This is a genomic window from Priestia sp. SIMBA_032 (assembly GCF_046535215.1).
Classification (GTDB): Bacteria; Bacillota; Bacilli; order Bacillales; family Bacillaceae_H; genus Priestia; species Priestia aryabhattai.
The window spans coordinates 691,199-784,398 of sequence record NZ_JAWRXD010000003.1; the positions used below are offsets into that span (position 1 = coordinate 691,199).

Below are 93,200 nucleotides of genomic sequence, written 5' to 3' on the forward strand. Positions count from 1 at the left end.
ATACTTCTCATTTAACTCATTAATATCTTCATATTTTCTTTCCAAAAACTGCTGAAACTCTTTATGGCATTGTTCACAGTAACACATATCACTGCCTTCATGACCAAATTCATTGTCAACCTGCCATGCTACGATTGCTTCTTCTGAGCCGTAGTGCCTTACTAGTTGTTCTGTAATCTGAGCGCTATACTGCCGGTAAAGAGGAGAATTAAAACAATATTGACGTCTTCCTCCAAACGCCCTGACCGCCCCATTTTCATCTTTTGATAAAATAGAAGGATGCTGCTTCGCAAGCCAAGCCGGAAAAGTGGCAGTAGGCGTACCAAACATAACATCAATATTCTGTTTTTTAAGCTTATTGATAACGCTATCAAAAAATGAAAAGTCATATTGCCCTTCTTTAGGCTCCATAAGGTGCCAAGCGAACTCCCCTATTCTCACCATGTTTGATCCTAACTCTTTAATACCTTGGATATCTTCTTCTATCATATTCTCTGGCCAATGTTCAGGGTAATAATCGACGCCGATGTACATTTTTCTCTACTCCTATCTATTTCTTTATTTCATTAAATGAACGTTTTGCTGTTACTTGTTGAGGTATTCTTGGAAACGGTGATCAAAAGCAAAAAAATCACATTCCCTTTCTTCATAAATAATTCTCTATTCAACTTTTAAGATACATACTTCCTAATCTTTTAAAACGCTTACAAGTTTATTTTATGAACTTTATTCAAAATATTCAATGGTAAAATTTCAGATAAAAACATCCCTTTTTTGCTCTTTATTAAAATAAAGAATAAAACGCTTACAAATACAAATGTTTTTATAATTCTTTTATGTACCTCCCCTTGCACCTTCCATATCCACATTTAGGTAATAAATTGCTCAGAAAACAATCACCAAGAGTGATATCTTTCACACATGTGATCTATCAATTAGTAAGAGTCATTTGACTCATATATAAAATAGTAAAAATTACAGAGCATTTTTTTACCATTATTAATACATTAAACCTACGTTCACCATCACAACATAAAAAGACCGCACAATTAATCAATAATCTCGATTAATTGTGCGGATACTTTTGTTCCGCCTTTTACTTGCAGCTTCCATTTATACAAAGCTCTTCAAACACAGGATCCTTTACATTTTCCATCAATAATGGTGTTGCAACATGAATGGTGTTGCAACATGCTGGAAATTAGAATGACGAATCGTTAGGTTTGTGACGGGAGAACGTTCATAGGCTCGAATCCATAAGCCGTATTTGCCTCCGTTGCTTTGCAAATTCTTATGAAGACTTTTTTACATAGGGCTTATACAAGGTTAATAAGGCGAAGGGCTGTCTTTGATGCTATAATTAGCTTCGTATGCAAAAGAAAAAAGTATCACTACAAGCTTTTAAATCATACATAATCGCTGTACCTTATTTTCGCATCATTTAAAATAAAGGAATTTTAAAGAGAAAAGTGAATAGTATAAACATGCACTTTATTTACTATCTCTTTTTAAATTTTATATATTCATTGTTTTTAAAGGAGAGGATATCATGCCAGGAGCCACAAGCATGGTCGTAATCGGGATTACTGCCTTAATTGTATTTGGACCAAGTAAATTGCCGGACATAGGACGAGCATTTGGACATTCCCTGCGAGAATTTAAAAATGCAGCAGAAGGAATTATACAGGATGACGACAAAAAAACTCCAGAGGATACTACTGAAGATAAAGAGGAAAAATCCTAATTTTTATGTGAATGATAGTTATACAGACTAAAAAGCCCACTTTTCACGTGCAGTGGGTTTCTTTTTTGATGTATGATAGTAAAAAATAGTAAAGAAAGAGGGTAACTTTTTGTTTAAATCGAAACTGCATTTTTGGACATTAGAACTATTAATGATTGCTTTACTGATTTATATTTGTAAACATATTTCGTTTGTTTTTCTACCAATCGGTGTGTTTATCTCCACTTTGTTTTTCCCAATTCTTGTAGCTGGTTTTCTTTTCTTTTTATTCGAACCAATTGTGTCATTTCTCACAAGAAAAAAAGTGCCAAAAACACTGGCCATTTTACTATTATACGTTGTTTTTATCGGCGTAATTGCTTCTATTGTAGGCGGTGTGGGACCTACTTTATCTAAGCAATTAACTGATTTGGCTAAGAATATTCCGTCTTACATTGTAGAAACGAGAGAGTACATAAATGATTTATCTAACTCAAGATGGTTTAACTGGCTCGTTGAACAAAAATATGTGTCGCTCGATCATATTGAAGAGTCACTTTTAAACTACGCGTCTACTTTACCTACGAATCTCACAAACAGTATTTCATCTGTTTTAAGCGTCGTAACGAATATTACACTTACGGTTGTAACCGTTCCTTTCATTCTTTTTTATATGCTTAAAGACAGCCATAAACTTCGTAAAAATACGCTGCGTATGGTTCCTGCTTCTTACCGAAAAGAAACGTTGCGTACAATGAAAGAAACAACAAATACGCTAGCTACTTATATTCAAGGCCAAATGCTCGTTTGTTTGTTTGTCGGTATCAGTACGTTCATTGGTTACCTCATCATTGGGTTGCCCTATGCATTAATACTTGCACTAATAGGAGCTCTTACTAATATTATCCCGTACGTCGGCCCTTTTATTGGCGTAGCTCCTGCTTTAATCGTAGGTTTATTATACTCTCCTACAAAAGCGATATTAGTGATTATCGTCGTCGTAATCGTTCAACAGCTCGATGGGAACATTATTTCTCCGCTGGTAATTGGAAAGAAATTAAACACTCATCCTTTAACGATTATTATTTTATTGCTTGTTGCGGGTAATATTGCAGGAATACTCGGAATGATCTTAGCGATTCCGGCTTATGCTGTAACAAAAACAATTGTGATAAATATTGTAAGAATGGTTCAATTCAGAAACAAATCTGTCAAGCTGTAAAATGCAAAGGCAATACAATAAAAGGACCTTCTCTTGAAGGTTCTTTTATTGTTCCATAGGTTCAGCATTCACACACCATAAGATGATTTCCATCTGGATCTTTAAATGTAAACCAGTGATCGTGTTCAATTCCTGTCGTTAGCTCTACTTTTTTCTGTTTCATATATTCATAAGCTTCTTTGATATCGTTTGTATTCAAGTGAAAAGCCGGCGTTTCAAAAAGCGTATTTTTTGAATAAATTTTACTATCTAATACAATTCCTGTTCCATTCATAGGTAGCACATATAAATGATCATATAAAATGTATCCATCTGCCGGCAAACCTAGCACGTCACAATACCAGTCTCGTGCTTTTTGTATATCTTTTACAGGAATAAAAATCGTGCCTACTTCATTTAATATAGGGTTCATTTATGACCTCCAGGGTATGTTTAGTAGTTTTAGAAAGTATTCTCTTTTAACCGCTGATATCCTTTTATTTTAAATTGCTTGCTATTCATCCAGTAAACTCCGCAGCAGAATTAGTAGTCTTGCGAACAGAATTCTCCTCCTTACATAAGCTACGCAGCAAATGTATATACTTCATGACCAAATTTGGATTACGAAAAAAGAAAATAAGAAAATCTCCCCCTTCGCCTGCTTTGCACGTGTATAATGAAAAATAGACTATAGATAGTAGCCGTCTTTTGTTTGTGGCATCGAACTTTCGTGCATTACAATAGATTTAACGCTACTATTCAACTAAGAATTAAAATGACTAACTTAAGATTAAGGAGGTTAGATGTGTATGGATTATTCATCTTTACTCATACGCGAAGTCATTGATAGAGTATCTAAATTACGCCTCTTATCTGTTTATAACGAAAGTATAAAAGGTGATTTAGAGAGCACCATCCTCCCTCTTTATCAGCAGCACTTTGAAAATAAAGATGTAAACGAAGCGTTGAGGATTTTAAAAAAAGACTTTCTCAATCGCACGAAACGCAGATGGTTAGATGCTGCTATACGCGACTATGAGCAAAAAAAGCCCAAGAAGAATAAAGAGCTGATTGGGGAATACAGAGCGCTAACAGCTTATTATAAAACGAATGGAAAAGAACTCTTTTGCAAACAGTTTGAAAACGTATCATCTCCGGAAGAAGTCATTGATAAACGAATTTGTATTCTACGTGAATGGAGTCAAGAAGATAGCTTCTTCTTAACGGATTATCCTTATATTCATCAAAAAACCAAGACCCAGCGAGAAAAAGCAATCCATACGGATATATCTATTATTATTGGGCTGACTATACTGGACCCAAGCTTCCAAAACGGAAATCATAGTATTATTGAGAGCCCTTTTTCAACTGTAGAGAATCCTTTTTTCTCTAATTCAAGAGCAAAGCTTCTCGTCGAGCAACCCCTATTAGAGAAAGAAGGAAAAGAATATTTCTTAAGTACTTATAACTCTGAAGACGGGACAGATTACGAATTGTTAATAGAAAAAGAATACGCTGAAGAAAATGGAAATAAAATTAGTGATTTAGATCGGTTTGATTATAAAGTGTTTTTAGAGATCATGAGCCAACGCGACGAGTTGTTCGCTACACAAAAAATTATTAACGTAAAAATTGGTGACCTTGTGAAAGCACTTTATAAAACAGACAGTAAGCGCAACTATCAGATGATAGAAGAAAGAATTACAAAAATGAAGCACTACAGCATGACAAAAGTACAGCATAATAAGAAAATTGCCTATGGTATTTTTGACTTTGTGGATATTACTACGATGCCCAACGGAACGCGAATTGCTGAAATTCACGTCAATGAAGTGATATATAGAGACTATATTCAACGCCAAACGGTGCGTATTTACAAAAATAAAGTAGAAAAATTAAGTTTAGACGCCGCTTACCATTTGCTATTCGTTATGCAAAAAGAGCGTCTCATTTGCTATGAAACAAAATCTTCATACAATGTCACAAGAGATTATTTATATTTTTCGACAAGAGTCCGCTTTCGAAAAAGACGCAAAAAAGAAAACCTTGTCGAAATTGAAACAGCCTTAGATGAGCTAGTCGAACAAAAACTAGCTGTCCAATCTTATAAAAGAGTGGGCCAAGTGTTTCAGATCACCTTTATTCCTGTGGGAGAAAGTGAAGTAAAAGACTTATTAGCCGGTGATTACGAATATGCTCCCCTTTCTATTTATCAAAACGTAACAAGTTCTATAGGCTAAAAAAGAATGCCCTTATAATCTTTATAAGGGCATTCTTTTTATCTATGTACTATTATTCACTGCATTTTTTGCTCCACATTTCCGTGCAAAAGTGTTTTTTTGCTCCAATTCTCCATGTAAACATACTATTTCCCCTGCTAATATAACTATTAAACTTCACCTTCCTCATCATTTTGTGAACTTTTCGTGTCCGAAAGAAGTGTTACAACTATTTTTTGCTCCAGATTTCCGTGCAAATGTGTCGTTTTTCTTTTTATACTGCATTTACTATAAGTTTGGCTCCAATCTTCCGTGCAAATATGCCACTTTTACATAATTTTTCTTGGGACAGCGACTTTCCCCCTCCGTTTTCTGCATTTTTGGCTCCACATCTCCGTGCAAAAGTGTTTTTTGCTCCAGATTTCCGTGCAAATATGCCACTTTTTAAAAAAAACGCGATTTTTTCTGCAAATGTTCATTTATTCTCTGTAAAAATGTGAACTTTCTGTGTCTAAAAAAGGGCATTTTTTTGTTTTTTGTTCCTATTTTCCGTGCAAATGTGTCACTTTGTCGCCCAAATCTTTATTTTTATCATTTTTGCTCCTATTCTCCGTGCAAATATGTCATTTTTACATCAAAATTTTTTTGAATTTGTCGCATTTTGTGTATTTCATCCGTCATAATACGACATTTGTCTTAAGAATGCTGTTTTATCAACGTTTATGAAATATAACGCTATTTTTGCTCCACATCTCCGTGCAAATATGTCACCTTGTAAATAGATGTCTCGCCCCTTGGTATCACTAGTCTTTTAAAAAAATGCACCATTTTCCCGTGCAAATATGTCATTTTACAGCCTATATGACTGTGTCTATACTGTAAAAGACGACGTATATAGTTTTGGAAAGGAGGTAACTACATGAGTATACAAAAGCTGGCACTAAAACGGCACACCCTTGTAGCAAATAAACTGCTGATTGTCATGAGTGGTTTAAATAGAGAGACGAAACGAGAGAACAGCTATTACTATGAAAAACATTCATTTGGTCTAGCGAAAAACTTTGTAGACATAAAGTGGACAGGTTCTCTGATGAAGCAAATTTTAGCTTACGTAGCCAAATGTAACAGCCAAGGTCATATTTCAATTATTTCTGAGCAAGAACTGGCTAATACAATCCAATGTTCCGTTCGGACCGTTCAAAATAATAATAAGCTTTTAGAAGACTATGACATCATTCGCTGGGATCGTTTATGGGGAGACTATATTCAAGTTTCTTTAAACAACTATTTAGAGGATTTTTTAGATTTACATATAAAAGAAGCGGCTGATGCTCAAAACATATCATATACTCCGGAAATGCTTGATAAAGATCACAATACATATACTTCAAAAGGTGGTTACACTTCTGTTTCAATGGAAGTGATTTATCAATTGCTGGCTATCAAAAATATTAACATGCTGCGTCTGGCTTTACGTGCTTTGTATGTATACGAATCTGATGTAAACGTAAAGAAAGATTCAGAAGCCCTTTTATCTTACACCGAGGTAAAACACATTCTTCCGAAATACATTGGCTATAAAGCTGCTATTAAAGAAATGGCTAGTAAATTGAGTAAAATTTTCCGTATCGATGTGCTAGAAAAAGATGATTGTGTCAAAACATTATTAGAAGAAAAGCAGCCAAGAAAATCAATTATTGAAAAAATCAAGGATGGTTTTATTTTAAGCTTCAATTTAACTGGTGCTCATGATAGTAAAAAACAAAAAGAAATCGAAAAAATCCGTGGAGAACATGCATTTGCTCAGTTTAAGAATTTCTTTAAATCTTTTGGCCATTATTCCATTAAAAAAGAAGATATTCATTCCATTGTACATGAATTCGGTTTAGATATAATCGAAAAATCATTAACGTCCGTTCAGCGTTACTTACACCAAACTTACATAGAAGAAAGTATGGATGCATTTCGACCTCTTGTGCATGAAATGGAGTCAAACTTCTTTACGTATATCCGCAAAATTGCCAACGGGTATTATCAGGCAAAAATTAACGCTCTATAATACTCTTTTTTGTTATGCCTTTTTTTACTCACCTCTACTTTATTTCCCTCCCATTCTTTCTTTCTCTTTAACTTACTAAAATATATTTGTCTATTAACTATAATAAATCCCTTTAAATGATAATGATTTTCATTTTCGTGAAAAAAATCAATTAAATGAACAAAAAATACAATAAATAAACGTTATTTTCCGATCGATTGCGTAGAAAATATGGCTGTTATAAAAAAATCCTATATTTTTTCGTGAAAATTCTTGTTGTTAACTGCAGTTTTTTTGATTCCTTAATACCCCTTAAACTCAGTCAGCAGAAAGCTTTTACCAATATAAGTTTTAACAATGTTTATAATCTCTTTAATTTCTTTTTAATCTCTTATAAATGTATAGTAATTTCTTTAAAATAAAGAGCAGCGAATAAATATCGTTCATATATCTGAATGCATTAAATTAAAATATATAACTCACTGAAAAAAGCGATCCCATAAAATGGAAACTCTCTTTCTTACTTCATGTATCTGTATCACTTCATAAAAAAACACACAAAACAAATTCTTTACATCTGCTTTGTGTGTTTTTTTTATTTAGTAGGATTATATTGTTTAAGAACTTTATCACGTACATATTTAAGATGATGATACATTTTCTTGAATGCATCATCTGGGTCATGATTAGCTAACGCATTATAAATAGCGGTATGATGCTCTACAGTAAGTGCTGGTTCTCTAAAGGTAATTTCGCTATCTGTTTTTTCATGAGTGAAAAGCAGGGAATTAATCATACCTTCTACCACTGGATTATCCGCGCTAACAGCAATAATTCGATGGAATTCCTTATCCGCTGCACCGTAATTGTTATCTTTGCTCTTTTTTATTTCCTCGATCGTTTCTTTTAACTGGCTTAATTGATCATCGTTTATTTTTTCCGCCGCCATGGTTACTAGGCCCAGTTCTAGTGCCATGCGCGCCTCCACTACTGCAGGTAAATTATCGATTGATAACGCTAACATAACGGAAAAAGGATGTGCTCCTATTTTGTTATTAAAATACGTACCTCCACGGGTTTTTCGTGTAATTACACCAAGTACTTCTAATGCACTCAAGGCTTCTCTCAATACAGGGCGACTTACATTCAGTACGTCTAATAACTCCATTTCAGTTGGCAGTTTGTCTCCTGGCTTTAATTGCCCGCTGACCAATAACTGAATAATACGGTCGACTACTTGTTTTGCCAGCGTATTACGATTAACGGATTCAAATGACACTTTTTTAGTCGAACCACTCATCTTCATCCACCCTTTTCTGAATATTGTTTATTTGTAAGACTAATTATATCATATAGAATTTTTTTATGTATTACCAACCACTACTTCTTAACTATTCTTATTTCTTATCTACATAAGATTATGTATTAAACTGCTCGTTATTATAAAAACAGAAGCTCGAACAAAGACGTAGAATTGTTCGAGCTAAAAGCACCCTGTAATTATTTTTTTAAAAAATTTTTAACGTACCAGACAAGGACGTTTATTATCAAAGCTCCAATTTTTAATTAAATACTGCATAGCTTTTGAATCATCACGTACTCCTAATTGCATTTTCTTATATAGCTGATGTGCTTGCTCGATTCGTTCTAAATCCACCTCTATGCCAAGTCCTGGTTTCTTAGGTACTGCTACTCTTCCTCCCTCAATTTTAAAAGGATCTTTTGTCAATCGCTGACCATCTTGCCAAATCCAATGCGTATCAATAGCCGTTATTTTTCCAGGAGCGGCAGCAGCCACATGAGTAAACATGGCCAGTGAAATGTCAAAATGATTATTGGAATGTGATCCCCATGTAAGACCCCAATCATGACACATTTGAGCTACACGAACTGAGCCTTGCATCGTCCAAAAATGGGGATCTGCTAGAGGAATATCTACAGCGTTTAACTGGATAGCATGCCCCATTTGACGCCAGTCTGTAGCAATCATATTCGTAGCAGTTGGCAGTCCAGTTGCTCTGCGAAATTCCGCCATTGTTTCTCTTGCTGAATATCCATTTTCGCTTCCGCAAGGGTCCTCTGCATAGGCCAATATATGATGTTTATTTTTACATAGTTGAATAGCTTCTTCCAAAGACCAAGCTCCGTTAGGGTCTAAGGTAATTCGAGCTTCAGGGAATTTTGCAGCTAATGCTGCTACCGCTTCTATTTCTTGCTCACCTTGAAGTACACCGCCTTTTAATTTAAAATCATTAAATCCATACTGCTGATGAGCTGCCTGTGCAAGTTTTACGATTGCTTCAGGAGTCAGAGCTTCTTCATGACGAAGTCGGAACCACTCCACTTTTTCATTTTCACCACTTAGATAGTCCAAGTCGGTTTTTTTGCGATTTCCAATATAAAATAAATAACCTAGCATTTCCACGTATTCTCTTTGTTGTCCTTCTCCTAATAATGCTGCAACTGGTACATCAAGAAATTTTCCTACTAAATCTAATAACGCCGCCTCCAACGCTGTAACAGCATGAATAGTCGTCCGTAAATCGAATGTTTGAAGGCCTCGCCCTGCCATATCTCGATCTTCAAATTTTTTACGTACTGTATTTAAGATGTTATTATAATTTCCGATTGATTCACCTACTACAAATGTTTTCGCATCTTCAAGGGTTTGACGAATGTTTTCACCTCCAGGTACCTCTCCCACCCCTGTGCTTCCGGTACTGTCTTTTAAAATAACAATATTTCGAGTAAAAAAGGGACTGTGAGCTCCGCTGAGATTAAGCAGCATACTATCATACCCAGCCACTGGTATGACCTGCATATCTATAATTTGAGGCGTAGACGATTTTTTTTCGTTTTGAATTTCACTATTTGTAAGGACATAATTGTTCATGATTTCCACTCCTAATTTAGGTTCTGATGTATCCGCTTACATATTAAACGTACTTTCATCCTTTGCGGGGATATTCTTTAGTTCTACTCGTTTAATCTCTCCCACTAAAAGAAGATAGCAGAGAATAGCTACAAGAGCGTTAGCGCCCACAAAAACCAATGCTCCATTAAAAGAGCCTGTTGCATTGACAATGTACCCAATAATGATAGGTGTTGTAATAGAAGCAATGTTTCCAAATGTGTTAAAAAGCCCGCCGCTTAAACCCGCTATTTCTTTAGGGGAAGTGTCAGCCACAACAGCCCACCCTAATGCTCCAAAGCCTTTTCCAAAAAAAGCAAGTGACATAATTACTACAACAATCCATTCAGCATCTACATAATTGCAAGCAACCATGCTACAGGAAAGCAACATGCCAATAACGATAGGTGTTTTACGTGCAAACGTTAATGAACGACCTCTCTTTAAAAAGAAATCAGATACAATTCCCCCTAACACCCCTCCTAAAAACCCGCATATAGCAGGTAGAGAAGCAATAAATCCAGCTTCCAAAATTGACATTCCGCGTGCTTGAACTAAATAAACAGGAAACCATGTTAAAAAGAAATAAGTGAGCGTCGTAATACAATATTGTCCAATATAAACCCCTAATAACATTCTGCTCTTAAGAAGTTGTTTAATTTGATTCCATCCCGGGCCGGTATTTTTCTTTGTTTCTATTTTTTTATCATCCATATCAATGAGCCCGCCGCCCTGCTGGATATAATTTACTTCTTCTTTTGTAATGCGAGGATGTTTGCTTGGACTATAGATCACTTTCATCCAAACAGCAGCTAAGATTACCCCTAAGACACCCATAATAATAAATACAAAATGCCAGCCGAACCTGTGAGTGAGCCATGCCATAATAGGCGAAAATAATACTAGTGCAAAATACTGAGCCGAATTAAAAATTGCAGAGGCTGTCCCACGTTCAGATTTTGGAAACCAGGCCGCTACAATACGGCTATTTCCTGGAAAAGAAGGGGCTTCAGCTAACCCAACCATAAAACGAAGCGTAAATAAGATAATTATAGCAGCACCGCCACTAAAAAAGCCGATAAATCCTTGAAAAAAGGTAAAAATAGACCAAAAAAATACACTGCATGCAATGATTGTCTTTGATCCGAATTTATCTAAAAACCACCCTCCAGGAAGCTGACCAATTACATAAGCCCATCCAAATGCTGAAAAAACATACCCCATTGAAACTGAATTTAAGCCTAATTCTTTTTGAACAGAGTCTCCTACAATGGACAGCGTCGCTCTATCTGCATAATTAATCGTTGTCAAAACGAAAAGCATAAATACGACAAACCAGCGTACATGGCTTTTTTTGCTGCTTCCCGCTTCCAATTTTGGTTTAGCTTGCATAATCACCTATTCCATCCCCCTCTTATTGTTTTGTTCTTTTCCTATGTTTATCTCTCTTAAAAAAAAGGAATTTTCCTCCTTTTCAAGAGAATAAAAGGTTCATAATACAATAAAGGTATTTAACTTTTTATAAAAACAGTTTTAATAGCAGTGAAAAACTCCTTAGCAGCCTCCCCTTGTTCTCTAGAGTGAGAACTTGATTGTTTCATGCCTCCAAACGGTGCCTGAAGTTCAACGCCTGCGCTTTCCGAGTTAATTCGAATAAGTCCAGCATCCATTTCATTAATAAATGAAAGCATATGAGAAATATTTGTAGTGAAAATAGAAGCGCTTAGCCCATATTGAACATCGTTAGCTAGTGCTAATGCTTCCTCAATGGATTCTACTTTCATCAGCGCTATGACAGGACCAAAAATTTCTTCTTGTGAAATCGTCATATTCGATTCTACGTTTTCAAAAATAGTAGGTTCTACGTAAAATCCATTTTCGTATTCCCCGTCAGTTAACTGACGTCCTCCGTATAAAAGAGTTGCACCTTCACTTTTTCCTTTTTCAATATATGACAATACGGTCTGCAACTGATTTTCGCTTGCGCATGGCCCCATCCACGTTTCCCCGTTTAACCCTTCTCCAACGGTAATTTCTTTTGTTTTTGCTAATAGCTTTTGTTTGAATTTTTCATATACCTCGTGCTGAACAATTACCCGACTCGTCGCAGTACATTTTTGACCTGTCGAACGGAATGCCCCGCTGATTGTACCTTCTACTGCTAAATCTAAATCTGCATCCGCCGCTACAATTACAGGGTTCTTCCCCCCCATTTCTAACTGATATTTAGCTCCTCGAACGAAAGCCTTTTGACCAATTTGTTTACCTACTCGATCGGAACCTGTAAATGTAATCGCATTAATTTCTGAATGTTCAGCAATAGCTTGACCAATGATCGACCCTGAGCCAGTAATCATGTTTACTACACCCGCTGGAATTTTTGCTTCTTCAAAACATTCAATAATCTTAGCACACGTAATAGCTGTTTCGGTAGCTGGTTTAATTATGATAGTGTTTCCGTAGACAAGTGCCGGAGCTATTTTCCATATAGGAATAGCAATAGGAAAGTTCCATGGGGTGATAACTCCAACAACGCCTAGCGGCACCCGAGATGTAAACATCAATGCTTCAGCATCGGTAGAAGGAATTACATCTCCCATTTTTCTCATACCTTCTCCCGCATAGTATCGAAGAATAGCTATTCCGCGAGCTGTTTCTCCTTTTGTTTCAGCCAAGGTTTTTCCCATTTCACGGGTAGCACATTCCGCAATTTCATCTAGTCTATTTTCCATAATATCCGCAGCTTTGTGAAGGTACTGTCCGCGAGCTGCGCCTGACAATCGCTTCCATTTTTCTTGAGCTTGTTTAGCTGCTTTTACCGCTATATTTAAATCTTCAAGAGTTGATTTTTGTACATATCCTACAGCCTCTTTCTTATTGGCTGGGTTTAGACTTTCCATCATCTCTTGAGACGATGATGGCACGCCTTTTCCGTTAATAAAATTTAAGTATTGTTTGTTTTGAACACTAATTGTCATATGAACTCTCCTTTTTATAAAGCGTTTACATTTTATTGGTTAAGATAAAACTTGTTTAGAGGATTTAGGATATTGATCAAATGCTCGTGTTAAAACCTTTTCGAGCTGTGCGTAATGTTCTTTATCTACTGAAACAATAGGAGGCCTTACTGTATCTGTAACAGGTAAACCTATAATTTCCATCCCTGCTTTAATCAATGAAACAGCATATCCTTTTTTCTGCTTGCGAATATCGTTAATTGGAAGAATTATATTTTGGTAGAGTTCACTTAGTAACTCTTGATCGTGACTTAATAAAGCGTTGTAAAACATTCTTGATATGTGCGGAATATAGTTAGAAATTGCTGACGAATAAGAATCAAATCCAATTGGAGCGTATGCTGGCATCGTTACTTCAGCCATTGGCATTCCGTTTAGCCAGCCTAGTCGCTTTCTTAAAGACTGGGTTAATTCTATATTTAATTCCATATTTCCATATCCGTCTTTTAATCCTACTAATTGGTTTAATTCTGTAAGTTTTTCTAAAGTTGGCAACTGTAAAATGGCATTGTCTCTTTGATAAACAATTGCGTTTAAATGTGTATGCTCAATGATTGCTTTTAGATAGTTGTAAAGGCCTTCTTGTTCACCTTCAATTAAGTATGGAGGTAAAATTAAATAGCCGTCTGCCTGTTTTTCCTCTGAAATACGAGCCCATTCTAAAGCTGTAGAAAGATTACCGCCCACACCTGTATAAACGGGAACTTTTCCGTTGACGACAGATATAGCTACTTCTAACATTGCTGTATATTCTTTTGTATTTAAGGATTGAAATTCGCCTGAACCGCAAGCTATGAAGATAGCCTCTAACCCTTCGTCTAATAAAAATTGAATATTTGTTTCTAAAGCTTTTTCATCTAATTTCCCTTGGTTATTAAGGGGAGCAACGGGGAAACCTAAAATTCCTGTAGGTGCTTTTCTATTCATATTCACATGCATATCCTCCTATAAATTTTCAGATAATTTTTACATTTTTATTGTAAGACAAATTAAATTGTTTGTCAATAAAATAAATAAACTTAAATCATTAAATAAAGGATTTTAAAATAGAAACAAAACACACCTCTAACAAAGAGGTGTGTTTTGTTTCTATTTATACGCTTTTTTTATTTCAATTTCATAGTTTCTCAACTTACGGTAAAGTGTACTTCGATCAATTCCCAACAATTTAGCTGCTTGAGATATATTGGAATGGGTTTCCCTTAGAGTAAGCAAAATTTGCTCTTTTTCAGATTGAAGATGATTGTTAGTTTCCGCTTCTTCACCGAGGTAATTTGTTTCAAAAACATTTTCATTTAGCTGCTCTTTCATATCCTGAGCCGAAACTACATTATTTTTACTGATTACTACTAATCTTTCAATAAAATGCATTAATTCTCTTACATTTCCTTTCCATTCATAGGTAGTTAATTGTGAATAAGCTTTTTCTGTAATTTCTATATTTTTCTTTTTATAGAGATTAGTGTAATAGACTAAAAAATGATGAGCAAGATAACGAATATCACTTTTTCTTTTACGGAGCGGTGGAATATTTATAGTTAAGACCTTAAGCCTATAAAGTAAATCCTCTCGAAATTCGCCTTTTTCTACGACTTTTAATAAATTTTTGTTAGTTGCTGCAATAACTCTTACATCTACAGGAATATATTTATTATCACCTAAGCGCATAACCTGTTTTTCTTGTAAAACTCTCAGTAAGCGCGATTGTCCATATGTATCCATCTCAGAGATTTCATCCAGAAAAATCGTTCCTCGATGCGCCATTTCAAACAAACCTTGCTTTCCTTTTCTGGTCGCCCCAGTAAAGGCCCCTTCTACATATCCAAATAACTCACTTTCCAGTAAATTAGGCGGAATGGCGGCACAATTAACAGCAACAAAAGGACCGTTTTTCCGCAAACTTTCTGCATGAATACTCTGAGCAAATAACTCTTTCCCAGTGCCAGACTCCCCATAAATTAGAACGGTTGCATCTACCGAAGACACTGTCTGTCCAATCCGTTTGGCTTCACAAATATGCTTAGAATGTCCTAAAATATCAGAAAATGTGTAGCGTGTCTCGAACTTTCTTGACAGTACTTCCCCTCTAATTTTAGCTTCCATTTCTTGAATACTTGTAATATCTTGAAAAGTTATCATTGCGCCAATAATGTCTTTCTCCACTTTAATTGGAGCAATATTAAATATTAAACTTTTATTTTTGATTTTTTTGATTATACCTAGATGCTCTTCTCCTTCAAAACAATTTTTAATAGGCAAAAAAGGCATAGCAGCATCGATCTGCTTTCCTAGCACTTCTTGCCTTTTTAATTCTAGTAAATGCTCGGCAGCATGATTAAATACTTCTACTTTTTTATTTCTATTAATACTAATAATTCCTTGTATAGAATAATCAATAAGGGCTTTAACTGTTTGGGAACGCTCTTTTTCAATTTTTCTTCCTAAAGAAATCTTTTTAGCTTCTAAAAATGCTGTTCTAACAGCGGAGTTTCCAGATTCAATAGGAATTGCCTTAAAGCCTTTCCCAAGCGATAAAGTAGTTGTTTTCATTCCGCCAATAACAATATCTGTTTCTACTGAAGAAAGTTGCTCAATACAAGTTGGAATATCTTCAACTGAATTAAGAGGATAAATAGAAAGGTTGATACCCAAAATATCTGCTAAAATTTCCACATCATTTTTCATATTCTGAAACGCGAGCATGGCCACTTTAGGATTCTCTAAGCCTGTTGCCTTCTTGCTTTTATAAAAGGCTTGAGCTAAATCTTGTCCTGTAATTGGAATTTCAACTAGAGGAGTTCTGCTTACAGAATCAGCAATTAACCTTGCAGTCCCTCCTCTACAAACGATAACATCACAACTGGGTTCTAATTTATTGGCGAGTTTTACGGCGCGACTTAACCTTGCAAGATAGATTTCAACCTCTCCTTGTAATCCTAACTCTTGAATTACTCTTCTCCCTTGTAAAAACAGTTGTTTATCTGGAGCAATAAAAGAAATTTTTGACATATTCGTTCCCTCCTTATTAGTTAGAATATTCTAGTTATTATAACGTATTGACACAACAATTGTTGCTTTATGTACAACAATTGTTGTATATTTCATCACTTTTATTCGATATAAAGGCTTTTTTTACCCGTTAAAGCACTTGGCATGCTTATTGCAATAAATAAAGATGAACATGTTTAGAAAGAAATTAAAAGCGATTAAGGAGAGATGAATCATGTCTTTGCAAATCAATCAAACGGAAAAACCCCTTTATATCAAAGTAAATGAAAACGATAATGTTGCTACTATTGTAAACTCAAAAGGATTGCCGAAAGGAACTGTGTTTCCATCTGGGTTAGAGTTAAAAGAATATATCCCTCAAGGGCATAAAGTTTCATTAAAAAACTTTGAGAAAGATGACAAAATTATTCGCTATGGAGAAATTATCGGAACTGCTTCCTCACCAATTTCTCAAGGAACTTGGGTAAAAGAATCATATGTTACCCTGCCTGATCCTCCTATTTTAGAAAAGTTGCCTTTGGAAACTAAAGTTTTTGCCCCTTTACCTCCTTTAGAAGGTTACACATTTGAAGGCTATAAAAATACAAATGGAAGTGTTGGAACAAAAAATATACTTGGAATTGCGACAAGTGTTCAATGTGTAGCAGGAGTACTTGATTATGCGGTTAAAAAAATTAAAACAGAGCTTCTTCCTTCATATCCAAATGTAGAGGATGTAGTAGCTTTAACTCATAATTATGGCTGCGGAGTTGCTATTAATGCACCGGACGCCGTCATTCCGATTCGTACATTACAAAATCTTTCTACCCATCCAAATTTCGGGGGTGAAGTTTTAGTAGTTGGCTTAGGGTGTGAAAAGCTTCTTCCTGAACGTTTGATTCCCCAGGAGGATTCAGGAAATATAACACGTTTGCAGGACCAGACAGGCTTTAAGCAAATGGTTGCTACAATCATAGAGATGGCAGAGGAAAAATTAATTAAGCTAAATAACAGGACGCGCGTAACCTGCCCCCTATCTGATTTAACGGTAGGTTTACAATGTGGAGGAAGCGATGCCTTTTCCGGTGTTACCGCCAATCCAGCAGTTGGATATGCGGCAGATTTACTAGTAAGAGCAGGCGCTACTGTTTTATTTTCTGAAGTTACTGAAGTTCGAGATGCTATTCATTTGTTAACGCCACGAACAATTAATGAAGAAGTCGGTCAATCTCTAATTAATGAAATGAAGTGGTATGATCAATATTTAAAAAGAGGCGAAGCTGATAGAAGTGCAAATCCTTCACCTGGAAATAAAAAAGGCGGACTTGTAAACGTAGTAGAAAAAGCACTTGGCTCTATAGCTAAAGCAGGAACAACTCCAATCGTCGAAGTTTTATCGCCTGGAGAAAAACCGACTAAAAAAGGCTTAGTCTATGCAGCAACTCCGGCGAGTGATTTTGTATGCGGAACATTACAGTTAGCTTCTGGGATGAACATGCATATTTTCACAACAGGGAGAGGAACTCCATATGGCCTGGCAATGGCACCTGTTCTTAAAGTATCTACTAGAAGTTCATTAACTGAGCAATGGGATGATTTAATAGATTTAGATGCAGGAAGAATAGCACAAGGAGAGGCAACCATTGAGGAGGTGGGTTGGGAGCTCTTTCACTTAATTATAGACATTGCAAGCGGCCATAAGAAAACGTGGAGTGATTATTGGGGGCTGCATAATGATTTATGTCTGTTTAATCCTGCTCCTTTAACTTAACAAGATAACGAGAACCTGTTTCTAAACTGGTTCTCGTTGTTTTATGACGCGTTGAGTAACTAATTGGAGTTTAAATGACCTCTGTCTGCTGCTTCTGGCGGTGTTTCCATCCAGCCATTTTCCATCATAATATCCGCAGCCTCCTTTACAAACTTTGAGATATTTGTCATTGATTTTCCATATAACAGCGCCAAATCATGTCTTCCATTGACGGCTACTGAATTTCCAAAAGCCCTCATTTTCATTGAGAACATATCCATTTTGTGAAACAGCATCAATTTATCCGAAAACGGTGAAAAAGTCGAAGTAGTAATTAAATGATCAAGAAAGGATGGCGCTGGTAAATTATCTAGATGAAGCTTTTCAACATAGCGTTCTACCGCTTTGTTTGTCAGATCTTCGCCTTTTACAAATAATGCACGGATTTTTTCACTTTTAACAACTTGACTAAATGCCAAAATTAAGGCTTTGCTTGTCACATTATTCTCGATGTTATCATACAGATGAGCAATTTCTAATGCATGCAAAGGTCGAACATCTCCTATAAACCCCCCTAAATAATGAGTAGTAGCGATGTTCACTTTTTCTGGTGCGGGAATAATTGGCGGCTTAATAATAAATCCTGTATCCATTAAGATTGCCTTTATTTGCTCCATCAGTTCCATTGTCGCTTTCATACAATACGTTAAAAATGTCTTTACATCTTCTCTATACACTAGGGGCAGTGCGATACTATAAATGCTTAAGCCCGCTTTAGCAGCATATTTTAAATAGTGCACGTAAAATTCATCTTCAAACAGCTTTGGAGTGCCTAGGTTCACGTCTTCTTGCGTAAATCCATACGGAATTGGCACATTCTCTTTTGTGAAAATGTCTTTTACGTTAGTTTGAAATTCTTCCGTTAAACCTTTTGCATGTTGTAACAGCTTTTTTATATCCGGATCTTCAACGTGTTCAAGAAAATAACTTAAAATATACGAAGACATACTGTTGCCCATATAGGTTGCCCAAAGTTTACCCATTTCGGGGGCTGTTAATTTCTCTTTCACGCTTGTTTTTTTTTGAACCTATTTTAGTTGGTTTGATTGTTTCTATCTATAATCTCCTAATTCGATTTGTTCTTAGGTTGGTCTTTTCTATTTTATCTATTCTTCCACTTATGATTTAACATTATTAGGTGAGGTAGGCAGGTTTTCAGTATTTTAATCTACAGTTGGACCTATTCGCTGTTTGTTTCCGTGCTTGACCTGTACGTTGACCTTCACGTTTATTGAGTCTTTTGTTAAAGGAATTGCCCCGTTGCTTTGAACAGCTTTCCATTTACGCAGTTCTTTTTTATAAAGAACATGAGAAAGCCTGTAAACATCGCTGTTTATACTTAAGCCTTGCGCGTACGTTTCAATAATTTGTTTCTTAATTTTCTGTTCAGCTTCTTTTTTTATAGTCGATAGTTTTTCGTACTGCGGCATAACTAAAATCGTTGCTTTTGCACGAACTTTTATATTAAATGTTAAATTACTACCTTTTATCACAGGTTCAATTTTCACTTTTTTCTTATCTACCACAAGATCAATATCGGAATGATCAGGCAGCCTTATCCGTAAACCAGCTCGTACAAATTCATCCGTTATCCATCTCGGCCCTTTGATTTTATTCTCAGAAAAAATTCCTTTTAATAACAGGAAAATAGCCATTTTCTAAAACAGGCTGCAATAAAGAATAATCTTTAAATTGAAAGTTTGTAAAAGAAACAAAAAAACCTAATAGTACAATAAAAAATAAAAGAAACACGTTTACAATACTAATCGTTCTAATGCTCGTAGCGGCAAGTAAGCAACAGGTAAAACCAAATAGTAAAACGAGGATAATTAAAGGTGTTCGCTGAAGAAAAATAATATTAATCCACGTAATCGTCTCTCGTAAAGTGACAATCTCCATAATGGTCAAATAAGCGATTGTAAAAAAAATAACGACATTGGTAAATGGCTTATTCATATGTTTTTTCATCCATTGAAAAAGATGTTCGCCCTTTGTTTTTTTATTTACATATACGAGTAAAGGAACCCATATGAGCGTTAAAAGACAGGTAAGAAGAACGGTGATCCAAGCATCTCGTCCTGCCGTTTTAATTAATGGAGATATGAGCATCACATGAGTTTTTAAGCCAATAAACGTCATTGAAAGAAGGATCAATTGAAAAACAGAAATTGAGTCTGACTTATTCATGGTAATCACTCCTTCTCTTCAGAAAATTTACTACTGGTAGCTTATCCTAAATTTCTCATAATATAATGGAGAATCATTATTCCAAAAATAAAAAAGAGCTGTTTTATACGTCGTATTTCTCACGTATAAAACAGCTCCGCCTGTTATTCACTTATTTCATGAAGCCCCATTGTCTGCATATTATTCACCGCGTTCAGTTACTAGTTAGCTGGACTTCTTTCTTATCTTCATTTTCTTCTATTCCCGCTTCTTCTATATTCACAAAAGGTTGATCAGCAACGGCCACTAGCTCGCCGCCGCAAACGTGGCGAACAACGGTTACGAGCTCTGGAAAAGCGGGGAATTTGCCGTATAACGTTTTTAAAGGAAGTGCGCCTTTACATACCTTACTGTTATGTGGTTCATACCCTTTGAGCGTATCAAGCAATAATTGTTCTCCGCTTTCAGTCAATTTGATGTAGGTGTTTCTTTTATCATTTTCTCTTTTGAACAAATGCAGATATCCTTGATTTTCTAATTTTTTTGAAAAATTAAATGCTGTAGAGATATGCATAGCTCCTAAGTTAGCTAACTCTGACATAGAGATTTCTCCCGTGCTGCTAGCCAAACATAAAATATGATGCTCATTTACATTCAGACCATAAGGTTTCACCCATTGCTCCCAATCATCTTCTGCAGCTCTCCAGATGGCTTTACTTACCTGCATTAATTTGAATCCAAACAATGATGCATCTTTTATTGTGTATTCACTTTCTTGTTTCGACATACTATCATTCCTTATTTGTAGGCTATTGTAAGTTAGTTTATTTTTAAAGCGTGTAAAAACATTTTTATTTCATCTAATTTACCAGCATACCTACAAAATCAGACGAAAAAATACACGTGCAGTTTAATTTATCAGCTTTATTCCACAACATCTCTGCAATTTTGAAGAAATGTCTACCAGCTAAAAAGAGTTGCTTACCTTATTTTTATTAAAAAAGTAATACATGTCTTTTTAATTACTAATAGATGATGCAGATTCTAAGTGAGCAAATGCTTGTTCTAAGTCTGCAATTAAATCTTCCGTATCTTCAATTCCTACAGATATGCGAACCAGTCCTTCAGATATTCCAAGAGCTTTACGTTCTTCAAGCGTACATTCTACGTGACTAGTCGTTCTTGCCGGGCCATAAATCGTTTCAACTGCTCCTAAATTACCGGCTTTATTTGCATACATTAACTTTGGCAGCAAAATTTTAATAGCTTCCATTTCTCCTTTTAACACAAAGCTTAATATTCCGCCAAAGCCTTTCATTTGTTTTTTGGCAATATAATGATAAGGGTGTGTTTCCAATCCAGGATAATAGACGCCTTCAACCGCTTCTTTCTTTTGGAGAAATTCAGCAATTTCCAAAGCGCTTCGTTCTTGTTGACGTACACGTAATTTTAACGTCTTCATTCCTCTTAAAATAAGATACGCTGACATGGGGTCCATGGTCGCGCCATTGATTTCACGGTAGTGATACACATGCTGTATTAATTCTTTAGAGCCGCATACTATCCCGCCTAAAGCATCCGCATGTCCGCTTAAAAATTTTGTGGCACTGTGAATGACAAGATCTACTCCTAATTGAAGAGGGTTTTGGTTAATTGGTGTCGCAAACGTATTATCAATAATGACCACTGCCCCTACCGATTTTCCTGCTTTCGCTATTCTTTCAATATCAATAATTTTCATCGTAGGATTTGTAGGAGACTCTAAATACAGCACTTTACATCCTTTATTGACTTCCGCTTCAATTTCTTCATGATTCCCCGTATTACATAAGGTTACATCCACTCCAATGTTAGGAAGGAACTCAGTGAAGATTTTGTTTGTTCCCCCATATGTATCTTTTACCGATACGACTCGGTCTCCGGGTTTTAAAAACGTATATAATGTGCTGCTAATAGCCGCCATTCCGGAAGAAAATGCGACCGCTTCTTCTGCTTCTTCGAGTATCCTTACTTTTTCTTCAAAAGCTTTAACCGTAGGATTACTCATGCGATTATACGTATAGCCTGGTTTGTTTCCTAACGCAACTTCTTGCCATTCGTCTACATCATCATAATTGTAAGCTACGCTGAAGACGACAGGAACTTGGGTAGCATTGTAAGCAAGCGATTCTTTTTCCCCTGCCCATACCGCTTTTGTTCCGTCTTGTACATTTTTAAACTGTTTGTCTATCATTCACTCATCACCTCTGGTTATGTTAATTAGATATTGATTAGATTATATATTGTATACAATATACTGTATATAGTAGAGAATAATCTGATAATAAAATATACGTACATTCCTCATTAAAATTAAAAAAGATTGAGATATAACGAAATCAATTCAATCTAAAGACGAACAAACAGGATACATGAGCTGAACCGCTTGTGACATGGCAGTTGATTTCCATGCAAGACTTCGCTTTCCGCGGGCGGGCGCTGGGCTCGCAGGAGTTTTCGTCTTGCCCTCCAATCAACTGCTAGAGGAACTTAAAACAAATCGAACTACGCTTATCATAACAAAAAAAAACGAACCACTAATCAAAAATCTTGATCAATCAATGGTTCATTTTTTACTTCATCTAAATTTAAAACAGTTAAAAACTCTCAGCTTATAAATTGAATTTTTTCAATCTGTTATAAAATGTACTTCGTGGTATATCTAACAGCTTAGCGGCCAGTGACACATTTCCTTGCGTTTTACGTAAAGCATCCATCATTAAGTCTTTTTGAACTTTTTCACGAAATGTGAGTGCGGGTAAGGACGTAAAATCGTTTTCTTCTATTTCTTGTGAAGTATCAGAGTGAGAGATGTTCCTCTGACCACCAAGGTTTAAAGAACTCAAATAATTCAATATTGTGTCTTTTTCTGAGTCCGTGTTTAGCGAAATCTTCAAGCGCTCAAGTACATTAAATAACTCTCGAATATTTCCGGGCCACTGGTAATCTATCAATTTATCCACTAATTCCTTGGGAAAATTCATATTCCAATCATTCGTTTGACAAAAGTACCGCATAAGATGCGGAATATCTTCTTTTCTTTCCCGTAAAGGCGGAACATGCACGGGATACACGTGAAGTCGGTAATATAAATCTTCTCGAAACTTCCCTTCATTGACAAGCTGGCGAAGATCTCGATGAGTAGCGGTAATAATCCGGATGTCTACCGGAATTTCCTGATTGCTTCCCACAGGCGTGACCTTGCGCTCTTGCAATACTCTTAACAAAGAAACTTGCATAGAATGAGGAAGTTCACCTATTTCATCAAGAAAAATCGTACCATGATTAGCCTGTTCAAACTTCCCTTGATATCCTTGACGCCGTGCTCCTGTAAAAGCTCCTTCCGCATAGCCGAATAATTCACTTTCCATAAGTTCCTTCGGAATGGCACCACAATTAAGAGCAATAAAAGGCCCGTTTTTACGCGAACTGTTTTCATGAATCGTTCTCGCCACTACTTCTTTTCCAGTGCCTGTTTCCCCTAAAATATAGACCGTTGTATCCGTAGGAGCCGCATGCTTTATTTCTTCTAGTGTTCGCTGAAAGGATCGGCTTATGCCTGATTCTCCTTTAAAACAAAATGATTGAGCAGAGATCTTTTTAGTTGTTTGGTTATAAGTCGTTTCTTCTGATAAGTAAACAATCTTTCCAATAGAATGACCGTGTCTTTTTGAAATTACAGGCACTTCCATCACTATACGAAATCCATGTTGTACAATCGTATTCAACTGTTGGCCTGACCATTTAGGTATACATTCCCGAACGGTTTTACTTGCTCCTACAATTACTTCCTTGTAATTGCAAAGAAGCAAGAGCTGCTTGCTATCGACAAAATTCATAGAAGCATGAACCAACTCAATTTCGTCTTTATGCATTCGAATGCTTAGCTCCCGTTCGATTGTATACGCAATGGAAGTAACCATTCCAAGCATATAAGGGTGCGCTCTGTTTACGGAACAGGAAATATTAATAATCCCAATTAAATTTCCGTCGTCATTTCGAACAGGCGCCGCCGAACAGCTCCATTGATGCGAAGCAATCGAATAATGTTCTGTACCTGTTATCATAATGGGTTCTTCCGTTTGCAGAGCCGTACCGATTGCATTTGTTCCTACTTCTTTCTCTGTCCAACAAGCACCTTCCACAAAATTAATTTTTCTTGCTTCATTCAGTGTAAGTCTATTTCCTGTAATAGATAAAATATAGCCTTCTGGGTCAATTAATAGAGCAACCATTCCTAAATCTGCCGCTGATTGTCTTATTCTTTCTAAGTGCGGCAAAGCCGTTTCAAGAAATAAAGAATTCATTTGTTTTCGAGAATGAAAATCTTCGTTTCTTAAAATTGATCTGCCTTTATCTAGGTAAGGATTAACATCTGCGCTTTTACAACGATGCCATGATTTTACAATAATGTCGTTTAACCTTGACGATTCAAGTGCCCCTTCGTTTACAAAACGTTTCCATGTGTTTAAAGAAAGTGTAGATTCCATTTCTTACCTCTCCCCTATAAACTTGATTGAATATAGTAAATCAAGGCTTGTTACTATTATTATAAATCACAAAGAAAACGTTATCATTATCAAAGATAGATTCTTAAGCTCACGTTATGTAAAAATTAATAGAAAAACTAGACGAGGATGCAGGAAAATCCCTATACCTCTCCCATGATTCCTTCATCCTCTAGTTTACTTTTTAAATCATTCATTTTTACTTTTCATCCTTAAAGAGCTTAATAACTTGAGCACTTGTATAATCATGAGTGAACGGCCTGACCCGTTGAATGCAAAAGAGCTTCATGAATTGCTTCGGATAATGTAGGATGAGCAGCGATAAAGTCTTCCATTACATCCGTGGTCAACTCTCCGTGCAGCATGATGGTTCCTTGTCCAATTAATTCTGTAGCATGTGCACCTACAATGGAGAGCCCAATAATTTCATTAAACTGCGGTTCTACTATTACCTTCACTTTTCCAACCGGATCATTTACAATCATCGCTTTGCCGTTTGCCGTAAACGAAAATTCTCCGACGCGAATATCGCCGTATTTTTCTCGGGCCTGTTTTTCTGTCATACCAACACTTGCAATTTCAGGGTGAGTATAGATGCAGCGTGGTACAGCTCGATAATTTACGCTCTTATCTTTTCCACATGCGTGTAAAGCAGCAACTGTGCCTTCATGAAAGGCTACATGAGCAAGCTGAATTCCGCCAACTACATCTCCACAAGCATAGATATTAGGTATATTCGTTTGCATATGCTCATTAACATCAATTCCTTGTTTTGAGAAATGTACGCCAATCTTTTCTAAACCTAAATCTAGCACTCTAGGCTTTCTCCCAATTGAAATTAATGCATAGTCAGATTGCAGTTCGTGTAGCTCTTCTTTATGTTTAAATAGAGCTGTTTTATCTTCTGGCTGCATTTCTGTTAGTGAAGCGGATGTGTAAATCGCTACGCCTTTTTTCTCTAACTCTTCCTGTAACGTAAAGGCGATATCGGCATCTTCACCAGAAAGCAGCTGATTTGCCGCTTCCACAATCGTTACTTTTGTTCCCATTTGACTGTAAATGCTTGCAAATTCACAACCAATTACCCCTCCTCCTATTATTAAAAGAGATGAAGGGATAGCAGACAGTGACATTGCTTGTCCACTGTGAATAATCCACTTTCCATCAAAAGGTGCAAATGGCAGGCTAGCAGGTTCTGAACCCGCAGCAATAATAAACTGTTCAGCCTCTATCTCATCTACGTGATTTTCGTTTTGCACGGCTAGGCGATGATTTGTCAAAAAGGAAGCTTCTCCTTTCATGACTTTAATACTGTTCTTTTTCATCAAATAGCCAATTCCCTGAACCAGTTTTTTAACAATGGCTGTCTTATGATGCTGAACCCCATCCCAGTTAATTTTCACTTGTTCCAAAGGAAGAGTGATGCCGAATTGCTCAGCTTGCTTGGTTTTCTCGTAGGCTTCCGCGCTTGCTAATAATGACTTTGTTGGCATACAGCCCTCATTTAAACAGGTTCCACCTAAATCTTTTTGTTCGATTAACGTAACTTGTTTTCCTTGCCGGGCGGCAGTGATTGCCGCCACATATCCTGCAGGACCGCCGCCAATGACAACTAAAGGTTTCACGGAATGCACCACCTTTCTATAAGAGTAGTAAAATAGGTTGCTCTAAGTATTGTTTAATAGTTCCAAGAAAATTAGCTGCAGGTGCCCCGTCCAGTACGCGATGATCAAACGTCAGGCTTAAAGGCAGCACGTTTCTTCTTTGTAAATTCTCTCCTGTATACATAGGTACATCTTCAGTAGCTCCAACACCAAGGATTCCTGTTTCAGGCGGATTTAATACAGGTGTAAAATACTCTACTCCGTAAGCACCCAGATTAGTAATAGTGAATGTTGAACCTTGCATCCTATCAGTGCTCAGTTGACCTTGCCGAGCATCCGCTGCTCGTGTTTTAATCTCTGCAGCTAATTCTACTAACGGCATTTTTTCAGCATGTTGCACAACAGGAACAACTAACCCATTTTCTAAAGCCACGGCCATTCCAAGATGAACATGATTATAGAGATGAATTTCGTTATCGATATAGGCACTGTTCATTTGCTTATGTTCTTGAAGTGAAAGAACGACAGCACGAGCAATAAAATCAGTTAGAGATATTTTTACACTATGGCGTTGTTGAATCACTTCTTTAATTTCTCGTTGAAGAGACAGCAACTCCGTCACGTCAGCTTTCATATTAATCGTTAATTGAGCACTGTTTAGCAAGCTATTATGCATTCGGCCTGCAATGACTTTCCTCATCCCAGCTACTGGAAGCGTTTCTTTTTTTGTAGCTTCATCTATTTCAGCTGGTGGATGACTTGTTTCTGAAGCTTTTTCTGTCAGCACTTTCTCTACATCCGCTTTTGTGATTCTTCCTTTTGGTCCCGTTCCTTTAATCATTTCAATATCAATGTTTTCAGATTCGGCTATTTTCCGTGCAATTGGTGAAATGCGCACAGTTTCTTTGCTCTTCTTTGATGAAGCTGCGTTTGCTGGCGGCTCTTCTAAAGAGATAGTGGCGGCTACCTCGTTTTTGGGAGCCTGGAGCTCATTTGCTGAACTGTTTTGCTCAGTAAGCTGTTCGTTTGGCTTTCCAACATAACAGATAATCGTTCCAGGAGGCACACCTACATCTTCTTGCACAAGGATATCAAGAATCACACCGTCCTGCGGAGCTTCAATTTCCATTTCTATTTTTTCAGAATTAATGCTTGCAATCATATCTCCTTTTGAAACGGAGTCTCCAACTTTTTTATTCCATGTCGAAACAGTTCCTTCTTTCATTGCCATACCTAGTTTTGGCATTACAACCTCTGCAGCCATTTGCTTCCTCCTCCTTTCTCTTTACTTACACGCTTAAAAGCGATTTATCTCCTAGCAACTCCGATACAACTTCAATTACTTTTTGCGGTGTTGGCAGATAAATATCTTCTAATGGAGGTGAAAACGGCACAGGTGTATGTGGCGCTGTAATTCGTTTAATAGGTGCATCAAGCATATCAAATCCTTTATCAGCAACTAGCGCAGCAATGTCTGTTGCTATGCTGCATCTTGGGTTGGCTTCGTCAATAACAATTAATCGATTCGTTTTTTCTACAGAAGAAAGAATCGTCTCTTCGTCAAAAGGTGATAGACTTCGCGGATCGACTACTTCTACGTTAATTCTTTTGTGAGATAATTGATCTGCGGCTGTAAGTGCAGTATTTACTTGTTTGCCAATCGCTACAATAGTTAAATCCGTTCCTTTGCGTTTCACGTCCGCTTTTCCTAATGGAATCGTATAGTAGCCTTCAGGAACCTCACCTTTCATGTTGTACAATGTTTTGTCTTCAAAAAAGATAACCGGATCATTGTCTTCAATTGCTGCTAATAATAAACCTTTTGCGTCGTAAGGGTTAGAAGGCACCACTACTTTAATGCCAGGAATGCTAGTGAACAGAGCGTACAAGCTCTGAGAATGCTGAGCTGCCGCTCTAAATCCAGCTCCATGAGTCGTTCGAATTGTAACGGGCACTTCTGCTTTTCCTCCGAACATGTATCTAAATTTTGCGCCTTGATTCAGCACTTGATCTAAGCAGCAGCCAATAAAGTCATTAAACATTAATTCTGCAACCGGTCTTAACCCTGTAGCTGCCGCTCCCATTGCAGCTCCTATATAAGCTGCTTCTGAAATAGGCGTATCAAGAATTCGTTCACGTCCAAATTCTTGTACAAGCCCCTTTGTCACTCCAAGGACCCCGCCCCACGCTTCATCGTCTTGCAGGTGGTCAATTTCCGCTCCGCCAGCTACATCTTCTCCCAGCAGAATCACATTCTCATCTTTTCGCATCGCTAGTTTCATTGCTTCATTGATAGCTTCAGACATACTTAATTTTCTAGTCATCTTCTTTTCCCCCTTTAATTAGTAAGATACATAAACATCTGTTAATAGTTCGGAAGCATCAGGATAATCGCTTGTTTCTGCTAGCTCAACCGCGTGTTTTACTGCTTTTTCTACATCACCTTCAATATCTCTAAGCTCTTTTTCTGTTACTACTTGTTCTGAAAGCAAATAGTTTTCAAAAAGAGCAATAGCATCTTTTTCCTGGAGATGTTCTTTCTTTTCACTGCCTGATTTATACGTTTGTGCGTCGCCTTCGAAATGCCCGTAATTTCGATACGTTACACATTCAATTAACGTTGGGCCTTCCCCTCTGCGAGCTCGTTGAATAGCTTCAGCAGCTGCTTCATAAACGGCCATCACGTCTTTTCCATCCACTCGTACGCCTGGAATGTTGTAAGATGCGGCACGGTCTGCAATCGTGCTGCAGCTTGAAGCATAAGAAAATGGAGTTGCCTCTCCGTAGCCATTATTCTCAGCAACAAAAACAACAGGCAGTTTCCAAATGGCTGCTAAGTTAATTCCTTCATGAAACGTTCCTTCATTGCCCGCTCCGTCTCCAAAAAAGCAAACGCTTACATCTTTTGTCTTTTTATACTTAGCAGTTAAAGCAGAACCGCATGCAAGCGGAAATCCTCCTCCTACAATTCCATTTGCTCCTAAAATTCCTTTATCTAAATCCGCGATATGCATAGATCCGCCTTTTCCTTTGCCTAACCCGGTTACCTTCCCAAATAGTTCAGCCATCATTCCATCTAAATCGCCGCCTTTAGCAATACAATGACCGTGTCCACGATGAGTGCTCGTAATACTGTCACTGTCATTAAGGTGCGCGCACATTCCAACCGCTACCGCTTCTTCACCTGCATACAGATGAACAAAACCAGGCAGTACACCTTTTGCAAAAATTTGATGTACTTCATCTTCAAACTTTCGAATTTCTACCATTTTCTGATACATCCAGCTGGCTTTTTCTTTCGTAAGCTTTTCTGTTTTATTTTGAGCAGTTTTCATTATGGTAAGCCTCCTCATTTGATTATCAAACTTCACTTAATTACTCTTGCAAGTACCGTGCCAACATGAAAATCGCTTTATCTTAGCAATCCATTGTTTTATTTGCTCTCACAAAGTTAGACAAAATTGGACACTGTTCCAACTTTGTCTAACTTTGTCCAATCTTAGAGAAATCAATTATGCAAACTGAATTTAAGGTGCATAATAAGCGTGTGGGTTGAAAATCACATTGAATAATTAGCAAGAAAGCTTTTAAGTAAATATGATATAATGCTGAAGGAATCGTCTTCATTTTGAAGAACACCAAAGCTTTTAAAGGAGGTTGGTTAAAGGAAAACGGATTTTATAGAAGTTTTACCGTAAAGTTGGATGTAAATTAAACGATGAAAGATGAGGTGAAAACCTGGAAAACATCCAAAGTTTGCGTCATCTACACTTCACGACGTCTAGATGACATATCGCCAGGTTACAGTTATGCACAATGCAATTCAACACATTACAAGTTTTCATGTATACGCAGCCATTATTATATTTATCATTACATATTTTCTGATTATGACTGAAAAGATCAATCGCGCTTCAGCAGCTCTTTTAGGTGCTATATTAATGATTTTGTTAGGCATTGTCGATTTTAATAACGCTATTACCGAACACATTCAGTGGGAAACAATTGTCCTTCTTATGGGTATGATGATTTTAGTCGGCATCACAAATAAAACAGGCGTGTTTCAATACGCAGCCATCAAGTCTGCTAAAATTGCTAAAGGGGATCCGGTTCGAATTCTAGTTATTTTATCGATTTTAACAGGCGTCGGCTCAGCTTTTTTAGACAATGTGACAACCGTGTTATTAATTGTTCCCGTTACATTTTCGATTACTACTATCTTAAACATTAATCCTTTTCCGTTTCTTATATCAGAAGTGCTGTTTTCAAATATTGGAGGAACGGCAACTTTAATAGGCGACCCGCCTAATATCATGATTGGGGCAGCGAACCCTCACCTTGATTTTAATGCTTTTTTATTAAATTTAGCTCCTGCAGTACTGATTATCGGTGTTGTTACACTGGGGATTCTTGTTCTTATCTATCGTAAAAAATTAAAAGTAGAAGATAGTAAAAAGCAAGAGTTAATGAGTTTAAATGAAAAAGATTATATTCAAGATTCTGTTTTAATGAAAAAATCGTTAACTGTATTAGTATTAACGATTCTAGGTTTTACTCTGCATTCTGTTTTGCACATTGATGCGGCTATGGTAGCCATTACGGGTGCTGCTGTACTACTGGTAATTGGATTAAGAACTCATGATGAAGTAGAAAGCGCATTTGATTCTGTTGAATGGACAACTATTATTTTCTTTGCAGGTTTGTTTGTTCTTGTCGGAGGCTTAATCGATGTAGGCATTATTAAAAAGCTGGCTGCTGGCGCGTTAAACGTTACAGACGGCAATATCGCACTGTCAGCTTATCTCATTTTGTGGATTAGTGGCATTGCTTCAGCTGTTATTGATAACATTCCTTTTGTTGCTACAATGATTCCACTTATTCAAGATATGGCTCATGGAATGGGAATGAGCCCTGATTCTGCTCAAATCAATGTACTGTGGTGGTCATTGGCTCTAGGAGCATGTTTGGGAGGAAACGGTACGTTAATTGGAGCATCTGCCAACGTCATTGTAGCTGGCATGGCTGTAAAAAAAGGACATAAATTTTCGTTTATGGATTTTTTGAAAATTGGAGCTCCGATTATGCTTGTATCTCTTTTGATTTCAACGTTATATATCTTTCTTCGCTACCTTTTATTTCTGTAAGGAAAGAGCAATTAAAATTTACATGAACAGTAAAAAGACTTCTCAGCTGAGAAGTCTTTTTTGCTCTAGATATATGCGCTCAAGCAGCCCAAACGAAGTTGATAATAAAAGCGGCACTAATCATATACATAATCCAGTGAATTTCCTTCGCCCTGCCGGCTAACAATTTAACGAATGTATAAGATAAAAACCCTAGCGCTAAGCCTTCGCCGATACTAAACGTTAACGGCATCAAAATAATGGTACAAAAAGCTGGCACAGCATCTGTTATCTCGTCTAAAGGAATGTTTTTTATTTCTGTCAACATGAGAGCTCCAACCATAATTAAAATAGGCGCTGTAGCAAAAGAAGGAATAATACTAATTAATGGCGTAAATAAAAGACTCACTAAAAACAATATGGCAACGACCAGTGCTTTAAGGCCCGTTTTGCCTCCTTCTGCAATTCCCGCAGCATTTTCTACATACGCGTTCATTGCGGTAGATCCCATAGCAGCACTGGCTACAGTCGCAAGAGAATCTGCCATAAGCGCTTTATCTAACCCTTTAATTTCTCCTTTTTCATCCATTAATCCAGCTTTTTTAGATAATCCAATCATCGATCCTAAATTATCGAATAGCTCCACAAGCGTAAATGAAAAAATAATAGAAAAAAGACCGTAATGAAGAGCAGATTTAATATCCATTTGTAAAAAAGTTTCTGACATGCTCGGCATTGAAAACGACACAACGCTGCTGATGCTTTTAGGTGCTTCTACTACGCCCAGCACCATCCCCGCAATTGATACTAGTAAAATACTAATCAGAGCAGCTCCTTTGATTTTTCGAGCAGTTAATACAGTTACCGCGATAAAGCCTAATAAAGCAAGTAATGGACCCGGTTTTGTAAGTTGTCCAAGCGCTACTAAATTTTCTTTGCTGCTTACAATAATTCCTGCTTGCTTAAAACCGATAAAAGCAATAAATAGACCGATTCCAACGGAAATAGCACTTTTTAAAATAGCGGGTATCCCTTCAATAATCTTCTTGCGCAAGCCTGTTATCGTTAAAATAAAAAACACAATCCCTGAAATAAATACGGCTCCTAAACCTGTTTGCCACGTTAACCCTTCACCCAATACTACTGTATACGTAAAAAAAGCGTTTAGCCCCATTCCAGGTGCTACTGCAATAGGCATGTTCGCCCACAATGCAAACAAAAGAGTTGCAAAGACAGTGGCAAAAATCGTTGCCGCAATTGCCGCTTCTTTTGGAATGCCTGCATCTGCTAAAATCGTCGGATTCACAAAGATAATATAGCTCATCGTCACAAAAGTAGTAATTCCAGCAAGAATTTCTGTTTTTACATCTGTTTTACGTTCGGTTAAATGAAAAAGCTTATCCAACCATGAAGGGTTGGGGACTGAGTTTTTTGTTAGTTCCATATGCTGAGCTTCCATTTTTTCATTCATCGCCACTTGCTTTTCACTCCTTTAATGATAGATTGTTTTTTTAACTAGTTTTTACAGCCCCTTTATCAACAAGTGTATATTCAGTTACTTTCCCACTCCTTTTTTATGAAAATATCTATAAAAAGAGCCGTGAAAACAGAAGGAAACCCTTCTATCTTCACGGCTCTTTGCTTCTGTAAACAGAAGATAAGCATCCGTCTTTTACCTGTTTTGCACAGCAAACGATTTCATCGAATGTTGTGCAATTTATATAGAGAAGTTATTTAAAGCAAATAACTGTACAAGAATTCTCTGTAACAGGATCATAATCTCTAAATAAAGAAGTGACCTCGACATCAAATAAAAGCTCCACTTTTTGCTTTAGCATTTTTTTATATTTAGTCGACAAAGCGGCATCAAGAGACATCACTAATTCTCTATATTCTTCACTGAGGGCTTCTAGTGCCGGCATTCTTTTTGATTGAGCTAGAATAAGAATTTTATTATCAATAATATCTATTTTTTGAGTATTCACGCCTACATTAAAAATCTCTTGGCTAATTTGAGTATACAAAGTAGCTATCTTCTTTTTAGAGATCGGCTCCATATGCTTCACCTTTTTCATTGTTAAAAATGTGTTTTGCTATATTGTTTTTACTTGATTATTGTCCTTTGACCAGCTCCCGATAAATTCAGGCTCATTATAGTCAAAGAAATTGGTTAACTTCTCATGGCGGTTATCAATAAAAAGCTGATTGGCTACTTCTGATACGAGCTTCGGTATCGCATATTTTAGACCTGAAAGAGCGGAAGCAGAAATTCCACAGCTAATTAAAGCGGAATAATTAAAAGCAAAAAGGCCATATACCATTTTTTCCCCTTCCCCATCGCGATTTGAAAAAGCAAAACCATTACTAAGGTAAGGGTGGGCATCCAATACTGGGTTGGCGATTTCATGTGGTGCTTTGTAATGATCGCTCCAGCGGGCGATGTGTTTTTCAACAAGGCGTAATTCTGGACGAAGAGCCGGATCTGTTAGAAGCCCTGTGCTAATAATTAAATAGTCAAATGTAAAGATTCCCTGCGGAGTTGTTACGACTGCTTTATCCTGTTTTTCTTCGACATCCAGCCACGGTGCATGTACGTGTAAATGAAAACCGGGCCATGAGGAAGCGCGTCCAAATGTATCATTCGTAGGAGGCTGGTTGTATTCGAAAAAATGAGCCATCACTTCATATTTTTCAGCATCTGACAAAGCGTGGAAACGTTCAATCATTCCTGAAGCTTCCATTTGTCTGATTGGGTTAATACGCGGAAGTTCTTTTCGGCGAACAAATACATGAGCTTCAACAACCCCTTCAGAAAGCGCATAGTTGGCGTTGTCAAACGCGGAAGCTCCTCCTCCTAAAACAGCTACTTTTTTATTCTTCAACGTAGTAAAATCAATGGTTTGGGAAGTGTGAGAATAAAGGTGAGGCGGCAACTTTTCAGAAATCATAGGCGGGACATGCCACTCTCCTCCTCCTTGAATTCCTGTAGCTAGTATAACTTTACGTGCCATCAGTGTAGGACATGAAGCTCCATTCCCTTCAATATGCAAGCGATGAATACCTGTTTCCGTCGGCTCAATTAACGTTAATTTTATTTCATTTGCCACAGGAAGGTTAAGAATGCTCCGGTACCAGCGTAAATAATTCATCCAGTCTCCTCTTGGGATTTTGTCAAGAGCTTCCCAGCCCTCTGAGCCAAATTGTGCTTCCCACCACGCTTGAAACGTAAGCGAAGGCATACCTAAATCGATAGATGTTAAGTTTTTTGGTGTTCTCAGCGTAATCATTCGTGCATACGTTTCCCACGGACCTTCTAAACCCGAACGGTTTTCATCAATAACAAGAATATTTGACACGCGTTCTCGCAGCAAGCCAAAAGCCGTTCCTAACCCGCTTTGGCCTCCTCCAATAATGATTACATCGTATACGTGTCCACTCTTAGGGATAATTGGCTGTACTTCTGTTAGTTTCCTGAAGGAAAGGTAAGAAAGATCGGTTTCTACTCTTTTATTTAAAGCTTCTAAGCTCATCGTTATCTCTCCTTTCAATAAAGTTTCTCCGTGATAAAAAGTTTATTTTATATCTAACATAAAATGATAGGTTTTATAACATCATTTGATTTATATTTATATTATCACTTTTGGAATATGATTGTATCTCCATTCTCTCTAAAGTTTTTTTTGCAAATTGTATAAAATCACTAATATAATTTTTTATATCTTATGTATGAAAGCATATTTACATTGTTTAAAAGGAAAAAACCATTACAAAGCTTAGTGAAGAAAGCTTTTCTGACATTAAATTTAAGGGAAACATGTGCGAGTTTGTGACAGTTATTTGTTAATTACGCTCTACTACTTGACTATCGTATTCATCAAATCTATAGTCATAATTAGTACCTCAACAAAGGGAGTCAACGTATGAGAAATTTATTTAAAATAACAGCTATATTTACAACGATTGTTATGTTTATTTTAATGATTGCCGGCAGTCTGGTCACAACCACAGGATCTGGATTAGGGTGCGGAAACGAGTGGCCATTGTGTAACGGGCAGTTAATACCCGAATACGCAGTAGCAACAATGATTGAATATACGCATCGTTTGATTACCGCATTTGCAGGTCTTCTTGTTTTAGCATTTTCTATTTGGGCTTGGATTCGTTATCGCAGAAACCGTGAAGTGAAAATTTTAGCGATTATGAGTATTGCATTTATCGTTATCGAGTCATTGCTCGGGGCTTCTGCAGTTATCTGGCCTCAGTCAGCTGAGGCGCTAGCACTGCATTTCGGTCTTTCGCTTATTGCGTTTACCGGTGTATTTTTACTTTCAATATTTGTTATTCAAAAGGACCGTTCAGATCATTTTATTAAAGGAGCGGTTACAGGCAAATTTAGATGGCTCGCATGGTTTACGCTTATATTTACCTACTGCGATATTTATTTAGGTGCATATGTGCGTCACAAAGGTGCAAGCTTAGCGTGTACAAGCTTTCCTGCTTGTTATGGCAATACTCTTATTCCAAAGCTTTCAGGAACAACGGGCATTCATTTTGCCCACCGATTTGCTGCTCTTGTGCTGTTTGTTCTTATCATTTGGATTATGGTATCTGCCATCAAGCAGTATAAAGAAACTCGCCGTGATATTTACTACGCGTCCATCATTGCAGTTGCTTTAACCGTTGCTCAAATATTTAGCGGTATCTTTGTTGTCATGTCCCGTTTAAATGTCTTTGCTACACTGTCTCACTCGGCATTTATTACAGCGTTATTCGCTACGCTTAGCTACATTTGTGTACAGACTTTAAAAGGAAGAAGACATTAAAACAAAAATAACTCAAAAAAACACGTGCAGTTCATAACTGCACGTGTTTTTTTGAGTTAAGCTAGTTCTATTCCCCCTGTAATTCCGTAAACTTGAGCTGTTACGTAGCTTGCATCCGTTGAAGCTAAAAATACGTATACATTTGCTAACTCTACCGGCTGACCAGCACGCTGCAAAGGTGTATCTTGTCCAAAGCCTGGAATAGCGTCGCTTGGCTGCCCTCCAGAAATTTGAAGCGGCGTCCAGATAGGTCCTGGAGCAACGGAGTTGACACGGATACCTTTTGGAGCTAATTGCTTGGCTAGTCCGCGAGTGAATCCGTTAATGGCAAACTTTGTAGCTGCATAATCTAATAAATTAGGACTTGGGCTATAGCCTTGTACAGAACTTGTGGTAATAATAGAAGCACCTGCCGGTAAATAAGGCAGCGCTGCTTTTACGGTCCAATATAAAGAGAATACATTTACTTCAAAGGTTTTGCGCAGCTGATCCGTTTCTAAATCAGCAAGATCTTCTACTGCCTGCTGTTTACCTGCTACGAGCGCTAAAACGTCTAATCCATCTAATTCTTTGTAAGCTTTTTCTACTAGCTCCTTGCAAAAAGATTCTTCGCCTACATCACCAGGTATGAGTACTGCTTTTCTTCCTTCTGCTTCAATAAGCTTTTTTACTTCTTCTGCATCAGCTTGCTCTTGTGGCAAGTAATTAAGCGCAACGTCCGCTCCTTCTCTTGCGTAAGCGATAGCTGCTGCTCGGCCAATACCTGAATCTCCACCTGTCACAAGAGCTTTTCTGCCTTTTAATTTACCTGCACCTATGTAACTGTTTTCCCCGCAGTCTGGGATGACGTTCATTTCTTTTTGTACACCAGGCGGTTCTTGATACTGTTTTGGATAGTCTTCATGGAAATATTGAGTTAATGGATTATTTAACTTTGACATATTCGTCACTCCTTTATAAATCAACCTTAACCAACTAAGGAAAAGTTTTCTATATACTTGTTCTTCCCCTCTGCTTCCTTAATAAACATGTTTAATGTGCTCTACTATCCTCACCTTTCTTTCTGCCATTCCCATTCAATCAACAGCTAGAAACAGCTGCATACCTGGAAAATACATTCACCATCACAATAAAAGAATCCGAACGAGTCAAATTCTCCCTTAAGAATCTTGACTCCTTGTTCGGATCTTCTTTTAACTAAAATACGTTTATCTCCTCTCTTTAAATAAATGGTGAGAGCTTTGTATTTTGCTGTGCACAACAAGTTTTATTTCTCGTCTGTGCCTGGCTATTCTGTTAGTTCTACTTGTAAAGGCTTTGATTCCTCTTCAGCTTCTTTAGGAGTGCGAACGATTAACACATCACATTTGGCATAGCGCAAAATATGCTGAGATACACTTCCGATTAAGATACGCTCTACCGCGTTTAACCCGGTTGCACCGCATACAATTAAATCAACGTGCTTATCGGGAGCAATTTTTTTAGATATTTTTGTTTTAGGAGAACCGTGTTCAATTAATGTCTCGACTTTCGTTACTCCATCCTTAATGGCTAGGTTACTATAGTTGGTTAAAAGTTCTTCAGCAAATTTCTCTGCATCTTGAAAGCGTGTATCCGTATAGAATGCATAAGGTGATGGACTTAATGCCTGTATGTCGATAACGTGACAAATTATCAAATGAGCGTTATTTTTTTTTGCACTGTTAACTGCTTTTTTGAATGCCCACTCCGCTTCTACAGAACCGTCTACTGCTACGAGGATGTTACGATAAGCCATATTCATCATAATCTCTCCTTTGTCTTTCGTTTATAAAGAACTTTCTTTGCTACACTTTTATTGTACTTCTTGCACAAGCGAAAATATGTGATTTTTATCACAAGTTAGAGAAATTAATCAAAAATAGAGCCGTGCACATCGTACACGGCTCCATTTTTATTGAACTTGAGAGTTAAAAGTCATGATCCAAATAGATCCTGCTACAATCGTAATAACAAAAACGATTCCAAGTATTAAAGCCATCACATTATAACGAGGCTTTTCTCCGTCTTTAATATGCATAAAGAAAAACAATTGAACAAAAAATTGAAGCACGGCCATTCCTAGAATGCTAGCTAGTAATATATTTTTAGCAAGTACGTGGTTTAATACCAGCAGCAGAGGAATAACGGTTAAAATAATCGAGAAAATAAATCCTATTGTATAAGCTTTTAACGACCCGTGGTTCTCCATCTACATCACCCCCATTAAATACACAACCGTGTAAAGGAAGATCCAGACGGCATCAAGAAAATGCCAGTATAAGCTTATAATCGTCACTTTTCGTTTTGTTACAGAGGTAATTCCGTATCGTTTTAACTGGATTGTAATTGAAATCATCCAAATGATTCCAACAGAGACGTGCAGCCCGTGTGTACTAACCAGCGTGTAGAAAGCCGTAAAAAATGCGCTCGTAGAAATGGTTGCTCCTTCGTGAACCATTGTTTGAAATTCATGAATTTCAAGGCCAACAAAGCATACACCTAAAAGCAGAGTTACGATTAGCCAGCCAATTAAAGGCTTTATTTTTCCTTTGTGCATGCTTAACACGGCTAATCCGCTTGTAAAGCTGCTCGTTAATAAGATAAACGTTTCAGAAACAAATCCTGGGACTTCAAAAAATTCCTTTCCTGTAAGGCCTCCTGCAGTATGATTAACAAGAACGGCATACGTAGCAAATAATGCTCCAAATAAGATGCAGTCCGTTACGAGGAAAAGCCAAAAACCCATAACTTTGATTTCTTCATCATGTTCATGATGATGTTCTCCGTGGTGTGCTGTCGCATATGCCATGTTATCCGACCCTCCCTACTGAATCTTCTGTATGTCGAATTTCATCCACGGGAATATAATAGTCCGAGTTGTATTGAAAAGAACGAGCTAGTAAACAAGCTCCTACTCCTGTCAAACCGAATATCGCTACCCATACCCAGTGGAACGTTAAACCAAAACCAGCAATGAACCAGAAAACCGACATGATAAATGGAATGCCTGAATTCTTAGGCATATGAATTGGAGAAAAAGCCGCTGTTTCCTTCGCTTTTTTCTTTTTTCTTTCTTCTTTTATCGTCCACCACGCATCTTGCCCGGTTACTGTTGGAATTACTGCAAAATTGTAGTGCGGCGGCGGTGAAGGGATGGACCATTCTAATGTACGTCCATTCCAAGGATCTCCTGTTACATCTCGTTTTCCGTACTTAATGCCATGAAGAATCTGCCATGCTTGAAAAATAAACCCTATGCCCATAAAGAAGGCTCCCACTGTAGAGATAACGTTCAGCGGTCCCCATCCCATGTCAAAATCGTACGTATAAATACGGCGTGTCATCCCCATAAATCCTAATGCATATTGAGGCATGAAGCATAAGTAAAAACCAATATTCCACGTCCAAAATGCCCATTTACCAAGACGGTCATTTAGTTTAAAGCCAAACATTTTTGGCCACCAATAGTACAAACCTGCAAAAAAGCCGAATACCACGCCTCCGATTAACACTTGGTGAAAGTGTGCAACTAAAAAGTAGCTATTGTGATACTGATAGTCTGCAGGAGCTGCTGAAAGCATAACACCCGTTGCTCCTCCCACAACAAAGCACGGGATAAAAGCAATTGTCCATAACATTGGCTGCGTCATTTGAATACGGCCGCGGAACATCGTAAATAACCAGTTGAACACTTTAACGCCCGTTGGAATTCCGATGGCCATCGTGGTAATAGCAAAAAACACATTCACATTAGCGCCTGCACCCATCGTAAAGAAATGATGTACCCATGTAAAATACGATAGAACGCTAATAATCATCATTGAAAAAACCATAGATTTATAGCCAAATATTTTCTTTTGAGAAAACGTTGCAACGATTTCAGAAAAAATGCCGAATGCAGGAAGTACAACGATATACACTTCAGGATGTCCCCACATCCAAATTAAGTTAATGTACATCATTGGATTTCCTCCGCCGGTCATGGTAAATAAGTGTCCGTCAAAGAAGCGGTCAATAAACAATAAAGCAAGCGTTACGGTTAATACAGGAAACGCGAAAATGATAATAATACAGCTTGCTAGAACAGACCACGTAAATAGGGGCATATGCATAAGTTTCATACCGGGCGCACGCATTTTTAAAATGGTCATAATGAAATTAATTCCAGAAGCCAAGCTGCCAATACCTGATATTTGAATGCCCCAAATATAAAAATCTTGACCTGGTCCAGGACTGAACTGCATGCCAGAAAGCGGCGGATAACTTAGCCACCCTGCATCTGGCGAGCCTCCGATTACAAACGACAAATTGAAAAGCATGGCGCCAAAGAAAAATAGCCAAAAGCTTACCGCGTTTAAAAAAGGATAGGCGACATCTCTTGCTCCAATTTGAAGCGGCACAACGATATTAAAGAAAGCAAACATAAGCGGCATTGCCATAAATAGAATCATAATGGTTCCGTGCGTAGTGAAAATTTCATTGTAATGATTAGAATCTAGAAAATGCCACTGGGGAAATGCTAGCTGCATACGCATTAATAATGCATCTACTCCGCCTCGAAACAGCATTAACAATGAAGAAAGCATATACATGATTCCAATTTTTTTATGATCTACCGTTGTGAGCCACTCACGCCATAGCCACTTCCACTTTTTAAGATAAGTAAGAACAAAAATAATACCGGCTAGCGTTAACAAAATGGCGACATCTGCTCCGTAAATCATCGGCTCCCCTGTCACAAAAAAATGAGATGAAAAATCTTTTAATTTGTCTAACAACTTATTTTCCTCCTTCCTGGTGCTTGTGCTGTGTATGTGCTTGTTCATCAGAAGCCACATTCATGGTCTTCATATCTTCATTTTTCATATGGTGATGCTGACTATAATATTGACCACCATTTTTAATGACAATTTCTTGGAACAAACCTTTAGGAATGGTAGAATACGATTTCTCCAAAGAAAGACCTTGTTTTGCAAGACTGTTATAATCAGCTTTTGTTAAAGCTGGCGCTGTTTCTTTTACTTGTTTTACCCACTGATTAAATTCTTTTGTCGATGTAGACTTAACTTTAAAGTTCATATGGGCGAACCCTTCACCCGTAAAATTAGCCCCTGAACCAAAATATTCTCCCTTGTGATCAGCTTGCAGCCAAAGCCCCATGGCCATTCCCGGCATGGTATATAATTGTCCTCCCAGCTGGGGTACCCAAAAAGAATTCATAGGTGCATCTGACGTTAGCACGAATTGAACAGGCACATTCTTTGGAATTTCTACATAGTTGACTGTCGCAATATCTTGATCCGGATATTGAAATAGCCATTTCCAGTCAAGAGATGTTACTTCAATCGTTAGCGGCTTTACATCTTTTTTCGGCGGATCTACTAATTCATAAGTCGTCTTGGCCGTAGCGAAACCTAAAATGCCGATAATAATAATGGGGATGCCCCACCAAATAAATTCAAGACGCTTGCTATCGTCCCAGTCTGGTCGATACGGAGCCTTGTTTCCAGGCTTATCACGGTAGCGTAAAACGATATACACAAGCAGACCTAAAACAGGAATAACAACAATTGTGCATAAAATTATGGAAAAAATAATTAACTGGTATTCTTTTTGAGCCACCGCCCCCTGCGGATTTAAAATCAAATAACGACTATCACAGCCTGCTAAAAAAATTGTAATGAATACGGAGAGAATGATTAACTTGCCAATATGCATTGATTTTTGCTTTCTCACCTAAGCTTAGGCTCCCTTCCTTTAAATCTCTGTACATAATAATGGTATATAAACGTTCATATTAAAGATGCATCTCAACAGATCAAAAGGCTAAAAACCTCCTAACATATTGAATTTTGTCATGACATATTGCTTACTTCTAAAAAATTATCATGTTGCGTTGTTAAAGGGTGTGATATTTCTCACACTTAAAGCGGTTTTTATCTATTTTGAATACCTTTACCATAATTTCGTCACATATTTGAGTAAATGTGGGGGATAAAAGGTACCTTGTGACTAGCCTAATAAAAGCAAAAAAACTCTTCCAGTTTTTATTAACTGGAAGAGTTTTTTCATAAGTACTAGATGAAGTATTGAGCTTTAACATTTACTGATTTGCTTATTTGACCTGCTGAAACATCCATTCAATCAGTTTCTGGTTTTGATACACAGGAACCCATGAAGCATGGTCATACTTTAATTCTTTAGGATATTCCGTATATAGCGGATGTCCTCCAGCTTTTTTTATAGCACTTATTATATTCCTTGAATAGGTAACAGGAATGACAGAATCGTCTTCAGCATGAAAAGCCCATATTGGTTTGTTGATAAGAAAGTGCGCCTTAGCTGGATCGGCTCCTCCCGCTATCGGAACCATCGCAGCAAACAAATTAGGGTGTTCTATATTTAAGTTAAATGTGCCAAATCCTCCCTGAGATAGTCCTGTAGAATAAAGGCGATTACTATCTATATTGTAGGATTTTCTTACACTTTGTAGAATTTCATAAGCCGTTTTTAAATCTTCTGATGTTTCGAATACTTTTGCTAAATCGACTTGATTGTTATCATCTCTTGTAACGGTGAAGCCTCCGCTTGGTACATTACGAGCTTGGGGAGCTAAAACAAAAGCGGGATGCTTTCGTTGATTTTCTGGTGAAGCCCAAATGATGGCTCCGTCGTTGCCAAGAAGCTGTTTTGTATTATCATTTCCTCGTTCACCACCTCCGTGTAAAAATAGCACCAGAGGATATGATTTTGTAGAATCATAGTCTTTAGGCACATAAAGTCGGTAGGGCATTGTTTTATAAGTGAATGATAAAAATTGAGTAGCTATAGATTCTCTGCTTTCAAATGAATAAGTAAATATAGCTATATCACTATGATTTTTCTGATTTTTATTTTTCGCGTTTCCTTTTATGGAAATTGCTTTAAGCACCGTATCGTTATTAATAATAATTGGGTTCGAATACTGATTGCTTTGACTGGTCGGAGTGCTCCCGTCAAGTGTATAGTAAATTTTCGCACCTGGTGTGTTTGTCTTTAATTCAATCTTCTGCTCCAAATAATAGTTACCTGATAAAACTGAAGAGGTTGGTTTTTTTACGTTTTTATAATTATTTTCTTCTTTTGCCGCAACACTACTTAAAGGAAAGAAAGCTAGAATAAGAACTCCTACAGTAATAAAACTTAGAACTTTTTGTATTGACGTATTGTTCACTGATAAAGTACCTCCTTTATACTATTATTCAAATGTCTACTTCCATTTCCAGCAGGGCATAACTTAAGCTTTTTCCGTGCGTATCCATTCCTAAAGAAGTAGTCACTCCACCAAGTAACGCGCGGTGACATACAAATTGAAACGCTGATATATTAGGAACCTCATAGCGAACAATGTCTCCTTCTACAATATTTTTTAAGTGTTTTTTTACTTCCGAAGCAGTCACTTTTTCATGTAATAAAAAATAATCCTTTTCGTCATACGGAATTAGTGATAGCATAAGCGTGTTTCCCTTATCCCCAGCTCGACTGTGAGCAAGTTCATATAATTTCTTTTTCATTTGTTATGCTCTCCTTTAATGTAAAGTAGGTTTCTATTTTGTTACGTGAAATCAACGTAGAAACAATTCCTACTACTTCATTAACATACTTTCTTGCTCCGCCTCCACCTGCGGGCCCATTTGTATAAAGAGCCTCTGCCTCTTCTCCAATTTTGGCTGCTTCCTTTAAAGTAAGACATTTCCCTGCTACTCTCAGCCTGATTTCATAAGGATCTGATTCTTGAAAAGAGACTCTATGAACGGAAGAAATACCGATATAATCAATTCTTAAGTCGACCACTTTATCTTTTAAACGACTATATAAAATTTCACCAGCTAGCTTAGCTCTTTCTAGAGCATTGGATCCAGCATAGGAAATTTCCCCTTCTCCAATAACACCTGCTTCGTAACCTACGCTGACTTTTAACGTTTCAGGCCTTGTTATACCTGTTCCGCCAGACACTTGAATTTGGTTCAATTTAATTCCCTGTAAATGAACGGAAGTAAAATCTGCAATAACATCCGGTGTTATATATTGATGAGGATTAGTTACTTCGTAAAGAAGCTGTTCTTTTACAGTAGCTAAGTTAATGACTCCTCCTGTCCCTTCTACTTTAGTAATGATGGCTGTCCCATCTTCTTTAACATCAGCAAATGGAAAACCTAATTCAGCAAGCTTTGGGACTTCTTTTTTTCCGGGATCAGCAAAATAACCACCAGCTACCTGTCCTCCACACTCCAATAAGTGTCCAATTACTGTTCCTTGAGCAATTTTATCTACGTCGTCTAAAGACCATCCAAAGTGGTGTACCATTGGAGCAACAAATAAAGACGGATCTGCTACTCTACCGGTAATAATAACTTGAGCCTCTGTCTCTAGAGCTGGCAATATTGTTTCTACACCAAGGTAAGCGTTTGCAGATATGACGTTACCAAAATGAGATATCGGTTCATTTGTTTCTAGAGTCAATCCATTTCTATCTATCAACTTTAGTACGTCATCTCCCAATACGGCCGCCACTTTTATCTCAATGTTCAATCGGTTAGCCATTTCCACAACTTTTTCAGCAGCACCTATTGGATTGGCTGCTCCCATATTTGTAATAATTCGCACTCTATTTTTCTTGATAATAGGCAAAAGAAGCTCTAGTCTTTTTTCCAATAAGGGATCATAACCCATTAAAGGATTTTGACTTTTTCTTTTTTGGGCAAGTGCGATTGTTCTTTCAGCTAAACATTCTAATACTAAATAATCTAAATTTCCTTTTTCAGCCAATATAACCGCCGGTTCTAATCGATCTCCTGAAAAACCCGCGCCTGATCCAATTCTTATCATTTTCATCACCTCAAATAGTAATTGCTCCCGTTATTAATGCCACAATCGTCATAACAATGGTGGTTCCAAATGCCCACTTAAAGATAAAACGCTGATGATCGCCTAAATTCACTCCCGCTAATCCTACAAGGATAAAGGTCGAGGCGGTTAAAGGACTTAATGGAAATCCAGTCGTCATCTGTCCTAAAATAGCTGCTCTGCCAATTTCAATTGGATCGATGCCAAAGTTAGAAGCCGTCTGGCTAATAATTGGCAATACCCCAAAATAGTAAGCATCCGGCGTAAACACTAAGCTAAGAGGCATGCTTTTAACCGCTACCAGTACAGGTAAGTAAGAAGCTAGTGATTCAGGGATAATGCTAACCATTGCAGAAGCCATTCCATCTATCATCTTTGTTCCTGTTAGGATACCCGTGAAAATGCCTGCGGCGAAAATCAACGTAGAAACAATTAACACGTTATTTGCATGACTTAGTAAGCGTTTTTGCTGTTCTTCTGGATTTGGATAATTCACCAAAAGAGCAATTACAAAAGCGACAATAAATAAAACCGGTAAAGGTAGCCATACTTTAATTAACGCGATAAGAAGCAAAATTGTTAAAGCAAGATTAAACCAAAAAAGCCGTGGTCCTTTTGCTTCTAGGGCAGCTGCATGTTCTGTAAACCCTTGTACATGTTCTTCTAGTTCAATGACTCCTAGTCTCTGCCTCTCCTTTTTCCCAAGCCAAAAAGCAGATGCTAACACCCATACAATCCCAGCAATCATTGCGGGGATAACAGGGTTAAATAATTGAGAAGAATCTGCATTAAATGTAGTCATGGCTCTAGCAGTAGGTCCTCCCCAAGGAGCTAAGTTCATAACTCCCGCTCCTAAAGCAACCACTCCTGATAAAATAAGAGGATTCATCTTTAATCTCTTATAAAGAGGTAGCAGCGCTGTAATGGTAATCATAAAAGTAGATGCACCGTCTCCGTCTAATGATACAAGCATTGTGACGATAGCTGTCCCTACGACTACTTTTAAAGGATCTCCTTTAACTAGACGAAGCATTTTAGAAATCATAGGATTAAATAAGCCTGTATCAATCATTAAGCCGAAGTACAAAACTGCAAAAACAATCATAATACCTGTAGGCGCTACTTTTATAATGCCTTCTAACATCATGTCTCCCATTTCTAGCCCAAATCCGCCTATTAATGCAAAAACAGTTGGTACGAGAACTAAGGCAATCAATACAGATAAACGATTGGTCATAATTAAAAATAAAAATACGCCAATAATTAAAAACCCTAAAAGTGCTAACATGTAATCCCTCCTGTCTCAAATTTATATATTCAAAAATCTCAGATGTAAAAAACTTCGGTACTTTTTGTTCTTGCAGGATTCATGCCAAAGATATGTAAAAATAGCAACAAACCGTTACTAAATCCTTTCAAAATGTGATAAAAGAAATTTAAGACACAACAAAAAAAGAAAGCGTTACCAATAAAGCTGCTTTCTTTCTCTGTTTTTGTTAATCTAAATTCTAATGTTTTAGAAATAACTGCTGTCCAGTATAGAAATACACTTCTTAATACATAGTCTTCAGTATTTCTAAAAATCTAGAAATCTTTCTAAAGACTTAGAAATGAATATGATATTTTTTCATTTTATTGTATAAAGTAGCTAAAGAAATATCTAAAACTTCTGCTGTTTTCTTTTTTCCCTCAATGTTATTTGGATATTTTCTTAATATTTCCTGAATAAATGCGCACTCTTTATCCTGTATAGCTTCTTGCAGTGTTTGACTAGATTTCTCTGTTTTACTTACAATATCTGAAAAGTTTTTTTCATTTTTAATCATAAATTCTGGAAGGTGACGAAATACAATATCTGTGTCTTCCGCCATACATGTTGCATAGTCAATTACATTTTTTAATTCCCTTACGTTGCCAGGCCAATGATAAGATTGAAAAAAACCTAGTGTATATTCGTCAATTTTGTAAGAGGTGTTGGTGGTCGAGTATTCAATAAAAGAATAGACGAGTTCACGTATATCTTCTCTCCTTTTTCTTAAAGGAGGTATCTCTAATTGAATAACGTTAATTCTATAAAATAAATCTTCTCGAAACTGTTTTTTATTTACAAGCTGCTTTAGATTGCGGTGCGTAGCAGCAATGATCCTTACGTCAACTGCACGTTCAGTTGCTTCTCCTACCCTTCGAATCTTTTTCTCTTGCAGAACTCTTAACAACTTAGCTTGAAGATCATAGGACATATCTCCAATTTCATCTAAAAATATAGTTCCGTTGTTTGCTATTTCGAATAGTCCAGCCTTCCCGCCTTTTTTAGCATTTGTAAAAGCACCGTCTCCATATCCAAAAAGTTCACTTTCTAACAGAGACGAAGGAATAGCCGCACAATTTACAGGTATAAAAGGACCATGCTTGCGCTCACTTTTATTATGTATAGCTTGTGAAAATAATTCTTTTCCCGTGCCGCTTTCTCCCATCACAAGAATAGGGAATTGAGATTCTGCTACTTTTTCAGCTATATGAACGACGTGCCTTAACCCTCCGTCCCTACCAATTATTTGTTCAAATGTATACTTTGCTTCATAGATAGAATCCATTCGGTTTTCTAAATTCTTTAACTTTTCGGTTTGTCTTCTTAACTCTTTTGATAATTTGTCAACTTCATTGAGGCTTTTACAAACCGATACGGCTCCTGCAAGTTTACCTTCTATTATAATTGGAGCCATGTCCACCATATATTCCCGATTTTTTTCTTTTCGATATACGCCTACTCTGTATTGTTGATCTTTTAGGGTATTTGTTAACTGAGCGCCTGGGCGATATTCTATTAGTGGTTTTCCGATAATATCACTTTTTACTCCTGTAATCTTTGTATACTCTTGGTTAATAAATCTAACAATCCCTTCTTTGTCGATAACTAGAATACCATCATTTATCGATTTTATAACTGCATGCCACCAGTTAAACTTTTTAGAGGAGCAGTCGACTTCTATGTGTTCTTGAAATGTATTCTTCACAGTATTATGAGCTCCTTTCTATAATAACTTGAGAGTAGATTCTTGCTTTATTTATAATTATCAACTAATTTTCTCTTTTTTGAAACAGAGTCCACTCAACTAATTTGAATAATCTGATTTATATAAGTGGATATAAGCTCGCTTCCTCCATTATTAATGTGTAAATTCATTGCACCGTTATTTATATTTACGATGAAACACTCCTCATAAAAAAACTATATTTCTATTTTTAAAGAGGCTTATCACTATAGCAATATCCTTTAAAAAAGCTATCCACTTTCTTCATAAAGGTTACATATTAAAAACACCTAAAGTTAGTTTAGGTGTTTTTGAAAGTTTTATATTTATCTTTACTCTAAACAAAAGCTCAATGGTTATATGGCCTTCTTACTCTTTGAAGTCTCTTGTTTTTTTCTCCACATATTTTCCATTTGTTCAAGAGTTCTACCTTTTGTTTCAGGAACGAATTTCCAAACGAATAAAGCAGAAAGTATACTCATTAAACCGTAAAAACCATATGTTAATCCTCCGCTATATTCCATCATCACAGGATATGTAGAGGAAATAAAATAGTTAGCCGCCCACTGAGCAGCTACGGCAATAGCTACAGCACGACCTCTAATTTTATTAGGGAAAATCTCTGAAATGAGCACCCAACAAATTGGTCCCCATGACATCATAAAGGAAGCTGTATAAATAATGATAAATACAAGCGTCCCTATACCAATGATGTTTGAAAAAGCCATGCTTGCTACACCGAACATTCCAATGGCCATTCCGATAGACCCTGTTATTAATAAAGGTTTTCTTCCCAAACGATCAACCGTCAAAATTGCAATTACTGTAAAAATAACGTTTACTAATCCCATAATAATGGTTTGCAGCATAGAAGAACCTTTAGCTGCTCCCATGCTTTCAAAAATACGCGGAGCATAATATAGAGCTACATTTATTCCTACAAACTGTTGAAATACAGAAAGCAATATACCTACAACGATAACTAATTTTCCGTACGCCAATAATTTTTCAGATGAAACATTGGTAGAAATTGTTTGTTTAATATCTTCTAAAATTGATTTCGCTTCTGAAGATCCATTAATTTTGGTTAGTATGGCTAAAGCTTTTTGGTCTTGATTCTGTATAGCTAAGTAGCGAGGCGTTTCAGGAACTAAAAACAAGAGTGCTGCAAAGAGTAAAGCTGGAATAGCTCCTGAAGCAAACATGTATCTCCACCCTACATCATTAATCCATTCTAAGGTTTCCCCATTTGCAATACCCCAATTCACGAAGTAAACGACTAACATTCCAAAAATAATCATAAATTGATTGAATGATACCAATCTGCCGCGAATATCTGCCGGTGCAATTTCTCCTATATAGATTGGACAAATGGCTGATGCTAAGCCAACACCAATCCCACCTATAATGCGGTAGAAGTTAAAAGCTAGTAACAAAGAGAGTGTCGGTTCCCCTTTTGTAAAAAATAAAAACTCAGGATAAGAAGCGCCTAACGCTGAGACTATAAAAAGAATAGCCGCTAGTATAAGTGATTGTTTGCGTCCTAGTTTCGTCGCAAAATAACCAGATACCAACCCTCCAATAATACATCCTATTAAAGCACTTGATACAGTAACACCGTGTGCTAAAGATCCCAACCCTAAGCTGTCAATAAGATACACCTTTAATGATTCTTCAGCTCCAGATATTACAGCTGTATCATATCCAAACAGTAACCCTCCGATAGCGGCAACTAAGGTAATAGAAAAAATATATAATGAGTTTCGATTTTGTTTCATGCGTTGTTAAAAGCAGTTAGTTAAGAGTAACAGTAGAAGTTCTATTTCTAACTGAGTTCGCACTTATTTGAATGCGTTTTCAAATTCTTGGAACACAAAAGAAATTTTCGTCGTCTATTGGACTAACTGCTCTTATCCTCCCCTCTAACGTACGTATTTTTCTATCGAATCAAATCTTACTACAGCATTTTCTATACTTCCTTTTGTGTCAGGTATATCGATATACAACCATAATCAAATAATACAAGCTACTTTCATATGAGGCTCCTTTTTAAAGTAAGGTTGTATATTTTGTAATCTATTACTTCCCTTTAAATTCATCTAGCTTTTTACTTAGGTCGTGTGTTTGAAGATATACTTCTTTATATAATTCATAAAGCTGTTTATAGACTTGTACATGTTCTACGTTAGGATAATATGTTTTTGAAGACGTAATAAATACGTTTGCACACTCTTCCAATGAGTTGTACCAGCCACAGCCATAAGCTGCTAGCATGGCTGCTCCTAACGCTGGGCCTTGTTCAGTAGATAACTTTACAATTTTTGCATTAAAAACGTCTGCTTGAATTTGAAGCCAGTGATCGTTTTTTGCTCCCCCGCCGATTGATACAATAGACGTAATTTCCTTTCCGTTTTCTCGAAAAATTTCAATTGATTCATTTAATGAAAACGTAATCCCTTCAATAACTGCCCGCGTAAAGTCTCTCTTTTTATGAGAGGCATCCATCCCTATAAAACTTCCGCGAATCGTAGCATCTGCATGCGGTGTACGTTCCCCGACTAAGTAAGGGGTAAATAAAAGGCCGTTTGAGCCGATTGGGACATTTTTTAGGTCGGCCAACAATTCTTCAAACGTATCGTTTTCTGCGAAATTTTCCTTAAACCAGCTTAAACTGTGACCAGCAGATAATGTAACGCCCATTGTATAAAATGCATTTTCTTTTCCATGATTAAAATAGTGGACTTTTCCACCAAAGTCTCTATCGCTTCGTTCCTCATAAGAAAGAACAACCCCAGATGTCCCAATGCTACATAGTGTTTCCCCTGATGATAAAATGCCGGCGCCGATTGCTCCGCAAGCATTATCAGCTCCGCCAGCAAATACTTTCGTTGAAGTTGCTAATCCCGTTTTTTGAGAGAACTCCTCATTAATATTGCCTATGCATTCATTAGATTCAACTAGTGGCGGACAAAGGTTAATATTAACTCCTACTGATTGACAAAGCTCTTCATCCCATTTTTTCTTGCTGATATTTAATAATAATGTACCGGCAGCATCTGAATATTCACTATGAATCAAGCCAGTCATCTTAAAACGCAAATAGTCTTTGGGCAGCATAAATACAGCTGTTTTTTCAAATATCTCCGGTTCATACTCTTTTACCCACAATAACTTAGGAAGAGTAAATCCTTCTAAAGCCTGGTTTTTTGTTATTTCTAAAAGATGTTTTTCTCCAATCACTTTATAAAGATGATGACATTGTTCTGTTGTTCTTGTGTCATTCCACAAAATGGCGTTACGTAATAGGTTATAGTTTTTATCCAGCAGCACAAGGCCATGCATCTGTCCAGAATAACTAATTCCTTCTATATCTTCGGGTTTTATATTAGCGTTAGCAATTAATTCATTTAAAGCACTAGCCGTCTGCTGAACCCATTCTTCTGGATTCTGTTCGCTATACCCTGTTTTTTCATGAAGGAGAGGATAATTTTTAGAAACCACAGCGCAAATCTTGCCTTTTGTATCAACTAAAACCGTTTTTACGGCGCTTGTTCCTAGATCAATTCCAATTACATATTTCATCTTCATACCTCCGCGTTTATAAACGAGAGTAGAAATTGTTTCTACTCTCGTTTGTTCTTTAAACTTCCAAAATATATTGATTTAAAATAGCCTTTAATCGTTCTTGTCTTCCTGATTTATTCATAATATTCGGATTTTTAAACGCGTATTGCTCCAATGTATGGAAGTTAGCTTTTCCTTCCACAATCTCAAGCCCAATTCCTTCTTTAAAGCTGCTGTAGCGCTCGTTAATAACATTTTCGAAAACACGATCTTCTACTAATTTATGTGCTACTTTTAATCCTCGAGCAAACGCATCCATTCCTGCTACATGAGCATAGAGTAAATCGTCTTGTTCAAAAGAACCTCTGCGTACTTTAGCATCAAAGTTTAATCCTCCGCTGCCCAGCCCTCCATTTTGCAGAATTTCATACATTGCTAGCGTTGTAGAATATAAATCCGTTGGGAATTCATCTGTATCCCAGCCTAAAAGAGGGTCACCTTGGTTTGCATCCACTGATCCTAATAAGCCTTGTACTCTAGCTACTCGTAATTCGTGTTCAAATGTATGCCCAGCTAACGTTGCGTGGTTAGCTTCTAGATTAAGTTTGAAGTATTTATCTAATCCGTATTGTCTTAAAAATGAAATAGTTGTTGCTGCATCGGTATCATACTGATGTGTCGTAGGCTCTTTAGGTTTAGGCTCAATCAAAAACTGCCCCGTATATCCAATTTCGGTTGCGTAATCTACAGCCATATGCATAAATCTGGCTAAGTTATCTAACTCTAACTGTAAATTTGTGTTGAGCAGTGTTTCATATCCCTCACGGCCGCCCCAGAATACATAATTTTCTGCGCCTAGTTCTTTTGCTGTTTCAAGCCCCTTTTTTACTTGAGCCGCCGCATAAGCAAATACATCTGCATTACAAGAAGTAGCTGCACCATGAACGAACCGGGGATTTGTAAACATATTCGCTGTGTTCCATAATAACTTTACGTTACTTGTTTGCATGTATTCTTTGATCATAGTGACGATAACATCAAGGTTTTTATTTGTTTCTTGCAACGTACTGCCCTCCGGAGCAATGTCTCGATCATGAAATGCGAAGAATGGAACATTTAATGTTTCAAAAAGTTGAAAAGCTGCCTCAACTCTCGCTTTTGCTAAATCCATTCCATCATATCTATCCCAAGATCTTTGCATAGTAGCTGCGCCAAAAGGATCCGTACCATCTGCTGTAAACGTGTGCCAGTAAGCAATAGAAAAACGCAGCTGATCTTTCATCGTTTTACCGCCTACTACTTCTTCAGGGTTATAGTATTTAAAAGCTAAAGGATTTTTAGAATCTTTACCTTCATATAAAACTTTGTTTACGCTTTCAAAATAATTAATTTTATTAGTACTAGTTTGGACCATTTGTCATTTCCCCCTTTGATTTAAGTGAACAAGTTTATCCATCAACTATCTTATTTGAGTTAGTTTGTTTATCCAATAAACTAACTTTATCTCATCATATACAAAATAAATGTTTATTTCAATGTTTTTTTTAGAAAATTTAGTTATAATATTAGATATGATACTTTTAAATATCTAATTCAAGCTTCCAAAAACACCAACTTAGTTCGATAGATAAACAAAGGAGTGGTTATTATTCAAATTGCAGATCAAGCTTTAGTAAAAAAAATGAATCAAAAATTAATATTAGATGAAATTTTAAAGAACTCCCCTGTCTCCAGGGCAACTCTCTCTGAGATTACAGGATTAAACAAGTCTACTGTCTCCTCTCAAGTAAATACACTGCTTGAAAAAGATTTTATTTTTGAAATTGGGGCAGGGCAATCTAGAGGCGGCAGAAGACCTGTAATGCTTGTTTTTAATAAGAATGCAGGCTACTCGATTGGTATTGATATAGGAGTCGACTATCTTAACGGAATTCTAACCGACTTAGAAGGAAATATTATTCTCGAGAAGACTTCTGACTTGTCTAGTTCTTCCGCTAGTGAAGTAAAAGAGATTTTATTTGCACTTATTCATGGTTTTATAACCCATATGCCTGAGTCCCCTTATGGTCTAGTCGGAATAGGAATTTGTGTTCCAGGTCTTGTAGATCGTCATCAGCAAATTATTTTCATGCCTAACTTAAATTGGAATATCAAAGATTTGCAGTTTTTGATTGAGAGTGAGTTTAATGTTGCAGTTTTTGTTGAAAATGAAGCTAATGCAGGAGCATACGGTGAAAAAGTATTTGGTATGACAAAAAACTATGAAAACATCGTTTACATCAGTATTAATGTCGGAATTGGAACTGGACTTGTTATTAACAACGAATTGTATAAAGGTGTTCAGGGTTTTTCTGGGGAAATGGGTCATATGACGATAGATTTTAATGGACCCAAATGTAGCTGTGGAAATCGAGGCTGTTGGGAATTATATGCTTCTGAAAAAGCGTTACTGGCTTCGCTCTCTAAAGAAGAAAAGAATATTTCTCGAAAAGAGATTGTGGAACGCGCAAATAAAAATGATGTAGAAATGTTAAATGCACTTCAAAACTTTGGCTTTTATATCGGAATTGGATTAACCAATATTCTTAATACATTTGATGTAGAAGCTGTTATCTTGAGAAATCATATAATTGAATCTCATCCCATTGTTTTAAATACGATTAAAAACGAAGTTTCTTCTAGAGTCCATTCTCATTTAGACAATAAATGTGAACTATTGCCTTCTTCGTTAGGAAAAAATGCACCTGCTTTAGGAGCGGTTTCCATCGTTATTGATTCTTTTTTAAGTGTTACCCCTATAAGTTAGTTAAGTGAACGCAAAGGTTAGCAAACTATATCACGTTTGATCTTAAGAATGAAGGAGCTACTTTCGATTAATTGATTTTCTATAAAAGGGAAAGAATTACCCTCTTCTATTAAGAGTGTTATGTCTGTCTCCACCCTCACCTTTTCATCCCATGCAGCCAGTCACCTATCATAACGGCAACTGGCTGTTTATATGTTATTAGCAACCTGCTCTTTTCTAAACTACGAAGAGTCTTGCTTTTTGGGTTAGTTTACCTGCTTTTCAAATTATGAATCATGTCTTGTCAGAGTAGTTATGACTTCTTTATATTCCTCTAACTCTTTGGTCTGTGCGAGAGTATTGATTTTCTCTAGCGATAAAAGAGAGTTCTGAATAATAAATGTGCGAGGCTCCGTATCATTTTGCAGTAATTCATCCGATATAAACGTAACAAATTCTAAACTTCTCTTCCGTTCCTCTTCATTTGCTAGTTTATTTTCAATCACCCGTTTTAACTTCGCAGTTACACGCGTCAGATCTGTCGAAAAATGACTTTCTGTTTTCTCATTAAATACCGCAGAGTAAACGGAAGGGTTAAATAACTGTTCTTTTTGTTCTGCTACTTCGATTAGGATTTCCTCTGTACGCTTCATGCAATAACGGACAATTTGTTCAATAGGTAACGGATAGTTCAGCGCTTTATTCATTTTAAACATATTGTTAAGCATTCCTTCTAAAAGCACAGCTCCATCAAATAAATAAGGAGAAGTCTTAGACGGAAAAATCTGCTGAAAACGTTCATATATCCAGTTGAATGTTGCCGCTTTTAATTCCTCTATATAATGAAATGTTTTAACTTCATTTAAAACGAGTGTACTTTCAATCATTTCAGGAATTTTGTTTTGCTCTGCAAAGTTCAGCATAAAAATTATCTGTTTTTCAAATACCTTCTGATTATCTCCTTTATATTCAATGGCTATTTTTTCTCTTTGTAAAATAAGTGATTCTTGCAGAGACGAAAGTAATGAGATAAGCAGTTCGCTTTTAGATGAGAAATATTTATAAAATGTTCCTTTTGAAATACCGCTTCTCTCTAATATATCTTGTACCGAAGTGTCTACGTATCCTTTTTCTATAAAAAGCTGGTGTGTATGCCCTAAAATATCGAGCTGTTTTTGATTCATTGCTGCTACTCCTCTGTTTACAATTTACTTTTTATTTAGTATAACTTATCTGCCTTTTTCTACGTGAACTTTATCCTTTTTCCTTGATAAACAAGTAAAAATAATTATATACTATTAGTACATTTTTATACAATTAGTATAAAAATGTACTAATAGTATAGGTTAATTCGACAAATTAACTATTTATCTAGCAAGTGACAACGACTGAGCGCTATGTAACTAGTAAATTCCAAATCTATACCTACTCTGAAGGAGGAATAAGATCATATGAACAAAGAAGTCATTCCCGTTACAGAAATCCCAAAATTTCAATCACGTGCAGAAGAGTTTTTCCCTATCCAATGGTATAAAGAAATGTTGAACAACTCCCCCGTTTATTTTCATGAAGAAACAAACACATGGAATGTATTCCAATACGAACATGTCAAACAAGTCTTGAGCAATTACGAATTTTTTTCAAGCGATGGACAAAGAACCACTATTTTTGTGGGAGATAATAGCAAGAAAAAAAGCACATCTCCAATCACCAACCTTACAAACTTAGATCCTCCTGACCACCGGAAAGCGCGATCTTTGCTTGCAGCAGCCTTTACTCCTCGCAGTTTAAAGAACTGGGAACCGCGAATCAAACAAATTGCAGCAGACCTTGTAGAAGCGATACAAAAGAATTCAACAATTAATATTGTTGAAGATTTATCTTCTCCTTTTCCTAGTTTAGTTATAGCAGATTTATTCGGCGTACCGGTAAAAGACCGATATCAGTTCAAAAAATGGGTAGATATTCTTTTTCAGCCTTATGACCAAGAAAGATTAAAAGAGATTGAACAAGAAAAGAAACGTGCAGGAGCTGAATATTTTCAATACCTCTACCCGATTGTCGTTGAAAAGCGCTCCAACCTTTCTGATGATATTATTTCAGACTTAATTCAAGCGGAAGTTGATGGTGAAACATTCACAGATGAAGAAATTGTGCACGCTACCATGCTGCTTTTAGGTGCAGGCGTTGAAACCACAAGTCACGCCATTGCAAATATGTTTTATTCTTTCTTATATGACGACAAGTCGTTATACAGCGAGCTGAGAAACAATAGAGAATTAGCTCCAAAAGCAGTAGAAGAAATGCTTCGATATCGGTTTCATATCTCCAGACGAGATCGCACGGTTAAACAAGATAACGAGCTATTAGGCGTTAAGCTAAAAAAAGGAGATGTCGTTATTGCGTGGATGAGTGCATGTAATATGGATGAAAATATGTTTGAAAACCCTTTTTCTGTAGACATTCATCGTCCAACTAATAAAAAGCACTTAACATTCGGAAACGGACCTCATTTTTGTTTGGGCGCCCCTCTTGCCCGACTTGAAATGACAACTATCTTAGAAGCATTTTTAGAGGCCTTTTCTCATATCGAACCATATGAAGATTTTGAATTAGAACCGCATTTAACAGCTTCAGCTACGGGTCAATCTTTAACATACTTGCCCATGACGGTGTACAAATAAAGGTTATGTACGTAATAAAGCAGAGAAACGTGAAAGAGATTTACCTTCTCCGTCACGCTTCTCTTTTTGTTATTCCGCTATTTATTGCACTTTTAGTATCTCTGCTAAGTATTTATGTACTACACTTGAAAATCTTCAATACCATTTACAATTGGCAGTAAACGAAACTTAAATGCCGATGAGCTCGTTAACGAACTATCAGCTATTGCCTTCTTTGCCTTAATACACCTTCTATAAAATGCTGATACAAATAATTAATAAGAGCAGTGGCAATTGAGATGAGAAAAAGTTGAAAGCGCGTCATGTTTACCATTTTATATACCTTCAGTTTTTCTGCCAGACTGGTCAAAGGATACGCAAATAGATAGTCAAATAGGACGTTAATTAACAAATATCTTTTGAAATTCCCATAAGTCAGCTTAAAGACCCAAAAATTAGCTATAAAAAACGGTCCAAAGATAAAAGATATATCGCTTGAAAATTTAGGGAAAAGAGGTTTCCTCACTTTCCACCACGTAAAGCTTTTAGATAACTCACTGATAAAAGCAATAACTAATGAACTAAATGTTAAAACAGGTAGGTATCTTTTAAAGACAAATTTATCAACTTTTACTATAGACAGCCAAGGCAATAAAAGTAATGCCAAAAGCGTTAACTTTCCTTTCATTATGTACCCAACTCCTGCCGTTACAAAAATGTAAGCTAAATCATATTCTTTTTAGTTTGTGTAATAGGCTCTTTTTTATGTGTTTATTACACTGTGTTAGTTCTTTTATTCACCTTTTATTACAAGATTTTTTGCTTTCAGGAAATTATTGATTCTCATATTCTGCATGTGCATGGAGAAAATACGGAGGTGAATGTTTAAAAGGAGGAATTAAAAATGACTACAGTACGTGAAGTTATGACTAAAGATGTGAAAGCTTGTGCACCGCACGATCCAATAACAGCAGCTGCAAAATTAATGCGTGATATTAATTGTGGCTCTGTGCCGGTGTGTCAAGAAAATCGAGTAATGGGAATGATCACAGACCGTGATATCGTATTAAACTGCGTGGCGGATGGAAAAGATTGCAACACTGTGCATTGCCATGATTGTATGACTAAAGATGTAATTACGTGTTCTCCGGATACGGATATTCATGAGTGTGCACGTATGATGGCTGACCATCAAATTCGCCGCATTATTGTAGTGGAGAATAATAATATGGTTGGAATCTGTGCAATCGGCGACCTTGCGACAGTGAACGTATATGTTGATGAAGCCGGTGCAGCATTAAGCGAAATTTCTAATCAAGTTCATTAAAACTTTTTAGCATATAAATCCTTAATGCTTGTACAAAATAATCCTGTCTGCAAGGAGGTGCTAACATGCCAAATTTAAACGATAACAAATTTAAAAAGATTCAATCTGAGAGTCAAAAGCAAGGAAAGTCTCAAGAGGAATATGCGGCTGAGCTTGACGCTAATCGTGCAAAAAGTCAAAAGAAAAAGTAACAACAAAAAAGGATTACAATCGGCAAAAGCTCGTTTGTAATCCTTTTTATCATCCCGCGTTGTTACAGGCTGCGATCAGTTATAAATGTATAGTGAGTATATGCTTCATACTTCTCACCGGGCTTTAATACACAAGAAGGAAAATGCTTATGATGAATAGCGTCTGGTAAACCTTGTGTTTCTAGGCAAACACCAAGGTATTTCTCTGATTGAACCCCTCTAATTTCGAATTCTTCGTCTAGATGATTTCCAGTATAAAGAACGACTGAAGGCTGATCTGTTTTGACTTCTATTTTGCGACCGCTTGCAGGGTCCCATAGTGACATCTGATTTTCAGCTTCTGCTTCTAAAAGAAATGGATGATCGTATCCTTTACCCACTAATATATTTTGCGAATGTGTAGATTCCACTCCTTCCTTGAGACTATGTCCTTCTCTAAAATCAAATGGGGTATTTGTGACGTTTAACACTTCTCCAGTAGGTAAAAGATCATCATTCAACTCTAAGAATTCGTTACTTTTTAGCTTCAAAACATGATCCAACACCGTTTCTTTTAGATTTCCGCTTAAATTGAAATACGTATGATTTGTTAAATTGATAAGAGTATCTTGATCTGTTGTTCCTTCGTAAGAAATATGGAACTCATTTTTATTCGTTAATGTATACGTAACTTTCACTTCAAGGTTGCCGGGATAGCCTTCTTCTCCGTCTTTACTTACATATGTAAATTCAACGCCTACATGATCACTTGCATCAATTGTTTTGGCATTCCATATTTTGTGACTAAATCCTTCTGATCCGCCATGCAGATGGTTGTTTCCTTCATTTTTCTCTAGACGATAGGTTTCATTATTAAGTTCAAACGCTGCTCCGCCTATACGCCCTGCTACGCGTCCGACCACAGCTCCGAAATAAGGAGAATACTTTTGGTATTCTTCTATTGAATCAAATCCCAATACAACACTTTCAATCTTCCCTTCAGAATCCGGCATTTCAATATTTGATATCACACATCCATAGTCAAGGCAGGTGATTTTAAGGCCTTCATCATTTAATAAGGTATAAGCATGTACAGCTTGATTGTTTAGTTCGCCAAATTTCTCAAAATTCACTTTCATTTTTAATCAGTCCAATCCTCTTTTTATTCGTAAATTGCTTAACGAACCCTCCATGTTATAAGCATGGGATATGTCCTTATAGTTCCCTCTGCAATCCTTCCTGAATCTTCATTATTCTCATTTTATTGTAATCGTGTACATTTCCTAATTCAAGCTTGAATGATAAAGGCTGGCTACTGTTTGTCATTGCTATTTTTTCAGTATTCCTAAATATTCTTCCCAAGGTCCTACATCTTCTCTGTATCGTTCTGCCATTACTCGAACAATTTGCGCAATATGAGTTAAATCGTGAGCAACCCAAGTCGAGAGCAGCTCTCTGACTTTTACTTCCCCAAACTCCGGGTGTTCTCCCCTCACTTCAAGCTGCTTTTCATGCTTAATTAGCAGCTTTAGTTGTTGTAAATTCTGTATTCTTATCATGTTGAATTCAAGAAGCTTTTCTTCAATCGAACTAGCAGATTCCTTGTGTAAATGAGCATAGCGGTCAAACGGAGGGAAAGCTCCCTTTTTTCCTTCTTGAAGGATGAATTCTAGTCTTGGTATCCAATTGTTTTTTTCTGCTTCTATTAAATGGTCTATGACTTCCGAGGTATTCCAAGTTCCTTCTCCTTCATTACATTGCAGCCACCCTGCAGATAGTCCCGGCAAAAGTTTTTCAAGCGTTTGTGGCGTATGCTCAAGTATTTCAATCGCTTCTTTTAAATTAAAATTCATATCAATTCCCCTTTCTCAACGTAATGATGCTGAGCTGTCAGTTATGTAAAAATTCTTGCGATTATAGTCAATTTTACCACAATTGACTTCTATTAAAGGCAGGAGCTAATCTTCTACTTACTTTAATGCTTACTAAAACAAAATACAGAACACACGTTTGGTTTTCCTGTAGAAATATGATAAAATATATATAGGCTAGAACGCAGTGAGTATCAGTCTGGATGGGTACTGCTCATCGGTAAAATAGATTGCTAGAGACTTTTTCATCTTAAGCTTTCCGTTTGAAATGGAGTGAGACAACAGTGAGTAAAAATCAAAAGCGATGGACAAAAGAAGAAGATAGATTTCTTATCCAACACTATGGCGCTATGACGCTTCAAAAGATGGGTGAGCATTTACATAGAAGTAAGGAATCGGTTAATAAACGGCTTACTCGATTAAATCTTCGTGATTCGGATACAGCTTTACGTAAAAAATGGACGCTTGAACAAGATACTTTTTTACAGGAGAACATTGGTACCATGAATAACCGTGAAATGGCACAATCCTTAGGCAGAAGTCCTTCTTCTATTGCTACGCGCATAAAAGTTTTGGGACTAACACGAAAAACGGCGATGCGAAGATGGACAGTACAAGAAGACCAATACTTGCTAAGGTATTACGGAGTAAAACCTCTTTCGCGCATATCAGCTAAATTACAGAGAAGTGTACAAGCACTAGAATCGAGGCTGAACCGTTTAGAAGTGTATGGAGCGAAAGCGCACGTAGGACACATTACAGCGTGTGAACTAGCAGCCTGCCTTGAAGTAGATGTTCATACAATTTACAAGTGGATTCATAAAGAGAATCTACCGTATAAAATGATCATCGCCAAGACCAGAACATTCATGGGAATTGACATTCAATCTTTTTGGAAGTGGGCTGAAAAAAATAAATCGTGCCTTAACTTTTTTAAAATACCTAAAAACACGCTTATTCCAGAACCAGCGTGGGTGGATGAACAAAGAAAGCTAGACTATGTAAAGCGCCCTAAATACGAGCATAAAAAGTGGACAGCAGAAGAAGATGCCAGATTGTGGCGTATGTTTTATCAGGAAAAGCGCAATCAGCGAGAAATTGGAGAGTTGCTCGGGCGTTCGAGAAATAGCGTGCAGCGACGCTTAGAGCGTTTACGTAAAAAGAAACTAGCGAGTTAAACGATAAAAAGCTTGGGATAATGCTTATCCCAAGCTTTTTTCATTAATACGACTCTTTGTTAAGCTTTAACTGCTTTTTCCCAATCTGCTTCAAATTTTTCCATTCCTTGGTCAGTTAACGGGTGTTTTGCTAATTGCTCAATAACAGCGTATGGAATTGTGGCAATATGGGCTCCTGCAAGTGCTACACGCGTTACATGATCCGGATGTCTTACAGATGCCGCAATGATTTGAGAGTCGATGTTTTGAACGCGGAATAACTCAGCAATTTTAGATACTAGCTGTACCCCGTCTTCTGAAATATCATCAAGACGTCCTAAAAACGGAGAAACGTACGTCGCTCCAGCACGAGCTGCTAAAAGCGCTTGGTTTACTGTAAAGATTAGGGTTACATTTGTTTTTACGCCTTTTTTTGCAAGATAGCGCGTCGCTTCCAAGCCAGCCAATGTCATAGGGAGCTTAATCGTAATATTTTTATCTCCGTCGTTAATTTTAATCAGTTCTTCAGCTTGAGCGATCATGTCTTCAGCAGAAAGTGCGTCAGGCGTTACCTCAGCGGAAACGGATTCAACTTCAGGTACCATTTGAAGGATTTCTTCGATGCGGTCTTCAAATCTTACGCCTTCTTTTGCTACTAAAGATGGATTGGTTGTCACACCAGCTAGAACACCTACTTTGTATGCTTTCTTAATATCCTCAAGGTTTGCTGTATCAATAAAAAATCTCATCTCACTATTCCTCCTTATTGTTGTACATCAATCTGCATTTCAACTTGTTTGAACTATAGCCTAACCAATTTGTTGCAGGGCATATAGATTTTCTATAGAAGCGTTTTCAATCTCTTTTGCAGTTAATACCTTTAATTTTTCTAAAAATTGTATGGCGTCCACTCGGTCTTCAATGTCTTCCTCTGTACGAATATTCTCCGTTTTAATCTGATGGATACATTCGTTGATGACTTCTTTGTACGCATTCGTTTTGATAAACCATTCTGCTAATAGCGTTTTTGTTGCTTCTCTTTCTTCTTCACTTTTAACTGCAAACAAACTCTCTGTTTCCGTTTCACTCAGCATAAGGCTGCTAAAATCGCGATTCATACAAAGCCAAAAATAACCTTTTTGGCTATCGTAATACTTTCCTTCTCTTAAAAGAAAATACTTGATTCCAAATTTAATTTTATGAGATTGGTTCTCTGAACTCGGCATATGAATTTCTTTTATTTCTACGCTTTCTGATACATCCAGATATGTTTCTAAACCGTACTTTGTATTCACTACTTTTGCATCCAATATGTCCATCCTCATTCTCCTTTTCTCAAGTTCTATTTATTTTTATAAAAAAACAGAGGTCTGATTTTATGTAATAACGAATCCAGTTTTTGTGGATGTTTTTCTTAACCAATCGACATGTTTTACTGTTTACGCTTTCATTGTATATCAGATTATTCGAAAAATCACCAAAAACAATCAAATTCATTCAAAAAAATCATAAAATCGTAAAAAATAGTCAAAAAAGGTCATTGTTCATTAAAAATAGATGTATTTTTATGTTAATTGCGTGCTTCAATGTATCTTAAAGGAATTACCTTTTCCAAAAAAACGCCTTTTATTACATACCCTATCTGGAAAAATATACCCTCCCATTTCACCAATTTTTCACTTTAACATGATATCCTGTACTATACTTTTGTTTCACATGCTAATTCCCATGAATTTTTGCTATTTAAGGTTATTCATTTTTATTAGTGGGAAAGTTACATAAATACAACACGTTATAGGGGGACTTTAACATGGATAAAAGAATTGAAACATTAAAAGAAAAACTGCCTGATAATCATAAGGAGGTTGCTGTTCTTACCTCTCATATTTTTGATGCGCTTGATAAATTAACAACTGAACATCGCAGATATGTTGATATTTCAGCAGCAGCCAAAATAAAGCCGAATCCGGATGAAGAGAAAGCTTTTTTTGATACCATCTATGAAGTAAAAACACTCATTATGTCAGAGCTTGAAAAAACCGTTGAAGATATCGAGCACAAAGGTGATAAAAACTGGCATAAAAACTATAAAGATGGAATCGAGTGATAGGTAAATAAGACGTTTAAAAGCCTGTGCTTTTTGGAGCACAGGCTTTTTTCTTTGAGATTCTCTACACTCTACTGGATCGATTTGGAGAGCTCTGGGAATTCAATTATTGAAGGTTTAATACCGTTACTTTTTCACGAGTCATCGATTCAATACTTTTACGAATGCCTTGAGCACCCATACCGGATCCTTTTACACCGATAAAAGGAAAATGATCGGGACCGCGTTCTGTGCGGCCGTTGATTTGAACGGAACCAACTTCAATTTTATTTGCAATTGAGAAGGCTTTATTAATATCTTTTGTAAAAACGCTTGCTTGTAAGCCAAATTCTGATTCGTTTGCTATGTCAATGGCTTCTTGGTCAGAAGCGACGCGGATAATTGGTAACACAGGACCAAATGGTTCTTCCCATGCCACGCGCATAGTATCATTCACGTCATCTAAAAGCGTAGGGTAGATAAGGTTTCCCTCACGCTTGTTTCCAGTCACAACTTCTGCACCTTTTCCGAGCGCGTCTGCAATTAAAATTTGAATAAAGTCCGCTGCTTTGCTATCAATTAATGGAACGATCGTACATCCATCTTCAGGAGAACCCACTGATAGTTTATGTACTTCTTCTTTTAAAATATTTACGAGCTCGTTTGCCACTTTTTCATGCACAAGTACACGTTTAATGGCTGTACAGCGCTGACCTGAATAAGAAAATGCTCCGCTTATAATATGTTTTGCTGCTTCCTGCAGATCTGCATCTTCACATACAATACCCGGGTCTTTTCCTCCAAGTTCTAGTACAAGAGGAATCATGCCTGCCTTTTTAGCTAACTGAGTACCCGTATTTGTTCCTCCGGTAAATGAAATCATGTTAATGCCTTTATGTTCAACTAAATAATCCCCAATAACAGATCCGCGACCCGTTACGACGTTTACAAGTCCTTGTGGAATACCTGCTTGATCAAGAGCTTCAATCATCTTAATACCGCTGATCGCTCCTTGCGTTGCGGGTTTGAAGATCACTGCATTTCCTGAAATAAGCGCAGGCGCCAGCTTAGCAGCTGACAAATTTACTGGATAATTAAATGGAGGAATCGCGAGGACAACCCCTAAAGGTACACGTTCAACAATGGCAACTTTAGACTTAGAACCTCCAGGAAAGCTATCTCCTTTCATGCTTTCTCCGTTCATATGAAGTGCTTCTTCAATTGTATAACGAATGAAATCAGCTGTGCGCACGACTTCATTCCGTGCATCTTTTAAGCTTTTTCCAACTTCTTTCATAATAATTTCGGCAATTTCACTCTGCATTTTTACCAGCTCATCTGCCCACTTATATAAATATTTGGCACGGTCTTGCAGAGAAGTTTCTGCCCACCCCTTTTGAGCTTTCTGTGCGGCATGTACCGCTTCATCGACTTCTTCTTTTGTGATAGCCTGCACTTTTCCAATCACATCATGACGGTATGGAGAAACAATATCGATCGTCTGCCCTGATTTGCTTTCTTTCCACTCACCGTTAAGATAAAAAGAATAAGTTGATACATTTAATACCGTTGTTGTCATAAAAAGTCCCCCTTAATAAAAATGAAATTAATTATCAAAATTTTCAGTCTTTTTTTACGAATAAAAACTCTGTGAATATTTGAGCAAAAAGAATTCTACTTGAATTCATTTCTATAACTTTTATATCCCGTATAACTTCCTTAATCTTATACTGCTTGCTTGTTGCCTTCAAAGCAGCAGCTTTCTTCTTTTCAACTCAAAACAAAGCCTCGTATAATTTAATGAATATTTCGTATTTTTAATATATATAAATTTCTTTCATTCGTACAATACAAATAAGTTATCTCAATGATTAATAATTTTAATGATTCATATCCCAAATACGAAGAAACCTTTATGGCCTCCTACTTTTTTTAAGTGAAATGTCTGTTTTAAGCTCCCTTGATTGTATTTACTTTGGATGGATATCCAGGCGATGCATACACTCTTTTTATTCTATGTGTTGAGAAAATAAAATAAGGGTATAAAATAAATATAGGAAAATGAAGATGAAAGTAGAATATATATTCTAAAGGGAGGGATTTATTGTGATTGTTACTTTAGGTTTTGTGGCATCTATTATTGCTTTGTTTATGCTTTTTACTAACCGGACGTCCAATATCCCGGAAGAAATCATCCATGAAACAACAAATGCCAATAAAGAAGAGCAGTATATGTATTATATATAAAGCGTCTTAACAGACGCTTTTTTGTTGCGCTTTTTACAAAGTCTATAGCAGTTAGAAACGACCCTCATCTATCATTTATCTTTATTTATCAGTGCCTAATGGCCATAAATAGTTAAACAGAAACTAATAAATGAAAAAAAGATATGTTTTGGCTTAAAGTTGACTAACTTAAATAAGTCCAATTTTTGATACAAGTAACTTAGCGGAAAAGCAAATAGTGAATCCATAAGTAAATTAACGAAGAAAAATCGTTTAAAGCGGCCAAACGTAAAATGAAAGATCATAGTATCCCGACCAAAAAGGGGCTAAAAATAAAACTGCTATCGTTTAAAGTTTTCCCTTTCTACCCTCCTTTTACACTCCACCACTTGTAAGGAATAGCTAATGAGCACATTCCAATTACTAAAGATGAGGAAAAAAGAGAAGCGGGAAAATAGGTTCTCATTGATTTTTTCGGTATAAAAACGTATAAAAACAAGGGAAATCCACGGAAGAAACAATTGAAGAATTCTGATGACATTGGGCATATTAGTAAATTCTCCTTTATTATGTTAACATGCCTAAATGTAATTGGATTATGCCTATGTTCTCAAAACAGAGTAAGCTCTGTTACTCCGTGAGTTCTTTACAACCGGTGGAACAATCACAATCAAGACAGGGCATAGCTTCCAGCAAAACGTTTAAGAGCCAATTCTTTTTAAATGAAAATATCTGAATTCAAAATACGACAGACTTCGACACTAGCTATTTGTTACTATATTTTTTAGGTTCTATTTTTAGATTGGAACCATTTTCACATAAATAATTCAACAATTTAAGCCTTTAAAATGACGTGGCAAGTGGAGGAAACTTAATGTGTTTCAAATGTAGACTACTGCTGATAAAGATAGAATTCATACGAAAAATGATGATGATGATTGCCCTAGAAGAAGGGTTTACAAGTAGTAATACGATTAAAATCAGTCAGGATCTAGATGTATTGTTAAATCGATTTGAAGCTACTTGTTAAGAAATACTGGCTGATAACAGAAAAAGGATCTTTTGATAAGATCCTTTTTTACTATTGGTAGACGATTATTCGTTTCAAAAAAATGAAAGGCTAATGTTATTTAGTAGCATATTGTGATCTCTCTTTCATGCTCTATTTAACCATTGCGGGCTTCAAAAAAATCCCACATCATTTTTGAAGCATTAGGACCTTTTGAATCAGTATCCGATCCATTGTCATTTCCTCCTGACCATGCATGCCCCATATCCTCTACCATAATTTTTTTCATCCACGTTTTATTTTCTGTATCTACGTAGTCATACGCTATGTAACTATAATGATTTTCGTTTTCCCTTGAAGTACAAGAAGCAACATTTTCATGTAGATCTATACCGAAATACTTATACGTATAAATCCACTGCTGAATTAATGTAGACGCATTAATTGGATTGACTGTTGTATCTGATTGACCATGAAACGTAATGATGGGAACAGGCCGTGCATAAGGTCCCATTTTTTTATAAGCTTCATCACCGTCAAGTTCAGGATTTAGAGATCCATATAGCATGACTTCTCCAGCTGTGATGAGATCTACAGCATACGCATTACTGCCTGCTGAATGAATGCCTACCGCTTTAAACACATCTGGATAAGCAATAGCCATCACATTTGCCATAAAGCCTCCAGCTGACATACCAGCAAGGTATATATTAGTAGAATCAATCGCATATTTAGCGGTTATGTGATCAATCATATCTTTTATTATTTCTGGCTCTCCATTACCGCGAAACTGGTTATACTCATAAAACCAATTCCAGCACCCGTTGGAATTAGCAAAGTAATTCATCTGAGGATAAAGAACAATAAAGCCTTTTTCTTCCGCTAGTTTATTCATCTCCGTACCCGCCGCAAAATCATCTGCATCTTGTTGACATCCATGAAGCATAACGATTAATGGTACTTTACTTAATCCAGTATATGTACTTGGAACATATACCTTGTAGGTAAAGTAATCATCATAATTATACTCTTTCCAAATAGGACGAAAGAACGCACTTTGTAATTCTATTAAAAACGTTGAAACAGTTAAAACTGGATTCATAAAAAAGGAACATAAAGTATTCACGAAGTTTACCCTCTCTCTATTTCTGATGTATACTCTCTATTTCGTTATATCACAAAATAATCCTTTTATTATGACGCTGATCTTTTTTATATGCCTTTAATTATTTCTCTCTTCATGCTTTAGTCGTACAAATTCATATAGTAAGTTACGCTCTACGTTGGATAACAATTTTAGGTGATTTTATTAAACTTAGTATAACAACTAGCCAATCAAAAAATTTTAAAAAGGAGTGTTCATAATGACGAAAGCAAAGCCTAGTTTTAAACATTACTGGAATGAGATTATACGAGGATTTATTATCACCAAATAGTGTACAAATTCATAATGCAAAACTATAGAAAAAAGAATTCTATAGTAAGAACAGTCACTTAGTACGTTTAATATGAGTATACGCGCGGAATACTAGAAAAGGACTGGCTATAAAAGCCCGTCCTTTTTTATGTTATCAAACGATTATTGATTTAACAAAAATTAAAAGCTGAGATTACTTGGCGGGACGTTGTCATCTTTGTCATCTGTTTTCAACTCGGACTCTATGTATGAATCTTTAGAGGATTCTCCCATACGCCAATAAACAAGAAAGCTGATGGCAATACACCCTGCTACATAGAAAAAGAAAAGTGATTCATGGCCAATACTTTTTAGCCATAGGGCGATAAATTCTGCTGTGCCTCCAAATATGGCAACTGTAAGTCCATACGGTAATCCTACACCAAGAGCTCGAATTTCTGTTGGGAAAAGCTCAGCTTTTACAATTGCGTTAATAGATGTATAGCCTGTTACAATGATAAGTCCAACTGTCATTAATAAAAAAGCCATGACTGGGTTATGTGCTTGTTTCATAAAAAGAAACAGCGGTACAGTCAGTAATGTTCCTAAAATACCAAAGCTCATTAACAGAGGTCTGCGTCCAATTTTATCAGATAGCATACCTGCTATTGGCTGAATGACAACAAATACAAGCAGCGCACAGAAGTTAATCCAGCTTACGACTCCTTTATCCAGCCCTACACTGTTTACCATAAATTTTTGCAAATACGTTGTATACGTATAAAATGCAACCGTTCCTCCTAAAGTTAAGCCAATAACGGTCAACACTGCTTTAGGGTGCTTCATAAGTGCCTTAATGGTCCCGGCATTTTCACGACTTTCAGAGTCCATTTTAGAAAATTGTTCTGACTCATCCATTGTACGGCGTAGCCATAAAACGCTTAGCGCTCCGATAGCTCCAATGACAAACGGAATACGCCAGCCCCATGAAATCATATCTGCTTCACTAAGAACGTTTTGCAGAATAATTTGAACACCTAATGCTACCAGCTGACCAGCAACAAGCGTCACATACTGAAAGCTTGAATAAAATCCTCTTCGCCCGCTGCTTGCCATTTCAGAAAGATAAGTTGCAGACGTTCCGTACTCTCCGCCTAAGGAGATTCCTTGAAGCAAACGTGCTAATACTAGAATAATGGGAGATAATAACCCTATTGTGCCATAGCTAGGAGTACAAGCGATAATAAAAGAACCGCTCGCCATAATTGTAATAGATAAGGTAAGCGCAGCCCGGCGACCATATCGATCCGCATAGCGCCCCATTAATAAACTACCGATTGGACGCATTAAGAAACCGACAGCAAAGATTGCCGCTGTGTTAAGCAGCTGACTTGTTGGGTCACCTTCCGGGAAGAATTGCGATGAAAAATAGACGGCAAAAGCAGAGTAAACATACCAATCGTACCATTCAATTAAATTCCCAACAGATCCTTTGAAAATATTACTTGTAATACGCCTGTTGTTTGCAGCTTCACTGGTATGAGCCATGAGTGATCCCTCTTTTCTTTGATTAGTATCTTCTATACTATTTTGATAGAGATTTATCCTATTTTATAATGCCTTTTTCTTTGTAGTACTTTTTGGCACCTGAGTGCAACGATAAAGGAAGTTGTTCTGCCGCTTTTGCTAACGTTATTTTTTCAGCAGAGCTATTTGTTTGCTCAAGTTCTTCTACGTTCTCAAACAAAGCTTTTGTCAGTTCATATACTTTTTTTTGTGGCATATCTTTATTGGTAATCAAAAGGTTATTAACCATAACTGTTTTTGTTTCTGTGTTGATATCCTTATACGTATCAGCCGGGATGACCCCAACTCCTAGCGGTGGATATGATTTTTTTAGTTTCTCTGTCACTTCTTCGGGTACTGAAATCAGTTCAATTTCGGTCATTGAAGCTAACTCTGTAATTCCCGAGTTAGGATATCCAGAAGAAAGAAAAGCTGCATCTGCGGTCCCATTTTTAATTCCTTCAATTCCTTCAGAAAAAGGTAAGAACCGTGCATGAAAATCTTGAGTATTGATGTCCATTTCATTTAGAATCCGCATAGCCAATACCTCTGTACCGCTGCCAAGCGCTCCTACCACCACGTTTTTTCCTTTTAAGTCTTGAAGCGTATGGATTTTAGCCGACTTAAGAGCTACAATTTGCATATAGTTTGGATATAAAGAAGCCACTGCTCTTACATTGGATAAATCTTTCTTATCAATTATGGCTTCTTCTTTTCCCTGAGAACTCGCCAGCATATCTGCCATAGAAAAACCAAGCTCGGCTTTTTTGTGTGCAATTTTACTAATATTTTCTACAGAAGCTTCCGTTGTTTGTACACTGGCTTGGATTCCTAGTTTTTCTCCATAAATTCTGGCTAGAGCATTGCCTAACTGAAAGTAAACACCTGTAGGGCCTCCAGTCAAAATTGTAAGTGGTTTGTCATCAACCTTTTCACTAGTTTTTATGTTAGAGTTAGTGCTGTTTTCTTTTTCATGATGAATAGTTAGTAGATCTCTATTTAAGACTGCAATGATAAATATCAAACAGAAAACGAGCGCCGCCGCTATATATCTTTTCATTTATTCACCTCTATTTTCTTTAATGTGGGCGCTTACAATAATATATTGCAAGTTTCATGCCAACAAAAAACCACTTAAATGGCAGAGAAACTAACAAGAACCCGGCAAAAAATGCCGGGTAGAAACGGAAACATGTTCCTACTCGGCATTTTTTGCCTCCTTTTGTTGAATTGTGCGATAAAGATGAAGTTTGTTACGGATACTTCGTTCACTGATACCCAGTGCCTGAGCTGTTTTTCTGCGGTTGCCTCCACACTCTTCAAGGACTGACTCAATGATTAGCTGTTCTGCTTCTTTCATCGTGTAGTTAATTGGAATATTAATTAATTTTGTTTCTTCAGTGGAGTTCTCATTCTCATAGCGTGACAAAGAAGTCTCTTGTTTGTGTTGAACAGTTATAGGTAAATCTTTTTCCATAATCGTTCCATCTTTGGTCATAGCAACGGCATATTCAAGAATGTTTCCTAGCTGTCTTATATTTCCGGGGTAATCATACGTTAAAAGCTTTTTATATGCATCTGCAGAAAGCACACAAAGCGGTTTCTCCATTTCTTCTGAGTATTTCTGCAAAAAGTATGGAATAAGAAGCGCTATATCTTCCTTTCGTTCACGTAATGGCGGTAGTGTGATAGGAATGACATTTAAGCGGAAATATAAATCTTCGCGAAAGCCATTTTCCTTGATCATACGATTTAATTCTTTATTAGTGGCACTCACAATACGAACATCTACTTTTCTTGTTTCCGATGAGCCAAGAGGTGTTATTTCTTTTTCTTGTAAAAATCGAAGCATTTTTGCTTGCAAGGACGGAGGCATTTCACCAATTTCATCTAAAAAAAGAGTTCCTCCATCAGCTGCGGCTACTTTCCCGCTTTGATTGCGAGTAGCTCCTGTAAAAGCACCTTTTACAAAACCAAAAAGTTCACTTTCGAGTAAAGTCTCCGGAATAGCCGCACAATTAACGGAAATAAATGGTCCGTTTGCTCTCTTTCCCTGCCGGTGAATCCCTCGTGCTACTAGTTCTTTTCCAGTGCCGCTTTCCCCAAATATAAGTACGTTCGAATCAATGTCTTTTACTCTATTAATAATCGAAAAAACTTGTTTCATGGCTGCACTTTCCCCAATCATTTGATCGTAACCTTTTATTTTCTCAATCGTTTCACTTAGTTCCCGAACTTTATCATGAAGTTCCTGGTGTTCAAGCGTTTTTTCGATTAAGATATGAAGCTCTTCAATATCTAGAGGCTTCGTAATGTAATGATAAGCTCCTCTCTTAATAGCTTCTATAGAAGATTCAATCGTGCCATAAGCTGTCATCATAATAATGGATGTTTGAGGCTGAATATCTTTAATTTCACTCAGCACTTCAAGCCCATTGTATTTGCCCAGGCGCCAATCCAACAAAACAACATGCACAGGCTGACTGCGTAAAAATTGATAAGCTTCCGGTACTTCTGTAAGATTGGTCACTTCATAGTTCGTTTCTAGAGCGAAACGAAGAGATGAACCAATGGCAGGTTCGTCATCGAGTATGAGAACGGTCGGTTTCATATGAATGTCCTCCTTTTTCTTTCGTAACAGGCAGGATAATTGTAAATGTGGTACCATTTCCTTGTTTTGTTTGCATCGTAATTTCTCCGTTATTCTCTTCTATCCATTGATAGCATAGCGATAAACCAAGGCCTACTCCCTGCTTTTTTGTTGTATAGAAAGGTTCCATAATATGCGGTACGTCTTTTTCATCTATGCCTTTTCCTGTATCACTAACATCAATAAAACCTAACTCATTTTCTGTTACAGCTCTGATAGAGAGCTGCTTGCGAGGACTGTTTTCCATCGCGTCCAGCGCATTTAACATAAGATTTAGCATAATTTGTTTGATTTGATCAGGATCACTGTAAAGCTGCATACCTGATTCGATATCAAGGGATAAGTGAACCGCTTTCTTTTTTAACGTAGGACTAATAATAACAGCTACAGAGTTTATAAACGTTTCTACATCAAAAGCTGCCTTCTGAGGATATTTAGGCCGGGCATAATCGACTAAACTTTCAACAATACGATTCATTCTTCTTAGTGCTTCTGGAACATGCTTAGACAGCTCTTTTCGAAACTCTGGATTTTCATATTTATTTGGCAGCAAGTCAATAAATGTTTTTACGGATGTAAGCGGATTGCGAATTTCATGCGCTACGCCTGCTACGAGCTGACCTAGAGCACGCATTTTCTCTTGAGTAGCTAACTTCTTCTCAAGCAATCTTTCTTCAGAACGATCGGCTAGTGTAAGTAAATAACCGTTCATTTTATTTGTATCTTCATAAAGTGGAATCACTCGATACAATACAAAATAGATTTCTCCATTTTGTTTATGCTGAATTTCTTTTGTAAATGGCAATGCTATTTGCGATTGCTTTATCGCTTTATACGTTTTAAAAATTTGCTGGATAAGCGGATGTTTATGAATATGACTAGATTGAAATGTTTCATCCTTTATAAGAAGAATTTCTTTTGCCCGTTGATTGATAGTTGTAAGATTTAGCGATTGATCAAATGTAAGAATTCCATAATACATATGGTTAATAACTTGTGTCTGAAATGCATGAGCCTGTGAAATTGCTTTTTGCTGAACCTGCAGCTTTTGATTCGCATCAGCAAGCGCGGATGTACGCTTTTTCACTTCTTTTTTTAATCGCTTGTTCCAAAGATATATGATAAATAAACTACCTAGTGTTAATACAACTATAACAAGAAGCACGATAATCCAATTACGCAATTCTTTTAAGCGTTCTTCTGAAGAAGAAACAAACCATTTTCTATATAATTCTTGATATGTTCCATCCGCTTGCATATGTGAAATCGAAAGGTTAATGACCGATAAAAGTTTTGTATTTTCAGGCCGGGTTGCAACCGCAAACTCTGAAGGTATTCCTACATTATCGAGTATAGTGTACTGTCCCTTTTTCTTTGATTTCTCAAGATAAAACTCCGCGGTCCACTTGTTTGAAAAAAACGCATCAGCCCGATTTAAAAACAGGAGATTGAGCGCATCTTCTGGATTCAAAGCCATCTGAAACTCTATGTTTCTTACATTCATCAGCAGCTCAAAGGAAATTTTGTCTTCTCGCATGGCAACGGTTTTACCTCGTAAATCGGTTAAAGATGTAACCGAAGATTTCAAGGAGTTCGGAATAACTACGGCATCTGCCATCGTAAAATATGGATCGGAAAATTTAAACACTTGATTTTGGTTAGCTGAATACTCCAAGCCCATAATGGCATCAATTTTGCCTTCTTGCAGTGCTTTTGTTGCTTGATAAAGGTCCATTGGAATATATGTAAATTTCACATTCTCTTCTTTCGCTATTTGATTGAGCATATCAATACTAAAACCAGTAAACACTCCTTCATCATTCACGTAAGAAAAAGGCGCAAGATGCTTTTCTCCAGCAATGCGGTATATTTTCTTTTCGCCTGCGTAATTCGCTTTTTCACCGGGTACAGTTTCGGCTTTTACAGAATGCGGAAGATAAGCTAGAAGTAAGATAATAGATAAAATAAAACAAAATGGACGGAGTGTAACATGCATAAGATATAGCTGTCTCCTTTTTAAAAACCTTTCGTTAAGTAGATGAAAAATTTCTTTTATTATTATGTATTGAGTAAAGTGTTCAATTTTCAAGAACTAAAACAAAATGATATTGAAATATTCTGTCAATCATTTTTATAAAGAAAAGCCTCTTTCTAGAGGCTTTTTATGATCGTAAACAAAACGTATTTGTTTGATAGTTCGTATTCTTTTACGCTCGGCCTTTAGTTTCTTTGATGTTAAGTTATATGTAATTTTCAATCACCTGCAAATATAAAGATCTTTTAAATTCATTATATCATATTTTAACTGCCTCTAATTTGCCTCATTTAACTTTAAATTTACACAAAAAGCGTTCCACTCCGTGACATTCTTCACCTAAACTTGTTATTTGGAAGCCAAACTTAGAATAGAAGTTTACTGCTTCTTTATCTGTCTCAGCAAAAATAGAATGTATATCATAGTTCTTACAAAGAAAGCGAATCATGCTGCTTCCTATTCCTTTTCCTCGCTCTCTTGGTAAAACAGCTATATGTTTTATAACAGCTCTCTTTGAGTTAAGAAATTCAACTCCTATACAGCTAATGGTTTCTCCGTTTACTTCAATACTATACAATTTCCGACTTGGCAAACAAGCGTATTTTTTATACTCCTCATTAACTTTCTCTTCTAACGTTGCATAAGATAACAGTTTTTTTATTGTAGGATTCGCCAAAGCAGAAGTGATTTCTTTCATCCTAGGCCCCCTTTTCAATAATTGGTTTATTTCTTGGAGATCTTATTGCTGACTCTTAGATGACAAAGAATTAACTATACAAAGTAATGAATGAAAAGAAATACCCCGAGAACTGGAGCAGCAGCTAACATAAGGATTATAGAATTTGTAATTCTGCACTTCTTGTCTGTTTTTGATTCCATGGCCAGATTAGCTCTCATTCGATCACCGCTTACAGCTACTCCAGATATAATGATGGCTAGCCCTACTAATAGAATGAAAACGGCAAAAAATACTGTTTCTGAATTTACGTTTGCTATTGTACATCCTAATAAAAGAATAAAAGATAAGATGAACCCTCCAATAATTGATTTAATCATTTTTGCTTTCCTCCTAGCCTTTTTATAAAGTTTCCACACATTAACTATATAATATCATTTTTTCTATATTTTTACTTTTATTTCTGTTATCCCAACCGATAAAAAGACAGCAATTAAAGCCATTTAAAAAAAGCGAAACGCTTATGTCTAAAAGCGTTTCGCTCAAGGGAAATACATTTTAACTATCTTTTGTGATATCTGCCGGACATATACGAATTACTTTTGATAAGTCACTTAATGTTAACTGTATCTGGTGACCTACACGCCCGCCTGAAAAGTAAATCGTTTCGCAGTCTTCTGCTGTAGAGTCAATGAAGGTTGTGAACTGTTTTTTCATTCCGATAGGAGAACACCCGCCGTGAACATATCCTGTAAGAGGCAACAGCTCTCTTTGAGGAATCATTTCTAAGGACTTTTCACCAGCCGCTTTTGCCGCTTTCTTTAAGTCAAGCTCCTTTTCAACCGGTACCATGAAGACGTAATGTTCTTTTGATTTCCCTACGGTCACCAGTGTCTTGAAGACTTTAGCAAGATCCTCCCCGAGCGAAGTAGCTACCTGTACCCCACTCAGATTTTTAGTTTCATAAGAATAATAATTGTACTCAATTTTTTTCTGATCTAAAATTCGCATGACATTCGTTTTATCTGCTTTTTTACCCATAATTATCACCGATACCATCATAACACGTTTTGTTTTCATATCTCCATGTATTAGGATAGGTAGGTTAGTAAGGGTTATTCATATCCTTTATATGAAAATGAATCTAATATGCTGAATAATGACTTTTCTCAACCCATTGAACCCGCTTTTTTCACAGAGAAAAAGCCACTAGAGGTACTAGTGACTTTTTCATTTCTATTTATTCAATTATGCTGTTACATCAATACGTTTGTTTTCTCTATCGCTACAGATTTTCACCTTAACTATAAAGATGACATTTTACTTTATGCTTGCTGTCAATCACTGTGTCGTCAGGTGTTTCTTTCATGCAGCGGTCAAATGCGAACGGGCATCTTTTATGAAACGCACAGCCTGAAGGCGGATTAAGAGGAGAAGGAATTTCACCTTTAACCTCAATTTTTTCGCGTTTTTCATGTTCGTGAATCGCTGGGACAGATGATAAAAGAAGTTTTGTGTAAGGGTGACGAGGATTTGAAAAAATCTCATCTGTTGGTCCTTCTTCTACTAATCTGCCTAGATGGCAAAAGAACATACTTCAATGCTAAACTTGTTCAAATTGTTTATGGAGCATGTGCAGCGGTCGGCTGGGAAAAAAGTCAGCATTTGACGTTTTAAGCTACTTTGTTACCAATATGAAAAAGGCAGGCCATTATGGCCTGCCTTTTTGTATTAACTGAAGATGCGCAAAGAAATCCAGACAAATCTTCATCTATTAATTAGATAAAATAGTGCAAATATTTTTGGCTTTTACAGTATTTCAATATACCCTTGTGTTCCATGTACGCGAATTCGCTGACCGTCTTTTATCAGCCGAGTAGCATTCTCTACTCCGACAACCGCTGGCAATCCGTATTCACGTGCAATGACTGCACCGTGAGTCATCAGTCCGCCAACTTCCGTAACAAGCCCTTTTATCCCTACGAATAACGGGGTCCAGCTAGGGTCAGTAAAGGAAGTGACTAATATATCGCCTTCTGATAGATTAGCATCGTCCATATTTAAAATGACGCGCGCTCGCCCTTCTATCACCCCTGCCGAAACCGGTAAACCTACAATTGCTTGGGACGGGAGGTTTTCTCGTTTGTACGCACCGGTAATAATTTCACCTTGAGACGTGATCACACGCGGAGGTGTTAGCTTTTCATATAATTTGTACTCTTCTTTTCGCTTACTGATGATTTGATGATCAAGCTTATATGTGCGCACAACTTCTTGAAGTTCTTCAAACGTCAAATAGTATATATCTTCTGATTCATAAATAACGCCGGCTTTTACGAGCTGCGCGGCTTCTTTCAGCAGAGCCTGCTTATAAACAAAATAACGGTTAATCATGCCGTATTTAGGATATTCACGATAACCGATAAAATTCCGGAGGAGATCAATTTTTTCTTTTGTTTCTTTTGCTTTTTGTTCACCATCCGGCAAATGCTTCAAGCGGTTTAACAGCTCTTGCTCGTTTTTCAAGGCTTCCTGCAGGCCTTTTTCAAATTTTTGTTTGCTGGCATTGGGTTTAAAGTTTTTAATATTACCAAGAATCGCAGGGATAAGTGCAGCCGGTTTTTCGCTCCAGCGAGTTTTCGTAATATCGATTTCTCCGGGACATCGCATTCCGTATTTGCTGAGATAATCATAGATAGCGTCTTTGGTTTCCAGTCCACCTTCAAACTTAACCAGGTTCTCCAAAAAGTTATCATCTTTTACATGCTGTAAATAATGGATGACTTCTGGATAAGGACGAATCACATCTGCGACATCCAATAGCGCCAGACCCATTTCTGAAGTAATATTGTTTGGTACAGATTGAGAAAGCGCGTCTGCTGCGTTTTTTTTACCTAGCCACGTCTCCATTTTTTCATTGATCCATGATGAAGCATCCATAGCGGCCATAAACACAGCTGTACTTTGTGGGTCAAATAAAATCTTCTTTAATGTCCCGATATCTTCTGAAATAAAATCGACTAATTCCAACCCTGATTTCGTTTGGATGGTTTGTTTTAGCTCTTCTATTGATGCTTGATTCTTCTTGATCAAGTCAGAAACGATTGTCGAGTCGTTTTCGATTTGTACCTTAGGCTTCGTGGGCGGCACGCTTTTATTGCTTTTACCAGAACTTTGATCATTTGGTAAAGGTTTTATAAAGTCTCCTCGCTCTAATATGGTCGTAAGTGCGTCTTTCATGAGCGGATCATGTTGTCCCATGGCACCTAACATCATTTTTCTGCTGTCAGGTGAAACGAGCATATGCGTAACATCAACAAACAGCCTTCCACCGGCTGTACGCATCGGTGCATTAGTTGTTAACAGAAAAAAAGACAATCCCAGTGGTTTCATGGCATCGGTCATCATTTGTTGATGTCCAACAGATACATAAACGCGATTTTCCTGATCATGCGCTTCTGGAATTGGATATAAGGTAGTGATTGGGCGACTTTGGACAATATAAAATGTATCATCAGCCAAGCACCATTCAATATCTTGAGGATAATCAAAATAAGCTTCAAGCTGTCTTCCAACACGTGCTAGATGTAAAATTTGAGAATCAGTGAGCGCTTGCGTTTTTTGCAGATCAGAAGGGACTTCCTTGGTTTCTGTTCCGCCTTCTTTTAATCCATAGATAGCTAACTTTTTAGCTGCTATTTTTCTATCGACGATTTTTCCTTCTTGTACTTTATAGCAATCGGCAGGGACTAAACCAGACACCAGCGCTTCTCCAAGTCCGAATCCTGCATCAATGGATAGCAGCTTTCGATTAGAGGTAACGGGGTCAGCGGTAAATAAAATGCCTGAAGCCTGCGGGAAAACCATTCGTTGAACAACAGCAGATACGTGCACTTGACTATGGTCAAATCCATTTTTAATGCGGTAGGTTACCGCGCGATTTGTAAACAGAGAAGCCCAACATTTGCGGATATGCTCAAGGATTGCTTCTTTGCCTCTGATGTTTAAATAGGTGTCATGCTGGCCAGCAAAAGAAGCATGTGGCAAATCTTCAGCAGTCGCACTTGAACGAACTGCATAAGCATGCTCCTCGCCAAAATGAAAGAGATAATGAGTAACTGCTTTTACCACGTCAGAAGGAATTTTTATTTCCAGAATGATTTGGCGAATTTTTTCGCTGATTTCACCAATTTGATCTCGGTCATCAGCTTTTAGTATCGTCAGCTGATTCAGTAACGCTTGAAACGTTTCATTTTGTTCAAAGGCTTTTTGATACCCGGCCGCTGTCACACAAAATCCTTCCGGTACTTGTATTCCTTGAATTTTTGATAACGCGCCTAAATTTAAGGCTTTTCCTCCAACAAGTGAAAGCTGTGTATCTTTTATTTCTTGAAAGCTAAGAACTAAAGAGTTCATTCAACATCTCTCCTAACCGGTAATGTTTTATTGATTTTACCAGCAGTAAATGAGAATAAACAGTCTATACCGGCGTTTTTTTATGTGGTATAATTAAAGTAGGAAGAAAAATACATACCTTTTTGTTTGCGGTTACATATTTAAAAGTTGTATAACTAACTTATCTAATTGATTCGTATCCTTTTTAAAGCAGGTAAGTACACGTTTGAAGGATTTGTTGTTCTTCCTCATTTAACACTTTCTTTTTAGAGAATAAAATTTCAACATCTCTCCTCATTTTAACCCTTCTTTCATTTGGTCACCTGAAGAGTGTAGCTCATTAGATGATTAACTCTCTTTTTTTGAACTATTCCGAAACCATAGTATTACGAATGTATCTCTTCGCTCGTTTTCTAGCAAGTGTATAAATAATCATCTGCAGCACAAGCGCCGCAAGGCTTATCAGTACTACTTGTTCAACAGAATTAAAGGGCGAAAAATATTTCTCCCATTTAGAATCAGGAAGCCTTAATGCGTTATAAAAATATGAAGTACTAAAAGAAATGATATTTCCTAAAATAAGTGATAAATCCGCTCTAATGAGCCCGCTTAGATAAGACAGTGCTACTGTAACTATGGCCATGATTATATAGCTTACCTTTGAATCATCCTCAAAATCTTTTCGCATAGATAAATAAACATATGGAATGCAGTAAATGGTAAAAATTATAAAAGGGAGTAGTCTTCTCATATAGTAATCTCTCCAATATTTAGGATTCGACATAGTTTTCTATTATTATAAATTACCGAAGAGAATTTTTTCCAGTTTTTTGTACGCAGAGAGTGTAGAAATACTTATATGTATCATGATCGTTTGTAGAATCATTCCTTAGGGCAAAGTAAAAAAGCACGCTTATGAGTGCTTTTTTACAGCATATTTATTTAAACAGGACGTGTGTTTCAATCGAACATTTTCCGTTTATTGGTAACAATTACTTCTTTATTTTTCTCCTAAAATGGCTACAGGGCTAAATACCTCGTAATGAATACGTTCGTTTGGTATATCCCATCTATGTAATGCTTTAAGAATAGCTTCCATAAACGGAATCGATCCGCAGAAATAAAAGACAGCTTCTTTTGATAGATTCTCTCTATATCCGGCTTTATCATTTGCTTCTCCCCTTTAATGATTTGTATGATTCATCGTGGCCATCACCCATTCTTCTAAGCTGTCTGCTATTACTTCACGCTGTTCCCAATCGTGCCAAAAGGTGATAATTTGGCCAGTTTTCCCTCCTTCAGCGGGATCCAAATCTATACAAATATCATCTCCTCCCCCATTCGTAGCAATAGAAATCCAACGTGGATTCCACCAAAATTCTTTTTTTACTGGCCCGATAGGTTCAATTTCTGGAAAATCTTCAAATTCTCCTCCGTCTAAAAGCTCTTTTAATGCTTGCCAAGTATACAGAATCTCCTCTAAAGGTAATAGAGTATAATTTTCGATAGCTGCTATATATTCATCCCGCTGTCCATTATGGATCATTAACCAGTCTTTAAGGTTTTTGGGGAAGGTTAGTCCCATCTTTTGTTCAACCTCTGCAATTTCTAATTCAGAAGCTGCTTCATTAAGTGTTCCTGCTGCTTCTGGTCGATTTATTTTCAACCACTGTTCAAACTCATTCCAAACCTGCTTCACACTGTGCTCCTCCTTATATAACATCATTAAATGAATCTATGAAAAATGATCCTGTACTTTTTAAGTTTATACTAATTATGTATGGAAATCTTATGTAAATAAACTGTTTTATTACTTTCTGCTACATAAAACGAATATCAATTAGTTCGCTTAACCTCATTTTATTCGTCTGTTTTCCCCCCTCATCTATAAAAACAAATAATCCTCCAAGAGAATCTACAAATTGAATAATTCCTGTTCCCGTTATACACTGCCCGTGCTTGTAATATGTCAGGTACACTTTTTTATGTGTATGAAGCGCTTCAATCAAGATAAAATTAATCTGTTCCATTTGATCTTCTGTTAAAAAAGGTTGAGGTACCTCTGCTTGTTTTTTTATCATTTCCTGTAATCCTCTGTATTGCTCGGGCATAGTGGCAAACGGTCGCCATTTTTTCATTCCTCTGTTTTGCATGTCATCTTCCTCCTTTATGCTTTATGACCTCCTAAAAGGCCGTTTCGATAACGAGCTGTTGAATGCTCGAGATGGCTTGAAGCTCGCAGAACGCTATTCTTCCCATAACGCATACGAATTTCATCAATTGTTTTCGCAAGCGCATAGGCTCTTTCACGCTGATCGATATCCTCAAATAAGCTCATTTGCTCTTCTTTTTGAATGCTTGTGTTCGATAAGGAGATCCCAATAGAGCGAACCGGCATTCCACTATCAAATGTATGTAAAATGGTTAAACAATACGGAAAGATATCCTGGCTTAAGTTCGAAGCTCTCCCCATTTTCTTTTGTCTGGAGAAGCCTCCACCTGTTTGTTTACTGTAACCAATGGATAAATGAACATTCTGAGCCACCACTTGATGCATGCGTAAACGAAAACATACATCGTCCAATAGCTCCAACAGCAATAACTCCACTTCTTTTCGGTTTGTATAATCGCGAAACAGAATCTGACTTTTTCCAAAGGAACGAGAGCTAGGAATATATACATTGGAAATACGGCTGTAATCAATCCCATTCGCATGTTGGTGGAGTTCTTCTCCTAAGATGCCAAATTCTTTTTGTACCATCTCTTTTGAAGAAAGAGCGAGTTCTTTTATGGAGTGAATGCCTAAACGATTTAAGCGTCTTTCCGTAGCGGACGAGATCCCCCAGAAATCCTTCATCGGATGAATAGACCACAACTTAAAGGGAATATCCTCATATCGCCAATATGCAACTCCTGTTGGACTATTCTTGGCTTCATGGTCTAAACTTACCTTCGCCAGTAAGAGATTAGGGCCTATGCCTGCCGTAGCTGTCAGACGTGTCTTACGATAAATTTCGTTGATAATCTTATGGGCTAATTCTTCTGGTGTACGAGCGAATAGATGCAAAGAAGCTGTCGCATCAATAAACAACTCATCAATGCTATACGCATGAAAGTCTTCAGGAGCCACATACTGTAACACCAAACTCGAAATATAGTTCGAAGCCTTAATATATCTCTCCATAGATGGATTCACGACATGGATATCTTTCCTTTTGGGGATGTCAAAAAGACGGCTTCCTGTTTTGATTCCTTCTTTCTTTAATAAGGGGGTAGCAGCTAACACAACCGATCCAGACCGTTTGATATCTCCTACCACCGCAAGCTTTGTTTTCAGCGGATCTAACCCCCGTATGACAGAAGAAACGGAAGCAAAAAATGCCTTCATGTCGATGCATATAATGACTCTCTTTGGTAGCTGGGCATAATCCATTGAAAGAACTCCTTAAAATAAAGAACGTTTGTTCTCTATTATATACGAACAAACGTTCTTTATTCAATAAAAAATCTAAAGTTTTCCCGATTATTGTTACTATAATAAGAGAAAAGAACATCGCATATAAACGGGAAGAACGGAGAGATGACCTATGAATAGAAAAATGCTTAATTATATTATCTTTTTATCATGGTTTTTGTTTTTAGTTCTTTTATGGATTATCTTCTCATTTTTTAAAGGTGAAAATTGACAGTGGTGGTCTATGTATCATTTAAATATAAAGAAATATGGCCCTTGGGCTTTAGAGGTTTCTTACCTAAAAATCAGTAGTGCTGCTTTTATCTCATTAGCAATAGCTTATATAGTGAGTTTTGGATTCAAAAGAAAAAGATAAGGTCAAATCAAGTGCTTTGAAAGTAATATACATCGTTGACTTTAATCGGAATAAGAAATAATACTAAAAAGACCTTAATTAATATATTAATAAGGTCTTTTCAGTATCTATAAAATTTATTATGTATTTTATAGATATTAAATAATTGATTTTACTTTTAGATGTTTAGCCCATTTTGAAAAGCTTTATAAGTTTCGTAATACTATATTTATAAACTTCCTTGCATGTAATTAAATCGCATTAATTAACAGAATAATATACGCGTTTTGAATATTATTTACGGTCTTATCAAAAAATAATAACCGTATTAAACTACTTAATGTACGCAATTCGAATAAAGATTTTTATTTTCAATATTATTTTTATTTTACTAATAGATAACAAACGGAAAATTAATAATTTTTTAAATTTTTTCAAAAAAGTTTCTTTTTTATATTGAAATATGTAATTTGACTGTTTATAATACAAAAAAGATAAGTTATTTGCAATTTTAAATATCTGAAAATTTAATTTTTTATGAATAATATTGTTAATGGGGGTTTCACCGTGTCAAACAAAGTACCGTTTTCTTTTATAGTAATCATTGGTTTAATGTTATTTGCATTATTTTTTGGAGCTGGAAATTTAATATTCCCTGCCATGCTTGGTCAGTCAGCGGGAGCAAATATCTGGTCAGCAAATGCGGGTTTTTTAGTTACTGGAGTAGGCTTGCCTTTACTTGGTGTACTAGCTTTTGGATTCTCCGGAAAGGAAGATTTACAATCATTAGCAAGTCGCGTACATCCTATCTTTGGTTTAGTGTTTACAACTGTTCTTTATCTAGCTATTGGACCTTTATTTGCTATCCCACGAACAGGTAATGTCTCTTTTGAAATTGGACTTAAACCTTTCATTTCTGAAGGCTCTAGTTCTATAGCTTTACTCGTATTTACTATTATATTTTTCAGTATTACATGCTTTTTTTCTCTCAATCCGGCGAAAATTGTCGATATTGTCGGAAAATTCTTAACACCGATTAAATTAACATTCATTGGAATTCTAGTTCTAGTAGCTTTTATTCATCCTATTGGAAAATTTCAAGCACCTACAGAAAAATATGTAACAAACTCTTTTTTTAATGGATTCCAAGAAGGATACCTAACAATGGATACTCTTGCATCTTTCGTTTTCGGAATCATTATTATCAATGCAATTAAAGAGAAAGGCGCTAAAACAAAGAAGCAAATTATAACTGTTTGCCTAAAAGCTACGGGAATTGCTGCTATTATTCTTGCAACTATCTATTCTGCCCTTTCATATATGGGTGCTTCAAGTGTAGAAAAGCTTGGGCATTTAGATAACGGAGGTGCGGTCTTAGCAAAAGTATCTAATTATTATTTTGGAGAATACGGAGGCGTACTGCTAGGCTTAATGATTACAGTAGCTTGTCTGACAACTAGCGTAGGACTTATTACTGCATGCTCTTCTTATTTCCATAAATTATTACCATCTATTTCTTATAAGAAAATTGCGATTAGCCTATCCATATTTAGCGCAATAATCGCAAATGTCGGATTAAATCAATTAATTTCTTTTTCAGTACCTGTTTTAACAGTTCTCTATCCATTAGCAATTGTTCTAATCTTTTTGACATTCCTTCATTCTTTATTTAAAGGATGTGCTGAGGTATACCAAGGTAGCCTATTCTTAACGTTTGTTGTAAGCCTAGTAGACGGATTAAATGATTTTGGCTTACACATCTCTGGTATCGATCAATTATTTACTTACTACCTCCCTCTTTACCATATCGGATTAGGCTGGATATTCCCAGCAATCATTGGAGGCCTTTTGGGTTATGGAGTTAACTTATTTAAAAACAAAGAGCAAATTACTTCTAGATCAACGAGGTTAAATAAATAATAAGTTCACTTTAATTATCTTAAATAAAACAAATACAAAAAGAGTCTTTACTTCTTATGAGTCAAAGACTCTTTTTGTGAGTTTTCTAATATATTTAGACGATGCCTCTTCTTTTGCATTCTTTATAATTAATTTAAATGAATAATTATATTGTTCATAAAACTAGTTCGTAAAAGTCTGTATCTTCAAGGGGGCGTTCGTAAATTCTCTTTAAACCTAAATGAACGATAAAAATAATAGATTTTTTATATATACAAATTGTTCGTAAATGTATACGTTTACGAACTTTTTATCAGAGTCTTTTTCAAAACGTTAAAGGAATAAAGTCAAGGTTTTCTATGAATTGTTGAGTTTTTTTAGGTATACTCTATACTTGAAAAAATCGACTGTTACCTCATTAAATACTTACTACCTTCTTCTCTATAATGAGTATCAGCAATTTTTTCGACCTTACTCTGACCATTTATGTAACTAACAACAGACACACTGCAATTTTCATGCACAGGGTATTGATCACTTTGCGTTATTTGTAAGATATAATTTCCAATAGTTATACCATGTGAAAAAATTAAAACATTTCCACCATCTAACGCATGTTTTTTTATAATGTCTCCAACTGCATTAGTCGTTCTTGTAAAAAGCTGTACATAGGATTCACCATCGGGTGCCGCAACGTCTAGGTTTTTAAAACTGAATAGTTTTTCTAGTATGTTTCCATGTTCTTTAAATATTTCTTCCTCTAATAAGGATTCTAAAACACCGAAGTTCATCTCCTTAAGTCGAGGGTCAATAATTAAAGGAATGTCTTGATTACCTATGGCATATTTTGCTGTATCAAGAACTCTCTGGCTATCACTTGAATAAGCTGCTTTAAAGTTCATATCAGATAACCCTTTTCCCACAGATTTTGCTTGAAATATTCCTCTTCCTGTAAGTGGTGAGTCGCAAAATCCTTGCATTCGTTTTTCGACATTATATTGAGTCTCGCCATGCCTGATGAAATAAAGAGTGACTTTTTTATCATTTGTCAAATCTAAACACATCCTTTGTTTTCGTTTACTCTCTGCTAATACATAATAAAGTAAAAAGACAATACATTTTCACATTTTAATATATTTACACGCCTTCCTACTTTAGAATAAAAAAAAGATACTATAGGTTATCCAAATAAAACAAATAACATAATTCTATCTCTAAGAAACAGACTTACTAATAACTTTGACTTTAGTTTCATAAATTTCTCTGTATGTTCCAATATCAATATTATCCAGTCTATTGTCTAAAGAGTTATGATTAAGATGTCTGATACATTCAGCTTCCAAAGCAGCTTCTCCAAACTTTTTGTATGCTACAAAACGGTGGACTAATATTGGCCTAGATATTCCCTGGTGTGCTACACCAAATATTTTATAAAAAGAATTTTTTGCTTTACGTATAGAGCCTCTTACTTTTTAACCTTTTGGATTAATCTTTTCACCCGTTTTGTTAATAGTATAACCTCTTTCACTTGCGAATCTTATCATCTCATTACTCTTACTCAAAGAAATCAACTCCTACATGGTATTACTTAGACTTCATAATGAATTTCTACTACAAAACATACTCAATTAATAGGAAATTAGGTAAAGTCTATATTCTATTTATACTTTAAAGAGAAACTCTATTTTGTTGAATAAGGTCCATAAGGATACCCAACTTTAAAGTTGGGTATCCTTAATTTATTAATTCTTTAATTCGTGAAAGGACAGTCTTTATAGTTCTTTGCCATTGCTTTCAATCACTGTTTTATACCAATAGAATGAATCTTTACGGCTTCGTTCTAATGTACCGTTTCCTTCATCGTCTTTATCTACATAGATGAATCCATAACGCTTAGACATTTCTCCTGTTGAAGCACTTACTAAATCGATGCATCCCCAAGGAGTGTAACCCATTAGTTCAACCCTCTCTGCCATCCTGTTGCATTCCAAAGTTGTTCATATCCTTTGATGACTTCCTGGTTTAAATCTATTTTGTATTTATTATGGGTAGGAGAAAGTATATCAGCACACTGCTGATATACTTCTGTATCTTTTTTAAGACCGTACACATAGCATTCTTTGGCACACAAGAGCAGTGGGCGGAGAATCAACTCATGTGCTGGAAGTGCCTCATTTTCTTCATAATCGTAGTACCCATTTGGGATTAAGTTAACAAAAAAATGATTCAAAAAAGTTCCACCTTTCAACAAAAAATCAATTATTTTAATGGAACAAATACTGACTATAAAATCAGCGCTTATTTCATTCAGATATATCTTTAATATCAAATTCAAATACGGATTTTTTCTCCTCTTTAGACATGCCAGTAAAGAATTTTTTATGTACCCTTAATTTTTTTGTTTTTGTAGGGAATATCGTTTCTGACCATGTGGTCCCCATAGGAGTATGCTCTGGTTTAGCATTTATCTTTTCGAGAAATTCTTCATATTCTTTTAAGATTTCCTCATTTATGAGTGAAACATCTATTTTCCTGCTTTCATAATCAAGCCTAGCAAGATCTTCTGCTGTAACATATCCTTCAATTGTTTTTACAACTCCAATTTCCGAAGGCATACGTTTACTATTTAAAGAAACAAAGAAATAAAGATAATTTGGTAAACGAAAAAGTCCTTTTTTTGTATCTTTTTTATTCGCAAGATAAAGCCAATCTCCTCGGTTAGCATAACAATTTAAATCTCTATTATTAAACCCTACTAACATTTTCTTGTACTTCTTCATAGTAGTAACTCCCCCATACAATAACTAACTCAATTATATATTTTAAGTTGTGAATGTTGTATAAATTTATAATGAAGTCGGGCAGGCGAGCGCTTGTGAGAGTGCCTACCTACCCGGCTTAAGTAAAAATCTATATCTTATACAACTTATTAAACATAATTTATGTTGGGTTATAATAAAGTTACCAATTATATAAAAGTGAGGACTTATCATGATAAATGAACCTTATGGACAGCATTGGAAGGGTAATAAAGACTTTAGAGCCATTGAAGGTAGTGATGTCTATAATCATCGTTTCGGAGGACAAGAATGGAATGTACCAAAATGTCAGTTATGTGGCGAAGATTTACATCAGATTTTATGTTTTGATTTAAAGGATGATAGATTAAGTGAACTAAGAACTTCTAAACTTGAAGAATTACCTTTAATATTATGCTTAAATTGTTCTACTTTATGGGAGCCTCAACTATTTCAATTAAATCCTTCAACAAAGAATGTTACTATTTTAATTCAAAATGATCAGCAAGGATGGACCAATGACCAAGAAGATAAAATACCAGTTCCTCTTCCTCATACGAAATTCAAACTTATCAATATGTCAGAAAAAGACATACCCGTTAATGAAGATGCCTATTATGCTGCATTCGACTTATTTGGACAGGAGTATATATGTAGAGTATTAGGAGCGCCTCTATATGTCGACAAACCAAATGATATTAGCTGTCCAACCTGTAACCATGACATGAAATATGTTTCTAGTGTTACTCAGGATTTTAATGTAAATCTCGTGTCAGTGGCGGACCTTTTCCTAGGAGAAATGATTATCTATTTTTATTTTTGTAAAGAGTGTTTAACGGTGAAAACAGAGGTACAAGGGACATAAAGCTACAAAAGCCCTTATAAGGGATTTTTGTACTTCTACTGATACAAATATTATGGTAACTAAAATGTATACTTTTACCGACGATGTATTCTTTATCAGTTGAATGTAAAGACTTTTTTTACGCTTAAATTATTGTCTCTATACAAGGAAAATTGGTATTTTCCTGCAGAGAGTTTCCCTGGACTAATTGTAAATTCATAACCCGAAGTGGCTTCGCCGTTAGGAATAGTTTCTTCCATTAATAGATTGCTCTTGTCTTTAATATTAGCTAATGTTAGTACAAATATTTTATTTTGTTTTTCTTTTCCCGAATTGTCTTTAAAATGTGTAGAGACTATTATCTCCTTTTTTCGATCCACTTTATTTCGTGGATCAATAATTTGTTGAGATTCATTATTTGTTTTATACCCTATTTCTATATTATCTCTTTTGATTTCTCCATCTTCTTTGAGTACAAAAAAGAAAAGAGCAATAGAAATCAATAGAACAAATAAAACCAAAAACCTTTTACGTTTTGACATATAAATTACCTTCTTTATTATATTATGGGACCATGAATTATGGATATTACAAAGAAGCCACTATGATAGTTTGGCTTCTTTTCACGTGTACAATGAATCTAGTTACTATTTTCGTCAGACCATTTGTCTTCACTATCGATCCATTTGTTCTTATTTAAATCAAAGGATTCTATATCATCATGAATGTTTAGATAAACAGGCAGCTTTATTCCATTATCGACAGCTTTATTCCAACAAGAAATAAACCAGTTTGAAATCAATTCTTTCTCAGCAGTAGATATTTCTTCTTCATTTTGTTCATAAAAATCCCAAAACTCATCTGAATGCTCGTCGGCTAGCTCATAGTATTCAAACTCTTCAAGTAGCTCATAACTACCTGAAAAAATAGCACGATTGTTTCCTTCATAGAAAACTTCGTTCGCTTCATTGTCCATAGAAAACATCATAATAGACAAATCAAATGGCTGAATGAAGATTTCAAAGTCCAATAAATCAATGCCCTTATAATAATGAAAAGTATGTACTTTTTCGATATTGTTAATTAATTTATCTTCATTTTGTTTAAGTGTTTTCTTTAATGAACCTATATATGAATCAACCGTAAATAACTTATTACCTTTATTTCCTTCGTTTGTATGCTTCCAAGTATCAAAACGCTCATTAATCTTTGTATTAATAGCCTCATAATTATTCCACGTATCTTCTACCTCATAAAGGGATTTTATATGAGGAAATATAGCTTCATAATCATCTAAATAAGTTCCTTTATCGAAATCAAAGTAATCTTTTGTAAAGGCCCTTCCTTCGGCATTCAGCATATCGCTGGCAAAGACGCCATCCCATTCCATATATATTTCAGTTCCGGTCATGTTCTTTTGTTTAAACTTTATAATCTCCTGCGCAGCTTCTTCTTCAAATTCTTTGCTATATAGGTTTTCTTCAATAATCCAACCGAGATACATTCCAGTATGAACGAATGCCTGCTTTTCACTCAAGTTACTTGGGAAATCTCCTTCATAATGCCATTTAGCTTTATCATAGACGGTTGTCATGGCCTCTTCCTCTTTCTCTATATCTTCTATTAAGGTAGTTTCTTCTTGTTCACGACTACTTTTTTTATTTAATGAGTCTTCGCAGCCTTGCAGGAACAAAATAATAAACACAAAAAATGGAATGCACTTTAATTTATACAAAATTCCCTCCATGAATTACATTAAAAGTAAACGATATACTGCATTATATACTGTAGAGGTTAAACAATATATATTAAACCAATGAAAATAAGATTATAGCAAAAAAATGTAGTCTCTAAAAAACTGGTTTAGCTTAATCATTGTTTGCGGCTATAACTGCTTTTTAATTGCTTTGGATCTAGTGGGGGTACACGAAATAATTGCTTTAGAAAATCATCGAAAGTATCTGCTATTTTGATATACTCCCATTCTGTAGTATCGTCTGTTGAAGCTGAGTAGTTTTCTGCGATATACATAACAGTAGGATCTTGTGATCTATTACGATAATCCAACACGACCCAATAGTGAAAATCCGTCCACAAAACCACAAATTCACCTGTGAGTTTGACTTCTTTTAATAGTTCTTTGGAAGATAAGATACTTATGTCATCATTTTCAAAATGTATAGGGTCAATTGAATCAATGTTTGCTCTTCCTCCATAAGGAATACTTTCTGCATCGCCATCAGGTAACATAAAGTATGGGTAGTTTAATCCCCCACCATTTCTTATTTTCAGTAAATCCAATAATGAACTAGGTAGCTTAACACCTAAAATAACTTCAGCTTGCTTTATGATTTCATCATTTATCGGATAATCTATACACTTATATTCACTATCGTCACTCCAAAAACTATCTCCCTGATAAAATTCTTTTTTCAAAACTTCACCTTCTTTCGCTTTAAGTGTTAAGCAATTGCTTTAATCCCTTTTTCAAGCTTTTATAATGCCAATTAATATGATCAAGTTCGACCTCTATTTCAATTAATTGATCTATTAGCTTCTCTTGGTCTAGTGAAGAACTAAGAGTGTCCGTAATCAACCGATCAAGTTTATTACTACTTTCGTAAATATCGTTTAAATCAACTGCTAATTCAACATATTCCTTGCTTGAATCGAGTAAGGAAATCTTCTTTATGAGTTCATCTACAATAGTTGGTTTCATTCTATCTCCTCCCCTTTAATTAGTGTATATTCTAGGTACTTCAAGCCTTCATAAAATGTTATTGAAGATGGTTAGAAATCTAAAATTGAATCAATGTTTTCGGCATATTCATCAACTAGTTGAGACCCTTTCTCTTCAGCTTCTTCCTCCTCTAATTCTTTATCTTCCAACCACTGTTGATAATGACAAAGTTCATGAGCAATGCTTTCTAACATCGCATACAATGCATCTATTTTTCCTCTTTCTCTAATCAAGTCTTTATAATCCCCAGTAGCAATACGGATATATGGCTCAACATCTTTTTCGTAGGGAGCAAAGAAAGTGGCTGTTACCAACTCCTTTGTCGTCCGGTTCTTAATTTGATAATCCTTTTTTAGGTAAATAACAACTCGTATAGGAAACTCCATTTGCGTTCTTAACCATTTGCAAAAGTTAATGCACACTATTCTTACTTCTGGGTCTACGCCAGGCTCACTCCTTAATCTTAAGCCTGCTCTAGGATAGTCATTCATGCTTATTTCCTCGCATTCAATCTTTTAGTGACATTAGTAGTTTAATAGAATGATTTAGTTCCATAAATTTCTTTATTTGTCATATTATCGACTCATTTTATCATACATCATGTATAATAAAGAAACTTAATAATAGAAAGTCGGGAACGAATTGAAAAAATTTCTTCTTTATATGCTATATTTCTCTCTTACTTATAATGTGATCCGTTTAATCTATAGGACGGTAACAAAGTATAGCCTTGAGAACTTTGGTTACGACGTCCTTTCAGTAATAAGAGACTTAATTGTCATTTGGATTATCTTTAAAGTCACTCGTCCTAAGAAAAGGCGAACAAAGTTTAAGCACTCTCACAATGCAGCTATTATTGCCGAAATGGAAAAAGAATATGAAAAAGCACTTGAGATTAGGAATGAAGGTCTAAAGCTTTCAAGCTTAAATAACGAAGAACTCGCAAGTCTATATGCTGGAAACGGAGGAACATACCTTTATTTGAAGGATTATAATAATGCTACTCTTTGTTTTGATAAAGCTTTTGAACTGGTTCAGGAAGAGAAATTTCCATATGATGAACAATACATTGAGGTCATTGATAGTTATGTGAAAGCCAATAGAAAAGAGGATGCTCTTAAGTTAGTGGAAAGTTTATTACAAAGGCAATCTTATCATAAGAAATTTAAAAAGCTAGAACCTATAAGAGAGAAATTATTGACATAATACAATCAATCTCATATGCAATAAGCAGTGACTAATATGTTGACCAAACAACTTAACTCAATATAGGTTATAGAATTTATATTTAAGGATATTTAACGGAGGATATCTATTTGCTGATTTTAATTAAAAGCTCTTTAATAATTGGAGTGACCCCTGTCAAATAGACAGTCTTAAGAAAACTACCTATGCAGCCTGAGTTCTATACTGATAAGGACTCAG

Annotated in this window: 82 protein-coding genes and 2 pseudogenes (1 of these 84 cut by a window edge); 18 read left to right on the forward strand and 66 right to left on the reverse strand. The window is 36.4% G+C overall.

What is annotated here, in order from left to right; genetic code table 11:
* Window positions 1-534: the start of a beta-galactosidase gene (locus tag SB717_RS13720; RefSeq protein ID WP_410903926.1), read on the reverse strand. The gene continues 1,416 nt to the left of window position 1, outside the view; only the first 534 of its 1,950 coding nucleotides appear in the window; the start codon lies at window positions 532-534; the stop codon falls past the left edge of the window.
* Window positions 535-1,549: 1,015 nt separating this feature from the next.
* Here SB717_RS13720 and SB717_RS13725 point away from each other — a divergent pair.
* Together SB717_RS13725 and SB717_RS13730 are read left to right on the forward strand one after the other, a co-directional pair.
* The gene (locus tag SB717_RS13725; RefSeq protein ID WP_013082787.1) at window positions 1,550-1,744 is read left to right on the forward strand and encodes a twin-arginine translocase TatA/TatE family subunit; all 195 of its coding nucleotides are present in this window, start codon (window positions 1,550-1,552) and stop codon (window positions 1,742-1,744) included.
* Window positions 1,745-1,853: 109 nt separating this feature from the next.
* Window positions 1,854-2,945 carry an AI-2E family transporter gene (locus tag SB717_RS13730; RefSeq protein ID WP_074682110.1) on the forward strand — a complete coding sequence of 364 codons (1,092 nt, stop codon included), beginning with the start codon at window positions 1,854-1,856 and terminating at the stop codon, window positions 2,943-2,945.
* Between the two features lie 61 nt (window positions 2,946-3,006).
* Here SB717_RS13730 and SB717_RS13735 read toward each other — a convergent pair whose 3' ends face one another.
* Window positions 3,007-3,357 carry a VOC family protein gene (locus SB717_RS13735; protein WP_410903927.1) on the reverse strand — a complete coding sequence of 117 codons (351 nt, stop codon included), beginning with the start codon at window positions 3,355-3,357 and terminating at the stop codon, window positions 3,007-3,009.
* 376 nt (window positions 3,358-3,733) lie between these two features.
* Here SB717_RS13735 and SB717_RS13740 point away from each other — a divergent pair, with 376 nt between their 5' ends.
* Both SB717_RS13740 and SB717_RS13745 read left to right on the forward strand, forming a co-directional pair.
* Complete coding sequence (locus SB717_RS13740; RefSeq protein WP_074682112.1) at window positions 3,734-5,164, forward strand: hypothetical protein; 1,431 nt, start codon at window positions 3,734-3,736, stop codon at window positions 5,162-5,164.
* An 898-nt stretch (window positions 5,165-6,062) separates the two neighbouring features.
* Window positions 6,063-7,202, forward strand: coding sequence for a hypothetical protein (locus tag SB717_RS13745; protein WP_410903928.1), 1,140 nt, complete (start codon window positions 6,063-6,065; stop codon window positions 7,200-7,202).
* Between the two features lie 574 nt (window positions 7,203-7,776).
* Here the strand turns inward: SB717_RS13745 and SB717_RS13750 are convergent.
* The 6 genes from SB717_RS13750 to SB717_RS13775 all read right to left on the reverse strand — a co-directional run bounded on the left by SB717_RS13750 (window position 7,777) and on the right by SB717_RS13775 (window position 16,118).
* The gene (locus tag SB717_RS13750) at window positions 7,777-8,481 is read right to left on the reverse strand and encodes a FadR/GntR family transcriptional regulator (protein ID WP_029714538.1); all 705 of its coding nucleotides are present in this window, start codon (window positions 8,479-8,481) and stop codon (window positions 7,777-7,779) included.
* A 219-nt stretch (window positions 8,482-8,700) separates the two neighbouring features.
* Window positions 8,701-10,074 carry a glucarate dehydratase gene (gene gudD, locus SB717_RS13755; protein ID WP_074682118.1) on the reverse strand — a complete coding sequence of 458 codons (1,374 nt, stop codon included), beginning with the start codon at window positions 10,072-10,074 and terminating at the stop codon, window positions 8,701-8,703.
* 36 nt (window positions 10,075-10,110) lie between these two features.
* Complete coding sequence (locus SB717_RS13760; RefSeq protein ID WP_029715095.1) at window positions 10,111-11,484, reverse strand: MFS transporter; 1,374 nt, start codon at window positions 11,482-11,484, stop codon at window positions 10,111-10,113.
* A gap of 119 nt (window positions 11,485-11,603) precedes the next feature.
* A complete protein-coding gene (gene gucD, locus SB717_RS13765; protein ID WP_074682120.1) occupies window positions 11,604-13,070 on the reverse strand; it encodes an alpha-ketoglutaric semialdehyde dehydrogenase GucD in 1,467 nt (488 codons plus the stop codon).
* Between the two features lie 39 nt (window positions 13,071-13,109).
* Window positions 13,110-14,042: a 5-dehydro-4-deoxyglucarate dehydratase gene (gene kdgD, locus SB717_RS13770; protein WP_074682122.1), complete on the reverse strand. Its 933-nt coding sequence runs from the start codon at window positions 14,040-14,042 to the stop codon at window positions 13,110-13,112.
* Window positions 14,043-14,198: 156 nt separating this feature from the next.
* The gene (locus SB717_RS13775; RefSeq protein WP_410903929.1) at window positions 14,199-16,118 is read right to left on the reverse strand and encodes a sigma 54-interacting transcriptional regulator; all 1,920 of its coding nucleotides are present in this window, start codon (window positions 16,116-16,118) and stop codon (window positions 14,199-14,201) included.
* A 214-nt stretch (window positions 16,119-16,332) separates the two neighbouring features.
* Here SB717_RS13775 and garD point away from each other — a divergent pair, with 214 nt between their 5' ends.
* On the forward strand, window positions 16,333-17,868 hold the full coding sequence (garD, locus tag SB717_RS13780) for a galactarate dehydratase (protein WP_410903930.1): 1,536 nt from the start codon (window positions 16,333-16,335) through the stop codon (window positions 17,866-17,868).
* A 59-nt stretch (window positions 17,869-17,927) separates the two neighbouring features.
* On the opposite strand, the gene SB717_RS13785 is transcribed toward garD, so the two are convergent.
* The 10 genes from SB717_RS13785 to SB717_RS13830 all read right to left on the reverse strand — a co-directional run bounded on the left by SB717_RS13785 (window position 17,928) and on the right by SB717_RS13830 (window position 29,559).
* Window positions 17,928-18,890: a DUF3231 family protein gene (locus SB717_RS13785; protein ID WP_410903931.1), complete on the reverse strand. Its 963-nt coding sequence runs from the start codon at window positions 18,888-18,890 to the stop codon at window positions 17,928-17,930.
* Window positions 18,891-19,070: 180 nt separating this feature from the next.
* A complete protein-coding gene (locus tag SB717_RS13790) occupies window positions 19,071-19,562 on the reverse strand; it encodes a Ger(x)C family spore germination C-terminal domain-containing protein (RefSeq protein WP_410903932.1) in 492 nt (163 codons plus the stop codon).
* The gene (locus tag SB717_RS13795; protein ID WP_410903933.1) at window positions 19,525-20,094 is read right to left on the reverse strand and encodes a GerAB/ArcD/ProY family transporter; all 570 of its coding nucleotides are present in this window, start codon (window positions 20,092-20,094) and stop codon (window positions 19,525-19,527) included. Before SB717_RS13795 ends, SB717_RS13790 begins: the two co-directional genes overlap by 38 nt.
* A 193-nt stretch (window positions 20,095-20,287) precedes the next feature.
* A complete protein-coding gene (locus tag SB717_RS13800; protein ID WP_029714731.1) occupies window positions 20,288-20,860 on the reverse strand; it encodes an HTH-type transcriptional regulator Hpr in 573 nt (190 codons plus the stop codon).
* A 231-nt stretch (window positions 20,861-21,091) separates the two neighbouring features.
* The gene (locus tag SB717_RS13805) at window positions 21,092-22,306 is read right to left on the reverse strand and encodes a cystathionine gamma-synthase family protein (RefSeq protein ID WP_410903934.1); all 1,215 of its coding nucleotides are present in this window, start codon (window positions 22,304-22,306) and stop codon (window positions 21,092-21,094) included.
* A gap of 418 nt (window positions 22,307-22,724) precedes the next feature.
* Window positions 22,725-24,602, reverse strand: a complete 1,878-nt coding sequence (locus SB717_RS13810; RefSeq protein ID WP_410903936.1) for a sigma-54-dependent Fis family transcriptional regulator — start codon at window positions 24,600-24,602, stop codon at window positions 22,725-22,727.
* A 263-nt stretch (window positions 24,603-24,865) separates the two neighbouring features.
* Window positions 24,866-26,245: a dihydrolipoyl dehydrogenase gene (lpdA, locus tag SB717_RS13815; RefSeq protein WP_410903937.1), complete on the reverse strand. Its 1,380-nt coding sequence runs from the start codon at window positions 26,243-26,245 to the stop codon at window positions 24,866-24,868.
* A gap of 16 nt (window positions 26,246-26,261) precedes the next feature.
* Window positions 26,262-27,488, reverse strand: coding sequence for a dihydrolipoamide acetyltransferase family protein (locus tag SB717_RS13820; RefSeq protein WP_098620961.1), 1,227 nt, complete (start codon window positions 27,486-27,488; stop codon window positions 26,262-26,264).
* 25 nt (window positions 27,489-27,513) lie between these two features.
* The gene (locus tag SB717_RS13825; protein WP_410903938.1) at window positions 27,514-28,548 is read right to left on the reverse strand and encodes an alpha-ketoacid dehydrogenase subunit beta; all 1,035 of its coding nucleotides are present in this window, start codon (window positions 28,546-28,548) and stop codon (window positions 27,514-27,516) included.
* 18 nt (window positions 28,549-28,566) lie between these two features.
* The gene (locus SB717_RS13830; RefSeq protein ID WP_049817102.1) at window positions 28,567-29,559 is read right to left on the reverse strand and encodes a thiamine pyrophosphate-dependent dehydrogenase E1 component subunit alpha; all 993 of its coding nucleotides are present in this window, start codon (window positions 29,557-29,559) and stop codon (window positions 28,567-28,569) included.
* Between the two features lie 474 nt (window positions 29,560-30,033).
* Here SB717_RS13830 and SB717_RS13835 point away from each other — a divergent pair, with 474 nt between their 5' ends.
* Complete coding sequence (locus tag SB717_RS13835) at window positions 30,034-31,368, forward strand: ArsB/NhaD family transporter (RefSeq protein ID WP_029714724.1); 1,335 nt, start codon at window positions 30,034-30,036, stop codon at window positions 31,366-31,368.
* A 79-nt stretch (window positions 31,369-31,447) separates the two neighbouring features.
* On the opposite strand, the gene SB717_RS13840 is transcribed toward SB717_RS13835, so the two are convergent.
* The 3 genes from SB717_RS13840 to SB717_RS13850 all read right to left on the reverse strand — a co-directional run bounded on the left by SB717_RS13840 (window position 31,448) and on the right by SB717_RS13850 (window position 34,877).
* Window positions 31,448-32,824 (reverse strand): NCS2 family permease, encoded by a 1,377-nt coding sequence (locus SB717_RS13840; protein WP_029714723.1) that lies wholly within the window; start codon window positions 32,822-32,824, stop codon window positions 31,448-31,450.
* 253 nt (window positions 32,825-33,077) lie between these two features.
* Window positions 33,078-33,404, reverse strand: a complete 327-nt coding sequence (locus SB717_RS13845) for a Na-translocating system protein MpsC family protein (RefSeq protein WP_029714722.1) — start codon at window positions 33,402-33,404, stop codon at window positions 33,078-33,080.
* Between the two features lie 36 nt (window positions 33,405-33,440).
* Entirely contained in the window at window positions 33,441-34,877 is a 1,437-nt protein-coding gene (locus tag SB717_RS13850; RefSeq protein WP_057243923.1) for an NAD(P)-binding domain-containing protein, read from the reverse strand.
* 390 nt (window positions 34,878-35,267) lie between these two features.
* Between SB717_RS13850 and SB717_RS13855 the strand changes: the two genes are divergently transcribed.
* Entirely contained in the window at window positions 35,268-36,170 is a 903-nt protein-coding gene (locus SB717_RS13855) for a COX15/CtaA family protein (protein WP_029714720.1), read from the forward strand.
* A gap of 56 nt (window positions 36,171-36,226) precedes the next feature.
* Here SB717_RS13855 and SB717_RS13860 read toward each other — a convergent pair whose 3' ends face one another.
* The 14 genes from SB717_RS13860 to xylA form a co-directional block, all read right to left on the reverse strand.
* Window positions 36,227-37,111 carry an SDR family oxidoreductase gene (locus SB717_RS13860; protein ID WP_016763765.1) on the reverse strand — a complete coding sequence of 295 codons (885 nt, stop codon included), beginning with the start codon at window positions 37,109-37,111 and terminating at the stop codon, window positions 36,227-36,229.
* A 347-nt stretch (window positions 37,112-37,458) separates the two neighbouring features.
* A complete protein-coding gene (locus SB717_RS13865; RefSeq protein WP_074682147.1) occupies window positions 37,459-37,953 on the reverse strand; it encodes a universal stress protein in 495 nt (164 codons plus the stop codon).
* 150 nt (window positions 37,954-38,103) lie between these two features.
* Entirely contained in the window at window positions 38,104-38,400 is a 297-nt protein-coding gene (gene cyoD, locus SB717_RS13870; RefSeq protein ID WP_025751946.1) for a cytochrome o ubiquinol oxidase subunit IV, read from the reverse strand.
* Window positions 38,401-39,000 carry a cytochrome o ubiquinol oxidase subunit III gene (gene cyoC, locus SB717_RS13875; protein ID WP_098620965.1) on the reverse strand — a complete coding sequence of 200 codons (600 nt, stop codon included), beginning with the start codon at window positions 38,998-39,000 and terminating at the stop codon, window positions 38,401-38,403.
* 1 nt (window position 39,001) lies between these two features.
* Window positions 39,002-40,969, reverse strand: coding sequence for a cytochrome aa3 quinol oxidase subunit I (gene qoxB, locus SB717_RS13880; RefSeq protein ID WP_410903939.1), 1,968 nt, complete (start codon window positions 40,967-40,969; stop codon window positions 39,002-39,004).
* 1 nt (window position 40,970) lies between these two features.
* Window positions 40,971-41,909 carry a ubiquinol oxidase subunit II gene (locus tag SB717_RS13885; protein WP_074682231.1) on the reverse strand — a complete coding sequence of 313 codons (939 nt, stop codon included), beginning with the start codon at window positions 41,907-41,909 and terminating at the stop codon, window positions 40,971-40,973.
* Between the two features lie 397 nt (window positions 41,910-42,306).
* Complete coding sequence (locus SB717_RS13890; RefSeq protein ID WP_410903940.1) at window positions 42,307-43,404, reverse strand: chitobiase/beta-hexosaminidase C-terminal domain-containing protein; 1,098 nt, start codon at window positions 43,402-43,404, stop codon at window positions 42,307-42,309.
* A 28-nt stretch (window positions 43,405-43,432) separates the two neighbouring features.
* Window positions 43,433-43,744: an AtuA-related protein gene (locus SB717_RS13895; protein WP_048021387.1), complete on the reverse strand. Its 312-nt coding sequence runs from the start codon at window positions 43,742-43,744 to the stop codon at window positions 43,433-43,435.
* Entirely contained in the window at window positions 43,725-45,059 is a 1,335-nt protein-coding gene (locus SB717_RS13900) for an acyclic terpene utilization AtuA family protein (RefSeq protein ID WP_410903941.1), read from the reverse strand. Before SB717_RS13900 ends, SB717_RS13895 begins: the two co-directional genes overlap by 20 nt.
* Before the next feature lie 10 nt (window positions 45,060-45,069).
* The gene (locus SB717_RS13905) at window positions 45,070-46,365 is read right to left on the reverse strand and encodes a CitMHS family transporter (protein WP_410903942.1); all 1,296 of its coding nucleotides are present in this window, start codon (window positions 46,363-46,365) and stop codon (window positions 45,070-45,072) included.
* A 316-nt stretch (window positions 46,366-46,681) separates the two neighbouring features.
* Entirely contained in the window at window positions 46,682-48,091 is a 1,410-nt protein-coding gene (locus tag SB717_RS13910; protein ID WP_410903943.1) for a sigma-54 interaction domain-containing protein, read from the reverse strand.
* Window positions 48,092-48,465: 374 nt separating this feature from the next.
* Window positions 48,466-49,887 (reverse strand): D-xylose transporter XylE, encoded by a 1,422-nt coding sequence (gene xylE, locus SB717_RS13915; RefSeq protein ID WP_410903944.1) that lies wholly within the window; start codon window positions 49,885-49,887, stop codon window positions 48,466-48,468.
* 301 nt (window positions 49,888-50,188) lie between these two features.
* A complete protein-coding gene (gene xylB / locus SB717_RS13920; RefSeq protein ID WP_410903945.1) occupies window positions 50,189-51,691 on the reverse strand; it encodes a xylulokinase in 1,503 nt (500 codons plus the stop codon).
* A 58-nt stretch (window positions 51,692-51,749) separates the two neighbouring features.
* Complete coding sequence (gene xylA / locus SB717_RS13925; RefSeq protein ID WP_098579517.1) at window positions 51,750-53,087, reverse strand: xylose isomerase; 1,338 nt, start codon at window positions 53,085-53,087, stop codon at window positions 51,750-51,752.
* Between the two features lie 234 nt (window positions 53,088-53,321).
* Between xylA and xylR the strand changes: the two genes are divergently transcribed.
* Window positions 53,322-54,479 (forward strand): transcriptional repressor XylR, encoded by a 1,158-nt coding sequence (xylR, locus tag SB717_RS13930; RefSeq protein ID WP_410903982.1) that lies wholly within the window; start codon window positions 53,322-53,324, stop codon window positions 54,477-54,479.
* A gap of 266 nt (window positions 54,480-54,745) precedes the next feature.
* Here xylR and SB717_RS13935 read toward each other — a convergent pair whose 3' ends face one another.
* Window positions 54,746-55,642, reverse strand: a complete 897-nt coding sequence (locus tag SB717_RS13935) for a TetR family transcriptional regulator (protein WP_410903947.1) — start codon at window positions 55,640-55,642, stop codon at window positions 54,746-54,748.
* A 267-nt stretch (window positions 55,643-55,909) separates the two neighbouring features.
* On the opposite strand from SB717_RS13935, the gene SB717_RS13940 reads away from it, so the two are divergent.
* Window positions 55,910-57,142 carry a cytochrome P450 gene (locus SB717_RS13940; RefSeq protein WP_410903948.1) on the forward strand — a complete coding sequence of 411 codons (1,233 nt, stop codon included), beginning with the start codon at window positions 55,910-55,912 and terminating at the stop codon, window positions 57,140-57,142.
* Between the two features lie 202 nt (window positions 57,143-57,344).
* On the opposite strand, the gene SB717_RS13945 is transcribed toward SB717_RS13940, so the two are convergent.
* On the reverse strand, window positions 57,345-57,809 hold the full coding sequence (locus SB717_RS13945) for a hypothetical protein (RefSeq protein ID WP_410903949.1): 465 nt from the start codon (window positions 57,807-57,809) through the stop codon (window positions 57,345-57,347).
* Between the two features lie 216 nt (window positions 57,810-58,025).
* Here SB717_RS13945 and SB717_RS13950 point away from each other — a divergent pair, with 216 nt between their 5' ends.
* Both SB717_RS13950 and SB717_RS13955 read left to right on the forward strand, forming a co-directional pair.
* Entirely contained in the window at window positions 58,026-58,448 is a 423-nt protein-coding gene (locus SB717_RS13950) for a CBS domain-containing protein (protein WP_016763757.1), read from the forward strand.
* A 65-nt stretch (window positions 58,449-58,513) separates the two neighbouring features.
* Window positions 58,514-58,639 carry a hypothetical protein gene (locus tag SB717_RS13955; RefSeq protein ID WP_013056562.1) on the forward strand — a complete coding sequence of 42 codons (126 nt, stop codon included), beginning with the start codon at window positions 58,514-58,516 and terminating at the stop codon, window positions 58,637-58,639.
* A gap of 62 nt (window positions 58,640-58,701) precedes the next feature.
* Here SB717_RS13955 and SB717_RS13960 read toward each other — a convergent pair whose 3' ends face one another.
* Complete coding sequence (locus tag SB717_RS13960; RefSeq protein WP_029714681.1) at window positions 58,702-59,757, reverse strand: aldose epimerase family protein; 1,056 nt, start codon at window positions 59,755-59,757, stop codon at window positions 58,702-58,704.
* 189 nt (window positions 59,758-59,946) lie between these two features.
* Window positions 59,947-60,471 (reverse strand): DinB family protein, encoded by a 525-nt coding sequence (locus SB717_RS13965; RefSeq protein WP_029714682.1) that lies wholly within the window; start codon window positions 60,469-60,471, stop codon window positions 59,947-59,949.
* A gap of 302 nt (window positions 60,472-60,773) precedes the next feature.
* Between SB717_RS13965 and SB717_RS13970 the strand changes: the two genes are divergently transcribed.
* Complete coding sequence (locus SB717_RS13970; protein WP_410903950.1) at window positions 60,774-61,667, forward strand: sigma-70 RNA polymerase sigma factor region 4 domain-containing protein; 894 nt, start codon at window positions 60,774-60,776, stop codon at window positions 61,665-61,667.
* Window positions 61,668-61,726: 59 nt separating this feature from the next.
* Here the strand turns inward: SB717_RS13970 and fsa are convergent, their stop codons facing one another.
* Window positions 61,727-62,395 carry a fructose-6-phosphate aldolase gene (gene fsa / locus SB717_RS13975; RefSeq protein WP_410903951.1) on the reverse strand — a complete coding sequence of 223 codons (669 nt, stop codon included), beginning with the start codon at window positions 62,393-62,395 and terminating at the stop codon, window positions 61,727-61,729.
* Between the two features lie 60 nt (window positions 62,396-62,455).
* Window positions 62,456-62,965: a hypothetical protein gene (locus tag SB717_RS13980; RefSeq protein WP_029714684.1), complete on the reverse strand. Its 510-nt coding sequence runs from the start codon at window positions 62,963-62,965 to the stop codon at window positions 62,456-62,458.
* A gap of 491 nt (window positions 62,966-63,456) precedes the next feature.
* On the opposite strand from SB717_RS13980, the gene SB717_RS13985 reads away from it, so the two are divergent.
* Window positions 63,457-63,753 carry a hypothetical protein gene (locus SB717_RS13985; protein WP_028413740.1) on the forward strand — a complete coding sequence of 99 codons (297 nt, stop codon included), beginning with the start codon at window positions 63,457-63,459 and terminating at the stop codon, window positions 63,751-63,753.
* 106 nt (window positions 63,754-63,859) lie between these two features.
* Here the strand turns inward: SB717_RS13985 and SB717_RS13990 are convergent, their stop codons facing one another.
* Window positions 63,860-65,311, reverse strand: coding sequence for an NADP-dependent glyceraldehyde-3-phosphate dehydrogenase (locus SB717_RS13990; RefSeq protein WP_410903952.1), 1,452 nt, complete (start codon window positions 65,309-65,311; stop codon window positions 63,860-63,862).
* Window positions 65,312-65,838: 527 nt separating this feature from the next.
* Here SB717_RS13990 and SB717_RS13995 point away from each other — a divergent pair.
* A complete protein-coding gene (locus SB717_RS13995; RefSeq protein ID WP_165573386.1) occupies window positions 65,839-65,979 on the forward strand; it encodes a hypothetical protein in 141 nt (46 codons plus the stop codon).
* A gap of 853 nt (window positions 65,980-66,832) precedes the next feature.
* Window positions 66,833-66,988, forward strand: coding sequence for an aspartyl-phosphate phosphatase Spo0E family protein (locus SB717_RS14000; RefSeq protein WP_016763750.1), 156 nt, complete (start codon window positions 66,833-66,835; stop codon window positions 66,986-66,988).
* A 136-nt stretch (window positions 66,989-67,124) separates the two neighbouring features.
* Here SB717_RS14000 and SB717_RS14005 read toward each other — a convergent pair whose 3' ends face one another.
* The 14 genes from SB717_RS14005 to SB717_RS14070 all read right to left on the reverse strand — a co-directional run bounded on the left by SB717_RS14005 (window position 67,125) and on the right by SB717_RS14070 (window position 83,118).
* The gene (locus SB717_RS14005; protein WP_410903953.1) at window positions 67,125-68,093 is read right to left on the reverse strand and encodes an extracellular catalytic domain type 1 short-chain-length polyhydroxyalkanoate depolymerase; all 969 of its coding nucleotides are present in this window, start codon (window positions 68,091-68,093) and stop codon (window positions 67,125-67,127) included.
* 471 nt (window positions 68,094-68,564) lie between these two features.
* Entirely contained in the window at window positions 68,565-69,911 is a 1,347-nt protein-coding gene (locus tag SB717_RS14010) for an MFS transporter (RefSeq protein WP_029714687.1), read from the reverse strand.
* Between the two features lie 58 nt (window positions 69,912-69,969).
* Window positions 69,970-70,989: a TAXI family TRAP transporter solute-binding subunit gene (locus SB717_RS14015; RefSeq protein WP_205662719.1), complete on the reverse strand. Its 1,020-nt coding sequence runs from the start codon at window positions 70,987-70,989 to the stop codon at window positions 69,970-69,972.
* 138 nt (window positions 70,990-71,127) lie between these two features.
* Window positions 71,128-72,540, reverse strand: coding sequence for a sigma-54-dependent transcriptional regulator (locus SB717_RS14020; protein ID WP_410903954.1), 1,413 nt, complete (start codon window positions 72,538-72,540; stop codon window positions 71,128-71,130).
* Window positions 72,512-74,575 carry a transporter substrate-binding domain-containing protein gene (locus tag SB717_RS14025; RefSeq protein ID WP_410903955.1) on the reverse strand — a complete coding sequence of 688 codons (2,064 nt, stop codon included), beginning with the start codon at window positions 74,573-74,575 and terminating at the stop codon, window positions 72,512-72,514. Before SB717_RS14025 ends, SB717_RS14020 begins: the two co-directional genes overlap by 29 nt.
* A gap of 325 nt (window positions 74,576-74,900) precedes the next feature.
* A complete protein-coding gene (locus tag SB717_RS14030) occupies window positions 74,901-75,311 on the reverse strand; it encodes a GNAT family N-acetyltransferase (RefSeq protein ID WP_176584895.1) in 411 nt (136 codons plus the stop codon).
* Window positions 75,312-75,385: 74 nt separating this feature from the next.
* A complete protein-coding gene (locus SB717_RS14035; protein WP_410903956.1) occupies window positions 75,386-75,670 on the reverse strand; it encodes a DUF5316 family protein in 285 nt (94 codons plus the stop codon).
* Window positions 75,671-75,848: 178 nt separating this feature from the next.
* On the reverse strand, window positions 75,849-76,331 hold the full coding sequence (ybaK, locus tag SB717_RS14040; RefSeq protein ID WP_026106770.1) for a Cys-tRNA(Pro) deacylase: 483 nt from the start codon (window positions 76,329-76,331) through the stop codon (window positions 75,849-75,851).
* A gap of 259 nt (window positions 76,332-76,590) precedes the next feature.
* A complete protein-coding gene (locus SB717_RS14045; RefSeq protein ID WP_375346941.1) occupies window positions 76,591-76,884 on the reverse strand; it encodes an oligopeptide/dipeptide ABC transporter ATP-binding protein in 294 nt (97 codons plus the stop codon).
* 215 nt (window positions 76,885-77,099) lie between these two features.
* Entirely contained in the window at window positions 77,100-79,706 is a 2,607-nt protein-coding gene (ppsA, locus tag SB717_RS14050; RefSeq protein ID WP_410903957.1) for a phosphoenolpyruvate synthase, read from the reverse strand.
* Between the two features lie 346 nt (window positions 79,707-80,052).
* Window positions 80,053-80,436 (reverse strand): hypothetical protein, encoded by a 384-nt coding sequence (locus SB717_RS14055; protein WP_410903958.1) that lies wholly within the window; start codon window positions 80,434-80,436, stop codon window positions 80,053-80,055.
* A gap of 432 nt (window positions 80,437-80,868) precedes the next feature.
* Window positions 80,869-81,384: an SMI1/KNR4 family protein gene (locus SB717_RS14060; protein WP_410903959.1), complete on the reverse strand. Its 516-nt coding sequence runs from the start codon at window positions 81,382-81,384 to the stop codon at window positions 80,869-80,871.
* Window positions 81,385-81,505: 121 nt separating this feature from the next.
* Window positions 81,506-81,838: a YolD-like family protein gene (locus tag SB717_RS14065; RefSeq protein ID WP_029714951.1), complete on the reverse strand. Its 333-nt coding sequence runs from the start codon at window positions 81,836-81,838 to the stop codon at window positions 81,506-81,508.
* Window positions 81,839-81,852: 14 nt separating this feature from the next.
* Entirely contained in the window at window positions 81,853-83,118 is a 1,266-nt protein-coding gene (locus tag SB717_RS14070; RefSeq protein ID WP_410903960.1) for a Y-family DNA polymerase, read from the reverse strand.
* A gap of 943 nt (window positions 83,119-84,061) precedes the next feature.
* On the opposite strand from SB717_RS14070, the gene brnQ reads away from it, so the two are divergent.
* Complete coding sequence (gene brnQ, locus SB717_RS14075) at window positions 84,062-85,414, forward strand: branched-chain amino acid transport system II carrier protein (RefSeq protein WP_410903961.1); 1,353 nt, start codon at window positions 84,062-84,064, stop codon at window positions 85,412-85,414.
* A 389-nt stretch (window positions 85,415-85,803) separates the two neighbouring features.
* Here the strand turns inward: brnQ and SB717_RS14080 are convergent, their stop codons facing one another.
* From SB717_RS14080 to SB717_RS14100, 5 genes and pseudogenes are all read right to left on the reverse strand, one after another.
* Entirely contained in the window at window positions 85,804-86,445 is a 642-nt protein-coding gene (locus SB717_RS14080; RefSeq protein ID WP_410903963.1) for a histidine phosphatase family protein, read from the reverse strand.
* Between the two features lie 162 nt (window positions 86,446-86,607).
* A complete protein-coding gene (locus tag SB717_RS14085; RefSeq protein WP_410903983.1) occupies window positions 86,608-86,850 on the reverse strand; it encodes an HNH endonuclease in 243 nt (80 codons plus the stop codon).
* 315 nt (window positions 86,851-87,165) lie between these two features.
* Window positions 87,166-87,357, reverse strand: a pseudogene (locus tag SB717_RS14090) (family 1 glycosylhydrolase); the annotation flags it as partial.
* Window positions 87,348-87,623 (reverse strand): hypothetical protein, encoded by a 276-nt coding sequence (locus SB717_RS14095; protein ID WP_312036181.1) that lies wholly within the window; start codon window positions 87,621-87,623, stop codon window positions 87,348-87,350. The pseudogene SB717_RS14090 and the gene SB717_RS14095, both read right to left, overlap by 10 nt.
* 73 nt (window positions 87,624-87,696) lie before the next feature.
* Entirely contained in the window at window positions 87,697-88,173 is a 477-nt protein-coding gene (locus SB717_RS14100) for a hypothetical protein (RefSeq protein ID WP_410903964.1), read from the reverse strand.
* Window positions 88,174-88,384: 211 nt separating this feature from the next.
* On the opposite strand from SB717_RS14100, the gene SB717_RS14105 reads away from it, so the two are divergent.
* On the forward strand, window positions 88,385-89,056 hold the full coding sequence (locus tag SB717_RS14105; RefSeq protein WP_410903965.1) for a hypothetical protein: 672 nt from the start codon (window positions 88,385-88,387) through the stop codon (window positions 89,054-89,056).
* Window positions 89,057-89,151: 95 nt separating this feature from the next.
* Here the strand turns inward: SB717_RS14105 and SB717_RS14110 are convergent, their stop codons facing one another.
* The 5 genes and pseudogenes from SB717_RS14110 to SB717_RS14130 form a co-directional block, all read right to left on the reverse strand.
* Window positions 89,152-89,577: a hypothetical protein gene (locus SB717_RS14110; protein WP_074682216.1), complete on the reverse strand. Its 426-nt coding sequence runs from the start codon at window positions 89,575-89,577 to the stop codon at window positions 89,152-89,154.
* Window positions 89,578-90,215: 638 nt separating this feature from the next.
* Window positions 90,216-90,629: pseudogene (locus tag SB717_RS14115) on the reverse strand (DUF7832 domain-containing protein); the annotation flags it as partial.
* 278 nt (window positions 90,630-90,907) lie between these two features.
* Window positions 90,908-91,471 carry an SMI1/KNR4 family protein gene (locus SB717_RS14120; protein ID WP_410903966.1) on the reverse strand — a complete coding sequence of 188 codons (564 nt, stop codon included), beginning with the start codon at window positions 91,469-91,471 and terminating at the stop codon, window positions 90,908-90,910.
* Between the two features lie 19 nt (window positions 91,472-91,490).
* The gene (locus SB717_RS14125; RefSeq protein ID WP_410903967.1) at window positions 91,491-91,754 is read right to left on the reverse strand and encodes a hypothetical protein; all 264 of its coding nucleotides are present in this window, start codon (window positions 91,752-91,754) and stop codon (window positions 91,491-91,493) included.
* Between the two features lie 71 nt (window positions 91,755-91,825).
* A complete protein-coding gene (locus tag SB717_RS14130; RefSeq protein ID WP_049164015.1) occupies window positions 91,826-92,266 on the reverse strand; it encodes a hypothetical protein in 441 nt (146 codons plus the stop codon).
* 151 nt (window positions 92,267-92,417) lie between these two features.
* On the opposite strand from SB717_RS14130, the gene SB717_RS14135 reads away from it, so the two are divergent.
* Window positions 92,418-92,981, forward strand: coding sequence for a tetratricopeptide repeat protein (locus SB717_RS14135; RefSeq protein WP_410903968.1), 564 nt, complete (start codon window positions 92,418-92,420; stop codon window positions 92,979-92,981).
* The last annotated feature ends 219 nt before the right edge of the window (window positions 92,982-93,200 follow it).

Bases quoted from the DNA above. Each gene is read 5' to 3' on its own strand.
- SB717_RS13725 (WP_013082787.1), top strand. From the start codon at position 1,550: ATGCCAGGAGCCACAAGCATGGTCGTAATCGGGATTACTGCCTTAATT.
- SB717_RS13735 (WP_410903927.1), bottom strand. From the start codon at position 3,357: ATGAACCCTATATTAAATGAAGTAGGCACGATTTTTATTCCTGTAAAA.
- SB717_RS13740 (WP_074682112.1), top strand. From the start codon at position 3,734: ATGGATTATTCATCTTTACTCATACGCGAAGTCATTGATAGAGTATCT.
- SB717_RS13745 (WP_410903928.1), top strand. From the start codon at position 6,063: ATGAGTATACAAAAGCTGGCACTAAAACGGCACACCCTTGTAGCAAAT.
- SB717_RS13750 (WP_029714538.1), bottom strand. From the start codon at position 8,481: ATGAGTGGTTCGACTAAAAAAGTGTCATTTGAATCCGTTAATCGTAAT.
- gudD (WP_074682118.1), bottom strand. From the start codon at position 10,074: ATGAACAATTATGTCCTTACAAATAGTGAAATTCAAAACGAAAAAAAA.
- SB717_RS13760 (WP_029715095.1), bottom strand. From the start codon at position 11,484: ATGCAAGCTAAACCAAAATTGGAAGCGGGAAGCAGCAAAAAAAGCCAT.
- gucD (WP_074682120.1), bottom strand. From the start codon at position 13,070: ATGACAATTAGTGTTCAAAACAAACAATACTTAAATTTTATTAACGGA.
- SB717_RS13775 (WP_410903929.1), bottom strand. From the start codon at position 16,118: ATGTCAAAAATTTCTTTTATTGCTCCAGATAAACAACTGTTTTTACAA.
- garD (WP_410903930.1), top strand. From the start codon at position 16,333: ATGTCTTTGCAAATCAATCAAACGGAAAAACCCCTTTATATCAAAGTA.
- SB717_RS13785 (WP_410903931.1), bottom strand. From the start codon at position 18,890: ATGGGTAAACTTTGGGCAACCTATATGGGCAACAGTATGTCTTCGTAT.
- SB717_RS13790 (WP_410903932.1), bottom strand. From the start codon at position 19,562: ATGGCTATTTTCCTGTTATTAAAAGGAATTTTTTCTGAGAATAAAATC.
- SB717_RS13795 (WP_410903933.1), bottom strand. From the start codon at position 20,094: ATGAATAAGTCAGACTCAATTTCTGTTTTTCAATTGATCCTTCTTTCA.
- SB717_RS13800 (WP_029714731.1), bottom strand. From the start codon at position 20,860: ATGTCGAAACAAGAAAGTGAATACACAATAAAAGATGCATCATTGTTT.
- SB717_RS13805 (WP_410903934.1), bottom strand. From the start codon at position 22,306: ATGATAGACAAACAGTTTAAAAATGTACAAGACGGAACAAAAGCGGTA.
- SB717_RS13810 (WP_410903936.1), bottom strand. From the start codon at position 24,602: ATGGAATCTACACTTTCTTTAAACACATGGAAACGTTTTGTAAACGAA.
- SB717_RS13820 (WP_098620961.1), bottom strand. From the start codon at position 27,488: ATGGCTGCAGAGGTTGTAATGCCAAAACTAGGTATGGCAATGAAAGAA.
- SB717_RS13825 (WP_410903938.1), bottom strand. From the start codon at position 28,548: ATGACTAGAAAATTAAGTATGTCTGAAGCTATCAATGAAGCAATGAAA.
- SB717_RS13830 (WP_049817102.1), bottom strand. From the start codon at position 29,559: ATGAAAACTGCTCAAAATAAAACAGAAAAGCTTACGAAAGAAAAAGCC.
- SB717_RS13835 (WP_029714724.1), top strand. From the start codon at position 30,034: ATGCACAATGCAATTCAACACATTACAAGTTTTCATGTATACGCAGCC.
- SB717_RS13845 (WP_029714722.1), bottom strand. From the start codon at position 33,404: ATGGAGCCGATCTCTAAAAAGAAGATAGCTACTTTGTATACTCAAATT.
- SB717_RS13850 (WP_057243923.1), bottom strand. From the start codon at position 34,877: ATGAGCTTAGAAGCTTTAAATAAAAGAGTAGAAACCGATCTTTCTTAC.
- SB717_RS13855 (WP_029714720.1), top strand. From the start codon at position 35,268: ATGAGAAATTTATTTAAAATAACAGCTATATTTACAACGATTGTTATG.
- SB717_RS13860 (WP_016763765.1), bottom strand. From the start codon at position 37,111: ATGTCAAAGTTAAATAATCCATTAACTCAATATTTCCATGAAGACTAT.
- SB717_RS13865 (WP_074682147.1), bottom strand. From the start codon at position 37,953: ATGAATATGGCTTATCGTAACATCCTCGTAGCAGTAGACGGTTCTGTA.
- cyoD (WP_025751946.1), bottom strand. From the start codon at position 38,400: ATGGAGAACCACGGGTCGTTAAAAGCTTATACAATAGGATTTATTTTC.
- cyoC (WP_098620965.1), bottom strand. From the start codon at position 39,000: ATGGCATATGCGACAGCACACCACGGAGAACATCATCATGAACATGAT.
- SB717_RS13885 (WP_074682231.1), bottom strand. From the start codon at position 41,909: ATGCATATTGGCAAGTTAATCATTCTCTCCGTATTCATTACAATTTTT.
- SB717_RS13895 (WP_048021387.1), bottom strand. From the start codon at position 43,744: ATGAAAAAGAAATTATATGAACTTGCTCACAGTCGAGCTGGGGATAAG.
- SB717_RS13900 (WP_410903941.1), bottom strand. From the start codon at position 45,059: ATGATAAGAATTGGATCAGGCGCGGGTTTTTCAGGAGATCGATTAGAA.
- SB717_RS13905 (WP_410903942.1), bottom strand. From the start codon at position 46,365: ATGTTAGCACTTTTAGGGTTTTTAATTATTGGCGTATTTTTATTTTTA.
- xylE (WP_410903944.1), bottom strand. From the start codon at position 49,887: ATGAAACAAAATCGAAACTCATTATATATTTTTTCTATTACCTTAGTT.
- xylB (WP_410903945.1), bottom strand. From the start codon at position 51,691: ATGAAATATGTAATTGGAATTGATCTAGGAACAAGCGCCGTAAAAACG.
- xylA (WP_098579517.1), bottom strand. From the start codon at position 53,087: ATGGTCCAAACTAGTACTAATAAAATTAATTATTTTGAAAGCGTAAAC.
- SB717_RS13935 (WP_410903947.1), bottom strand. From the start codon at position 55,642: ATGAATCAAAAACAGCTCGATATTTTAGGGCATACACACCAGCTTTTT.
- SB717_RS13940 (WP_410903948.1), top strand. From the start codon at position 55,910: ATGAACAAAGAAGTCATTCCCGTTACAGAAATCCCAAAATTTCAATCA.
- SB717_RS13945 (WP_410903949.1), bottom strand. From the start codon at position 57,809: ATGAAAGGAAAGTTAACGCTTTTGGCATTACTTTTATTGCCTTGGCTG.
- SB717_RS13950 (WP_016763757.1), top strand. From the start codon at position 58,026: ATGACTACAGTACGTGAAGTTATGACTAAAGATGTGAAAGCTTGTGCA.
- SB717_RS13955 (WP_013056562.1), top strand. From the start codon at position 58,514: ATGCCAAATTTAAACGATAACAAATTTAAAAAGATTCAATCTGAGAGT.
- SB717_RS13960 (WP_029714681.1), bottom strand. From the start codon at position 59,757: ATGAAAGTGAATTTTGAGAAATTTGGCGAACTAAACAATCAAGCTGTA.
- SB717_RS13965 (WP_029714682.1), bottom strand. From the start codon at position 60,471: ATGAATTTTAATTTAAAAGAAGCGATTGAAATACTTGAGCATACGCCA.
- fsa (WP_410903951.1), bottom strand. From the start codon at position 62,395: ATGAGATTTTTTATTGATACAGCAAACCTTGAGGATATTAAGAAAGCA.
- SB717_RS13980 (WP_029714684.1), bottom strand. From the start codon at position 62,965: ATGGACATATTGGATGCAAAAGTAGTGAATACAAAGTACGGTTTAGAA.
- SB717_RS13985 (WP_028413740.1), top strand. From the start codon at position 63,457: ATGGATAAAAGAATTGAAACATTAAAAGAAAAACTGCCTGATAATCAT.
- SB717_RS13990 (WP_410903952.1), bottom strand. From the start codon at position 65,311: ATGACAACAACGGTATTAAATGTATCAACTTATTCTTTTTATCTTAAC.
- SB717_RS14000 (WP_016763750.1), top strand. From the start codon at position 66,833: ATGTGTTTCAAATGTAGACTACTGCTGATAAAGATAGAATTCATACGA.
- SB717_RS14010 (WP_029714687.1), bottom strand. From the start codon at position 69,911: ATGGCTCATACCAGTGAAGCTGCAAACAACAGGCGTATTACAAGTAAT.
- SB717_RS14015 (WP_205662719.1), bottom strand. From the start codon at position 70,989: ATGAAAAGATATATAGCGGCGGCGCTCGTTTTCTGTTTGATATTTATC.
- SB717_RS14020 (WP_410903954.1), bottom strand. From the start codon at position 72,540: ATGAAACCGACCGTTCTCATACTCGATGACGAACCTGCCATTGGTTCA.
- SB717_RS14025 (WP_410903955.1), bottom strand. From the start codon at position 74,575: ATGCATGTTACACTCCGTCCATTTTGTTTTATTTTATCTATTATCTTA.
- SB717_RS14030 (WP_176584895.1), bottom strand. From the start codon at position 75,311: ATGAAAGAAATCACTTCTGCTTTGGCGAATCCTACAATAAAAAAACTG.
- SB717_RS14035 (WP_410903956.1), bottom strand. From the start codon at position 75,670: ATGATTAAATCAATTATTGGAGGGTTCATCTTATCTTTTATTCTTTTA.
- ybaK (WP_026106770.1), bottom strand. From the start codon at position 76,331: ATGGGTAAAAAAGCAGATAAAACGAATGTCATGCGAATTTTAGATCAG.
- SB717_RS14045 (WP_375346941.1), bottom strand. From the start codon at position 76,884: ATGTTCTTTTGCCATCTAGGCAGATTAGTAGAAGAAGGACCAACAGAT.
- ppsA (WP_410903957.1), bottom strand. From the start codon at position 79,706: ATGAACTCTTTAGTTCTTAGCTTTCAAGAAATAAAAGATACACAGCTT.
- SB717_RS14055 (WP_410903958.1), bottom strand. From the start codon at position 80,436: ATGAGAAGACTACTCCCTTTTATAATTTTTACCATTTACTGCATTCCA.
- SB717_RS14065 (WP_029714951.1), bottom strand. From the start codon at position 81,838: ATGCAAAACAGAGGAATGAAAAAATGGCGACCGTTTGCCACTATGCCC.
- SB717_RS14070 (WP_410903960.1), bottom strand. From the start codon at position 83,118: ATGGATTATGCCCAGCTACCAAAGAGAGTCATTATATGCATCGACATG.
- SB717_RS14100 (WP_410903964.1), bottom strand. From the start codon at position 88,173: ATGAAGAAGTACAAGAAAATGTTAGTAGGGTTTAATAATAGAGATTTA.
- SB717_RS14105 (WP_410903965.1), top strand. From the start codon at position 88,385: ATGATAAATGAACCTTATGGACAGCATTGGAAGGGTAATAAAGACTTT.
- SB717_RS14110 (WP_074682216.1), bottom strand. From the start codon at position 89,577: ATGTCAAAACGTAAAAGGTTTTTGGTTTTATTTGTTCTATTGATTTCT.
- SB717_RS14125 (WP_410903967.1), bottom strand. From the start codon at position 91,754: ATGAAACCAACTATTGTAGATGAACTCATAAAGAAGATTTCCTTACTC.
- SB717_RS14130 (WP_049164015.1), bottom strand. From the start codon at position 92,266: ATGAATGACTATCCTAGAGCAGGCTTAAGATTAAGGAGTGAGCCTGGC.